A 115,343-nucleotide genomic window follows, 5' to 3' on the forward strand; every position below is an offset into this window, starting at 1 on the left:
AGTCCGAGGTGCTCGTCGAGGCGCCGGTGGAGCGCGTCTGGGCGCTGGTGACGGACATCGAGTTGCCCGCCCGGCTCAGTCCGGAGCTCCAGCGGGTCGCCTGGCTGGACGGCGCGCACGGCGGTGTGGACGGCACGGGCGGCGCGGACGGCCCCGTGCTCGGGGCGCGCTTCGAAGGGTTCAACAGCCGGCCGGACCTGCGCGACTGGCGGACGGTCTCCGAGGTGGTGGAACTGGCCGAGCACCGCGTCTTCGCCTGGGCCGTCATGGACGCGGACGGCCGGTTCGGCGACCCGGTGTCGGAGGTGGGCGGAGCACTGGCCCGTTGGCGCTTCGACCTGATCCCCGAGGGCGGCGGCACCCGGCTGCGCCACTCGGTGGCCATCGGCCCGGGCCGCAGCGGCGTGACACTGGCCATCGAGGCCCGGCCGGAGGCCGAGGAGAAGATCGTCGCCTTCCGGCTGGGGGAGCTGCGGACCGGGATGACCGCCACCCTCGATGGCGTCAAGTCGCTCGCCGAGCAATCGAGTTAGGCGTCATGGAGTTCGACGGGCTGTTCCGGCAGGTACGGGCGTCAGCGGCGCTCCTCGGCGCGGACGCGGAAACGCTGACCGACCGGCAGGCCCGCGAGCCGTCCCTGCTCCCCGGCTGGAGCCGAGGGCACGTGCTGACCCACCTCGCCCGCAGCGCCGACGCCTACCGGTGGATGCTCGCCCTGGCCCGGACCGGCACCGCCCCCGGGCCGCGGGCGGACGCCGCCGAGCTGGAACGGCAGTTGGTCGAGGGTGCGGGGCGTGACGCTCGCGTGCTGGCCGCGGACCTGCGGGACAGCCTGGACGGGCTGCTGCGGGACGCGGCGGAGCTGCCCGTCGGGCGCAGGACGGTGCTGGTCCCCGCGCTGGCGGGCTGGCGGCACCCGGCCTGGTACCTGCTGTGGCGGGCCTGGCGGGAGCTGGAGGTGCACCACGTCGACCTGGACACCGGCCGCACTTCGGCGAGTTGGCCGGAGGAATTCGTACGGACGGCCCTGGCGGAGACGGTCGCGGCGCTGGCTGCGCGCGGGGTTCCGCTGGCCCGGGTCGCGGCGGAGGACCTCGGCCGGGACTGGGCGGTCGGCGGAGCGGGCCCGGTGGTGAGCGGCCCGGGGCACGAACTGCTCGCCTGGTTCGCCGGACGCGGCCCGGCGGCGGGGCTGCGCGCGGACGGGCCGCTGCCGCTGCTGCCGGGCTGGCCGTTGCCGCCGGTGCCGGGCTGGTCGTAGAAGTCGTTACGGCCCCCTTCCTGTTCCCCTTCCTGTTCCCCTTGCCTCTCCCCTTCCCGTTCCCGTTTCGTTCCCGTCCCGTTCCCGCTGCCGGGCCGGGCCGGGGCGGGCCGATCGGGAGGGCTGCCCGTCAGACGCCGTCCGTTTCTCACCAGGAGAGTGGGTAGCGGACCGGGTGGGCGCCGATCCGGCCCGGCAGCAGGCCGATGGCGACCAGCAGCACGGTGGCCAGCACCAGCATCGGCAGGAAGGGCACCGGGTGCGGCGCCTGCAGGACCACGATGACGGCGGTGGCCGCGGCTGGGGAGTGCGAGAGATGGGTGAGCATCATCGCGCCGAGCGCCAGCCCGGCGGCGATGGCCGCGCCCCAGGCGGTGCTGCCGGTGACGGCCAGGGTGGCGAAGCCGACCAGCGCCGCCAGCAGTTGCCCACCCACCAGGTTGCGCGGCTGAGAGATCGGCAGCCCCGGGGCGCCGTGCACCAGCGCCGCACTGGCCCGCCAGCGGCGGGATCAGCAGCGGCTGGTGGAGCAGCACGCCGACCCCGACCAGCAGGAGCAGCGCGCCGATGGCGAAGGCGGCGGTCCGCAGCACGTGCAGCGGATGCGGCCGGGGAGTGGTGGTCCGTGGCGGCGGCGGAGGCGCGGGCACGGGCGGGCTCGGGTGCACTGGCGGAGGGGACAGCGGGGCGGGCATGCGCGGGCGGCTCCGGATGGGGTGGCGAGGACCCGCAGATGATAAACAGACTGTTGAAGTGAAAGCTGGGACGTTTTGCCAGTTGGACAGCCCCCTGGACAGGGCCCCCGGACGAACCCGTGGAAGAAGCCCTGGGCGGACCCCCGTCCCGGCGCCCGAGGGGCACCACGTGAACTCATCCGGCTGAGCCACCTCACCGACCGCCACGACGGCCTCCGCCCTGTCCCGTCCCGGTGCCTTGCCGCCCCTGCCCGCGCCGGTCGGACGGCGTCGGGGGCGGGGCGGTGGACGGCGGGTGTTCAGTGGTGCCAGGCCGCGCCTCCGGTGTTGTGGACGAACCGCTGCAGGACCTTCAGCGTGGTCAGGTACTCCTCGTCCGAGATCCCCGCGTGACGCTCGGCCCACAGCTCGCCCTGGACGGCCGCCACCTTGTCGAAGAACGCCCGGCCCTCCGCGGTCAGTTCGAGCCGGCCTCCGGCGGACTCGGTGACCCAGCCGCGCTCGACGGTCGCGTCGATCTCGGTCTCCATGGTGTCCTGCCCGGTGTCGAGGTAGCCGCGCAGGACGGCGCAGACGTCGTCGCGGGTCCTCGGCTCCTCGGCGCGGGCGAGCTGGGCGAGCACCCACCACTGCGGCTGGGTGGTGCCGAGCTCGGCCAGCGCGCCCCGGGTCCGGCCGACGACGGCCTTGTACGCGGCCCAACTCCAGTACCCGATCGGCTGCTTGACCAGTTCGTCGTCACTGTGCGAGTACTCCACGGCCGATCCCCCCTTCTCGTCGATCACTTCGGTGCGACCGACCCTAGAAGGTGAAGTCGACTTGAGGTCAAGGGGGCGAGAGCGGCGTGGGGGGCGGGGTGCGGCTCACCCGGTGGGTGTGCCGATCCGGTCGCGTTCGAGGGCGGCGCGCAGGGTCGCGAAGGCCCGGGCGGTCGCCGAGAGCGCGGCGGCGTCGAGGGATCCCGTGAGGAGTTCGGCCAGGGTGTCGGTGAAGGTCCGCTGCGCCTCCTCGACGAGCCGGGTGCCGTCGGCCGTCAGCGCCAGCAGTGAGGACCGGCGGTCCGCGGGGTTCGGCCGGCGGGTGGCCCATCCCAGCTTCTCCAGGCGGTCGACGCCCTTGCTGGTCGCCCCGACGCCGATGGCGAACTCGGCGGCGATGTCCGCGACCCGGCAGCCGGGGTGGCGGCGCAGGTAGTCGAGGAACTCGTACTGCGAGGTGACGATCCCGTGCCGTTCGCGCAGGCGGTCGTTGAGGGCGTTGTACAGCCGGGTCTCGCACCTGACCAGGTCGGCGAAGAGGTCGGGGAGCCCGGCTGCGGAGCGGCCCCCGTTCAATGTATCTTCCATGGCATATAGTGTACGGGAAGCTACTTGTGGCAGGAGTGTGCCCATGAGCAGGGAACAGCGCATCCGGATCGACGGAATGCTGCGCCGGGCGGAACCGGAAGGACCGAGGACGGTCGAGGAGATCCGGGCGGGATTCCGGGAGCTGATGGCCCGGATGATCGTGCCCCACGGGCGTATCCGGACCGTCGACACGACCCTCGGCGGCCGCCCCGCCCTGCGCGTCGAGCCGAGGCCCGGCCCGGACGCGGGGGCGCAGGACGGCCCGGACGTGGGGGTACAGGACGGCCCAGGCGTGGGGACGATCCTGTACTTCCACGGCGGCGGCTGGGTCTTCGGCTCGCCGCGGACCGCCCTCTCGCTGACCGGGAACCTGGTGGCCAGGACCGGCCTCGGGGCCTACTCGGTGGACTACCGGCTCGCCCCCGAACACCCCTTCCCGGCCGCGGTCGAGGACACCCTGAGCGCCTACCGCGACCTGCTCGACCGCGGTGAGGACCCCTCCGCCGTCGTCTTCGCGGGGGACTCGGCCGGCGGCGGCCTCGCCGTCACCACGTGCCTCGCCGCCCGGGACGCGGGCCTGCCGCTGCCAGCCGCCGTCCTGGCCTTCTCGCCGGGCCTCGATGCGACCAGGACCGGCGAGAGCATGACGACCAAGGAGGACGCCGACCCGATCTTCACCCGCGCGGCCCTCGAACACACCGGGGCCATGTACCTCGGCGGAGCCGACCCCCGCCAGCCGCTGCTCAGCCCCGCCCTCCACGCCGACCTCACGGGCTTCCCGCCCGTGCTGCTCCAGGTCGGCGCCAACGAGATGCTGCTGGACGACTCCGTTCGCCTGGCGGCGCGGGCGAGGGCCGCGGGCGTGGACGTCATCCTGGACGTCACCGCCGATGTGCCGCACGTGTTCCAGGCGTTCGCGGGCGTCCTCGACGAGGCGGACGAGGCGCTGGACCGGGCCGCCCTCTTCCTGCGCCAGCGGATCCGCGCCGGGGGCGCCGCGCGGGCGTCGGCCGCCCGGCCGGTTGGGGGAGGGTGACCGGGGGCCCGCACGCCGCGGGTTCAGGACTCGGTGCTCGCCTGGCGCAGCAGATAGGCGCCGGAGGCGGCGGCGAGCAGGGCCATGCAGGCGGCGAAGACCAGGCCGGCGTGGGCCAGGCCGAGCGGACCGGTGAGCAGGCCGACGCCGATGACGGGGACCGAGATGCCGAAGTAGGCGACCACGAAGAGCGCCGAGAGGGCGCCGCCGCGATGCTCGGCCGGGCTCGCGTCGGCGACCTCGCCGACCGCGCCGCGCAGCCCCATGCCCTGCCCGGCGCCGCCCACCAGTGCGGCGAGCACCAGGAGCGCCAGGACGGCCCAGGCGAGTGAGCCCGCCAGCAGCGCCAGTCCGGCGATCAGCACCAGGCAGCCCAGCGGGATCGCCCGGGCGCTGCCCAGCCGGGGGACGAGCAGCTGGCCGATGGTGGAGGCGAAGAAGGCCGCGAACACGACGAGGCCGACGACCGCGAGGTTGTGGACGTCCAGGCCCTCGGCGAGGAAGGCCGGGCTGACCGAGGTGAACAGGCCCAGCAGGGAGAACCCGGCGAAGGCGGCGATCCCGGCCGGCAGGAACACCTGGCGCACCTCCGGCGGCAGTTCGGGCAGGTTGGGGCGGGCGGTGTGCAGCGGGCGGGCGTCGGTGACCGTCTCCGGCAGCAGCAGGAGCAGCCCGAAGGACACGGCGAGCAGCGCCAGGTGCGCGGCGAAGGGCAGCACCAGGGGGTGCGGCGCGTACTCGGCGAGCACGCCGGACAGCAGCGGCCCGCAGCCGAGGCCGCCCATGTTGGCGGCGGTCGCGACGAAGTTCGCCCGCCCGCGGCGCGCGGGCGGGGCCAGCTCCAGGACGTACGCGGTCGCGGTGCCGGTGAACAGGCCCGCCGACAGTCCCGACAGCAGCCGGCCGAGGCAGAGCAGCAGCACGCTGTCCGCGGCCAGGAAGACCACGGCGCTGCAGGCCGCGCAGACCAGCCCGCAGAGCAGGACGGGACGGCGCCCGACCGTGTCGGAGATGTTGCCGAACAGCAGCAGGACGCCGATGACGGCGAAGGCGTAGACGGCGAACACGACCGTCACGGTCAGTTCGGAGAAGCCGATCCGCTCCCGGTACAGCCCGTACAGCGGGGTGGGCAGGGTGGTGCCGGCCATGCAGACGGCGAAGGCGAAGGCGGCGAGCAGGTAGCCCGTTCGGGCGAGTGCGGGCCGGGCGGTCCGATGATCGGTCACCTGCCCACGATAGGTGCGTCATCCGGCAGGGCCGTAGCACACGGGCGGGCGCTGCCCCGACCGGCCGTACGCCGGAGGGCGCGACCGGCGTGATCGGCGTGATCGGCTGTCCCTGATGGTTCGTGGAAGTTCCGCGCCGGAGCAGAAGGCCACCGGCGGCGGGGGCGGCGGCCGCAACCCGAGCATCCAGTGCTGCTTCCGGGCCGTACCGCGGCGTCCGTCGGATCCGAACTCTCGCTGTGCCGATGAGCGTTGGGCCGTAGATTGACGCCATGATCGAGGAGATTTCGTCCGGCACGTCGGAGCGATCGCCCGTGCGGCGCAGGAGGCACGCGGCCCCCACGCGGGCCGCCGGCGGCGGCGTGCTGCGGTCGTCCGCGCTGATGGCCGCCGGGACGGTGGTCTCGCGGGCCACCGGACTGATCCGCCAGGTGCTGCAGGGCGTGGCACTGGGCACCGGGCTGCTGGCCACCACCTACAACCAGGCCAACACCGTGCCCACCAGCCTGTACTTCCTGCTGATCGGCGGCGCGCTGAACTCCGTCCTGGTCCCCCAGCTGGTCCGGGCCCGGGCGGAGGATCCGGACGGCGGGGTCCGGTTCGAACAGCGCCTGGTCACGCTGGTGCTGTGCGTCCTGGGCATCGGCAGCGCGGTGGCGACCTGGGCCGCCCCCGCGATCATCGGCATCTACCAGAGCGACACACCCGCCACCCACGAGGCGTTCGAGCTGACCGTGGTCTTCGCCCGCTTCCTGCTCCCGCAGATCTTCTTCTACGGCGTGTTCAGCATCTTCGGACAGATACTCAACGCCCGTAACCGCTTCGGGGCGATGATGTGGATCCCGGTCCTGAACAACCTGGTGCTGATCACGATGTTCGGCCTCTACCTCGGCCTGGTCACCGTCCCGGAGACGGTCGCGGACATCACCGACGCCCAGGTCAGGCTGCTCGGCATCGGAACCACCGTCGCCCTGGCCCTGCAGGCGCTCGCCCTGGTCCCGTACGCCCACGCCGCCGGCTTCCGCCTGCGACCTCGCTTCGACTGGCGGGGCGCCGGCCTGCGAAGGAGCGTGGGCGCGGCGCGCTGGACCCTGCTGTTCGTCCTGGCCAACCTGGTCGCCAACACCGTGGTCACCCGCCTCGCCTCCGCCGCGGACGCCGCCCTGCCCAAGGACGGCGTCGGCTACACCGCCTACAGCTACGCCCAGCAGATCTGGATGCTCCCCCAGTCGATCGTCACGGTCTCCCTGGTCACCGCGCTCCTGCCGCGGATGAGCCGGGCCGTGGCCGAGCACCGCCCCGACGCGCTGCGCGCCGACCTCTCCCGGGCGCTGCGGGTCAGCGGCGTCGTCATCGTCCCGGCGGCCTTCTTCTTCGCCGCCTTCGGCCCGCAGATCGCCCAACTGCTGTTCGCCCACGGGGCCGTCCACGCCCCCGCCACCGCTCCGCTCGGTCACATGCTGCAGGCCTTCGGCCTCGGGCTGGTCCCGTTCTCCGCCCAGTACCTCCTGCTGCGCGGCTTCTACGCCTTCGAGGACACCCGCACGCCGTTCCGCATGGCGCTGTGGATCAGTGCCGTCGACATCGCCCTGGCCGTGGCCTGCCACCTGCTGCTGTCCCCCCGCTGGGCGGTCACCGGCATGGCCGCCGCCTACGCCCTCTCCTACGCCGTCGGCCTGCTGCTCACCGCCCTGCGGCTCAGGCGCCGCACCGGGGGCCTGCTCGACGGGCGACGCATCTGCCGCTGCTACGCCAAGCTGACCGCGGCCGCCACCGCGGCCGCCGCCACCGGCTGGGTCGTGGCCCGCGGCTGCGCCCACCTGCCGGCCCCGGGCACCTGGGCTCCGGCCGTCTGGACGCCGGCCGTCTCCCTCGCCGCCGGCGGCCTCGCGATGGCCCTGCTGTTCCTCGGCTCCGCCCGGCTGCTGCGCATCGGTGAACTCCGCAGCCTGCCGGGCCTGGGCGGCTGAACCGCTCCCCGACGGTGCGTTCGGGCTCAGGGACCGCCGGTGGTGAGGCGGTCGAGCCATTCGCCGAGGAGGTGCTGCTCGGCGGCGCTGAGCGAGGTCCGCTGGTGGGAGCGCGGCGCGCAGGGTGCGGGCGCCGCCGGGCGTAGCCTCCTCCCCGCCGCAGTGGAAGTGGCGGAAGGCGCCAAGATCGGCCCTTGATCGTTGTTCCTGGCGGGGGCCACGGGCCGGGGCCGTCCTGGCACAGACTTTCAGGCGTCGCGGCCCGGTCGGTGGCCGCGGCCTCGGCCCGGATCCAAGGACTGCCATCGTGAGCGAGCGCGTTCTCACCCCCCGTCACCGCGGTTTCCTCTTCCTCGACTCCCACCCGGCGGGCTGCGAGCGGCTGGTCGCGGACATGTGGCAGGCGTGCCCCGGACCCGCCGAACTCCCGGAGGGGAACGGGCCGGTGGCGCTGATCATCGGCTCCTCGGCCGGGTACGGGCTGGCGGCCACCGTGGCCGGCCTCAAGCGGGCCGGCATCCGCGGCATCGCGGTCTGCTACGAGAAGGCGCCTTCCGGGCGGCGCACCGCCACGGCCGGCTGGTACCGCAGCGCTGCCACCGCCGAGCTCGCCCGCACCGCCGGTCGTGACCTGGTCCTCCTCAACGGCGACGCGTTCTCGGACGCGATGAAGGAGCAGGTCGCCGAGCTCATCGAGCAGCGGTTCGGCGGCCGACTGGACCACCTGGTCTACTCGGTGGCCGCGCCCCGGCGCACCGACCCGGACACCGGCACCACGTACGCCTCCGTCCTCAAGCCGATCGGCCGGGCGAACCGCACCAGGACGCTGGTCTTCGACGACCAGGGCGTTCCCGAGGTGCGGGAGGTGGAGACCGGGCCGGCCGAGGGCGACGACGTCGAGCAGACCGTGGCCGTGATGGGTGGCACGGACTGGGAGCGCTGGATCGACCACCTGGCGGGTCGGGGTCTGCTCGGCGAGGGCTTCGCCACGGCCGCGCTGTCGTACATCGGATCGCCGCTGACCGCGGCGATCTACCGGCAGGGCACCATCGGCGCGGCCAAGGTCCACCTGGAGGCCACCGCCCGGACGCTGGACGAGCGGCTCGGCAGGGCGGTGGGCGGGCGGGCCGTGACCTCCGTCAACGGCGCGGCCGTCACCCAGTCCTCCACCGCCGTCCCCGGGATCGCCCTGTACACCGGCCTGCTGCGCGGCGTCCTGGGCGAGGACATGGTCCCGCCGGTGCGTCAGCTCGCCTCCCTGTGGGACCAGCTCACCGGTGCCGCCCCGTTGGTGCTGGACGACGAGGGCCGGATCCGGCTGGACACCTGGGAACTCGCCGACCACGTCCAGGCGGCCGTCGCCGAGTGCTGGGAGGCGGCCACGACCGACACCGTGGCCGGTCTCGCCGACCTCGACTGGTTCCGCGCCGAGGTCCGGCGGCTGTACGGGTTCTCGGTGCCGGGGGTCGACTACACCGCCGCGGTGGAGACCGACGTGCCCTGGCCCGGTGCTCGTTGACCGCGGTCGGTGGGAGGGGTGGCTGGGCTTCGCTTCGAACTGCGGTGCGCCGGGGGGCACCTGGGCTCGGCGTGCGGCGGCGCCGCGGTGCGGCGGTGCGGTGCGGCGGTGCGGCGGTGCGGCGGTGCGGTGCGGCGGTGCGGTGCGGCGGTGCGGCGGAGGTCGGGCGGCGGGCGAGGCGCCGGATGGGCGCCGGCCCGCGGTGGCGCGCTCGGGGCTGAAGGCGGGGGTGAGGGGAGCCGGGCGTGAAGGGGGACGGGTGGTTCTCGGCGGTGGACCGGGAGGGTGCCCGTCAGAGCTTCTCGGCCGCGCGGACCCGGTGGAGGTGGATGAGCACGTCGTAGGCGGTGCCCAGGGCGAGGGTGGGCAGCGGGTCGCGGCTGAAGGTGGTCCCGGCGTCGTACGTCGGGTGGGCGGTGTCCAGCCAGCTGCGGGCCGCGGGCGGGGCCTGGCGCAGGTCGAGGTAGTAGTCCCGGGGGCGGACCCGGTCCAGGAGGTACTCGTTCATGCCGAGGGTGGCCGGGGGCACGGTGGTGCTCCGCCAGTTGTCGGCGAACGGGTCGGTCTCGGTGAGGAAGGAGCCGCCGCCGAAGGTGAAGCCGATCGAGACGTAGCCGGCGGCGCCGAGCGCGTCGCGCAGGTGGGCGCCCTGCGTGGTGGGGTACGGCGCCGGGTCGCCGGACCGGTAGCCGACGTGGCCGTTGTGCGCCGAGACCAGGACCTTGCCGCCGAGACGGCGCTGCCACCACAGGGTGTTCTCGGCCATCGCCCGGTCGCGGAGCAGCTGCGCGGCGGTGACGGAGGGGGCGTCGTCGGTCCGCAGGGTGGCGAAGGCGAAGGTCCGGGCGATGTTCCGCGCGTGCTGGACGGCCCACTCGTACTCCGCGTCGCCGTCGTTCCCGGCGGCGGCCACCAGGTCCAGCGCCTGCTGGGCCAGGTCCGCGTTGCGCTGCCGCTCGGCCACCGGGACCCGGGCCAGGTAGCCGATGGCGTCGTCGAACGGCCGCAGTCCGGCGTACAGTTGCTCGACGCTCGACAGCGAGGCGGGCGCGGCCTCCCGCACGTAGTCGGTGACCTCGGCGAAGGGCTGCTCACCGATCCCGGGGACGCCGAGGCCGGTTCCCACGAAGTGGACCGGGCGCTGCGGGTGGCTGCGGTTGTGGGCGCGCATCCAGTCGATGAGGTCGGCGAACTCCCTTCGATGCCACGGCGATCCGGCCAGGGTGCGGCGGACCAGCCGACGGGCGTCGCCGTCGCCCACGCCCTGGACGTATGCGTCGATCAGCAGGCCGGCCGACCAACTGGCCTCCAGGGCGAAGGTGGTGAAGCCCTTCTCCTCGACCAGGTAGCGGAACACCCGGTGCTTCATGGCGAAGAACTCGTGCGACCCGTGGGTGGCCTCGCCGAGGCCGACCACCCGGGCGTCGCCGATCATGGCGCCGAGTGCCCGCAGGCCGCCGGTCGGGGCGTCGGGCTCGGTGGACCGCAGGGGGAGGGCGATCCGGTCCAGTTCCTCGGTCACGGTGAAGGTTGGTGGGACCGTCCGGGGGCTGCTTGTGGCCTGCGGGCCGGTGGCGGCGCTTCCGGTGGCGGTGGTTGCGGTGGTGGTGGCGGCCGTTGCCGTGGTGCCCGGGGGCAGTAGGGCGGCGGTCGCGGCGGTCGCGTTGCCGGCGGTGGCGAGCAGCAGGGTCCGTCGCCGGGTGGATTCCTGGGTCACGGTCATGATGGGCGCTCCTCGGCTCGTCGGTTCAACTCGTCCGGCTGAGTGGGCCGGTGAGAGAATCCTCTGCCGAGGAGGGGGTCGGGCGCGCTGGGGCGGGCCGCCAGGTTTCCCGGGGGGCTACCCCACTCGCCCCGGGCCCCTGGGGGCACCGGGACGGTTCCCCTGGGGACACCTGGACGGCTGGGCGGAATGCTGGTAGCGGGCGCGTTGTCCGGGTGTTCCGGGTGCTACGGGGCTACGGGGGTTGGGGCCAGGGGTTGGGGGCTACGGAGTCACGGGGCTACGGGGGTTGGGGGCTTCGGGCGGCTCGGGTCAGGAGAGCCGGTCGGCGCGGTGGGTGGGGCGGCCGTCCAGGACGGTGAGCAGGACCGGGACCCCGGCGAGTTCGGTGGCGGGGGTGGACAGCGGGTCGGTCGCGAGGACGGTCAGGTCGGCCCGGTGGCCGACGGCGATCCGGCCCGTGACGTGCTCCTCGCCCGCCGCGAAGGCCGCGTTGACGGTCATCGCGCGCAGTGCCTCCAGGGCGGTGAGTGCCTGGCCGGGGTTGTGCGGGGGCTGGGCGAGGTCGCGGGTGGGGCGGCGGTGGCGGGCACCCGCCATGACGCCCAGCGGCGGGTAGGGGGCGATCGGCCAGTCGGAACCGAGGACGACGGTGGCGCCGGCGTCCCAGAGGTCGCGGCAGCGCCAGGCGCGGTCGGCGCGCTCCTCGCCCAGGCGGCGGGACCAGTTGTCGGTGTGGTCGGCGCGGGTGAAGTCGCAGCAGTGGGTGGGTTGCATGGAGGCGATCACGCCGAGCTCGGCGAAGCGGCGCACCACGTCGTCCGGGACGGTCTCGATGTGCTCGATCCGGTGGCGGACGGGGGGTGTCGTCCCGTTGACGGTGGTCCCGTCCGCGGTGGTCCCGTTCGCTGTGGTTCCGTCCGCGGTGGCCCTGGCGACGGAGTCCAGGGCGTGGCGGACGGCCGCGTCGCCGATCGCGTGGGTGGCGGTGGGAACTCCGGCCCGGTGCAGGTCCCCGATCACCTGGGTGTAGTGCGCCGGGTCGGGCCAGAAGGCGTGGGTGGACTCGCCGTGGCAGTCCGGGCGTTCCAGCCAGGCGGTGCCGTTGTCGATCGTGCCGTCCATGAACAGCTTGACGCCGTCCACCCGCCACAACTCCCCACGCCAGCGCTGGAGTTCGACCAGCTCGCGCAGCCCGTCCCGGTCCACGCCGGGCTGGCACCAGGGGGCGACGCGCAGCCGCAGCGGCAGTTCGCCGGCCTGGTCGAGCGCGGCGTAGAGGTCGAGGCTGTCGCCGCCCGCGTCCATCGCGTGGCCGCCGGTGAGGCCGCTCGCGGCCATCGCGCGCAGGGCGGCGGCCAGGCGTTCGCGGCGCTCCGTGCGGGTGGGCTGCGGGGCGACGCGTTCCACCAGTTCGCAGGCGGCGTCCTCCAGCAGCAGGCCGGTCGGGCGGCCCCCGGCGTCGCAGACCACCTCGGCGGCCTGGGTGAAGGTGCGCGGTCCGTCGACGCCGGCCAGTTCCAGGGCGCGCGGGCTGGCGAGCATGGAGTGGGCGTCGAACATCTGGAGCAGCGCCGGGACGCCGTCCAGCACGGGGGCGAGGGCGGCGGCCTCGACCGGGCGGTCGCCGAAGACGTTCGGGTCCAGGCCCCAGGCGTGCAGCCAGGCGCCCGGGGCGAGGGCCGTGACCTCGGCGGCGAGGGCGGCGCGGACGGAGGGCAGGTCGGTGCAGCCGGAGAGGTCCAGACCGTGGGTGAGTTCGGCGCCGGTGACCGGGTGCAGATGGCCGTCGACCAGGCCCGGGGTGACCACGGCGCCCTTGAGGTCGATCACCGTCGTCGCGGCGTCGGCGAGTTCGTGGATCGTCCGGTCGTCGCCGAGGGCGGCGATCCGGCCGTCGACCACGGCGAGCGCGGTCTGCGGGAGGAAGCCGCCGGAGGCGGGGTCGAGCAGACGGGCGGAGAGGAGGACGAGGGGGGTGCGCACTTCGGCTCCAGCGGTGGTGCGGGGGTGGGGGAGGTGGTGGGGGCGGGGGGACGGGCGAGCGGGTGGGGGAGAGGCCGGGAAGGGGCCGGGGACGGGCCGGCGAAGGGGCCGGGGAGGCGGGTCAGGAGATCGGGGCGAGGGTGCCGTCCGGCAGGCCGAGTTCGCGTTCGGCGGTGGCGGCGGCGAGCCGGGTGACGGACGCCGGGTGGTTGCCCAGGCCGGTGTTGGCGTGGGAGGCGAGGCCGTCGATCACCACCAGGATGCGGACGGCCGTCAGCTGGGCGTCCTCGGTGCGGAACTCGCCCTGCTCGACGCCCGCCCCGACGACGGCGGTGAGGCGGCCCCGCCACAGCGACTCCTGGCCGAGGACGCGCTCGCGCAGGACGGGGCGGTAGCGGCTGAGGTGGCGGGCGTTGAGCCAGAGCCGGCTCATGTCGTCGTAGGCCGGGCCGGTGGCGCGGGCGAAGAAGCGGGCGAGGTGGTTCAGCGGGGACCCGTCCGGCGGGTCGGCGGGCAGCAGGGTCTCCAGTTCGGCGGTGGCGGCGCTGCCGAAGGCCTCGGCGACCAGGTCCTCCACGGCCGGGAAGTAGTGGCTGATCAGGCCCGGTCTGACGTCCAGCTGCTCGGCGATCCGGCGCAGGGTGATGCACTCCAGGCCCTCGGTGAGGGCGACGGTGGCCGCGGCCTCGACGATCTCCGCCCGGCGGTCGTCGGGGGACTTCCGGATCCGTTTGCGCTGAACGCTTGACGTCATGTGCCGGATGCTATTGAGTGTGCGACCAATAAGCAAGCAGGTGGGCACGACACCCCCACGGAGGGCCCCCAATGGCGTCCACACTCCCGGACCATCCCCAGTCCGACTCCCCCGCCGGATCACCGGCCCAGCAGGCCCCGTTGTCCGCGCTTTCCATGCCCTCCCCGCCTTCCGCGTCACAGCCGGAGCGGAGCGGGCGGGTCGAGGTCCACGGCATCGACCACATCCCCGAGACCGAACGCCGCGGCCGCGCCCGGGAACTCTTCTCGGTCTGGGCGGCGGCCAACGTCAACTACCTCAACCTGGTGGTCGGCGGCGCCCTCGTCCTGACCGGCCTCAGCCTCTGGCAGGCGTTCGCGGTGGTCGTGGTCGGCAACCTGTTCTGGCTGAGCACCGGGCTGCTCGCCGTGTCCGGACCGGCGGCCGGAGCCCCCAGCGAGGTGATCACCCGCACGATGTACGGCATCCGGGGCAACCGGGCGAACAACGCCGTCACCGGGTGGATGATCTCCGTCTGCTACTTCGCGCTGAACCTCGCGGCGGCGGCCGTGGCGGCCTTCTCCCTCGTCGAACAGGTCGGGGTCACCCCGAACACTCCGATCAAGATCGCCATCGTGATCGCGATCGTGGTGGTCACCCTCACCATCAGCGTCTACGGGCACGCCGTGATCGTGCGGCTCTACCTGCCGATCACCCTGGCCCTCGCCGCCGCCTTCGCCGTCGTCGGCTACGAGATCCTCCGGCACGCCGACTACGGCTGGAGCCAGCCCCAACCGCTCACCGGCGGCGGACTGTGGGCGGCCGTCCTGGCCGGCGTCACCCTGATCGCCTCCGGCCCGCTCTCGTACACCACCAGCGCCGACTTCTCCCGCTACCTGCCGGTCACCACCTCCCCGCGCGCCGTCCTCGGCTGGACCGCCCTCGGCGGGTTCCTGCCCAGCGTCGTGGTCGGCGGGCTCGGAGTGCTCGGGGCCAGTGCCGTCGACATGACCGATCCGCAGGCCGCGCTCCAGAAGATCCTGCCCGGCTGGTTCAACCCGGTCTTCCTGCTCTCCCTGGTCGTCGGCACCATCGCCGTCAACGCCCTCACCGCCTACAGCGCCGGCCTCGCCCTCCAGGCCGTCGGCATCCGCATCCGCCGTACGCTCAGCGTGCTCGTGGACGGGGCGGTCGCGGTCGCGCTGACGCTCTACGCCCTGCTGGTCTCCAACTTCCTCGACACCGTCAGCAACGTGCTCCAGCTGACCGTCGTCCTCCTCGGCCCCAGCACCGCCATCTACGCCACCGACATCCTGCTGCGCCGCAACCACTACGACGGCCGGGCCCTCACCGACGAAACCCCGGACAGCCCCTTCTGGTACCGCGCCGGCATCAACCCGGCCGGCACCCTCGCCCTGGCCGCAGGCGTGGCCACCTCCGCGCTCTGCGTCGACACCCTCTACACCGGCCCCGTAGCCGCTCTGACGGGCGTCGACCTGGCCCTGCCAGTGGGCACCGTGGTCTCCGCCGCTGTCTACGCCCCACTGATGCGGCGCGCGACGGCGGCGGCCCGCGACAGCGCCTGACAGTGAGGATTAGCCATGGCACCGCCCGAGGGTCTGACTCTTCGCCTGACTGGCGCTTCGGCTGCGAGCGTGGGCTTGTAGCGGGGTGCGCGGCGGTCGCCGGTGGGCTCCTTCATGCGGGAGTACCGCTTGACGGTGTTCAGTGCGACATCGAGGCGGCGGGCGCATTCGAGCAGGCCGACGCCCTGGTCGAGCAGGTCGTGCACTCGCTTCCAGCGCTCGCGGGTGGTCTGCTCGCGCACGCCCCCGGGCCGGACGGGGTTCACGGCGGCGGCCCAGCAGGCGGCGTGGGAGCGGACCTCGGCCAGGACCCTGTCGCACAGGTTGGACCAGAGGTGCCACCTGTCGCTGACCTGCACCGCTTCGGGCAGGGCCTGGCGGATGGCCTCGCCGTAGCAGCCGGAGCCGTCCCGACAGACGTACTCGACCCGGGGTGCTCGCGCAGCCACGCCGCCAAGACCGGGGTGGTGCGGCCGGGAAGGACGTCGATCCGCTCGCCGGTCTCGACGTCGATGATCACGGTCGCGTAGCGGTGCCGGCGCTTGAGGGCGAAGTCGTCGATGCCGACCACGCGCGGCACCCGCAGCGGCGGCAGTACCTGGCGCATGAGCAGGCGCAGGGCTCGAACGGGAGATCGCGCAGGTCAGGGCGCGGGAGAGGCGGGCGCCCGCCCGGCCCGCTAACTCCTTGACCACCGCACCGAGCTGGTCGGCCAGGCGTCGGGTGCGGCGCTGATAGCGCTCCACCACGCCGGGAACCTGCTCGCGGAACGTCTGCCTCGGGCAGCCGAGCACCTGGCATACCAGACGTCGGACCCGCACCGAGACGACGACCCGTCTCCCGTCCACGGGGACATCCGCGACCACCCGGCCATGGAAGCCGTGCACTCGCCCCGTCGTCCGCCCGCACACCGGGCACGGCACCGGATCGTCCCGCGTCCGCGCCGACACCCGGATCACCTCGCCCTCGTCCGTCACCTCCTCGATGACAAGCGCCGACAGTCCAGAAAACACCACGCTCACAAGCTCGTTGACATCACGCACACCATGCCAACGACCGCCGTTACACTTCGTCACCACCGATTACGGGACAGAGCCGATTACGGGACAGAGCCGTTGGCCTGGACACACCCGCCGCTGGTAGTCCGGCGCCAGCGAGGCGAGAGGGAGCCCTTCCCTCCAAGCGGGAACCACCAATCCGGGCACTGCCCCTGTGACCCGGTGAGCCGTTCACTGGCCGCCCCGGCCAGCGGGCGCCTCCTTCGTTGCACTGGCCGTTCACATCGCAGAGTCGCACGGTGGCTGACCCATGCTCAGGGAGCCCGGAGCCCTCACGGGTGTGCGCCCCGGGAGCGAGCCCGCGCACACCTCACCCGTGATCGCCTACACCACACAGCGGGACACCATCCGGGCGAGCACGAACCGCTTCCTCACGGCTTCCGCCTCCTGCAGCTGGGCCTGCAGGTCCTCCACCCGCTGCCGGGCAGCACGCTCACGCTCCTCCAAAAGCCCCATCATCGACGGCTTCCGACACCTCCACCGAAGATGCGACACGACACCCCGCCTGTGCCAGCGAGGCGCCGGCACTATGCCGATCAGCGGAAGCACACCCATCACTATCGGAGGGACAACGGCTTCTGAAAAATTCAGTAACCGCAGGCTCTTGCTGGTCGTTCGCCAGATATGACTTTGCTCCGCAGTGCTCTGGTCCTTGGTGCAGCTATTTCCAGCTCTGGCCTTCTGACGGCGGCTCCGGCGCAGGCCGGCGGTATCGGTGTCATCGCCAGTCCCGCGTTCGACAACACCTGCGTCACCGCTTCCCACCTGGTAAACGCCGTCGGATCCACAGCCGACACCGCCGGCCTGGCAACCAACCTCACCCAGATCCCCCTCGACGTCCCCTATCAACATTGCGGCGGGGCTGACGACCCGCTGAAGATCATCGAGGTCGAGGGCACCATCCTCCACCCCGTCCCGTAGGCGTGTAGTCGCGCGTATGGCTGCCGGCGGCTCCTGAACAGCAGCCATCCAGACGAGAATCCGAACGCCGCAGAAGCTGCTCACCAGAGGTAAAACGACAAGCTCACACCTGGACCATCGCCCACGCAACCACATAACCAAGGAGGGACTCTCCTCAACCGGGACAGCCCCTCCACCAGCAAGATCTTCAACAGACTTCTAGCCGGCGATGGTCAGTGTCGCAGAGCCCTGAATGGAGGTGACTACTGAAATTGAATGGGTGGTGTCGGGTCTGATCGTGGTCAGCCGTCCATGATCAGACCGGCCTGAGCGAGGCAGCCGTCGATCAGGTGCGGGCGGTACTGGATCTTCTTGAGACGTCGCTTGACGGTCTTGGCCAGGTGGTCGATGTTGGCGACGGCGAGGTTGCCGATGCCTCGCTTGACCAGCGACCATATGCCTTCCTGCGGATTGAGATCCGGTGCGTACGACGGAAGTTGGAAGACGGTAAGCCAGTCCTCATTGGCGGCGATGAACTCCTTCATCGGCGGCATCAAGTGGGCGGAGAGGTTGTCCCAGACCATGCGGGTAGCTGGCGTGAAGGGGCTTGGTTCTGGGGGGCGTTGTCCTGTGCGTAGGACGTCGGCGGGCTCGACTTCCTACGTGCGGTGCGTCCGGCCGGTGGGTGTGACGGGGTTGCCGGTCGGGTGGGCCCGTGGTGTTGTCCGGTGGGGTGTGGTGTCGGGGTGCTCGGTGGGGTCGGGGGTGGCTGGTGTGAAGGGGCTTAATGGTCGGCTCCGGAAGTCCTTCGGGGGTTGCCTTCGGATCCGGTGTTGTGTTGCTCGGTCAGTTGTTGGACCTGGTGAGGTGGAGTCCGCAAGCGCATCCGAGGGCGTCTTCGGGGTGCCGGTGAGTGAGCCGGTGGGCAGGACGGCGCTCTCGTAGGTGTCGCTGCTGGCGGACCAGCCGTCAGGCCTGGTCGAGCCACCGCCAGCCGGCGGCTACGACGGGCTCCGTCGCGTCGGCCAGCATGGTCTGCAGGGACGCTGCCGCAGCTCGGGCCGCGCCGACCACGTCCACGGGCATCAGGCACTCGACCACGGCCTGCTCGAACTCGTCCTCGTCGACCAGCAAGACCGTGCCGTCCGCCAGTCGTGCCAGGTCCAGTTCGAGGTCGACATAGCTCCAGCCCGATTCGCCGAGGACGGGCGGCGTGCAGACGTCCACGCTGATCCATTGCTCTTTGCGCCACCACCATGCGGCCCACCAGCCGGAGTTGGGAAGCAGTTGCACGCCATCGCTGGGAACCGTCAGTGACTCGCCATTGGCCTTGTGGTGGACCTCACCCTCTGCGCAGAACAGCCAGGTTCCGAACTCGTCGGCGCCCAGGACCCGTGCGTCCCACTCCGCCACCGGCCGGGGCTCGGCCGAACCCCGCAGCGGCCACTTGCCCTTGCGCACCCGTATCCGTGCGTCCGTTTCGGTGTCCGTGCTCGTCAACGCAGAAAGCCCGTCTCGTCTGTACAGCCGTCGGTGACATCCGCCAGGCTACAGGCGCTGTCGAGGGTGCTTCTGGGGTGCCCGTGGCAGCAGGGAGTCCTCGTATCGGCCGCTGCCGGCGCTCACCCGCTACATGGGCGAAGGTGCTGTGATGGCGGACGTACGGCCGGGTTAGCTGTGGCCAGGCGGTGCGGGTGTGCTCGCCGAGGCGCCCCTCCGGCGAGAGCCGGGTGTGTTCCGAAGGCGCGGGCATGGCGCCCGTCCCGCCCGACAGGACAGGTTCGGGATGGCAGGCTACGTCCCGTCGTGATCCACTTCTTCCGATCGGTGTGCCCGCCTTGCCCGTTGCCACCGCCCGCCCGGTGGTCCTGCGCGCCGCCGAGCGTGAGCGATTGAAGCAGATGGCCTACGGCCACAAGACCGGGTACCGGCTGCGAATGCGCGCGCAGGTGGTGCTGCATGCCGTACGGGGTCGCTCCAATGCGCACATCGGCCGGGAGACCGGCCCGCATGTGGACACGGTCCGGTGCCGGCGCGGCCGGTTCGCGGACCGGGTCCTGGTCGGCCTGAGTGACCGTGAGCGCTCCGGTCGGCCGCCGGCGCTCACCCCGCACCAGGTCGAGATCAAGGCGCTGGACTCGGTGGGGCGGGGGTGGCTGGTGTGAAGGGGCGTGGTTGTGGGGGTGGTTGTGCTGTGCGTGGAAGTCGGCGGGCTCGACTTCCTGTGCGCGGTGCGTCCCGTGGTGGGTGTCATCGGCTTGCCGATCGGTTGGCGGAAGCGGCGCTGGTGGGGCCTGTCGTGGCGGTTGCGGATGCCGTGCTGATGTGGCGAGCGGTGTCGGGGCTATGGGGTGGCGGGGTGGGGGTGAGGGAGCGGATGCGGGGGATGGGGGAGGGGAGGAGCCAGAGAAGGGAGAGGGTTCCTCCCAGGGCGGCTGTGAGCAGGGTGGGTCTGAGGCCCAGGAGGGTGGCGAGCAGGCCGCCGGTGAGGGCGCCGAGGGGGCGGATGCCGTAGTTCACCGTGCTGTAGGCGCCGGCAACGCGGCTTCGCATGCCGTCCGGTATGACGGCGGCTTGCAGGGAGTTGAGGTTGATGTCGAACAGCATCACGCCGATTCCGGAGAGGAACTCGGTGAGCCCCACGGCACCCGCGCGGGCCCAGGTGGGGCCGCTCGCGGCCGCGGCGATGGCGATGGGAGCCGGGAACAGGACGGCGCCCGCCGCGATGCTGCGTCCCACGCCGATGCGTCGGGAGATCCCCGGGGCGATCACCGCGCCTGCGAGGGCTCCGATGGATCCCAGGCCGAAGGCCAGCCCGATGGTGCCGGCCGACAGGCCGAGCTCCCGCTCGGCGAACAGGACGGTCAGGCCGGAGCCGGACATGAAGGTGAAGAAGTTGAGGGTCGTCGCGCAGCCGAGGCTCGCCCGCAGCACCGGATGACGGATGACGAAGACCAGCCCCTCCCTGGCTCGCCGGAGTAGGGAGGGCTCCGTCGTCCCATCGGCGGGGACAGCTGGTTCGTCGACCCGGCTCGGCCCGAGCAGGGCGGCGGAGGCCAGGAAGGACAGGGCATCGGCGATCACGGCGACCGGTGCGGTCAGAGCCTGGACGAGGGCGCCGCCCAGGGCGGGGCCGGCGACGAAGGAGACGGAACGGCTGGCGCTGAGCTTGCTGTTGGCGTCGACGTAGGAGGAGCGCGGTACGAGGTGGGCGAAGAAAGGTGGGTAGGCAGTGTTGAAGAGCACCGCCGCGGCGCCGGTCAGCAGCGCGACCGCGTAAAGGTGGAGGAGCGTCACCGTGCCCCACAGACAGGCCGCGGGCAGGGTGAGCAGGACGCACGCGCGGACCAGATCGGCCGTGACCATCAGTCGGCGCTTGTGGGGCCGGTGCTCCACCCAGGCCCCGAGCACGATGGCGAGGAGGCTCGGCATCCCCGCGAGCGCGGTCAGCCACGCGACCTGGCCGGCCGAGGCGTCCAACGCCACCACGGCGATCAGGGGTAGCGCCAGTTCCGAGATCCGGTCGCCGACCTGGGAGACCGACTGCCCGGCCCAGAAGCGGACGAAGGGGCCGTTCCGCCAGAGCGACACCGGAGCGGCTGTGTCCCGTAAGGAGTTCACGCCGCTCCACCCGCCCGCTCCTCGCCGGCCTCCGGGAGGACGTAACGCAGCAGCCGGACGCCACGGCTTCCGCTCGGCCGCTGCGCCGGGTCGCGCGTCACGTAGGGCGCGAGGATGCCTTCGATCGCGTCCTCGATGGCCGCGAGTTCCTCCGGGGACACCACCACGCGGGTGTTCGCCAGCCCGGCGGGCCGGCGCCACACCGGATCGAGTTCGGGCTCGGTCTCGGTCACCCATCGGTGCGGCAGGTCGGCGGAGCGGGCGAACATCTCCCGGGACAGCATCCGGGCGGCGGACTGGCCCGCTTCGTCCTCCGGCGTCCCGAAGCGGAAGCCCCGTGCCACGGCTTCCCACCGTCGCTCCCGGCGGTCCGTCGCGGCCTCTGCATCGCGGACCAGCCCGAAGCCCGCCAGGTGTCGCAAGTGCCAGCTGGTCACGGACGGGGTGGCTCCGACATCCGGTGACAGCTGGGTAGCCGTCGCCGGCCCGTGCCGTTGCAGCCGTTCGAGGATGGCCAGCCGCACCGGGTGCGCCAGCGCTCGCATGGCCTTCGGGTCGGTGATCTCGATATCGCCCAGGCGATTCCCGTGCTCCATGCTATGAGAGTGTTCTCTCATAATGTGTGAGAGTCAACTCTCAGACTTTGTGCCGACGTTGGCGGGGAGAGGGAGGAGCGGCGCGCGAGGTGGTGGCGGGGGAGGGCGACCGGTCGGCTTCCGCGATGTGTGTCGGCGATCTCGGTTAGGGTGCGGACCGGCTGCGCCTGGCCATCGCAGGGCCGGCGCGAGGGGAGGGGCGTCATGATCGGCGTCATCGGTGACAGTTCGCGCGAGGCCGAGGATCAGGACGGTGAGGGCATCCAGTGGCTGGCGGACGCGGGTGGGGAAGTGGGCGGCGTGGTGTTCGCGCGCGGGATCCCGCCCGAGGAACTCGCCCGCCGGATGGGCGCCGACCCTGATGCCGCCACCGGCCCGATCAGCGGAACGGAGATCTGGGGCCTGGACATCGAGGTCTACCGCCCGGGTGACGACGGCGACGGTGTGATCCGGGTCGGCGTGGCGGACGCGTGGTCCTTCGCGATCGAGTACGGGGACTCGACCGGCGGCGAACTGCTCACCGAGATAGCGCGCGGCGGTGTGGAGGTCGTCCACTTCCGGCCGATGCCGGAGCAGCCTCCGGCCCTCCTTGACTACGCCCGGGACGGCGCCGTGCTGTGCGGCTTCGGTCTGGGGGAGGAGCGCTGGCGTTGGGGGCAGGAGCCCGACCTGCTCGTGCCGGAACTGGTCGCCGCGAACGTCCTGGAGGCCGACGGCGTCACCCGCTGCGCCGCCGGGGACGTGCTGCCCCCGGGCGTCCGTCGGCGGACCCTCGGTGCGGTCGGGCAGCGCTTCGGGCTGCGGCTGCCCCGGGCGGTGCTGGGCGAGCTGCGGTTGCCGGCCTACGTGGTGCGCGGCCGGCCCGGGCTGGAACTGCGCTGAGGGCAGCAGGGACGAGATCGAAGGCGAGGGCAGGGTCAGGAGCTGGAGCTGGAGCTGGAGCGGGTTCGAGGGCGAGCCGAGGACGGCAGTCATGGCGGGGCTCCTTCCCGGGGCCCACCGGCAGGGCCCCGATGACCGCCATCCTCGTATGCTGCCCACCGCCCTCACATGTGCCGATCGGGAGGTTCCGGCCCCCGAATTCCCCCGACAGAGGGTGCCGATCGGCCGGGGCGCTGCGGCGGGTCCGGCGCGAGGGAAGAGCCGGGGCCGGCGGCTACTCCTCCCGGTCCAGTCGCGACGGCCGCCAGCGCGCCAGGTGTTCGGCGAGGACCGCGCCCGGGTCGGCCGTGGTCTCGCGCAGCGCGACCATGGCGGCGGTGATCACGTCACACAGCTCGCCCTGTAGGTCCGCCATGGTGTGGCTGACGCCCTTGCGGGGATTGGCGCCGAGCACGCCGAGCAGGGCCTCGGCGACCTCCCCGGCCTCCTCCTGGATCTTCACCACCTGGAGGTGCAGCAGCGACAGCCCGAGCCCCGCCCGATGGGCCGAGAGGTGGCGGTGGATGTCGTCGACCACGGCCCAGTCCGGGGTCCGGCCGGCGGTCAGCCGGGCCTCCAGCTGGCGCAGGTAGCCCTTGAGTTCGGGCGGCATCTTCATCCGCTGCGCCTCGGCGAACGGGACGAGCCGCAGTTCCTGGCCCTCGCCGAGGACCAGCTCGGCCGGGTCGACGTCGACCTGGGCGTGGAAGGCACGCTGCCGGGGGCCGAGCCGGTCGGTCCCGGCCGGCACCGGGTGGAAGGGGCGCAGGTCGGGTACGTGGAGCCCGGTCTCCTCGCGCAGCTCGCGGACGGCGGTCTGGTACGGCGTCTCGCCCGGCTCGCGGTGTCCGCCGGGGACGACCCAGTGGGCGGGCCACCGGATGTCCGGCCGGTCGTCGCGCAGTTGCAGCAGCACCTCCTGTCGGCCGGTGGTGATGAAGACGTCCACGCTGACGAAGTCGGCGTCGGTGTCGTTAGTGCTGTCGGTAGTGCTGTCGGTGTCCGTGCCGGTGTCCGGTCCGGTGTCGGTGCTCAACGTGCCGCCCTCCGTGTACTCCGTACTCCGTGTTCACATCCGCTTCGGAGCCGCCCCCGCGCGCGCCCGCGCCCGGCGGCCGGCGGTAAGGCTGCCACCCGGTGAGCCGGTTGAACCCTCACCCGGTCGGCCGGTGGCAGTCCGATCGGCGCGATCCGCCCGTCCGGGGATTCCGACGGGCATCGCCGCCCCGTGGCCCCTAGGGTCTGTGGTGCGCCGACGGTGCCGAGCGCCGGGGCGCACGCCGTCCCGACGCACTGGGGCGCACGCCGTCCTGCCGCGCGCCGGTGGGCGCGGGAACCCAGTCCGGAAGCGCGTCCGGAAGACACGAGAGGTGGACCGCTCCATGCACACCGTCGTCCGCGGCGCCGGCGCTCTCGGCCTGACCGCGCTGCTGCTCGCCCCCGTGTCCGGCTGCCAGGGCGAGGGCCGCTCCGTGGCCGACCCAGCGCCGACCTCCGCGGCTCCCGGCGCGAGCCTCTCCGGCCTGGCCGGCCAGCCGCTGGACTGGCGTCCGTGCCCGGCCCCGAGCACCGCGCAGGGCGGGGGCACCGCGCCCGCGGGCGACTGGCAGTGCGCCACCCTCAAGGCCCCGCTGGACTACGCCAAGCCGGACGGCAAGACCATCGACCTCGCGCTGATCCGCAGCAAGGCCACGGACGAACAGCACCGGATCGGCTCGCTGTTCTTCAACTTCGGCGGCCCCGGCGCCTCCGGCGTGGCCACCCTGCCCGCCCTGGCCCCGGCCTACGCCTCCCTCAACACCCGCTACGACCTGGTGAGTTTCGACCCGCGCGGGGTCGGCAACAGCGCCGGGGTGAAGTGCCTGGACGACCCGGCGATGGACGCCAACGCGGCCGTCGACAGCACCCCGGAAACCCCGGCCGGGGTCAAGGCCCTGGACGACAGCAACGCCCAGTTCGCCTCCGCCTGCGAGCACAACTCCGGCCCGGTGCTGCCCTACGTGGACACCGAGAGCGCCGCGCGGGACCTCGACCTGATGCGGCAGGTGGTCGGCGACCGGAAGCTCTCCTACTTCGGCATCAGCTACGGCACCGAGCTCGGCGGCGTGTACGCGCACCTGTTCCCGCAGGAGGTCGGCCGGATGGTCCTGGACTCGGTGGTCGACCCGACCAAGGACCCGGAGCAGAGCGCACTTGGCCAGGCCCAGGGCTTCCAACTGGCCCTCGAAGACTTCATGAAGGCCTGCGCCGCTCAGGACCCCACCTGCCCAACCGGCTCCGGCGGCGCCGCGGGCACGGCGAAGATCACCGACCTGCTGCAGAAGCTCTCGCAGTCGCCGCTGCCCACCAGCAGCGGCCGCAAGCTCACCGAGAGCCTGGCCATCACCGGCATCGCCAGCGGCCTGTACAGCCAGCAGACCTGGCCCGCGCTGGCCTCCGGTCTCACCCAGGCGATGCAGCAGGGCACCGGTGACACCCTGCTCCAGCTGGCCGACTCGCTGCTCGGCCGTGACCCGCAGGGGCACTACAACAACCTGAACGCGGCCAACCGGGCGATCAGTTGCGTGGACGCCCGGCAACGGTACTCCGACCAGGACGTCGAGCAGCAGCTGCCGCAGTTCCGCAACGCCTCCCCGGTGTTCGGCGCCTTCACCGCCTGGGGTCTGACCGGCTGCACCGGCTGGCCCGTCCCGGGCAGGACCGACCACCCGGACGTCTCCGCCGCGGGCGCTGCCCCGATCCTGGTGGTCGGCACCACGGGGGACCCGGCGACCCCGGTCGAGGGCGCCCACGAGATGGCGCAGCAGCTGGGAGCGGGCGTGGGCATCACCGTCACCCTGAACGGCGAGGGCCACGGCGGATACAACACCGGCAACCCGTGCCTGAAGAAGACCGTGGACGCCTACCTGCTGGACGGTACGGTGCCTGCCGACGGGACCACCTGCAGCTGACCCGGGCCACCTGCAGCTGGGACGTGACCACTTGCAGCCGAGGCGGAACCACCTGCAGCCGAGACGGGACCACGTGCAGCCGAGGCCGCCCGAATCCAGAAGTGGCCCAGGGTCGATGGCAATAATTGGCCCTGGAGAGCGGTCCAATCGCGCCCTATGATCATCGACGTGAACACGCGAGCGAACGAGAACACCACCAAGGTCGACTTCTACTTCGACCCCGTCTGCCCCTTCGCCTGGATCACCTCCCGGTGGATCCTGGAGGTCGAGAAGCAGCGCGAGCTGGACCTGAACTTCCGGGTGATGAGCCTGTCCGTCCTCAACGAGGGCCGCACCGATCTGCCGGAGCGCTACCAGCGCCTGATGACCACCGGCTGGGGCCCTGTCCGGGTCTGCATCGCCGCCGCCGAGCAGCACGGCGAGCACGTGCTGCGCGACCTGTACACCGAGCTCGGCACCCGCCTGCACGACCAGGACCGGGAGGCCGACGACGCCGTCATCCGCGAGGCACTGGTGGCGGCCGGACTGCCCGAGGAACTGGCCGAGGCGGCCAGCAGCACGGCGTACGACATCGCGCTGCGCAAGAGCCACCACGAGGGCATGGACCCGGTCGGCGAGGAGGTCGGCACCCCGACCATCCACGTGGACGGCGTCGCCTTCTTCGGCCCGGTGCTGAGCGCGATCCCGCGCGGCGAGGACGCGCTGCGGGTCTTCGAGGGCGTGCGGCTGCTGGCCGGTTACCCGAAGTTCTTCGAGCTCAAGCGGACCCGGACGGGGTCGCTCGACTTCTCGTGACGCCCGTCCGGCACGCCGGGGCTGCCGACGCCCGTCCGGCGCGCTGGGCCCCGGCTGACGCCCGCCCCCCGGTGTCCTTGGCCCGTCCGGTCAGCGGCGGCGCTGCTTGATCTTGATCAGCCCCGACCGGGGATGGCCGACGACGGTCACGGTCGGGGCCCCGGGCTCGGCGGCCGCGGAAGCCTTGTTGACGATGTGGCCGGTGTTGGTGCTCGACCCGTCCACCCGCACGCCCCACCCGGCCGGCACCAGCAGGCGGATGTGACCCGCACCGCACGCCGCCTCGACGGTGACCTCGCGGTGCGGGCAGACCGCCTCGGTGAAGTCGATCTCGATGTGCATCATGCGGCACTCGGCGACGATCCGGGACGGCACCGTCCACCGTCCGCTCTGCCGGATGTTGCCAAGCTTGGGCTTGAGGACAAGGACGTCGCCGGACTCCGCCCCGGCGTCCGGGCGGCCGCCCAGATCCGCCACCAGGACGTCGAGTTCGCCGTAGGTCCTGGCTGCGTAGGCACGGTCGAGCCGTTCCTCCAGCTCCCCGAGATCGATCCGGCCCTCGCCCGCCGCGATCCGCAGCCGCTCCGCCACCGCCTCCCGGTCGGCGTCCCCGGCGCGGGGTTCCACTCGGGGCTGGGGGGTCGTCGGTATCGGCAGTCGGTCCGCATCGCTCATGGGAGGACTGTAGTAGACGGCTCGGGCAGGGCCGTAGGCGGTCGACGGAGGCTCAGCTTCCGGTCCGGCGCAGGTTATTGAGGGCCACGACGAGCGGCCAGGCGAGCGGGACCGGCAGGATCCCGGCGGCCACCGCGACGGCCGGGTGGCCGGCCAGGTGGTCGGCAGGGCGGCTCCGACGAGGGCGACGGCCGCGGTGAGGGCACGCCGAGGCCCAGCCTGAGGCGGATCGGGTGCGGCGTGCCCAGCGCGCGTCGGCGGCCGGGCTCGCCCCCTGCGACAGGTCTGCGACGCGGGGTCGACGGTCCGCCGCCACCGCCCGCCACTCACGTCGGGGGCAGGCGGTCGGGGCGGGCTGGCCGGGGGGCCGGCTCCTGCTGGTCGAACTGAGCGACTTCGTCGGCGGGCTCTTCGCCTTCTGCCTGCTCTGCGACGCTCCGCTGTGGACCGCCGCCCCCGCGCGGGCCGTACCGGTGAGCGGCGGTCCGCGGGCGGCGCTGTGGTCGCCGCCCGGACTGCCGGGCCAGGGGGACGCGCCGGACACGCCGCTGGTGCCGATGGCGGGGGGCGCACTGCTCACGGGCGCGGACGGGCGCGATGACGTGGGGCGCGAGCGGCCGGGTGAACGGGTCAACCGGTGGTCCGCACCCGTGCGGAGCCCTTCGGCCGTACCGCCTTCCGGGTGGTCTCCCGCCGGTCGGGTAGCCCCAGGATGCGGCGGAAGCCGAGCGCGAGGACCGGGCCCCCGCGCCCAGCTGGTGTCCGCTCGCCCTGCCGTCCTGGCCCCGGGGGGTCGACCATGGAGAGGAAGGTCCGGAGCAGGGCCCGAGCGGCGCGCCCGAGAGGCGGTGAGCACGGATGACCGTACGAACGCGGCTGCACGCCCTCCGCCACCCCGCGACGCCGCCGGGTTCCGGCCCCGGCCGTGACCCCTGGGGCGAGCCGCGCCCCGGCCCTGGCCGGGGGCCCGACCCCGGCCGGGGTCCCGGCCCTGGTGGCACTCCGCCCAAGCCGCCCCCGTCCCCGCTGCGCCGCTGGCTGCTGCCCGTCGCGGTGCTGGTGACCCTGCTCCTCCTGGTCCTGTTCTCCAAATCACCCCCGACCGGCCCGCGCTACAGCTACACCGACTTCCTGAACCGGATCGACACCGGCCAGGTGCAGACCGTGGACGTCACCGACACCGGCGGCGTCTCCGGCACGCTCAAGGACGGCACCCACTTCACCAGCCAGATCCCGACCGCCCTGGACACCTCCCAGCTCAGCCGTGCGCTGTCCGACCAGCACGTGAACGTCACCGGCAGCCGCCGCGCCGGCGGCAGCTCGATCTGGTCCACGCTGCTGCTGTTCCTGCCGCTGCTGATCTTCGGCGGGCTGTTCCTCTGGTCGGGCCGGATGGCCGCCCGCTCGCTCGGCGGCGGGCTGAGCGCGATCGGCCGTTCCCGGGCGAAGATCATCGAGGCCGAGCGGCCCGCCACCGGGTTCGCCGACGTGGCCGGGTACGAGGGAGTGAAACAGGAGGTCAGCGAGGTGGTCGACTTCCTGCGCAGCCCCGAGCGCTACGCCGCCGCCGGGGCCAAGGGGCCGCGCGGGGTGATCATGGTCGGCCCGCCGGGCACCGGCAAGACGCTGCTCGCCCGGGCCGTCGCCGGGGAGGCCTCGGTGCCGTTCCTCTCCGTGACGGGCTCCGGCTTCGTCGAGATGTTCGTCGGCGTCGGTGCCTCGCGGGTCCGCGACCTGTTCGAGGAGGCCCGCAAGCGCGCGCCGTCGATCATCTTCATCGACGAGATCGACGCCGTCGGCGGCCGTCGCGCCGGCGGCACCCGGATCGGCGGCAACGACGAGCGCGAGCAGACCCTCAACCAGCTGCTCTCCGAGATGGACGGCTTCGACCAGAGCACCGGCATCGTCGTCATCGCCGCCACCAACCGGCCGGACGCCCTCGACCCGGCACTGCTGCGGCCCGGCCGCTTCGACCGGCAGGTCACCGTGCCGCTGCCCAACCAGGCCGAACGGGCGGCCATCCTCTCCGTGCACGCGCGCGGCAAGACCCTCGCCCCCGACACCGACCTGGACCGGATCGCCCGCGGCACCCCCGGCTTCTCCGGGGCCGACCTCGCCAACCTGGTCAACGAGGCCGCCATCAACGCCGTGCGCGCCGAACGGGCCACCATCACCGCCGCCGACCTCGACGAGGCCCGGGACCGGGTGCTGCTCGGACGCCGGGAGTCCTCCAATGCGCTGCTGCCCGAGGAGCGGCACGCCGTCGCCGTGCACGAGTCCGGGCACGCCCTGATGGCCGCGCTGTGCGAGCACGCCGACCCGGTCGCCAAGGTGACCATCCTCCCGGCCGGGGTCGCCCTCGGCGCCACCGAGCAACTCCCCGAGGCCGAACGGCACCTGTACAGCGAGAGCTATCTGACCGACCTGCTCACCGTCCAGCTCGGCGGACGCGCCGCCGAACTGGTCGTCTTCGGAGAGGGATCCACCGGCGCCGCCAACGACCTCGCCAACGCCACCTCGGTCGCCACCCGGATGGTCCGCGAGTTCGGCCTCTCCCCGGACCTCGGACCGGTCGGCTACTCCAGCGGCTCCCCGCAGTACCTCGGCGACCACCCGGACGACCTGCTGCGCCGCCCCTACTCCGAGCAGACCCAGCGCGCGGTGGACGAGGCGGTGGCCGCCCTGCTGCGCGGGGCCGAGCGCCGGGCCGTGCGGCTGCTGCACGAACACCGGTACCACCTGGACGAGTTGGCGGCTCTGCTGGTCGCCCAGGAGACCGTGGACGGCCGTGTGGTGCTCGACATCCTCGGGCACCCGGCGCCGGAGGCGGGCCGGGTCCTGGGCACGGAGCCCGACGGAGGTCGGGCCGCGGGGCCGGACACCGGTCGGGCCGCGGAGCCGGACGCGGGTCGGGCCGCGGGTCCGGGCGCGGAGCCGGACCCGGGGGCGGCGGGCTGAGGCCCGGGGGCGGCGGACCGGGACCCGGCGGACCCGGGGCCCGGCGGACCCGGGGCCGCCGACGGCCCGGCCGCGGCCCGGGTGGATGATGTCGTGGTACCGACTTGAAGGAGCCGACCATGACCGAGACCCTGCCCGCGGACGTCCAGCGCGAGATCGCCCTGGCCCTCGGGGTGGTGCCCGTCGCCGACCCCGCGAAGGAGGCCGAGCGCCGGGTGGCCTTCCTCGCCGACCAGTTGCGGGCCTCCGGCGCGCGCGCCCTGGTGCTGGGCATCAGCGGCGGGGTGGACTCGACCACCACCGGGCGGCTCTGCCAGCTCGCCGTCGAGCGGCTGCGCTCCGAGGGGTACCAGGCGTCCTTCACGGCGATGCGGCTGCCGTACGGCGTCCAGGCGGACGAGGCGGACGCCCAGCGCGCGCTCGACTTCATCCGGGCCGACGAGGTGCTCACCGTCGACATCAAGCCCGCCACCGACGCGGCCTTCGACGCCCTGCTGACGGCCGGCGTCACCTTCCGTGACCACGCCCACGAGGACTTCGTGCGCGGCAACGTCAAGGCCCGCCAGCGGATGGTCGTCCAGTACGCGGCCGCGGGCGCCGTCGGCGGCCTGGTCGTCGGTACCGACCACGCGGCCGAGGCGGCCGTCGGCTTCTTCACCAAGTTCGGCGACGGCGCGGCCGACGTGATGCCGCTCTCCGGCCTGACGAAGCGTCAGGTCCGTTCGGTGGCCGCCCACTTGGGGGCTCCCGCCGAGCTGGTCGGCAAGGTTCCCACGGCCGACCTGGAGAACCTGGCCCCCGGCAAGCCCGACGAGGACGCGCTCGGCGTCGAGTACGAGGCCCTGGACGACTTCCTGGAGGGCCGCGAGGTCAGCGAGCAGGTCTTCGACACCGTCGTCGGCCACTACCGCCGCACCGAGCACAAGCGAGGCCTGCCCATCACCCCGGGCCAGGGGTGACCGACCCGACCGAACGGGACGGCCGCGCGGCCGGTGCCGTACTCGGAGCAGCCGTGGGCGACGCCCTCGGCGCCCCCTGCGAGTTCGGCCCGGCCGGCGGCCTCTCCGCCCGCTTCCCCGCGGGGAGCGCCGAGTTGGTCGCCGGTGGGGGCTGGGAGCCCGGTGAGGCCACCGATGACACCCAGAGGCCGTCCTGGTAGCCGAATCCCTCATCGAGCGCGGCGAGTTGGACCTCCCGGACATCTTCGACCGGTTCCGCCGCTGGGCCGCCGCCGAGCCCAAGGACATCGGGATCCAGACCGAGTCCGTCCTCACCAGCGGCGACCCCTGGGATCTCGCCGCCGCCATCCACTTCAGCGGCACCCTGCGCGCCGCGGGCAACGGCTCGCTGATGCGCGCCGCCACCTCGGCCGTCGCCTTCGCGCGCGCCGGACGGCAGGCGACCATGGACGCCGCCCGTCGGATCGCCGCGCTCACCCACGGGGACCGGGCCGCCTGGGAGGGACCGCGATCTTCCACGAGCTGGTCCGGCTGGCCCTCGTCGGCACCGACCCGCTCGCCGAACTCCCCGCCGTGCCGGCCGCCGTCCACCCGGACCACCGCGAGCGCTACGCCACCGTGCTCGCCCCCGACTGGCACCCCGACCGCGCCACCGAGGCCAACGGCGCCGTCCGGCCCTGCCTGGGCTCGGCGGTCTGGGCCCTGTGCACCACCGACGGATTCGAGCAGGCGCTGTGCGCCGCCGTCGACCTCGGTGGGGACACCGACACCGTGGCCGCCGTCACCGGCGGCCTGGCCGGTGCCCGCTACGGCCTGGCGGCCATCCCGCCGCGCTGGACCGGGCCGCTGCACGTACCGCTGCCGGGGTTCGGCGGCCGGGTCCTGCGGTGGCCGAACTGCGCCGGATCGCCCGGGAGTTGGCGTCCTGAAGCAGGCCGTGGCGCGCTCGGCGGCCCGCCGCCCTGAGGAACAGCCCCAGCGGCAGAGGAACAGTCCCAGCGGCAGCAGCGGGCGCGAGGTCGGCGCACCGGGGGTCGCGCACCGTCGGCGCCGGTACGGCGTGGACTCGACCGTGGTGTCCGTCACCCGGCCCGCCCCCCCTTGATCGCCCGCGCGTTCGGGTCGCTACCGTACCGAGCGAACGGTTCGAGTTCGAAGGGGGAAGCTCCATGGGCGAAGTGACGGTGCGTCCGGTGGCCCGGGTGGTCGGGGGACGCGAGGAGGTGCGTGACGACGGCTGGGGGAGCGTCGCGGCGGTGATCCGGTTGGACGGCGGGCAGTTCACCGAGGAGGCGCTGTACGGGCTGGCCGGCTTCTCGCACCTGGAGGTGGTGTACCACTTCGACCGCGTCCCGGAGGAGAAGGTCGAGAGCGGCGCCCGGCACCCGCGCGGCAACACCGACTGGCCGCTGGTGGGCATCTTCGCCCAGCGCGGCAAGAACCGCCCCAACCGGATCGGGGTCTCGCGCTGCGAACTGGTACGGGTGGACGGGCTGGACCTGCACGTCACCGGGCTGGACGCGGTGGCGGGCACGCCGGTGCTGGACATCAAGCCGTACCTGGCCGAGTTCGGGCCGCGCGGCGAGGTCCGCCAGCCCGCGTGGTCGACCGAGCTGATGCGCTCCTACTACGAGGACGGGGCCGAGCGGTGACGCGCGAGCGGCTCGCGGTGGTGTCCGGCGGGGGCACCGGGATCGGGCGGGCGATCGCGGCGCGGCTGGCCGGGGACGGTTACCGGGTGGCGGTCCTCGGGCGCCGCGCCGTGGTGCTGGAGGAGGCCCGGGCGGAGATCGAGCGGGACGCCGGGCCGGGGGCGGTCGTGCCGGTGGCGGGGGACCTGACCGACCCGGCGGCGGTCGAGCAGGTGGCGGCCCGGGTCGGTGAACTCGGGCCGGTGGACGTGCTGGTGAACAACGCGGGTGCCATCGTCACCCCGCCCGAGGACGGCAGTCTGGCCGCCCTGGCTGCCTCCTGGCGGCGGGACCTGGACACCAACCTGCTCACCGCCGTACTGCTGACCACCGCGCTCCAGGGCGCGCTGCGCCGTCCGGGCGGCCGACTGGTAATGATCAGTTCGGCGGCCGCCCAGCGTGGTGGCGCGGGGCCGCACTCGGCGGGTTCGTACGCGGCGGCGAAGGCGGCCCTGCACGGCTGGGCGTTCGGCCTGGCCCGGCAGTTGGGGCCGGACGGGATCACGGTGAACGTGCTGGCGCCCGGCTACGTGGTGGACACCGAGATCTTCGGGGCGGACCGGAACGAGGAGTTCCACGCCCGGAAGGTCGCCGACACCCTGGTCGGCCGGGCCGGCACCCCCGCCGATGTGGCCGAGGCGGTGGCCTACATCGCCTCCCCGGCGGCCGGCTACCTCACCGGGCAGGTGATCGGTCTGAACGGCGGTGCGGTCTTGGGCAGATGAGCCGTTCATCGGTTGTCCCCCGCCCACGCCCAGGGTGAGTGCCGGCAAGAAGCAGAACGCACCGGGCCCGAACACAGGAGTCTCCGCTGTCCAGGATCATCACCACCGCCCTGCCCGCGCACGGGCACGTCAGCCCGCTGCTGGCGATCTCCGCCGACCTCGCCGCGCGCGGCCACGAGGTGGTCTTCCTCGGCGGTGCGCGCTTCGCGCCGGCCGCCGAACGGGCGGGAGTGCGCTTCGCCGCGCTGCCCGCCGAGGCCGACTGGGACGACCGCGACCTCGACGCGTCCTTCCCGGGGCGGGCGGACCTGCCGCCCGGGCCGGCCCGGATCGCCTTCGACGTGCAGCACGTCTTCCTCGACCCGATCCCGTACCAGTACCGGGCGCTGCTCGCGCTGTTGGAGGACTTCCCGGCCGACGCGGTGATCGCCGACGCCTTCGTCCAGGGCGCGCTGCCGCTGGCGCTGAGCCGCCCGCGGGCGGAGCGCCCGGCGCTGATCGGGGTCGGGATCAGCCCGTCGATGCTGCCGAGTGTGGACACCGCGCCGTTCGGGCCCGGAGTGCCGCCGCTGCCGGGCGAGGAGGGCCGGGCCCGGATGCGGGAGCTGCGGGAGGAAGCGGACCGGCGCGGTGAGCCGCTGCAGCGGTACGCGGAGAAGGTGTTCGCGGGGGTGGGCGTCCGGCTGCCGGAGGGGCCGCGGGGGCGGGCCCAGGTGGCGGTTCCGGACGTGTTCCTGCAGCTGACCGTGCCGGGTTTCGAGTACCCGCGCAGCGACGCGCCCGCCTCGTACCGGCTGATCGGCGCGCTGCCCGGCAACGTCGACGAGGACCGGCCGCTGCCCGAGTGGTGGGACGAGGTCACCGACGGCGGGCGTCCGGTCGTGGCGGTGACCCAGGGGACGCTGGCCAATGACGACCTGGGCGAGCTGGTGGCGCCGACGGTCGGCGCCCTGGCCGAGCGGGACGTGTTGGTGGTGGCCGCGACCGCCCGTCCGGACGGCCCGCGGGCGCTGGCCGAACTGCTCGGCGGCAGCCTGCCGGACAACGTCCGCGCCGCCGGGTACGTCCCGTTCGACCGCCTGCTGCCGCACACCGACGTGCTGGTGAGCAACGGCGGGTACGGCGGGGTGCAGGCCGCGCTGCGGTACGGGGTGCCGCTGGTGGTGGCCGGGGCGAGCGAGGACAAGCCGGAGGTGGCGGCCCGGGTGCAGTGGGCCGGCGTGGGGCTGGACCTGTGCACCGGCCGCCCGGCCCCCGAGGCGGTCGGCCGGGCGGTCGAGCGGGTGCTGGGCGACGGCCGGTTCCGCGAGCGGGCCCGTGCGCTGGGCGCGGAGTTCGCGGAGTACCGGCCGTTCGACACCATCGCCGAGCTGGTCGAATCGCTGGGACGAGGGGACGGCTGACCGGACGCGGCGGCGCCTGACCGGACGCAGCAGTACCCGACGGGCGCGGCACGAGCTGGGACGATTCGCCGCGGTCGGTCGGGGGGCGTCAGTCCCCGTCGGCGTCCGCCTCCGCGGTGGGCGCGGCGGTGGCGCCCTTGCTGATGCCGAGCTTCACCTCAGCCGTCGTCCAGTCGGTGGCGATCGCCTGCTGGGCGGCGGCCAGGGTGACCTGCCCCTTGCAGATCGCGGTGTGCAGGTGGGTCTCCACCGAGTCCTTGGGGTTGTTCGGGCCCTTGCCCGGGACGTGGCCGGGGGAGGGCGGCTGGATCCACAGGTTGCGCGGATCGTTGGGATCGCCGCCGAGCTGCAGGCTGATCAGGTGGTCGTACTCGGCGTCGCCCATCGGGCCGGTGTAGCCGTAGGACTTGGCGTTCTCGGCCTTCTCCTTGCCGGTGACGTTCGCCGGCGGGCGGATGGTCGAGGTGTAGCCGCCCGGCTTGCAGATGGTGTCGTTGACGTTGCCCTGGTTGACGGCCGGGCTGATCGCGCCCGGGGTGCAGTTGGGGTCGGGCAGTGGCTGCTTGTCCGCCGTGTAGCGGTAGTGGCAGCTGCCCGCCGCGGGCTGCGGCTGGGCGTCGTAGGAGCTCTTCGGGCCGGGCCCGGTCACGATCTTGGCCGGGGCGGGCTGGGCGGCGTCGCCCGCGGCCGCCGGGGCGGTGCCGTGGGCACCGTCCTTGGCGTGCGAGCCGTCCTTGGCGGTGTGGCCGCCGGACGAGCAGCCTGCGGCGGCTGCGGCGAGCAGGACGGCCGCGGCTATGGCGAGCGCGCCTCGGGCGGGAGCCGGCACGGAGTTCCTCCAGGTCGTTGCGGTGGTACGGGCGGCCGGCGGGGTGCCGGAGGCCGCGTCAGCGGACACTACCGTGTCGACGGGTCCGAACGGGTGACGCCCCGTCCGGCGCTGGAGGACCGTCACGGGCGCGCGGAATCGTTTCCGCACCCTGACGCCCCGACAGGTTCGCCGCCACCCCGGCGCGGCCGGCTCCCGATCTGTCCGAGCCGTGAAGGAATCGTGTTCGGGTCGGGTTCGAACGATCCATCTCCGGCGTTCGCGAACGGGCCGCGGTGTGACCTCGTCGCGGCGAAGTCGGGGCACGAACCACCGGGAGGGGAACCATGAAGGGCTCGACAGGCAAGATCCGTTGACTGGGTGCGCCGGCGGCGGCGGGGGCGCTGCCGGCGGCCGGGCCCGCGGCCGCGTCCGCCGGCCCCGGCCGCACCGGAGTCGACGGTTCGGCAAAGCGCCGCCCCGGACGCCTCGCACTCACCGACGGGAAGACTCCGCAGGCGGCGCTGCGCGCCTACGACACAGCCGCGAACACGGCCGTCCCCGGGGAGGCGGCCACCGACTTCGGCCTGCCGTCCGTCACCGACGCCTTCCTCGGTCAGGACGGGCACACCCGGTACCTGACCTCGGGCACGGGTGTCGACCCGGTGCTGAAGACCGTCCGGTTCCGAGCGCGTCGGGGGGGGGGGGGGGCCCCCCCCCCCCCCCCCCCACCCCCCCCCCCGGCCCCCGCCGGCGGGGGGCCCGCCCAGGTACCTTACCGGGGGCAGGGTTGTCGACCGGGTGCTGAAGCCGGCCGGGTGCCGCGCGCGGCGGGGCGGGGGGGGGCCCGCCCCACCGGCACCGACACCGGCGCCACGGCCGCTACCGGGCGGCCGCCATCCATTCCGTGACCACGTCGTCCAGCACCGCCAGCGGCAGGCTGCCGTGCCCGATCAGCTCGTGGTGGAACTCCCGGACGTCGAAGCGGGCGCCGAGCGCGTCCTGCGCCCGCTCGCGGTGCCGGACGAGTTCGCGTCGGCCGATCATGTACGCGGTGGCCTGGCCCGGCCAGGCGATGTAGCGGTCGATCTCGTTGCGGACGTTGGACTCCTGGGTCGCGGTGTTCTCCCGCAGGTAGGCCATCGCCCGCTCCCGGGACCAGCCGTAGTGGTGCATCCCGGTGTCCACCACCAGCCGTACCGCCCGCAGCGCGTCCATCGAGAGCATGCCGAAGCGGGACAGCTCCGAGCTGTACAGGCCCATCTCGTCCGCCAGCCGCTCGGTGTACAGGCCCCAGCCCTCGACGTGGGCGGTCAGCGCGGCCGTGGCCCGCTGCCGGAACCGCGGCAGGTGGTGCAGGGTCTGGGCGACCGCGATCTGGAAGTGGTGGCCGGGGATGCTCTCGTGGAAGGCGATCGCCTCGTACTCGTAGGTGAACCGCGTCTCCGGGTGCAGCGTGTTGATCCAGTGGGTGCCCGGCCGGCCGCCCGGGCCCGGCGGCTGGTAGTACGCCAGTGGCGCCGTCTCCGCCTCGATCGGGTCGATCTCCCGGGTCACGCAGTCGGCGATCGGGTACGTGCGGAACCAGTCGGCCGAGGCCCGGCGGGCCCGCTCCAGCGCGTCGTCGACCAGGGTGATCAGCTCGGCCGCGCTGCCGAAGCGCAGCGCGGGGTCCTCGCGCAGCGCGGTCAGCACGGCGTCCGGGGAGGCGATGCCCAGCACCTTGGCGCCCAGTTCGGCGAACTCCTCGCGCAGTGCCGCCACCGTCTCCAGGCCGATCCGGTGCACCTCCTCCGGGTCCAGCCCGGGCCTGGTGAAGCGGGCCACGGCATCGGCGTAGCCCTCGGTGCCGCCCGGCACGTGGCAGACCCCGGCCTCGGAGTCCGGACGGGCGGTCGGCGCCAGCCGCTGGGCCAGCCCCGCCCGGTAGCGGGCCATCGCCGGCCGGACGCCCTCGCGCACGATCGCCCGGGCCCGCTCGTACTCCGGGCGGCCCTGGAGCGGGCGCAGCAGCTGGTCGGCGGTCGGGTCGGCGGCCAGGTAGCCGTCCAACTGGGTCACGGCGGCGTCCACCCCGCTGCGCAGCGGCAGCCGGCCCTCGGCGGCGGCGTCCAGGCTGCGCTGCAGGACGGCGTCGAAGTAGCCGGGCAGTCCGGCCAGCCGCTCCAGGTAGGCGTCGGCGCCTTCCCGGTCGACGGCGGTCATGGCGAAGGCGGCGAAGGCCGTGTTGTGCGGGGCGACGATGGTCGCGGAGACGCTGAAGTCGTCCAGCCCGTGGGCGATCCGGCCGCTGTTGTTCTCGATCAGCCGGGCGAGCACCCGGTGGGTGAGGCGGTCCTCGCCGGCCAGTCCGTCCAGCGGGATCGCGGCCAGGCGTACGCCGAAGCCCCGGAGCACCTCGCGGTGGCGGAGCGCGGCCGCGCGTGACGGGTCGGGCACCTCGTGGGCGTGGCCCTCGGTGCCGCTGAGGGTGGCCTCGAAGGGGTCGTGGGCGTTCTCGGCCGCGAAGAACTCCTCGGCGAGGGCGGCGAGTTCGTCCTGGGCGGAGGGCACGGTCGGGCGGTCGCCCGGCTGGTCGGTCATTGGGCGATTATTCGGAGTCGGCGGCGGCGCGGTCAATACACGGCGGACGGAAACGAGTTCCGCCCGCTCGCCGTGAACGCGCCGCCGCCGAAACGGAATTCGACGTTCAGGATTCCGGACTCCGGACTCCCGGGGAGGGCTCAGCGCCCCTGGGACTCCTTGGCGGCCTTCTCGGCGGCCTCCTTCTCGTGCTTCGCCTTGATCCGGGCCTCCTCCTTGCGGACGTCGACCTGGTTGGCGCGCTCGTGCTGGAGCCACAGCGGGTTCTCGGCCTTGATCGCGTCGATCTCGGCGGTGGTGAGCGCCTCGGTCACGCCGCCGCGGGCCAGGCCCGAGATGGAGATGCCGAGCTTCGCGGCGACCACCGGGCGCGGGTGCGGGCCGTTCTTGCGCAGTTCCTGGAGCCACTGCGGCGGCGAGGCCTGCAGCGCGTTGAGCTCCTCGCGGGAGACCACGCCCTCCTGGAAGTCGGTCGGCGCCGCGGCGAGGTAGATCCCCAGCTTCTTGGCCGCCGTGGCCGGCTTCATGGTCTGGCTGGTCTTCTGCTTGAGCGATGTCATGGTGACAAGGGTAAGGGAGTGCGCGGGCGCTTCCGGTCACGGTCGGTAGCCTTGCCCTGTGACAGACATGCAGGTGAACCCGTCCTTCCGGCTCGCGTACGTCCCGGGCGTGACCCCCGGCAAATGGGCCCGGGTCTGGGTCGAGCGGCTCCCGGACGTCCCGCTCGACCTGGTCGCGGTGCCCTCCACCGAGGGCGAGCGGACGGTTCGCGAGGGCGGGGTGGACGCCGGACTGGTCCGGCTGCCGGTCGACAAGGACGTGCTCAGCGCGATCCCGCTGTACACCGAGACCACCGTCGTGGTCTTCCCCAAGGACCACTGGCTCGCCGCCGCCGAGGAGGTCGCCCTCGACGACCTCGCCGAGGAGGTGGTCTTCCACCCGCTGGACGACACCCTCGGCTTCACCGCCGACACCCTGCCCGGGCGCCCGGCGATCGCCCGCCCGGACACCACGGCGGACGCGGTCGAGCTGGTGGCGGCCAACGTCGGCGTGCTGCTCGTCCCGCAGTCGCTGGCCCGGCTGCACCACCGGCGGGACCTCACCTACCGGCCGGTGGCGGAGGGGCCGCAGTCGCAGGTGGCGCTGTCCTGGCCGCAGGAGCGGACCACGGACCTGGTGGAGGAGTTCATCGGGATCGTCCGTGGGCGCACGGTCAACAGCTCGCGCGGCCGCGGGGCCGGGCAGGCGGCCGAGGCGCAGCCGAAGGGCCGGCCGAAGAAGGCGGCGGCGCCGCGCAAGCCCCAGCAGCAGAAGGCGGGCGGCCAGAAGGCGGCCGGGCAGAAGGCGGCCCCGCAGAAGGGGCGGGGTGGTGGCCCGGCCGCGGCCCGGCGGGGCAAGCCGAAGCGGCGCTCGTAGGCGGACCCGGCAGGTAGCGTCGGCCCCGTTCCGGAAGTCGTGGTGGGAGGAGCGGGGCCGTGTGGCATGACCTGGTGGTCGTCCAGATTCCGATCGTGGAGAAGGTCCTCCGGACGGTCGCCGTCTACGTGCTGATCCTGGTGCTGTTCCGGCTGGCCGGGAAGCGCGGGCTGGCGGGGCTGAACACCTTCGACATGGTGGTGGTGTTCCTGCTCTCCAACGTGGTGCAGAACGCGATCATCGGCAACGACAACAGCCTGGTCGGAGGCGTGGTCGGCGCGGTCACCCTGGTGGTGGTGAACTCCCTCGTCACCCGCTGGCTGGCCCGTGACCCGCGTGCCGCCCGTCTCCTGGAGGGCGAGCCCACCACGGTGGTCCGCGACGGCAAGCTGGTGCCCGGAGCACTGCGCGAGCTGGCGCTGCGCCCGTCCGAGCTGGAGCACGCCGTGCGGCTGCAGAACGGCGACAACCTCAGCGACGTCTCCCGGGCGCGCCTGGAGCCGGACGGCCAGCTCCTGGTCACCCTCAAGGCGGCCGAACAGAGCGCCACCAAGGGCGATGTCGACGAGTTGCGGGAGCGCCTGGCGGCGATCGAGCACCTGCTGACCACCCTCGCCGCCGACCGCCGCCCCCCGCACTGACCCTCCGGGCGGCCCCGGCGGGGGACTCACCCGCCGGTGCCGGCGGGGGCGAGGGCGGTGGTGCGGCGGTGGGCGGTGGCGGCGGCGAGGGTGAAGCCGAGGGCGGCGGCGAGGAGGTGGCCGACGGTGGTGAACTCGGGGATGGGGCCGGGCCAGGCGTGGTCGCCGGCGAGGGGCCAGGCGAGGACGAAGGCGGCCCAGGGCAGGCGGGCCCAGCGGGGCAGGGCGAGCACGGCGAAGGCCAGGGCGGCCTGGGCACCGTAGCTGATGCCGTAGTCGGAGGCCTCCCGCACGTCGGCCGGGTACCAGCCCTGGTCGAGGGCGAGCAGGATCACGGGGGCGGTGATCAGGGTGGCGCCGACGTGCCCGGCCAGGAAGACCGCGGCGGCGCGGGGCGTGCCGTAGCGGCGTTCGGCCCAGGCGAGGCCGACGACGATGCCGAGGCCGAGGGTGATCAGGGTGCCGCCGAAGCCGGTGGAGGCGATGTCGGTGAGGGTGCCGTCGTACAGCAGGGCGCTGCCGACCAGGGCGCGGACCGGGTGGTCGTGCAGGTTGTCCAGGTTGGTGCTGATGTAGCCGCGCAGGTCGTCGGCCTGCGGACCGGACAGCCCGTACTCGACCCAGGCGTGTCCGAGCAGCAGCAGGAGGACGTAGACGAGCGTCAGCGGCGAGCGCCGCGGGTACGTGCGGAGGGCGTTCGGCAGCCCGGTGAGGAGCCCCAACGGGCTTCGAGGGTTCATGTGCTGATGGTGTCCCGGTCGAGCGGAGGGTCGGGTCGGCCCGGATGCGACCGCCCGTCCCGGGACAGTACCGAACGCCGGCGGCCGCCGGGTCGGTGCGTCCGTCAGCGGATGCGGCGGTTGAGCGTCGCGGTGAAGGAGCGGGGGGACAGCGAGGAGCTGCGGCGGGGGCGGATGGGGCGGCCGCGGGTGGGGGTGACGGTCCAGCGGGCGGCGATGGTGGCGAGGGCGAGGGCGGCCTCGGTGGTGCCGAAGGCGTCGCCGATGCAGCGGCGGGCGCCCAGGCCGAAGGGGGTGTAGATACCGGGGGCGGGGCGGGCGGTGGTGAGCCAGCGGTCGGGGTCGAAGCGGTCGGGGCAGGGGAAGAGATCGGCGCGGCGGTGCAGCAGGTAGGGGCTGTAGAGGACGGTGGCGCCGGCCGGGAGGCGGTGGCCGCCGAGTTCGGTGTCGGCGGTGACGGTGCGGCTGAGGATCCAGGCGGGCGGGTAGAGCCGGAGGGTCTCGCTGACGATCCTGGCGGTGAGCGGCAGCGAGGCCAGGTCCTCGTGGCGGGCGGGGCGGCCGTCGAGGACGGTGTCGAGTTCGGTGTGCAGGCGCTCGCGGACGGCGGGGTTGGCGGCGAGCAGGGTCCAGGCCCAGGAGAGGGTGGCGGCGCTGGTCTCCATGCCGGCCAGCAGGAAGGTGACCACCTGGTCGTGGATCTCGCCGTCGGACAGGCCCCGGCCGTCCTCGTCGCGGGCGCTGAGCAGCACGGAGAGCAGGTCCTGGTGGTCGGTGCCGGCCGCGCGGTAGTCGGCGATCAGGAGCCGGGTGATCTCGCGGAGGTCCCGCCGGGCGCGTTTGAAGCGGCGGTTGCCGGGGGTGGGGATCCGGTCGGCGCCGGGCAGCGGCAGCATCATCCGGCGGGCGACGCCGCGGGTGACCACGTCCATGGAGTCGTGGACGGGCAGGGTGCCGGCCCGCTCGTGCGCGGCGAACAGGCAGCGGGCGGTGACGGCCGTGCTGAGGCGGTACATCGCGGCGGGCACGTCGACCACGTCGCCGTCGCGCCAGCGGGCGGTGGTGCCGGCGATCTCCTCGGCCATCATGGTGGCGTAGCCGGGCAGCCGGTCGCGGTGGAACGCGGGCTGCAGCATGCGGCGTTGGCGCCGGTGGGCGGCGGCCGGGCAGGTGGCGAGGCCGTTGCCGAAGGCCTCGCGGGCCTTCTCGATGATGATGCCGCCCTTGTCGTAGGTGCGGTCCTCGGTGAGCAGCCGGCGCACCAGGTCGGGGTGGCAGGCGACGTACGCGTCGAGCGGGCCGAGCCGCAGCCGGACCAGGTCGCCGTGGGCGGCGAGACCGGCCACGAAGTCCAGCGGGCTGCGGATGAAGGCGGGGGCGTGACCGAGCAGGGGGAGCGCGCCGGGCGCGGTGACCGAGGTGTACTGGGCGGTCGGGTGGTACTGGGTGGTCACGGGCGTCACCTCTGGGATGGGCCGGTTGATCGGGCGATCGGGATCTTTCCCGGCGCCCGGCGGCGAAACGGTGTGTGACCGGCGGGTGGGATGAACGCGGGGGCGCGTGCCGAACGCCCGTGCGCCCCACGGCGGCTGACGGCTCGCCCGGTGCCGCCCGGCGCAGGGGTTTCCCGGGGCGGTGCCGCGCGCCTACACTGCGAAGCCCCGTACGATTACCGGCCGGTATACCCGCCGGTACGGCGACGTGCTACGACCGGTTGGGAGTTGGGATGGCCGACGAGCGGGTCCACGCGTTCACCGACGACGCCCTCGGCGCGCACGACGCGGTGGCACTGGCCGCCCGGGTCCGGGCCGGCGAGGTCAACCCCCGGGAGCTGGTCGCGGCCGCCGTCGCCCGTGCCGCTCGCACGGACGGCGCGCTGCTGCCCGTCGCCCACGCCTGCTACGACCGGCCCCGGGTCAGCCGGGAGGGCGTCGGCGGACCGCTCTGGGGAGTGCCGACCTACCTCAAGGACAACGTCGACCTGCGCGGCCTGCCCACCGGCATGGGCAGCGAGGCCTTCCGCGCCCGTCCGGCCCGCCGCAACGCGCGCTTCACCGACCAGCTGCTGTCCACCGGCCTGGCGGTGATCGGCAAGACCAGGCTGCCCGAGTTCGGCCTGAACGCCTCCACCGAGTTCGCCACCGCCCAGCCGGTGCGCAACCCGTGGAAGACCTCGCACTCGCCCGGCGCCTCCTCGGGCGGCGCGGCCGCCCTGGTGGCCGCCGGCGTGGTGCCGATCGCGCACGCCAACGACGGCGGCGGGTCGATCCGCATCCCGGCGGCCTGCTGCGGACTGGTCGGCCTCAAGCCCACCCGCGGCCGGCTGGTGACCAACGCCCAGGGCGGAAAGCTGCCGATCGACCTGGTCACCGACGGGGTGGTGACCCGCTCGGTGCGCGACACCGCCGCCTTCTTCGCCGCCGCCGAACGCCACCACCGCAACCCGGAGCTGCCCCCGCTCGGCCTGGTCGAGGGCCCCGGGGAACGCCGGCTGCGGATCGGACTGGTCGTCGACTCGCCGACCGCCAAGACCGACGAGGCGACCCGCCGGGCCGTCGAGGAGACCGCCGCCCGGCTGGAGGCGATGGGCCACCGGGTCGTGCCCACCACCCTGCCGTTCGGCGAGGAGTTCTCCCGCGACTTCCTCTCGTACTGGGGCTACATCGCCTGGGTGATCGCGGTCACCGGACGGCTGGTGCTCGACCCGAGCTTCCGGGCCGGGAAGCTGGACGGGCTGACCACCGGGCTGCGCCGCAGCTTCCGGGCCGAGTTCCCGCGGACGCCGGGCGTGCTGCGGCGGCTGCGCCGGGCCGAGGCGGTGTACGCGGGGATCTTCCGGGAGCACGACGCGATCCTCTCCCCGGTGCTCGCCCACACCGCCCCGCCGATCGGGCACCTCAGCCCGAACGTCGCCTTCGACGAGCTGGTCGAGCGGCTGCTGCGCTACGTCGCCTTCACCCCGGTCAACAACGTGACCGGCGGCCCGGGCATCTCGCTGCCCGCCGGGGCGGCGCCGAGCGGACTGCCGATCGGGGTGCACCTGTCGGCCGCGCACGGGCAGGAGCGGGTGCTGCTGGAGCTGGCCTTCGCCCTGGAGGCGGACCGGCCCTGGCGCCGGATCCAGGACTGACCCCGGGCACCGCCGTCACGGGTAGGCCACCGACCGGGCCGCGTGCACCTCGTGGTGCAGCCGGGCCAGCGCGGAGTCCGGCGGCAGCGCGTCCGGGTCGCCCCCGGGCGCCGGGGCGCCGGCCCGCAGCGCCTCGGCCAGCCCGGTCAGCTCCCGGGTGACGGCGCGGACCTCGGCCTCGGTCGGCGCCGGGGCGCCGTGCTCGATCCGCACCCGGGTCGCCGTGGTGGTGTCCACGATCCGCTCCACCGCGATCACCAGCGGCCACCAGGCCTCGGCCCGGGCGCCGACCGGCGGCGGCTCGGTGAGCGCCCGCTGGAACTCGCTGCGCACCGCCGAGAGGTCCCGGTACAGCCGCCGCCGGTAGCGGGCGCGGGCCGGTTCGTCCCACCCCGGCCCGGTGGTGAAGGCCAGCGACACGTAGGAGGCGGTGTCCTGGACGGCGTCGGCCAGCCGGTCGCCGATCCGGGTGTGCCACGACTCCGGCCACAGCAGGTAGCCGGCCAGCAGCGCGATGGCGCAGCCGATCAGCGAGTCGTAGAGCCGGGGCAGCACCAGGTGGAAGCCCTGGTGGTTGAGCAGGTCGGAGAGCATCAGGATGACCGGGGTGATGGCCGCGGTCTGGAAGGCGTACCCCTTGACGGAGGCCGCCGGGATGAGGGTGGCGAGCACCGCCATCACGGGCACGTCCCACCAGCCGTGAGGCACCTCGGCCAGCACCGGCATGGCGATCAGCAGCCCGGCGGCGGTGCCGAGCGCGCGCAGCACCGCCCGGGAGAACACCGAGCCGAAGTCCGGTTTCAGGACGAAGGTGACGGTCAGCGCCACCCAGTAGGAGCGCGGGACGGCGATCGCCGACACCAGCACCTGGGCCAGCCCGATGCACAGCGCCAGCCGCAGGCCGTACCGCCAGGAGGCGCCGGACAGCAGCAGCGCCCGGGCCGCCCGGCGGGTCCGGACCTCCAGGCCGGCGGGCCGGCCGAGCCGGTCGTCGGCGGCGTACGGGTCGGGCGCGGACTCGTGGACGACGGCGGAGGCGTGCCCGATCGCCTCGGCCAGCGCCCGGGTGGAGGGTCCGCGCGGCTCGGGCAGCTCGGGCGGCGGGGCGGGGCCGGTGCGGCCCTGCTCGACGGCCTCGGCCAGTTCGCGGACGGCGGCCGGGTAGGCCGGCGACAGCGGACCGTACCCGGGCGGGCGCAGCTGGGCCGCGGACGCCCCCTCGACCACCGGGATCAGCGCGTTGAGCTGGGCGAGCAGGCGCACCAGGGTGGCGGAGCGGCCGTGCCGGCGGGCACGGCGGGCGAGCAGCAGGTCGTAGGAGTGGTTGAGCGACTGGGTGAGCGCGCGGCGCCGGGCCTCGTAGCCCGGGGAGCCCGTGGCCTCCAGCAGCCCGGCGACCGAGCGGTAGGTGTCGGCGACCACGGCGCGCTCGGGGACGCCGCCGCGCAGCGGCCAGGCGAGCAGGGTCAGGGCGAGCACCAGGAGACCGCCGAGCAGCAGCAGGGCGGGTGGCAGCCACCAGGGAGAGGGCAGCGGCAGGCCGGCCCCGACCACGGCGTTGAGCAGCAGGAGCAGGCCGGAGACGGAGGCGACCGCGCCGATCGAGGAGATCATCCCGGAGACCAGTGCGGTGAGTGTCAGCACGAGGACGGCCGTCCAGCCGGAGCCGTACACCTGGGTGCCGACCAGTACCCCGAGGGCGCCGAACAGCTGCGGTACGGCGATGTTGAACACGCGCATCCGGTAGGCGTCGGCGGAGTCCCCGATCACGCCGGACAGCGCGCCCATCGACACCAGCGCGCCGTAGCCGGTGCGGCCGGTGGCGGTGCCGACGGCCAGCGGGGCGGCGAGCGCGACCGAGGCGCGGGCCGCCGCGGCCCAGGGGATCGGCGCCTTCCGGGGCCGCAGGCTCTCGGTCAGCCAGCCGGGCGGGGTCAGTCGGGGGCTTGCCAGCCGGGTGCGTGCCACAGTCCCAACGTACGGCGGCCGGGCGGCGGTGGCCCGGTGTGACGGTGCCGGCCGTCGGCGCCGGACCGGTGTAACGGACCGGGAGGCCGTGGGGGTTCATCGTTCCCGCACTTATGTCGATTACCGAAACGTACCCGGCCTTATGTCCGTCTCCGAAACATAAAGCGAACCGCCGGAGGCGCTGTGAACTGCGCGGATTTCCCAATCGGCAACCGGCAGGAAAGGGTTGACACCATTAGTTGGTCTAGTCCAACGTATGGGGAGCGCGGTCCGGCAATGACTGATGCGGGGTGAGTGCCCTTGCCGGCCGGGCGAGTTGGCCCCCTGATGTGGCGCACTGCGCTGATCGGGGGCCGAGGCGAGAAGGAGCGCATGCGGACGGCCGTCCGGTCGCGCGCCGAATTCCCCTTCCGGCCGCTGCCCGGCCGTCGGCTCGCCGCGCCCGCGACGGGCGCCCGAGGACGCGCTGCATCGACCACGAACCACGGAGTGACCGCCCATGCCCAGCCCTGACGAACACCCAGAGGAATATCTGTACCGGGCCGCCTCCGAGCGCCCCTACTTCAGCGCCGACACGGAGAGCTACCTCGCCCCGACCGCCCTGCGGGAACTGCGCAAGAAGCTCCCGCTGCGGGTGCTCTCCGAGGAGGACTTCGCCCACTGGCAGACCTACGGTTACGTCGTGGTGGAGCAGGCCATCCCGGCCGAGGCCGCGCGGCGACTGCTCGACTTCACCTGGGAGTTCCAGGGCCTGTCGCCCGACCGCCCACAGGACTGGTACCGCGAGCGCGAGTACCGCGACGAACTCGACCGGCACCTGCACATCTACGGCTTCGTCGAGGCCTACCACCACCAGCTCATCTGGGACAGCCGCCAGGCGCAGCGCGTCTACGACGCCTTCGTCGACGTGTGGGACTGCGAGGAGCTGTGGGTCACCCTCGACCGGCTCAACCTCAACCCGCCGAACGTGCGCAACCGCGACCGCGCCCTCATCGAACCCACCGACAAGGGCTTCGACATCGAACTGCACTGGGACGTCGACACCACCCGGGGCATGCTGCCGCAGCGCGTCCAGGGCATCATCGCCCTCAACGACACCGCCCCCGACCACGGCGGCTTCCAGTGCGACCCGGAGCTGTTCCGCCGCTTCAACGAGTGGCAGGCCGCCCAGCCCGCCGACCGCGACCCGATCCGCCCGGCCGTCGACCGCGCCGAGTTCCCGGTGATCCGGCCCGAGCTGAAGGCCGGCGACCTGCTGATCTGGAACGGGCTGCTCGCCCACGGCGTCGCCCCCAACACATCCGAGGGCGGCGTGCGCTCGGTGCAGTACCTGTCCATGATGCCCGCCCTGGAGGAGGCCGAGCCGCTGCGCCGCTCCCGGGTCGAGTCCTGGCGCACCCTCGCCACCCCGGACTGGAACCGCACCCTGGTCGGGGACGCCGAGCGGCCCGAGGCGCTGCGCTACGGGCGGGCCGAACTGACCGAACTCGGCGAGAAGCTGCTCGGCCTGCGGTCCTGGACCGGGCGCGACTTCGAACAGCCCGCGGGGGAGCGGTAGTGCGCGCCGTCTGCCTGGCCCTGCCCACCAACCGCGAGTGCGCGGACACCGTCACCGCGGTCGGCGCCGAAGCCGCCCACGCCGCCCGGCGGTTCGGCGTCCGGGTGCACCTGCTGGTGCTCGACTCCGCCGAACCGGCGGCGCGCGCCCGGCACGCCGCTGCCGCCGCCGCGCTGCCGCCCGTCGAGAGCGTGGTCGTCCACCACCTGGACGAGGACGCCCAACGCGCCTTCCTGCGCGCGGCGATCGAGCGCTCCGGCCTCCCCGCCCAGGAGAAGCTGCTCGACCTGATGCTGCCCGACGCCGTCTCCTACGGCGCCTGCACCAACCGGGCCTTCCTGCTGGCCGCCGCGCTCGGCTGCACCTCGGTGCACCGCCGCGACTCCGACAGCCGCTACCAGTGGCACGACGGCGAGCCGGTGTTCCCGATCGAGTACGAACTCGCCACCATCGGGCTCAAGGCGGCCGACGCGGCCGCGGCCGTCACCGAGCACACCCTCGACCCGGCGCACGCCGACAAGCCGGTCGCCCTGGTCGGTGCCTCCTTCATCGGCGAACTCTCCGTCGACCTCGGCGAGATCCGCGAACTCGACCCGGCGGTCTACCACGACGTGGTCGCCCTCTGGGCACCCACCGGAGCCACCGAGGAGGAGCGCCGGGAACTCGTCGCCGAGTCCTTCGTCGGCGCGGGCACCGAGCCCTTCACGGCCGACCGCGCCGTGCTCGGCCGCCCCGACATCTGGCGCATCGACATGTGCAACATCGCCCTCGACCACGAGGTGTACGAGCGCGTCCCGCTGCCGCCCGCCACCGACACCATCGGCAGCGACTACTTCCTGCACCACCTGGTGCACGACGCCACACTGCCCGGCGTCACCCACAACCGCCACATCGTCAACTACTACACCCCGGAACGGCGCACCGGCGCCGGATTCACCGCCTACCAGGAGCGCTACGCCAAGTTCCTGCTCTCCATGCTCTACCTCCACCCGGTCTACGCCGAGATGGAGCGGGCCGGCGACGCCCTGCTCGACGAGCACCACCACGTCCGCCCCGAGGTGATCGCCGACCACGCCCGCCGCAGCGCTGCGACGGACCGCGCCGAGAACCACCGGCGGCTTGCCGAACTCGACCGCTGCTACCGGAAACTCGGAGGCAGGTACGCCGAGTTCGCCGACCACCTGGCGGCCGCGAGGGTGCGTCTGCTCGACGAGGCGCAGGCCGACATCGAGGACTTCGCCCTGCTGATCGACGCATGGGGCCCGCTGGTGCGGGCGAGCAAGGCCGTCCCCGCCGACCGGCTGCCGTGGTAGCCGCACCGGGAGTTCACACGTGATGAGCCAGACCACCGAACCGCGTCGCTCCACCGAGCCGCGCCCCACCGAGCCGCGCCCCACCGAACCGCGCCCGGCCGAGCCGCGCCGCGCCGCCGAGCCCCGCTGCTCCGCCGAGGAGCGGCGACGGGCCGAGGAACGCCGCCGGGCCGAGGAACGCCGACGGGCCGACGAACGCAGACGGGCCGAGCGCGGGAGGGCCGTCCACCGCGCCCCGACCGCCCAGGCCGCCGTGCACGCCGACGCCGGGCCCCGCCCCCAGTCGCCCGACCACACCGCCCTGCGCGCCGCGCTCGCCGCCGCCACCGAGGACACCGTCATCTACGACCTGGACGGCATCGGCCGCCAGTACGCCGCCCTGCGCGCCGAACTGCCCGGCGTGGCCGTCCGGTTCGCGATGAAGGCCTGCCCGGTCGACGAGGTGCTCGACCACCTCGCCGGGCTCGGCTCGGGCTTCGACGCGGCCGGCCCGCAGGAGATCGCCCAGGCGCTGCGCACCGGCGTCGCCCCCGAGCTGATCCACTACGGCAACACCATCAAGTCCGACCGCAACATCGCCGAGGCCTACCGGCTGGGCGTGCGCGACTTCGCCACCGACAGCCTGGAGGACGTCGCCGCGATCGCCGAACACGCCCCCGGCTCCCGGGTGTTCTGCCGCATCGCGACCACCGGCGAGGGCGCCCTGTGGGGCCTGAGCCACAAGTTCGGCTGCTCGCCCGAGGACGCCCTGCGGGTGCTCGGCGCCGCCCGCACCGCCGGGCTGGTGCCGTCCGGCCTGTCCGTCCACGTCGGCTCCCAGCAGATGACCGCCGAGGCCTGGGCCGCGGCCGTCGACGCGCTGGCCGCCGTGCTGGAGGCGCTCAACCGGCGGGGCATCGTGCCGGACCGGATCAACCTCGGCGGCGGCCTGCCCGCCCTCGGCGTCCTCGACCGGGCCGGCCGCCCGCTCGAACCACCACTGGACAAGATGTTCGCGGTGCTGCGCGAGGGCATGGAGCGGCTGCGCGCCGTCAACGCCGCCCCGCTGGAGTTCCTGGTCGAACCCGGCCGCCACCTGGTCGCCGACCACGGCGCGATCCGCGCCCACGTCGCCCGGCTCACCTCCCGCCACCGCCTCGACGGCACCCGGGAGGACTGGCTCTACCTGAGCTGCGGCAAGTTCAACGGCCTGTACGAGATGGACCAGTTGCAGTTCCGGCTGGAGTTCCCCACCCACCCCGGCGGCCAGTCCGTCAACGCCGTGGTGGCCGGCCCGACCTGCGACAGCGACGACGCCTACGCCCAGGAGGACGGCCCGGTACGGGTCCCGCTGGCGGTCGCCTCCGGCGACCCGGTGTGGATCCACTCCTGCGGCGCGTACGCCACCGCCTACGCCACCCGGGGGTTCAACGGCTTCGCGCCGCTGCCGCACACCTGCATCGGCGGACGCGCCGACGAGCGGGGTGGCGCATGAGCGGCACCCGGATCCGGCTGCTCCGCGAGGGCGACTGGCCGGACGTCATCGCGGCCGAGGAGCGTGCCTACGCCCCCAGCGGTCTCTCCGAGGGCGGGGAGGCCCTGCGCTCCCGGCACCGTGCCTCGCCGTCGACCTGCTTCGTGCTGGAGGACGCCGAGGGCTTCTGCGGCTACCTGCTCGCCCTGCCGTACCCGCTGTTCCGCTGCCCGGACCTCAGCCGGGCCGAGTCCGACGGCGCCGCGGGCGGGAGTGACGGGAGCAACCTGCACGCCCACGACCTGGTGATCGCCGAGCGGGCCCGCGGCCGCGGCCTCGCCGACCGGTTGCTGCTCCACCTGGAGGAGACCGGGCGGGAGGCCGGCTACCGGACCCTCTCACTGGTCGCCGTGCGCGGCTCCCACGTGCTGTGGGCGCGACTCGGCTACCGGGCCCGGCCCGATGTCGGGCTGCCGGAGAGCTACGGCACCGAGGCGGTCTACATGGCCAAGGCCCTGGAGTCCCCCTCGGCCGACACCGTTCCGTCCCCCTCCAGAGCCGAAGTGGGCTGATGCACATGTCTCCCGTACGCGACGAGTTCCGCCGCTCCCAACTGGCCACCGGCGCCCTGTTCTTCGTCCTCGGGTTCCAGTACGCGACCTGGGTGTCCCGGGTGCCCGCGCTCAAGGCCCGGCTCGACCTGGGCGAGGCCCGGATCGGGCTGCTGCTGATGACCTGCGGGATCGGCGCGGCGGTGTCCTTCCCCCTGGTCGCGGTGCTGATGCGGCGGCTCGGCTCGCGCCTGCTCTCGGTGGTGTCCGCGCTCGCCCTGGGCGTGGTCCTGCTCGCGCTGTCGGTGGTGCCCAACTACCCTGTGACTCTCCTGGTGCTGTTCTGCGACGGCGTCGCGGTGGGCTGCCTGAACGTCGCGATGAACGCCCAGGGCGCCGCGCTGGAGGCCCGCTTCGAGCGCGCCACGATGTCCAGGCTGCACGCCACCTTCAGCGCGGGCTCGCTGCTGGCCGCCCTGCTGGCCTCCGGCGTCAACGCCTTCACCGGCAGTCTCGCCGTCCACTTCGGGCTGGCCGCACTGGTGCTGACCGGGCTGGTGGCGGCCGCCCGGCCCGGCCTGCTGGCCGACGCGCCGCCGGAGGCCGCCTCCCCGGAGGAGCGGAAGAAGGAGCGCCGCGGCTTCGCCCTGCCCGCCGCGGCCACCCTCTGGATGGGCCTGGCGATGGTCTTCGGCACCGTCACCGAGGGCGCGATGAACGACTGGTCGGCGCTCTACCTCAGGGACGTGGTGCACGCCGGTGCCGGACTCGCCCCGATGGGCATCGCGGTGGTCTCGGTGACGATGGTCTGCGCCCGGATCTTCGCCGATGGCTGGCGCACCCGCTTCGGCGACGGCCGGATCGTCCGCACCGGCAGCCTGCTGGCCGGGCTCGGCCTCGCCCTGGCCCTGCTGGCGGGCGGCGTGGTGCCGACCCTGCTGGGCTTCGCCTGCGTCGGCCTCGGCGTCGCCGCCGTCACCCCGTGCGTCTACGTCGCCGCCGCCCGCGAGGGCTCCGACGCCCTCTCCCTGGTCGCCGCCATGGGCACCACCGGCCTGTTGGCCGGCCCCGCCGTGATCGGCTTCGTCGCGGGCGGCACCAGCCTGGTCTGGGGCATGGCGGCCGTGGCCGCGTCCGCGGCCGTGGTCTCGCTCTGCGCCACCCGCATCAGCTGGCCCCGCCCCCAGGCCGCACCGGCGGCCCAGCTCGCCACCGAGGCCGGCTGACGCTCCCTCAGCGGCTGCCCTCAGTCCTCGCCCGGCCCGTCCGCGTCCCCCGTCGCGGCGAGCCGGGCGAGCTCGTTCCGCAGGGCGGTCAGCCGGGCGATCTCGGCGTCGAGGGCGGCGAGCCGGGCGGACACCACGGGGGCGAAGGTCTCCGGTCCGGAGTCCGCGGCACAGCAGCGGCGCGGCGGGTCCTCGGCCAGGAGGTCGAACCGGTGCGCCCGGCTGACCAGGTCGTCCACCGTCAGTCCCGAGGACAGCAGTTGGCGGATCGCCCGGACCCTGGCGACCGCCCCCGCCACCGATCAGGGTGCGCAGGCCGGGGAAGGCCAGGAAGGCCCGGTTGCGGACCAGCACCTCGCCCGGCCCGGGCGGGGGCAGCGGCTCCTCGGCGACGGTGAAGCCCTCGGGCGTGGGCAGCCCGTCCGGCCGGGTGGCCAGCCGGACGACGCGGGCGGTGGTGGGCAGGGCCATGAGGGTGCTCCTCGGGGAGGGGAGGGGTGCGCCGGCCGGGCCGTCGCGGGACGCCCGGACGCTAACCCCTGACGCGCGCGTCAGGGGCAAGCCCCCGGCTGTCGACGGTGTCTGACGGTGCGTGGCGGATCGCGGTCTTCTAGAGTCGCCTGCGGTACGACCGTGCGTCCGCGCGTGAGAGGGAAGAGAGCAGCATGACCGAGCAGGCCCCCGAGCCCTTCGAGCCCGTCGACGAGGACTGGCAGACCGCGGTGGCGATCGTCGCCCACCCCGACGACATGGAGTACGGCGGCGCGGCGGCCGTCGCCCGCTGGACCGCCCAGGGCAAGACGGTGATCTACGTGATGGTCACCAGCGGCGAGGCCGGCATCGACTCGATGGCCCCCGAGGAGTGCGGGCCGCTGCGCGAGGCCGAGCAGATCGCCTCGGCCCGCGTCGTCGGGGTGGAGACCGTCGAGTTCCTCGGCTACCGGGACGGCGTCGTGGAGTACGGGCTGCCGCTGCGCCGCGACATCGCCCGGGTGGTGCGCCGGCACCGCCCGGACATCGTGATCACCAGCAACTTCCGGGAGACCTACGGCGGGGTGTTCCTCAACCAGGCCGACCACATCGCCGTCGGCCGGGCCGCCCTGGACGGTGTGCGCGACGCCGGGAACCGCTGGGTGTTCCGCGAGCTGCTGGACGAGGGCCACGAGCCCTGGAACGGCGTCCGGCAGATCTGGGCGGCGTCCTCACCGGAGTCCCGGCACGCCGTGGACACCACCGAGACCTTCGACCTGGGCGTCGCCTCGCTGGAGGAGCACAAGGCGTACCTGGCCGGGCTGGGCGGGGCGATGGCGGACGCCCGGGAGTTCCTGGAGGGCTTCGGCCGGGGTGCGGGCACCCGGCTGGGTACGCGCTTCGCGGTGCCGTTCGAGGTGTTCCCGCTGCGCTAGCCACCGTCGGGGGAGCCCTCGGGCCCGTCGCCGGAGTCGGTGCCCGCGTGGCGCCGGCGCCGGTAGCGCAGCGCCTGCCGCAGCAGCAGCGCGGCGACCAGCACCCCGAGCCCGACCGCGAACCACAGCTGGTAACGGATCGCCGTCCGGTACACCGTCCCGATGTTGGCCCCGGCGACGTACCCGAAGGTGCCCCAGACGGCCGTCCACAGCACGGCGCCGAGCAGGTTGAACACCGCGAAACGGCGCCAGGGCATCCCGGTCGTCCCGGCGATGATGCCGTTGTACTGGCGCAGCCCGTCCACGAAGCGGGCGACGAGGACCACCTTGCCGCCGTGCCGGGCGAAGAAGCCGTCCGCGCGCTCCATCCGGGCCGGGGTGAGCAGCACGTAGCGGCCCCAGCGGTGGACGAAGGCGCGCCCTCCGCTGTGCCCGATCAGGTAGCCGAGGGCGTTGCCGGCGGTCGCTGCGGCGGTCGCGATCAGCAGGACGGCGGCGAAGTTCAGGTGCCCGCTGCCGGCGTACACCGAGGCGAGCACCAGGACGGTCTGGCCGGGCACCGGGATGCCGCAGTTGTCCAGCAGCACGAGCAGCGCCAGCGCGAGGTACCCGTAGTGGTCCAGCAGTGGCGCCAGCCCGGCGAGCGGCCCGGGCAGCGGGGGTGCGGGTGCGGTCACCGCTCCTCACCACCTCGCCCCGGTCGTCGGGTGCGGGGTGGCGGGGGAGTCGGTCAGTGTTCCGCCCTGCGGGTCTCGATGTTGCAGTCGGGGCCGGGGTAGATCAGGCCCTCGTGGCCGTCCTCGAACCGGACGACGTACGGCGGCTCGCCGTTGACGCCGCGCACCTCGACGATCTCGCCCTTCTGGTCCACCATGCCCACCGACCTGCTGTGGATGTGGAGCTGGTCACCTACCATCGCGTGCATGATCGTGCTCCTCGGATCGCGGTGGCCGCGTCTACGACCGTTCCGCTATCCACTGTGCTGCCGGGGCGCCGGGCACGCAACGGCTCGGGCGGGCGGGGCGCACCGGGCGCCCGGTGCCGAGGCTCAGCCGGCGGGCGGTTGTTGCGCCAGGTAGCCGCGCACAAGCCGCTTGCACTCGGTGATCAGCGCCGGATCGCCCTGCGGGTCGCCCCGGAAGGCCAGCTTGAGCACCGCGTCGGCCGCCTCCAGGGCGACCCGCAGGGCCAGCGTGGTGGCTGCCGGGTCGCCCGTCTCGAACAGCTCGCCGCCGAGAGCCTGCAGCCGCAGGGCGACGGCGGTGTTGTTGTCCACGCCCGCGTCCAGCAGGTGCGTCTCGTCCCGCACCCCGGAGGGCACGGCCGTACCGGCGAGCCCGAAGTCCACCTGGCCGAAGCCGGGGACCGCGCGCTTCATCGCGACGAACTCCTCCACCGCGAGGTCGGTGAAGCCGGCCGGGCCGAGCGGGGCGGACCCGGCCAGCCGGGCGTCCAGGCGCTGGAGGTAGTGGTCGAGGTTGCGGGTGGCGAGCGCGGCCAGCAGGTCCTCCTTGCCGGCGAAGAACTGGTACAGGGTGCCGATCGGCACCTGGGCCCGCTGGGCGACCTCCTTGGTGGTGAGCGCGGTCGCCCCGACCTCGTCCAGCAGCTCGGCGCAGGCGTCCAGGATGCGGCCGTACCGCTCCTGGCTGCGCTGTTGGACCGGCCGCCGCCGGGCCGGTCCGGGGCTGTGCTGGTGACTCCGGGCGTCGACGCTCATGCCGCAACTCTGCCGCATCGGCTGTTCCGACGGCGAATCACCGGGGCGGGGGAGCGCCGGAGTTTCCGGTGGGCCGGGAATCGACCGATGGCCGGAGCTGAACCGCACGGTGGCGGGAAGGCGTCCACGGGTTGGCTTTGCTCTTGTCGTGGACGCGAAAGCCGGTTCATACTCCTGGGGTAGATCACTTTGCGTGGTTGACGCGTGTCTCTTCGTGGCGATCGCGGACCCGAGTGCGAACCCGAACTCAGCTTGTCCGTGGCGACGACGGGCTCCACCGCCGCCATTTCCGAAGACCGGACGGAACCGTGTGCCCCCGTTCCCGGACCGCGTCCCCTGGTGCGTCCCGTCGAACGGGAGGAGGGAGTGACGGCCTGCGCGCGGTCGCCGCCGGTGCGCCGGGCCTCGGCGGCGACCGGGGCCGCGGGCTGATGGCGGCCGGGATCTGCGGGACCCACCTCAACGGGGTCCGGATGGTCCCCGCGCCGGTCGTCACGGGCGCGCAGATCGACGAGGCGTTGGCGCTCCGGTCCAAGGCCGTCGTGGCCGGGGCCCGGTCGGAGGAGGGGTTGTGAACGAGCACACGGTGATCGAGACCGGCTGGAACGGCCTGGAGTTGGAGGCCAGGCGGCAGCTGTGGTCGCTGCCGCTGGGCGACGAGGAGCGGCGGCTGCTCCGGGCCGACGCCCTCGCCGGACGCTGGGGCGCGGGCGAGCCGGTGCGCGAGCGGCTGCGGTCCTTCATGCGGGAGAGCATCGACTCGGTCGGGCTCACCCACGTCGCCAACCTGGTCGACCCGGCTCGGCCGGAGCGGGAGACCACCGAGCTGCTCTCCTTCCTGCTCCGGGACCACGGCCGGATCGTGCCGCAGAACGGGCGCGGCGACCTCACCTCGGTGCTGTGGGACCAGGACGGCGACGGCAACACCGAACTCGGCTTCCACTGCGACACCTGCGACCTGCTCGTCCTGCTCTGCCTCCGGCCCGCCCACCGCGGCGGCGGACTGACCAAGCTGGCGAGCGCCCGGCACGTCCACGACCTGATCGAGAGGGAGCGGCCGGACGCGCTGGCCACCCTCTGCGAGGACTGGACCTTCGACCGGACCGGCCGGGCCGGCCCGCAGCGGGTCGTCACCCCGATCCTGTACCCGAGGAGGGACGGGACGATCGGCTGCTACTACCAGAACCGGACCGTCCGTTCCTCGCCGGACCGGGGCGGACCGGAGCTGACCGACCGGCAGTGGGAGGCACTGGGCGTGCTGGACGAGGTGCTGTACCGCCCCGAGACGGCCTTCGGACTGCCGATGGCCGCCGGGGACCTGCTGGTCATCCGCAACAGCCGGGTGCTGCACGGGCGCTCGGCCTACGTGGACGGACCGGGCCCGAACACCCGGCGGATGCTGCGGATCTGGCTCAACGAGGGGGAGACGTGGACGCCGTGACCCGATCCCCCGTGACCCGCCGGAGGCGGAACGACCGGGCCCCGAGGGGCCGGGCAGCTGGTTCGCCCCGCCGCCTGCGGGCCGAACTGGGCGGCTGAGCAAGGAGGTTCGAGGGAGGGCGGGGCCCCGGGGCCTCGCCCTCCCGGGTGGCACGCCGGTGTGAGGACCGGGGGAACCGGCGGGCGCGGCCGGGCTCGCCCAGGGGGCGGGCACCGTGACCGTCGGGGTCGCCGGCTGATCTCGCTAACTCCCTTCCAGGAAACGGAACTTCCCCCGTTCACCTGACGTGCGCGCGCCCGGGCGACCCCGGCCCGCCCGTCCCCGCAGGTCACCCCGCGCGTCCAAGGCTCCAGGACACCCCCGGTGGTGATCATTCGGTGGCCTGGGCTTCAAACTTCGTGCACGTGTTTCACAGATCCCCCTCTTCGGCGCCGCCGATGCTCTAGATTGATTTTCACTTCGCCCGCTAGGGCGCGAGGCGCGACAGGTCAAGAACTACGGGTCCGGTGCTGCGGACGGGTGAGTGGTCGCGTCCCCGGCGGCAGGTGTTCGGTGATCGGTTCCCGGTGCCCGGAGTGGGGCCCCGGGCGGGTCCGGAGTTCTTTCAAGTAGCTCGGCAGTGACCGGATTTGCCATGCGCGGGAGGTGGGGCCTCCCGGAGCCAGGAACGGCGCGGCACGGGAGGCGGAGCCTTCCGGGGGGAGGAAGCGAACAGGTGCGGGAGGCGCGGGCCTCCCGGGGGGAGGAACCGTGTGGAGCGAGCACGTCGAACCCACTGGCGACCTGGACGGGGCTGTTGAGCAGGGGGAGGGAGAATTAGTCGGCCCGTTTCCACCGGCGCCGGGGCGCCCGAGGAACGGGAAACTCCGCCGGCCCGAGATCGACTGGGAGCAGCAGTACCGCCGTACTGTGATCATCAGCGACACCGTGGCCACCGCCTTCGTGGTGGCGGCGATCGGTGGCTTCTTCGGGGTCCGGGACGCGGCCAACTGGCACGAGAAGTGGGGAATCCTCGCCTTCGGCACCGAACTGCTGGTGCTGGGCGCGTTGGCGACGACGCGCGCGTGGGCCCCGGCCGTACTCGGCGAGGGTGCTGAGGAGTTCCGCCGGCTCGGGCGCTCGCTGTTCACGGCGGCCGTCGTGCTGGCGCTCGGCGGGATCGCCCTCACCTCGCACAACATCAAGCTCTGGATCTTCGCCGCGATCCCGGCGATCACGCTCGTCACCATGACCGAGCGGTACCTGCTGCGGCTGTGGCTGCACAAGCAGCGCAACCGCGGACGGTGCCTGCGCCCGGTTCTCGCCGCCGGGAGCCCGGCCACCGTGCGCGACCTGATCACCCGGACGCGCAAGTTCCCGCACCTGGGCTGGCGGGTGGAGGCGGTGTGCATGCCGTACGCCCTCGGCCCGGGCGGTGACCGGCTGGACGGGGTGCCGGTCGTCGGCCGGCTGGCGGACGTCGCCAACCACGTCCGCCGCGACGGCTACCGGGTCGTCGCGATCACCCCGGACCCGTACTGGTCGCCGGACCGGCTGCAGCGGCTGGCCTGGAACCTGGAGGGCGGCGACGCCGAAATGGTCGTGGCCCCCGTGCTGATGGAGGTGGCCGGCCCGCGGCTGCACGTCGACGCGGTGCTCGGCATCCCGATGCTGAGGGTCAGCATGCCCGCCTTCACCGGGGGCCCGCGGGCGGTCAAGGCGGTCGTCGACCGGCTCGGCGCCGCGGTGCTGCTGGTGCTGCTCGCGCCGCTGATGGTGGCCGTCGGGCTGCTCGTGCTGGTGGACAGCCGGGGCGGGGTGTTCTACCGGCAGCACCGGGTCGGCAAGGACGGCCGCCAGTTCACCCTGGTCAAGTTCCGCACCATGGTCGCCGGGGCGGACCGGGCCCGGGCCGAACTGGCCGACCGCAACGAGGGCGCCGGCCTGCTGTTCAAGCTCCGCCGGGACCCGCGGGTGACCCGGGTCGGGGGAGTGCTGCGCCGGTACTCGCTCGACGAACTGCCGCAACTGCTCAACGTGCTCACCGGCTCGATGTCGCTCGTCGGGCCGCGGCCCCCGCTGCCGGAGGAGTCCGCCGCGTACGGCCCGGACATCCGGCGCCGGCTGCTCGTCAAGCCCGGCCTCACCGGCCTGTGGCAGATCAGCGGACGCAGTGACCTGCCCTGGGAGGAGGCGGTCCGGCTGGACCTGCGGTACGTGGAGGACTGGTCGCTCGCCCTGGACGCGGTGATCTTGTGGAAGACGCTGCGTGCGGTGCTCCAGGGACAGGGGGCCTACTGATGGCCGGGGGGCGTCGCCGTCCGGCCGGCGCGCGGATGGCCGGCCCGAAGGGCCTGCCCGAGGGGAGGAACGGGTCATGAGGATCAGCGTCCTGGGGCTCGGCTACGTGGGCTGCGTGTCGGCCGCGTGCCTGGCCAGCCTGGGCCACGAGGTCATCGGGGTGGACGTCAACCAGGTGAAGGTCGACCTGGTCAACGACGGCAGGGCGCCGGTGGTCGAGGAGCGGATCGGCGAGCTGATCGCCGAGGTCGTGCGGACCGGAGCGCTCCGCGCCACCGGCGACGTGCGGGAGGCGGTGACGGGCAGCGAGGTGTCGCTGGTCTGCGTGGGCACGCCGTCGGAGCCCAACGGCAGTCTGTGCACCACCTACCTGGAGCGGGTCGCCGAGCAGCTAGGCGTCGCGGTGGCCGAGCGTGGTGGACGGGGCGGGCGGCACACCGTGGTGTTCCGCAGCACCATGCTCCCGGGCACCTGCCTGAACCTGCTGGTGCCGATCCTGGAGAAGCACGCCGGCGGCGCCGCCGGCGCGGACTTCGGGGTCGCGGTCAACCCGGAGTTCCTGCGCGAGGGCACCAGCGTGCGGGACTTCTTCGACCCGCCCAAGACCGTGATCGGCGAACTCGACCCGGCCAGCGGCGACGTGGTCGCGGCCCTGTACGAGGGACTGCCCGGCGAGGTGTTCCGGGTGCCGGTCCCGACGGCTGAGGCGATCAAGTACGCGGACAACGCGTTCCACGGCCTCAAGATCGGCTTCGCGAACGAGCTGGGCGCGGTCTGCCGGGCGCTCGGGGTCGACTCGCACCAGGTGATGGACGTCTTCCTGGCCGACCGCAAGCTGAACATCAGCCCGGCCTACCTGCGGCCCGGCTTCGCCTTCGGCGGCTCCTGCCTGCCCAAGGACCTGCGCAGCCTGGTCCACGCGGCGCAGCGCGCCGACGTCTCGGTGCCCATCCTGTCCCACGTGCTGCCCTCCAACTCCGACCACCTCCAGCGCGCGGTGGAGCTGGTCGAGCGCACCGGCAGGCGCCGGGTGGGCCTGTTCGGCCTGTCGTTCAAGCCCGGCACCGACGACCTCCGGGAGAGCCCGCTCGTCGAACTGGCCGAGCGGCTCTTCGGCAAGGGCTACGATCTGCGGATCTACGACCCGAACGTCAACCTCTCCCGGCTGCTCGGCGCCAACCGCGAGTACATCGAGACCCGGCTGCCGCACCTCGCGCAGCTGCTCGCGCAGTCCGTCGGCGAGGTGCTCGACCACGCCGAGGTGTGTGTGGTCGGCACCAGGGACCCGGCCGTGCTGTCGGCCCTGCCGCACGGCGACGGCCCGGTGATCGTCGATCTCGTCCACCTCCCCGACGCCGACGCGCGCCGGGCCGAACCGGGGTACTCGGGCCTTGCTTGGTGACGCATCCTTCAGTGGCGGGACGTCCGATGGCGCGGCGTCCGATGGCGCGACGTCCGGTGACGCGACGTCCGGTGGCGCGGTCGGCCGCGACGGGCGGACCCGTCGCGCGCTGATCCTGGTGGAGAACCTGTCCGTGCCCTTCGACCGGCGGGTGTGGCAGGAGTGCACGACGCTGCGCGACGCCGGCTGGACGGTCGACGTCATCTGTCCGCGCGGGAGCAAGCGGGACACCGAGCCGGAGGCGGTGATCGACGGCGTGCGGATCCACCGATACCCGCTGCGCGCGGCCACCGGCGGCCCGGCCGGCTACCTCCAGGAGTACGGATCGGCGCTGTGGCACACCGCCCGGCTGGCCCGCAGGGTCGGGCCGGTCGACGTGGTCCACGCCTGCAACCCGCCCGACCTGCTGTTCCTGCCCGCGCTGTGGCTGAAGCGGCGCGGCGCGCGGTTCGTGTTCGACCAGCACGACCTGGTGCCCGAGCTGTACCTCTCCCGCTTCGACCGCGGCGAGGACCTGCTCTTCCGCGCCGTGTGCGCGCTGGAACGCTGGACCTACCGGGCCGCGGACGTCGTGCTCGCCACCAATGAGAGCTACCGCGACGTCGCGCTCAGCCGTGGCGGCCGGCGGCCCGAGGACGTCTTCGTGGTGCGCAGCGCGCCCGACACCGAGCGGTTCCGGCCGGTGCCGCCCGAGCCGGAGCTGAAGCGCGGAAAGCCCCATCTGCTGTGCTACCTCGGCGTCATGGGGCCGCAGGACGGCGTGGACTACGCCCTGCGGGCCCTGGCGAAGCTGCGCGACGAGCACGGGCGCGGTGACTGGCACGCGGTGTTCGTCGGCGGCGGCGACACCTTCGACGCGATGGTGGAGCTGTCCCGCCGGCTCGGGCTCTCCGAGCAGGTGCAGTTCACCGGCCGCGTTCCGGACGCCGACCTGGTGCGCTACCTGTCCACCGCGGACGTGTGCCTGTCCCCGGATCCGCGCAACCCGCTCAACGACGTGTCGACCATGAACAAGGTCCTGGAGTACATGGTGATGGGCCGGCCCATCGTCTCCTTCGACCTCCGGGAGGCACGGGTCTCCGCCGGGGACGCCGCCGTCTACGCTCCCGCCAACGACGAGGGCGAGTTCGCCCGGCTCATCGCGGAGCTGATGGACGATCCGGAGCGGCGAGCCTGGATGGGCAAGCTCGGCCAGGAGCGGATCAACGGGCCGCTCGCCTGGCGCAACTCCCAGCGCTCGCTGCTCGCCGCCTACGCCGCCGCCTGCCGCCCTGGGCCGCGCCGTTGAGCGAGGACACGATACGCCTGGTCACGATCGGCCGGATCCTGCGCCGGCGCTGGCGGCTGCTGGCCGTCCTCGCCGTGCTGGGTGCGCTCGTCGGCTACGGCAGTTCGCTGCTGTTCCCGCCGAGCTACACGGCGTCGGCGTCGGTCCTGCTGCCCGGGGTGTGGCAGGACCGGGAACTGCTGACCCAGGCGGAGATCGCGACCAGTTCGGTGGTGGTCGACCGCGCGGCCGCCACGCTGGGCTGGGCCGGGGTCAGCGGCAGCGCGCTGCGGGACGAGGTGAGCGCCACGGCCGCGGACGGGAACATCATCAAGATCTCGGGCACGGCCGACACCCCGGAGCGCGCCCAGCAGCTCTCCGACCAGGTGGCCCAGCAGTTCGTCACGTTCACCGGGCGGATCGCGGGCGACAGCACCGCCCCCGAGTCGGCGCAGCCCGAGGCGCTGCGGCAGCTGGTGGTCCAGGCCAGCCGGCGCATCACCGACCTGGCCGCCGCGGCCGACCCGGGGAAGACCCTGGAGAGCGTGCAGACCCGTACCGAACTGGAGAAGCTGCGCACCTCGCTCCAGGACGCCATCAAGAAGCTGGACCAGGTCGACCCCGCCGCCAACAAGGCCAACATGGTCGTCATGGGGCCGGCGCCCCGGCCGTCCGGCGAGGCGCCGCCGACCAGGACCCAACTCGTCGCCGGTGGGGCACTGTTGTTCTTCCTGGTGGCGGTCGTCGGCCATCTCGCCGCGGCCCGGATGAGCCGCCGGCTGCGCACCGGACCGGAGATCGCCGCGGCGCTGGGCTCGACCCTGCTCGGCACCGTCGACGTCCCCGCCGAACGTGGCGCGCACCGGCCGACGGGCCGTGGCCCGCGGGCCCTGGTCCGCCGACTGCTGGGCCTCGACGTCCGGTGGGACCTGCCGGCCCCGCAGGCCTCCGGCGACGAGGCGAGCCGGCAGCTCCGCCACCGGCGGGTGTGCGCCCGGCTGCGGGACCGACTGCCGGATTCCCGCACGGTGTTGGTGCTCGTCCCGGACGGCGATGAGACGGCCCGCCGGGCGGCCGGGCAGCTCGCCACCGAGGCGGGGAGCGATCCGCGGCTGCGGGTGGTGGACGTACCGGTGGACCGGCCGTTGGTGCCGGGGTGCGAGGACGGGTCCGGCGCCCTGGTCGTGCTCAGTGCGGGCAACTGGACCGCGGAGCAGCTCGCCGGGATCGCCGAGGCGTGTGCGGACGCCGAGCAGGAGCTCGTCGGCGTCGTCGTCGCCGGACCGGTCCGGGACCGTGCCGGGCGCTCCGGCGACCGTCACCCGGACGGCGCCGCGCCGGCCCTCACGCTCGCCGAGCCGGCGCTCGCCGTCGGCGACGACGCGGGGAGAGGTTCGGGGTGACGACGAGTACGACGCCGGAGCCGCCGGCCGCCGCTCCACTGCTGGACCTCCAGGCCCTGGTGGTCGCCGTGCGCCGGCGCCGCCGCCTCTGGTGCGCCCTGGCGCTGGTCGGGCTGCTGCTCGGCGCGGCCGTGGCCGTCCTGCGGCCGCCGCCGCCGGCCGCGGTGACCAAGGTGCTGGTCGCGCACCAGGCGGACCAGCCGAACGACCCGGGAACGCTGATCCGCACCGATGTCGCCCTGCTGCAGACCACGGAGATCGCCGACGAGGCGCTGAAGGCCCTCCGGTCCCCGGACAAGCCGGAGGACTTCATGAAGGACTACGGGGGGACGGGCTTGACCAACAACCTGCTGCAGATCACCGTCACGGGCCGCAGCGACGCGGAAGCCGTGGCCCGGGCGAAGGCGCTGGCCGACGCCTTCGTGGCGGACCACGTGAAGCGGATCCGGGAGGCCGCGGACGCGGAAGCCAAGGCCCTGCTCGACCAGCGAGACCGGATGCGGGACGAACTCGCCCAGGTCAACCGGTCGATCGGCGACGCCGTCAAGCAGACCGGGCCGAGCGCGTCGGCGAACCTGGACTCGCTCTACGCCAACCGGACCGAACTCACCTCCCGCATCAACGACTTCAGCCAGCGCGCGGCGGAGGCGCAGGTCGGCACGCCGCGGCTCGTCGCCGGCACGCAGATCGTGGACGCCCCGCGCCCGGTGCGCCGGTCCCTGCCCATGGCCGCCGCCACCGACGGCGGGATCGGGCTCGTCCTCGGGCTCGTCCTGGGCATCGCGGTGGCCGCCGTCGGCGCGGTGGTGGCGGACCGGCCCGTACTGCGCCGGGAGATCGCGGCGAACCTCGGAGCCTCCGTCATCGCGGAGCTGCGCCGGGTGCCCCGCCGGTCGGCCGGCCTCCGCCCGCTGCGCCGGACCCGGAAGGCACGGGCGAGGGTCACCACCACCCTGGCCCGCACTGTGGGCGGCTGCGCGGACTCGGTGTCGCTGCTCGAACTGGGCTGCGCGCACAGCGCCGGCGCGATCGCCCTGGACCTCGCCGCCGCCCTGGCGGAGGAGGGGCCGGTGGCCGTGGTCGACGGCCTGCCCGGCCCGCAGCTCGCCAGGCGCCGAGCGAGACCGGGGGACCCGGCCGTGGTCGACGGCGAGGCGGCCGCGGCCCTGCCGCCCGGACAACGCCGGCTCGGCGTCGGCTCGGTGGCGCCCGGCACGGCCTGGAGCGACCTGAGCCACCTCGGCACCCGGACGGTGCTGGTGGTGCGCGCCGGGCACGGCAGCGCCGCCTGGCTGCACACCGTGGCGCGCCGGCTCGCGGACCAGGGCATCCCGCTGCTCGGCGTGGTGCTGATCGACCCCGATCCGCGGGACCGGACCGACGGCACCCTGTGGGACGGCCCGCACACCGCGCTGCGCGGCCGGGACGGGCCGCCGGCCCGGCTGAGCCGGACCGGCCGGCGGCGCACGGAACGACCACCGATGTGGACCGCACGGGTCCCCGACGGCGACCAGGAGGCGAGGTAGCACATGTGCGGCATCGCGGGCACGTACCGATGGCCGGACGGGAAGGCCGTGACCGACCTGCTCACCGAGACCCTCGCGCACCGGGGTCCGGACGGCTCGGGCCGGTACAGCCACCCCCTCGGCGACGGCGAGGTGCACCTCGGGCACCGCCGGCTGGCCATCATCGACCTGACCGGGACCGGCGCCCAGCCGATGGCCGCGGACGGCCTGGTCCTCACCTACAACGGCGAGCTGTACAACGCGCCCGAGCTGCGCGCCGAACTGACGGCCGCGGGGGTGCGCTTCCGCGGCACCTCCGACACCGAGGTGCTGCTGGAGGCCTGGCGGCGCTGGGGCACGGACTGTCTGCCCCGGCTGCGCGGGATGTTCGCGTTCGGGATCTTCGACGAGCGCACCGGTGAGCTGGTGCTCGCCCGGGACCAGCTCGGCATCAAGCCGCTCTTCCTGGTCCGGCGCGGAGAGGGACTGGTGTTCGCCTCCGAGCTCAAGGCACTGGCCGCCGCCACCGGAGGTTCCCTGGAGGTCGACCACACGGCGCTGGTGGCCTCCCTGCTCTACTACTGGGTGCCGGACTCGCGCTGCGCGTTCCGCGAGGCGGAGAAGCTGCCGCCGGGGAGCTGGCTGCGCTGCCGGCCCGACGGCCGGGTGGAGCGCGGCCGGTACTGGCACCTGCGGGAGGTGGCCGCCGAGGGCCGGGAGCGGGCCCGGGCCGGCGAACTGCCGGACCTCGCCGCGATCGTCGAGGAGTCGACGCGGCGCCACCTGCTCTCCGACGTCCCGGTGGCGACCTTCCTCTCCGGCGGACTGGACTCCAGCTACCTGACCGCGCTGGCCGCCCGTGACCACCCCGGGATCTCCGCGTACACCATCGGCTTCCGCGCCGAGGACGCCAGGTTCGAGGCGATGCCGGACGACCTGCGCCACGCCCGGCGGGTGGCCGAGCGGTTCGGCGTCGACCTGCACGAGATCGAGATAGCCCCGGACGTGCTCGACCTGCTGCCGCGGATGACGTACCACCTGGACGAGCCGATCGGCGACCCGGCCGCGATCAACACCTTCCTGATCTGCTCGGCCGCCCGGGAGGCCGGGGTCAAGGTGCTGCTCTCGGGAATGGGCGCCGACGAGCTGTTCGCCGGCTACCGCAAGCACCTGGCCAACCGGCTCGCGCTGCACTACCAGCGCGTCCCCCGGCCGCTGCGCCGCGGCCTGTCCGCGGCCGTGGACAGGCTGCCGGTCGCCACCGCCAACCGGGGCCTGCGCTCGGTGCGGTTCGCCAAGCGGTTCCTCTCCTTCGCCGACCTGCCGGAGGAGACCGCGTTCCGGCGCAGCTACACCATGTACGACCGCGAGGAACTGCTCGCCCTGGTGAATCCGGACCTGGCCGGCGCGGTCGAGGACGTGCTGACCGAGCACGCGGACGTCTACCGGGACAACGACCTGGACGACTTCGTCAACCGCATGTGCCTGGGCGACGCCCGGATGTTCCTGCCGGGACTGAACCTCGCGTACACCGACCGCTCCAGCATGGCCGCCTCCACCGAGGTACGGGTGCCGTACGTGGACGTCGAGGTGGTCAGGGCGGCGTTCGCCGTCCCCGGCGACCGCAAGATCGTCGGACGGCAGGGCAAGGCCGTGCTCAAGGAGGCGGCCGCCTCGGTCCTGCCCCGGGAGATCGTGTACCGGCCCAAGGGCCTGTTCAGCGCCCCGCTGCGGGCCTGGATGAGCCGGGACCTGGCACCGCTGGTGCGCGAGGTGATCGACGACGGCGAGCTGGTGCGGTCCGGGTTCCTGCGCCGCGACGCGCTGGCGCGGCTGGCCGCCGAGGACGCCGCCGGGCAGCGGGACTTCTCCAAGCACTTGTGGCACGTGCTGACGCTGGAGCACTGGTACCGCGGCGCGACCTCCGGCTCCGGCCACAGCACGACCTAGCAGGGCTCAGTCGACGGCTCAGAAACAAGGGGACTTCCGGTGAAACAGGTTGTGCAGAACTACAGGAGCGGCGAACTGTCGGTGCTCGACGTGCCGGTGCCGGGGTGCAAGCCGGGCGGGGTGCTGGTGCGCAGCGCCTTCTCGCTGATCTCCACCGGGACCGAGCTGATGAAGGTGTCCGAGGCAGGCATGTCGATGCTGGGCAAGGCCCGCTCCCGGCCGGACCAGGTGGCCAAGGTCATGCAGAGCGTCGCCGTCAACGGACTGCCCGCCACCTACCGCAAGGTGATGGGCAAGCTGGACTCCTACACGCCGCTCGGCTACTCGCTGTGCGGGGTGGTCGAGCAGGTCGGCGCGGGGATCGACGACGTCAAGGTCGGCGACCTGGTGGCCTGCGCGGGCAACGAGCACGCGCTGCACGCCGAGGTGAACTGGGTGCCGCGGAACCTCTACACCCCGGTCCCGGACGGCCTCGCGCCGCGGCACGCGGCCTTCGGCACCGTCGGGTCGATAGCCCTCCAGGGCGTGCGCCAGGGCGAGCCGCAGCTGGGCGAGGTGGCCCTGGTCATCGGCCTGGGCCTGATCGGGCAGCTGGTGGCGCAGCTCCTGACCGCGGCCGGGGTGCGGGTCGTCGGCGCCGACCCCGATCCGGTGCGCTGCGAACTGGCCGAGCGGCTGGGCGCGGTGGCCTGCGGCGATCCCGGCTCCGCGGCCGTGGAGAACGCCGTCGCCGAGCTGACCGGCGGTCACGGCGTCGACCAGGTGTACCTGGCCGCCGGCGGCGGCAGCAACCAGCCCGTCGAGCTGGCCGCCCACCTGGCCCGGGACCGCGGCCGGGTCGTCGACATCGGCAAGTGCCGCCTGGACCTGCCGTGGAACGCGTACTACGAGAAGGAGCTCGACGTCCGCTTCTCCCGCTCCTACGGCCCCGGCCGCTACGACCCGGAGTACGAGCTCGACGGGCGGGACTACCCCATCGGCTACGTGCGCTGGACCGAACGCCGCAACCTGGCCTGCTTCCTCGACCTCGCCGCCCGCGGCCGGGTCGACGTGGAACCGCTGATCTCCCGCATCGCCGACTTCGAGGACGCCGTCGAGACGTACCGGCGGCTGGAGGACGGCGAGTTGAAGGCCGTCGCGGTGCTGTTCCGCTACCCGGGGGAGGCGGGGGACGAGCCGGCGCGGGCCCCGGCGGTGGCGGTGCCCGCGGTGCGCCGCGCCGCCCCGGCGTCCGCCCCGGCCCGGCCCTCCGGGTCGCCCGTGCGGCTGGCCTTCGTCGGCGCGGGCAACTACGCGACCTCGATGCTGCTGCCGCACCTGGCCCGGCGCGAGGGCGTCGCCCTGTCCGCCGTCGTCACCACGACGGCGCTGTCCGCGGCCAACGCCCAGCGGAAGTTCGGCTTCGCCCACGCGACCACCGACCTCGACGCCGTGCTCGGCGACGGGACGATCGACGCGGTGTTCGTGGTCACCCGGCACAGCTCGCACGCCGAACTGACCCGCCGGGCGCTGCTGGCCGGCAAGACGGTGTTCGTGGAGAAGCCGCTGGCCCTCACCGAGGACGAACTGGCCGGGGTGCTCGCGGCGGTGGAGGAGTCCGGCAACGACCGCCTGCAGGTGGGCTTCAACCGGCGGTTCGCGCCGCTGCTGCGGGAGGCCAGGGCCCGCTTCGGTGCCCGCACCGGCCCGGCGAGCCTGCGCTACCTGGTCAACGCGGGCCGGCTGCAGCACGGCAGCTGGTACCTCCAACAGGGCACCGAGGGCTCGCGGTTCGCCGGCGAGGGCGGGCACTTCATCGACACCGCGAGCTGGCTGCTGGGGGCCGACCCGGTCTCGGTGTACGCGGTCGCCCCGTCCGGCAACGAGGACCTCCAGATCGTGCTGCGCTACCCCGACGGCTCCACCGCCACCCTCAGCTACGTCACCGCCGGCGCGCCCGGCTTCCCCAAGGAGACGCTGGACCTGGTCGCCGACGGCAAGGTGCTGAAGCTCGACGACTTCGTCCGCGCCTCGGTGTATTTCGAGAGCACGGCCGGCGGCAAGCGGTGGGTCAGCTCGCGGCTTCCCAAGGCCCGGGACAAGGGCCAGTCCGCCGAACTGGCCTCGTTCGTCAAGGCCGTGCGCACCGGCGGCCCGATGCCGGTGCCGCTGGAGTCGCTGGTCGCCACCACGGCGGCCACCCTCGCCGTGCAGGCCGCCCTGACCGGCGGCGCGCCGGTGGCCCTGGCGAGGTCGCTGTGACCATGGGCGCGGGCTGGTACCTGCGGCGGCTGTCCCGGATGGGGCCGCGGGAGATCGGCGGCCGGGTCGGCGACGCGGTGCGCCGGCGGCGGTGGCGGTCGTCCGTTCCGCCGCACGGCCCGGGCGCCCCCGGCGCCCGGTTCACCGCCGTCCTGCCCGCCGGGGCGCTCGCCGCGGTGCCGCCGGAGGCCGCCAAGCGGCTGCTCGCCGAGGCGGACCGGCTGATGGACGGACACGCCGAGTTCTTCGGGGTGGAGCGCGACGACCTGGTCGCCCCGGACTGGTGGCGCGACCCGCGGACCGGGCGCCGGGCCCCCGCCGGGTACGCGTTCGACGTGCCGTACCGGGACGAGGACGCGGTCGGCGACATCAAGCAGATCTGGGAGCCCTCCCGGCACCAGTACCTGACCGTGCTCGCCGCCGCCTACGCGCTCACCGGCGACGAACGCTACGCCGAGCGCGTCGCCGGGCACCTGCGCTCCTGGTGGGCGGCCAATCCGCCGCTGCGCGGGGTGCACTGGGTCAGCGGCATCGAGCTGGGCATCCGTCTGCTGTCCTGGGTGTGGATCCGCCGGCTGCTCGACGGCTGGCCGGACGCGGCCGCCCTGTTCGAGGGCAACCCGGTGGCGCTGGACCAGATCTGGCACCACCAGCGCTGGCTGGCCGCCTTCCCCAGCCGCGGGTCCTCGGCGAACAACCACGTCATCGCCGAGGCCGCCGGGCAGTTCGCCGCGGCCTGCGCCTTCGGGTGGTTCCCCTCCTCGGCGCGCTGGCGCTCCGGCGCACTGCGCTCGCTGGAGCGGCACCTGCGCGCCAACACCTTCCGCTCCGGGCTCAACCGCGAGCTGGCCCCCGAGTACCACGGACTCGTCCTGGAACTCGGCCTGGCCGCGCTGGCCGAGGCGGACGCCGCCGCCGTGCCCGTACCCCCGACGATCCGCCCGGTGCTGCTGCGGATGACCGACGCCCTCGCGGCCGTCGTCGACGACCGGCTGCGACCGCCCCGACAGGGGGACGCGGACGACGGGCACGGGCTGGTCCTGGACGGCACGGGCACCGACCGCTGGGCCTCGCTGCTCGCCACCGGGGACGCCGTGTTCGGCCGGCTCGCCTGGTGGCCGGAGACGGCCGGCGCCGATGCACGCACCCCGCTGCTGACCGCGCTGATCCGGCCGTACGGGCGGAGCACGGCCGTGGCCCGCCCGGCGAGCCGTCCGGTCCACTTCCCCGACGCGGGGATGACCATCCTGCGCGGCCCGGGCGGGATCTGGTGCCGCTGCGACGGCGGCCCGCACGGCTTCCTGTCCATCGCCGCGCACGCCCACGCGGACGCGCTGTCCCTGGAGGTCCGGCACGACGGGGTCGACGTGCTCGCCGACCCGGGGACGTACTGCTACCACGGGCAGCCCGAGTGGCGGCGGTACTTCCGCTCGACCCTCGGCCACAACACCCTGGAGGCGGACGGCACCGACCAGTCCCTCTCCGGCGGCCCCTTCCTGTGGACCCGGCACGCCAGCACCCGCGTCCTGGTCGCGGACACCTCCGACCCCGGGGTGGCCCGCTGGTGCGCCGAGCACGACGGCTACCGGCCGTCGGCGCACCGCCGCCGGGTCGAGCTGCACGCGGCGAGCCGGGAGCTGCGGGTGGTCGACGAGCTGCGCGGCCCGCGCCGGGCCGTGCGCCTGGCGTTCCACCTCGGACCGGCCGTCACCGCGGACCTGACGGGTGACCGGGCCCGGCTGACCTGGACCCGGGACGGCGAGGAGCGCTCCGCCGTGCTCGACCTGCCCGGGCAGCTGTCCTGGCGGGCGCACCGCGGCGAGACGGACCCGCCGCTGGGCTGGTACTCCGCCGGCTTCGGACGCCGGGAACCCGCCACCACGCTGGTCGGCACCGGCTTCGCCGACGGCAGCCGGCGGTTCACCACCCTCCTCGGGTTCCGGGGCTAGGGGGAGGGGAGGGTGGGGATCACGAGGCGGCACCCGGGGGCGTGCGCGGCGCTGCTGGCACTCGCCCTGCTGACGGCGGCCGGCTGCACGAGCGGCTCCGACGCCCCGCCGGAGCCGACCGCCGGGCCGACCGGGGCGGCGGCCGTGGCCCGGGTGTGCGCCGACCCCGGGGCCGGTCCGGCGCAGGCGCCGCCCGGCGCGGTGACGGTCGACCCCGCGGTGGTCGGCGACCTCGCGGCGAAGACCAGGAACAGCCCCCCGCACACCACCTTCTGGCTCCGGCCGGGGACCCACACGCTCGATCCGGACCGGTACGCCCAGGTCGTCCCCAAGGAGGGCGACAGCTACCTCGGCGCACCGGGCGCGGTGCTCGACGGCCGGAAGACCAACGAGTACGCGTTCAGCGGCGCCGCCACCGACGTCACCATCCGCCACCTCACCGTGCAGGGCTTCGTCGCCCCGCAGAACGAGGGCGTGGTCAACCACGACTCCGCCGACGGCTGGGTGATCGAGCACAACACGGTCCAGGACAACTCCGGCGCCGGGCTGATGGCCGGCGCCCACCAGCGGGTCCGCGCCAACTGCCTGCGCGGCAACGGCCAGTACGGCATCAACGCCTACAAGTCCGGTGCCCCGGTCAGCGACCTGCTGGTCGAGGGCAACGAGATCACCGGGAACGACACCGACCAGTGGGAGCGGCGGCAGCCGGGCTGCGGCTGCACCGGCGGCGCGAAGTTCTGGGCCGTCAACGGCGCCGACGTGCGCGGCAACTGGGTGCACGACAACCGCGGACCGGGGCTGTGGGCGGACACCAACAACAACGACTTCCGCATCGAGGACAACCTGCTGGAGGCCAACGACGGCGCCGCGCTGATCTACGAGACCAGCTACAACGCGGTCATCCGCGACAACACGATCCGGCGCAACGACTGGGTCGAGGGCCGCAGCGCCGCCGACCGCGGCGACGACTTCCCGTACGCGACGGTCTACCTGTCCGAGTCCGGCGGCGAACCGCGGATCCCGGCCCGCACCGACAGGATCGAGATCTACCGCAACGCGCTGGAGGACAACTGGTCCGGGATCACCCTGTGGGAGAACGCCGACCGGTTCTGCAACAGCCCGGCCAACACCTCCTCCGGTGACTGCACCCTGCTGGTCGGGAAGACCGACAGCTGCTCCCAGCCGACGATCGCCACCCCGCCGCTGTACGGCGACTGCCGGTGGAAGACCCAGCGGGTCGACATCCACGACAACCGCTTCGAGCTGGACCCGTCCGTCGTCGGCTGCGCGGTCAAGTGCGGCCGGATGGCCGTGCTGGCCAACTACGGCACCTATCCGGACTGGTCGCCGTACAAGGGCGAGCCGGTGGCCGAGGCGATCACCGGCGGGCAGCAGAACCGCTGGCACGACAACAGCTACCTGGGACCGTGGAGCTTCGTCGCCCACGACCCGAGCCGCGCCCTCGACTTCGGGCAGTGGCAGGGCCGGCCCTACCAGCAGGACGCGGGCAGCACCTTCCGGCCCCGGGCGGGTGGTTGAGATGGACCGGGACCTGACCCGCCGGGGGCCGGCCGGGGCGGCCGGGGCGGCCGGGCGGCAGCCGGGGCCCGGGGCCGCGCCGCGCCCGGCGGGCCCGCCCCGGACCGTCGAGCTGATCTGGGGGCTGCTGATCCTCAACACCCTCGGCTCCGCCGGGGCGGTGACCGTCGTCCCGCTGCCCCGCTCCCTCATCCAGATGACCACCATGGGCGCGCTGGTCACCGCGTTCACCCTGGCGCTCCTCCTCAACCTGCGGCTGCGCGTCCGGGCCAGCGCCTTCCTGTGCCTGCTCACCCTGCTGCTGGTGCTGAGCGTGGTCTCCAGCGCCCATCTGGAGTCCGGGTTCGGAGCACTGTTCCGCTGCTTCCGGCTGGCGCTGTTCGTCGGCACGCTGTGGCTGCTCAGCCGCTGGTGGGACGGCGGGCCGACGTTCGTCCGGTACCACATCCGGATGTACTTCGCGGTGCTCCTGTCGGTGGCCGCCGGCCTGGTCATCTCCCCGGGCGCGGCGATGCCCGAGCTCTACGGCGGACGGCTGGTCGGCGCGCTGTGGCCGCTCACCCCGCCGCAGATCGGCCAGTACGCCGCGGTGATCGTCGGACTCACCGTGCTGCTCCTGCTGGGCCGCCGGACCACCGGCTTCAGCGCGGCGGCGATCATCCTGCCGTCCCTCGTCCTGCTCGCGCTGACCCACACCCGCACGGCCACCCTCGGCCTGATCGCCGGACTGGCGCTGGCGATCGGCTCGCTCGTCCTGACCAGCGCCGCCGCCCGCCGGTTCTTCGGTTGGGCGGTGCTGTGCGCCACCGCGGCCGCCGTCGGGCTGAGTTCCCTGCTGGAGGCGTGGTTCCTGCGCGGGCAGAGCCAGGAGAACTTCTCCAACCTCACCGGCCGGGCCAAGGTCTGGGACGCCCTGCTCGCGGCGCCGCGCACGACCCTTGAGCAGCTGTTCGGCACGGGCCTGGGCGACAAGTCCTTCGGCGGGCTGCCGATCGACAACAGCTGGCTGGCCGTCTACAACGAGCAGGGCCTGACCGGCACCGCCATCGTGGCGGCGGTCTTCCTCGCGCTGGGCGGCGTCGCCCTGCTGCGGCCGCCGTCGCTCTCCAGGGCCTGCGCGATCTTCCTGATCAGCTACTGCGCGATCGCCTCGTACACCGAGGCCGGGCTCGGCGACGCCTCGCCGTACCTGCTGCACCTGACCGTGGCCGCCTCGCTGCTGGCGGCCCCCGCCGGTCCCGTCCCCACACCCGAAGGGGTGACCTGACCATGCACGTCCTCGTGGTGCACAACCGCTACGGCTCGGCGCAGCCGAGCGGGGAGAACAAGGTCGTCGACCAGGAGGCGGCGCTGCTGCGCGGGGCCGGCCACCGGGTCGAGCTGTTCGAGCGGAGCAGCGACTCCATCGCCGCCCGGTCCCTGCCGGGCAAGGCCGCGGTACCGCTGCTGGTGCCGTGGAACCCGGCGGTGCGCGCGCGACTCGCCGCCCGGCTGCGGGCCGAGCGGCCGGACGTGGTGCACGTCCACAACGTCTTCCCGCTGCTGTCGCCCGCGGTACTCGCCGCCTGCGCCGACGCCGGGGTGCCCGCCGTCGCCACCCTGCACAACTACACCCAGGTCTGCCCGCCGGGCACCCTCCAGCGGGACGGCCGGCCGTGCACCGAGTGCGTCGGGGGCTCACCGCTGCCCGCCGTCCGGCACGGCTGCTACCGCGGCTCCCGGCTGGCGACGGTGCCGCTCGCGGTGAGCCTGGCGGTCAACCGGCGGCGCTGGTGGTCCGGGGTGGAGCGGTTCTTCTGCATCTCGGCGGCGCAGCGCGACGTCCTGGTACGGGCCGGGCTGCCCCCCGAACGGCTGGCGGTGAAGCACAACTTCGTGCCGGAGCCGGGCGTCGGCCGCACCGGCGCCGGGGAGCACCTGCTCTACCTCGGGCGGCTCGCGGAGGCCAAGGGCGTGCGGCTGCTGATGGCCGCGTGGGACCGGCTCGCCGCGGACGGCGGGGTGGGCGTGCCGCTGGTGGTCGCCGGCGCCGGGCCGCTGGAGCGGGAGGTGGCCGCCTGGGCGGCGGGCCGGGACGACGTCCAGTACGCGGGGCTGTACGACCAGGCCCGGTGCCGGGAGGCCGTCGCCCGGTCGGTCGCCGTGCTGGCGCCCTCGACCTGGCTGGAGGCGTTCGGGCTGGTCGTCGTGGAGGCGATGGCGGCCGGGGTGCCGGTCGTCGCCGCGGGTCACGGCGCTTTCGTGGAACTCGTCGAGGACGGTGTGACCGGGCTGCTGCACCGGCCGGGCGAGGCGGCCTCGCTGGCGTCCGCCATCCGCCGGATCACGGCCGAGCCGGTGTGCAACCGGGAGATGGGACTGGCGGCCCGGCGCCGTTACGAACAGGGGTTCGGCCCGGCCGTCGGGCTGGAGCGCCTGGTGGAGGGGTACCGCTCCGCGATCGCGGGTCGGTCCGGCGGCGCGGACGGCGCGCCGCCGGTAGGGAACACGAACGCTGGCCCGCGGCGGGGATCCCGCGCGGGCGGGATTGGGGGCACCACATGACACGATGCCGACTCTGCGGCTCGGCGGCGCTGGCGAGCGTCGTCGACCTGGGGGCGACCCCGCCGTGCGAGAGCTTCCTCGCCGCCGACGAACTCGACCGGCCGGAACCGGCGTACCCGCTGCACCTGCGGGTCTGCACCGAGTGCTGGCTCGCGCAGCTGCCCCCGCTGATCACGCCGGAGGAGACCTTCACCCACTACGCGTACTTCTCCTCCTACTCGACCTCCTGGGTGGAGCACGCCCGCAGCTTCGTGGACGGCGCCGTCCAGCGGCTGGGCCTCGGCCCGGACGCCTTCGTGGTCGAGGTCGCCAGCAACGACGGGTACCTGCTCCGGCACGTGGTGGACCGGGGGCTCCGCTGCCTCGGCATCGAGCCGTCGGTGAACGTCGGCGCCGCGGCGCGGGAGGCGGGCGTGCCCACGCTCACCGAGTTCCTCTCCCCGGACACCGGCACGGCCGTCCGCGCCGAACACGGCCCGGCGGACCTGGTGGTGGCCAACAACGTGTACGCCCACATCCCCGACGTGGTCGGGTTCACCCGGGGGCTGCGGGCCCTGGTGGCCGACGACGGCTGGGTCTCCGTCGAGGTGCAGCACCTGCTGTCCCTGATCGAGGAGAACCAGTACGACACCATCTACCACGAGCACTTCCAGTACTACACGGTCGCCTCCGCGGCCCGGGCCCTGGCGAGCGGCGGACTCACCCTGGTGGACGTCGAGCTGCTCCCCACCCACGGCGGCTCCGTCCGGCTGTGGGCCCGCCCGGCCGAGGCGGCCGGCGAACCGGGCCGCCGGGTGGCCGAGGTGCTGGACCGGGAGAAGGCCGCCGGGCTCCAGGAACTGTCCGGGTACACCGAGTTCTCCGCCCGGGTGGCCAAGGTGCGCCGGGACCTCCTGCGGTTCCTCATCGACGCGGCCGAGCGCGGCGAGACGGTCGTCGGCTACGGCGCCCCGGGCAAGGGCAACACCCTGCTCAACCACTGCGGCATCCGGCCCGACCTGCTCCCGTACACCGTCGACCGCAACCCCTACAAGCACGGCCGGTTCACCCCCGGCACCCGCATCCCGATCCTGCCGCCCGAGCAGATCGCCGTCGACAGGCCGGACTACGTCCTGGTCCTCCCGTGGAACCTGCGGGCCGAACTGGTCGAGCAGTTGTCCTTCGTGCACGAGTGGGGCGGCCGGCTGGTCTTCCCCGTCCCGGAACTCAGCATCGTCGAGGTGAAGCCGTGAAGGTCGTCCTGTTCTGCGGGGGTTACGGGCTGCGGATGCGCAGCGGGGCGTCGGACGACGTGCCCAAGCCGATGGCGATGGTCGGGCCCCGGCCGCTGATCTGGCACGTGATGCGCTACTACGCCTACTACGGCCACACCGAGTTCATCCTCTGCCTCGGCTACGGCGCCCACCACATCAAGGACTTCTTCCTCAACTACGAGGAGACCACGTCCAACGACTTCGTGCTGCGGGGCGGCCGGACCGAGCTGCTGTCCACCGACATCGCCTCCTGGACCATCACCTTCGCGCAGACCGGCATCGAGTCGCCGATCGGCGAGCGGCTGCGCCGGGTGCGCCACCACCTGGACGGCGACGAGATGTTCCTCGCCAACTACGCCGACGTGCTCACCGACGCCCCGCTGCCGGAGATGATCGAGCGGTTCGCCCAGCGCGACGCCGGTGCGTCGATGATGGTGGTTCCGCCGCAGTCCTCGTTCCACTGCGTGGAGTTGGGCGAGGACAACCTGGTGGGCGGCATCACCGCGGTGAGCGACATGCCGCTGTGGGAGAACGGCGGCTACTTCGTGCTCCGCCAGGAGGTCTTCGACCACATCCCGGAGAACGGTGACCTGGTGGCCGACGGCTGCACCCAACTCGCCAAGCGGGGACGGCTGGTGGCCCACCAGCACCGCGGCTTCTGGAAGCCGACCGACACCGTGAAGGAGCGGGCCGCCCTGGACGCCGCCTACGCGCACGGCGACCGCCCGTGGGCGGTCTGGGAGCGGGAGGGCGCGGCGTGATCCGGCTCCGGCCCGGGCGCCTGAACGGCGTCGTCGCCGTGGGCGCGCACTGCGACGACATCGCCATCGGCGCCGGCGGCACCCTGCTGACCATGTGCCTGGCGCGTCCCGGGCTGCGGGTGGACGCGCTGGTGCTCTCCGGCGGCGGCAGCGAGCGGGAGCAGGAGGAGCGGGCCGCGCTCGCCGCCTTCTGCCCGGGCGCCGACCTGCGCCTGACCGTCCGCAAGCTGCCGGACGGCCGGCTGCCGGCGCACTGGGACGAGGCCAAGGCCGCGGTGGAGGAGCTGCGCGCGCAGTCCGACCCGGACCTGGTGCTCGCCCCGCGCACCGAGGACGCGCACCAGGACCACCGCGGCCTGGCGAAGCTGGTGACCACCGCGTTCCGCGACCACCTCGTGCTCGGCTACGAGATCGTCAAGTGGGACGGCGACCTCGGCCGCCCGACGGCGTACCAGCCGCTGACCCCGGAGACCGCCGAACAGAAGGCGCGGCTGCTGCAGGAGCACTACCCCTCGCAACGGCACCGCCCCTGGTACGACCGGGAGGCCTTCCTCGGGCTGGCCCGGATCCGCGGCATCGAATGCCACGCGCGCTACGCCGAGGCCTTCGCCGCCACCAAAGCCACTCTCGATCTGGGCACTCTCAACCTGGGGGGTTGAACCATGCGCGTACTGCTCACCGGACACCAGGGCTACCTGGGCACCGTGATGGCCCCGGTCCTCGCCGAGGCCGGGCACGAGGTCGTCGGCCTGGACGCCGGGCTGTTCGCGGACTGCGTCCTCGGCCCGAAGCCCGCCGACCCGCCCGGGCGCCGGGTGGACCTGCGCGACGTCACCGCCGAGGACGTGGCCGGGGTGGACGCCGTGATCCACCTGGCCGCCCTGTCCAACGACCCGCTGGGCTCGCTGGCCCCGGACCTCACCTACGACATCAACCACCACGCCTCGGTGCGGCTCGCCGAACTCGCCCGCGACGCCGGGGTGAAGCGCTTCCTGTACGCCTCCACCTGCTCGGTCTACGGCGCGGCCGGCGGCGACGAGCTGGTGGGCGAGGACGCGCCGCTGCGCCCGGTGACGCCGTACGCGGAGTCCAAGGTGCGCGTCGAGGACGACCTGCACGAGCTGGCCGACGGCGACTTCACCCCGGTGTACCTGCGCAACGCCACCGCCTTCGGCTACTCGCCCCGGCTGCGCGCCGACATCGTGCTGAACAACCTGGTGGGCCACGCCCTGCTCTCCGGCGAGGTGCTGGTGCTCTCCGACGGCACCCCCTGGCGCCCGCTGGTGCACGCCGCCGACATCGCCCGGGCCTTCACGGCGGCGCTGGCCGCGCCCCGCGAGGCGGTGCACGACCGGGCGTTCAACATCGGCAGCGAGGTCAACAACGTCACGGTCGCCGAGATCGCCGAACAGGTCGCCGAGGCGGTCGAGGGCTCCAAGGTGCGGATCACCGGGGAGGCCGGCGCCGACCCCCGCTCGTACCGGGTGGACTTCTCCCGCTTCCGGGCCGCGGTCCCCGGCTTCGACTGCGAGTGGACGGTGGAGCGCGGCGCCGCCGAACTCGCCGACGCCTACCGCAGGTTCGGCCTGACCAAGGAGGACTTCGACGGCCGCTTCACCCGGCTGGCCGTGCTGCGCCGGGCCACCGGGGCCGGCACCGTCGACGACACCCTGCGGTGGCGCCGGTGACCACCGTCGGCGAGGAGATGCACGCGCTGGTGGAGCGGCTCTACCCGCTCTGCCGGAGCATCACCGGCGACGGGGTGCGCGCCACCCTGGGGATCGTCGGCGAGTACCTTCCGCTGCAGGTGCACGAGGTGCCGACCGGGACGCAGGTGCTCGACTGGACGGTGCCGCAGGAGTGGAACATCCGGGACGCCTACATCGCCGACGCCGCCGGGAACCGGGTCGTCGACTTCGCCGCGTCCAGCCTGCACGTGCTCGGCTACAGCGTGCCGGTGGCGGCCACCATGCCGCTGGCCGAACTGCGCGGACACCTCCACACCCTGCCCGACCACCCGAGCTGGGTGCCGTACCGGACCAGCTACTACGCGCCCGACTGGGGGTTCTGCCTCTCGCAGGAGGCCCTGGACGCGCTGCCGGACGGCGACTACGAGGTGCGCATCGACTCCACGCTCGCGGACGGCCACCTCACCTACGCCGAGCACGTCGTCCCCGGGCAGGTCGCCGACGAGGTGATCGTCTCCTGCCACGTCTGCCACCCCTCGCTGGCCAACGACAACCTGGCGGGCATCGCGGTCGCGACCTTCCTGGCACGGGAGTTGGCGCAGCGCCGCCCGTGGTACACGTACCGGTTCGTCTTCGCCCCCGGCACCATCGGGGCGATCACCTGGCTGGCCCGCAACGCGGATCGGGTGGAGCGGGTCAAGCACGGCCTGGTGCTGGCCTGCGCCGGGGACCGGGGGCAGCTGACGTACAAACGGAGCAGGCGCGGCGACGCGGAGATCGACCGGGTGCTGCGGCACGTCCTCACCACCTCCGAACGCCCGCACCGCATCACCGAGTTCACCCCGTACGGCTACGACGAGCGGCAGTACTGCTCGCCCGGCTTCGACCTCGGCGTCGGCTCGCTCAGCCGCACCCCGTACGCCGGGTACCCCGAGTACCACACCTCGGCGGACAACCCGGACTTCGTCGCGCCGGAGGCCATGGCGGACACCCTCGCTGTCTGCCGCGAGGCCTTCTCCCTGCTCGACCGCAACCGCAGCTACCTCAACCTCAGCCCGTACGGCGAACCGCAGTTGGGCCGGCGCGGGCTCTACGAGTCGCTCGGCGGGCGCAGCGACGCCAAGGCGGCGCAGATGGCCATGCTCTGGGTGCTCAGCCTCTCCGACGGCCGGCACAGCCTGCTGGACGTCGCCGAGCGGTCCGGGCTGCCCTTCGACACGGTCGCCGTCGCGGCCGACGCCCTCCGGGGCGCCGGGCTGGTCAAGGCCTGACGCCGATGACCACCGAGGGAGTGCGGACGACGGCGCCTGCGGCCCCGGCCGGGGGGACCGGGCGCTCCACCAAGCGGGGCGTGCTCGGGCGGGTGTCCTGGGGGCTGGCCGACCAGGCGGTCACCAGCATGATCAACTTCGCGGTGGGCATCTACGTCGCCCGCGAGCTGGGGGTGCACGCCTTCGGCGTGTTCAGCCTGGCCTGGCTGACCTACGGCGTCGTGCTCAACGTCTCCCGCGGGCTGGCCACCGACCCGCTCATGGTGCGCTTCAGCGGCGTGCCGGAGGCGGCCTGGCGCGCGGCGGCGGCCCGGTCCTCCGGTACCGCGCTCGCCGTCGGAGCCACCCTCGGCGCGGTGTGCCTGCTGGTCGGGCTCGGCCTCGGAGGCGGGGTGGGGTCCGCGTTCGCCTGCCTCGGCGTCGCCCTGCCGGCGCTGCTGCTCCAGGACTCCCGGCGGTTCGCGTTCTTCGCCGCCGGCACCGGGCGCAAGGCGTTCACCAACGACCTCGTCCAGGGCGCCGCGCTCGTCCCGGCCATGGTGGTGGCGGCCCGGGTGGGCACCGTGTCCGCCTTCCTGCTGGCCTGGGGCGCCGCCGCCGCGGCCGCCGCCGGATACGGCTTCCTCCAGTCCGGCGTCCGGCCCCGGGTGACCCGGGCCCGTGGGTGGCTGCGCGAGCAACGCGACCTCGGCAGTCGGTACCTGGTCGAGAACGTCAGCCTCAGCGGCGCCGGCCAGCTGCGGGCGTACGGGCTCGGCGCGATCGCCGGGGTCGGCGCGGTGGGCGCCGTCCGGGGCGCCGAACTCCTCCAGGGCCCGTTCCTGGCCCTGCTGATGGGGCTGTCCCTGGTCACCGTGGCGGAGGCGGCCCGGGTGCTGCGGCGGACACCGCAGCGGCTCGGCCGGTTCTGCCTCCTGCTCGGCGGCGGACAGGCCGGCGCCGCCCTGCTGTGGGGCGCCGCCCTGCTGCTGATGCCGGACCGGGTCGGCCACCTCGTCCTCGGCGACGTCTGGCACTCCGCCTCGCAGCTCATCGTGCCCGCCACCCTCGGCGTCGCGGGCGCCGGCCTCGGCAGCGGCGCGGCGGCCGGGCTGCGCGCGCTCGCCGCCGCCCGGCGCAGCCTGCGCTGCCAGCTGTTCGCCTCCGCCTGTTACCTCGGCGGCGGGCTCGGCGGGGCGGCCCTGGCCGGCACGGTCGGCTCGGCCTGGGGCGTCGCCACCGCGACGGCCTGCGGCTCGGCCGTGTGGTGGCGGCAACTGCGCGCCGCCCTGCGCGAGCACCACGACAACCCGATCCCCGAAGTGAGGACGCCTTGACCACCGTTCCCCGGCTGAGCATCGGCCTGCCCGTCCACAACGGCGAGGAGTACCTCGCCGAGTCGCTCGACGCCCTGCTCGGCCAGACCTACGAGGACTTCGAGCTGGTCATCTCCGACAACGCCTCGACCGACCGCACCCAGGACATCTGCCGCACCTACGCCGAGCAGGACCCGCGCATCCGCTACCTCCGGCTGCCCGTCAACGTCGGCGCCGCGCCCAACCACAACTACGTGTTCACCCAGTGCCGCGGCGAGCTGTTCAAGTGGGCCTCGCACGACGACCTGTACGCCCGGGACCTGCTGCTGCGCTGCGTCGAGGCGCTGGACGAGCGGCCGGAGCTGATCCTCGCCCACTCCGGCCAGGCGGTCATCGACGGCGACGGCCGGGTGAAGGTCCCCTACGAGTACGGGCTCGCCACCGACTCGCCGTCCGCGCCGGAGCGCTTCCGCAGCCTGCTGTTCGAGCCCGGCGGCGACGACTTCTACGGGGTGATGCGGGCCGACGTGCTGCGCCGGGTGAAGCCGCACGACAGCTACCACCACGCGGACCGCACCTTCGTCGCCGAGATCACCCTGCACGGGCCCTTCCACCAGGTGCCGGAGCTCCTGTACTTCCGCCGCGACCACCCCACCCGCGCCGAGCGGGCCAATCCCTCCAAGCGCTCCCGGTGCGTCAACCTGGACCCGCGCCGGGCGGGCCTGCTCCACCCGACGCCCCGACTGCTCGCCGAGTACGTCTGGGGCTTCGCCTCGGCGATCCGGCGGGCGCCGCTGTCCCCGGACGACCGGCGCGCGTGCTACCGCCACCTGGCCTCCTGGATGACCAGCCGGGTGCGGCCGGGCGTCGGCGAGCGGGTCGAGGACCGCGCCCCGGTCGTGCCCACCGGCCTGGCCTGCTCCGTCGACGAGCTCGTGGCCGGGCGCGGGGGGAGGCGGCCGTGAAGCAACCCCCGTTGCGGGTCGGGCTGTTCGGCCTGCTCGGCTCCGGCAACCTCGGCAACGACGGGTCGCTGGAGGCCGTCCTCGGGTACCTGCGCGCCGAGCACCCGGAGGCGGCCGTGGACGCGCTGTGCGGCGGGCCGGAGGTCGTCACGGCCCGGTACCGGATTCCCGCCACCCGGTTGCACTGGTACCGGGGCGAGTACCGCACCGCCTCCCGGGCGGGCGCGATTCTCGGCAAGGGCCTGGGCAAGCTCGTCGACGTGGTGCGCACCGCCGCCTGGGTGCGCCGGCACGACGTGGTGATCGTGCCCGGCATGGGCGTCCTGGAGGCCACGCTGCCGCTGCGGCCCTGGGGCTTCCCGTACGCGCTGTTCCTGCTCTGCGCCTCCGGCCGGCTGTTCGGCACCCCGGTGGCGCTGGTCGGCGTCGGCGCCGCCCCGATCCGCGACCGGGCCACCCGGGCGCTGGTGCGCTGGTCGGCGCGGTCGGCTGCCTACCGCTCCTACCGGGACGCGCTGTCCCGCGACGCGATGCGGGCGACGGGCGTGGACGTCTCGCGGGACGAGGTCCACCCGGACCTCGCCTTCGCCCTGCCGGCACCGCCCGCTTCCGGCCCCCCGGACGGGCGGGTCTGCGTCGGCGTCATGGACTTCCACGGCGGCAACGACGACCGCCCCCGGGCCGAGGAGATCCACCGGCGCTACCTGGACGGCACGACCCGCTTCGTCCGCGCACTGGTCGAGGACGGCCGGCAGGTGCGGCTGCTCACCGGCGACGCATGCGACGCCGCGGTGGTCGACGCGATCACCGCGGCGGTCGGCTCCCCGCTGGTCACCGCGGCCGAGGTGGCGTCACTGGCCGACCTGATGGCCGAGACGGCGGCCGCCGACGCCGTGGTGGCGACCCGCTACCACAACCTGATCTGCGCGCTGAAGGTCGGCACCCCGACCCTCGCCCTGAGCTACGCGGCGAAGAGCGACGCGCTCATGGACCGGATGGGCCTGGGCGCGTACTGCCACCCGGCGCGCGAGGTCGACCCCGACCGGCTGATCGAGCAGTTCCGGGAGCTGGAGAAGCGGTCGGCGGAGCTGCGGCAGACCCTCGCCGAACGCAACCTCGCCGTCACCCGCCGGCTCGACCACCAGTTCACCGCCCTGACCGCGGCCCTCTTCCCGAACTCGCCCAAGGACTGCTCTTGAAGGTCACCGAAGTCCCGGCGATCGCCGGCGCCTACCTGTTCACCCCGACTCCGTACACCGACGAGCGCGGCTTCTTCTGCCGCACCTTCGACGCCGAGGTGCTCCGCTCGGTGGGCCTCGACCCCGACGCCTTCGTCCAGCACAGCGTCTCCCGTTCGCTGCGGGGCGTCCTGCGCGGCATGCACCTGCGCTCCGGCGCCGGGGAGGCCAAGATCGTGCGCTGCTCGCACGGGGAGGTGTTCGACGTGGTCGTGGACCTGCGTCCGGACTCGCCGACCCACCGCAACGTGGCCACCTTCGAACTGTCCGGCGAGACGCAGGCCAGCGTGTACATCCCGGCCGGGTGCGCGCACGGCTTCCAGGCGCTGACCGACGCCGACGTCTCGTACCGGATCGACCGCCCGCACGACCCGGGCGAGGACGTGACCATCGCCTTCGACGACCCGGAGCTCGCCATCGCCTGGCCGCTGCCGCCCGTGTCGATGTCCGAGCGGGACCGGGAGGCGCCGAGCCTCGCCGAGGCCCTGCGTTCCGAGGAGAACTGAGTCCCATGACCGTTGACGACTTCCGGCTCCCCAAGTCGCGGGCGGCCAACGAGCGGCTGCACGCGCTGGTCCCCGGCGGCGCCCACACCTACGCCAAGGGCGACGACCAGTACCCCGAGCACCTGGCCCCGGTCATCAGCCACGGCCGCGGCGCCCACGTCTGGGACATCGACGGCAACCGGTACGTCGAGTACGGCTCCGGCCTGCGGTCGGTCAGCCTGGGCCACGCCCACCCGCGTGTGCTGGAGGCGGTGCGGCGGGAACTCGACCGCGGCAGCAACTTCGTCCGGCCGTCCGTCGTGGAGGTCGAGGCCGCCGAACACTTCCTGGCCACGGTGCCGACCGCCGAGATGGTGAAGTTCGCGAAGAACGGCTCCGACGTCACCACCGCCGCCGTGCGCCTGGCCCGCGCCGCCACCGGCCGCTCCCGGGTGGCCGTCTGCTCGGACCACCCGTTCTTCTCCGTCGACGACTGGTTCATCGGCACCACCCCCATGGACGCCGGCATCCCCTCGGCGATCACCGATCTCACCGTCCCGTTCCCGTACGGGGACCTGGCCACCACCGAGGAACTGCTCACCCGCCACCGGGGCGAGATCGCCTGCCTGATCCTCGAACCCGCCGGCCACACCGAGCCGCCGCCCGGGTACCTCGCCGGGCTGCGCGAACTGGCCGACCGGCACGGCTGCGTGCTGATCTTCGACGAGATGATCACCGGCTTCCGCTGGTCCGAGACCGGCGCCCAGGGCCTGTACGGCGTCGTCCCCGACCTCTCCGCCTTCGGCAAGGCGCTGGGCAACGGCTTCGCGGTCTCCGCACTGGCAGGGCGCCGCGACCTGATGGAGCGGGGCGGCCTGCGCGGCGAGGACGACCGGGTGTTCCTGATGTCCACCACCCACGGCGCGGAGACCCACGCGCTGGCCGCCGCGATGGCCGTGCAGGCCACCTACGTCGAGGAGGGCGTCACCGCCCGGCTGCACGCCCTCGGGGAGCGGCTGGCCGCAGGCGTCCGGGAGGCAGCCGCCGGCATGGGCGTGGGCGACCACGTCGTCGTCCGGGGCCGGGCCAGCAACCTGGTCTTCGCCACCCTCGACGAGCAACGACGGCCCTCGCAGGCGTACCGCACCCTGTTCCTGCGGGAGCTCCTGGCGGGCGGGGTGCTGGCCCCCTCGTTCGTGGTGAGCAGCGCACTCGACGAGGCCGACATCGCCCACACCGTCGACGCGGTGGCCGCGGCCTGTGCGGTGTACCGCAAGGCCCTGGACGCCGGTGATCCCACGTCGTGGCTGGGCGGGCGGCCGGTGAAGCCGGTGTTCCGCCGCCGGGCCTGACCGGGCCCGCCGGATGACGTGAGGTGACGTGAGGTGACGTGCCGACGTCAGCGGCGCTCCGGCCGCCCGGCGTCGGCCGTCCGGTCGACCAGCCACGCCGTCGCCGGCACCACCGCCAGCGCGGTGCACCAGCCGGCCAGGGCGTCGGTCGGGTAGTGCGCGCCGAGCGCGACCTGCGCCCAGCCCATGGCGGCTCCGGCCGCCGCCGCGGCGGCGAGTGCGAGCCCGGACCGGAATCCGGGGCCGGGGCCGGGGCCGTGGTGGCCGCGGCGGCCGGTCGCGAGCAGGGCCGGCACGAGGGCGAGGGCGGTGGCGAAGGCGGTGTGCCCGCTCGGGTAGGACAGGTTGTCGCCGTGGATGGTGCGCCCCACCAGGTGCTTGAGCAGCGTCGCCGCTCCGACGGTCAGGCCGATCGCGGCCACGCCGAACACCGCCGCGCGAGGGCGCCGCAGCACCAGGCAGCCCGTCACGAGGACGGCGACCAGCGCCGTGGCCCCCACCGGTTCCCCCAGCGAGTCCAGGAACAGCGCCACGGACCGCCACGGCGGGCGAACCCCGTCCACCGCCGCGCCGATCCGCGCGTCCAGCGTTCCGGGCTCGCCCTCGCCCGCGTACCGGAACGCGAGCAGCGCGACCACCGACGCGGCGAGGCCCGCGACCGGCCCGAACCACCCGCGCAGCGCCGGGGGCAGTACCGCGGGCGCCTGCTCCGCCGGCGGGGTAGTCTGCGTCATGCCTCAACCTACCGTGGTTCCAGCGCAGTTGGGCGGGAAACGCGGTACCGGGTGGCAGTGGCCGGGCCCTCGTCGCGTCCGTTCCCGTCGACCACCCCCGCGGCGCACCGGCCGGCCGCCCGGCGGCAGTTCCAAGATCTCCGATAAAGAGGATCATGCCGCCGCAACAATGATCACGCCGCCGCAAGTCGAAGTGATATGCGGAGATTCCGTGATCGGATTTCACTTCACGCCGGGGCCTTGCTGATTCGCCGATAGCCGTGTAAGGATCGGACTCGTCAAGCAGCGGGGGCGCATGACACCGACCTCTGCTGTCGTGTCGCGCGCTTGATCTGGAGCGCCGTCCGGACGCCGTGCAACGGCTTCCATGGAAGGAAGACATGCGCTCCCCTTCAGGTGAACGGCGATCTTCGGGAACTCCGATCGCAATCGTCGGAATCGGTTCCCTCTTCCCGAACTCCAGCAGCACGGGTGATTTCTGGCAAAGGGTCGTGGAGGCCGAGGACTGCATACGGGAAGTCCCGGATTCGCACTGGTCGACAGAACGCTATTTCGACCCGGATCCGACGGCCCGGGACAGGACCTATTCACGGCGCGGGGGATTCCTGCCCGACGTCCCGTTCGACGCGATGGGCCTCGGCATCCCGCCGACGCTCCTGCCGTCGACCGACATCGTCCAGTTGCTCAGCCTGGTCGTCGCCCGGGACCTGCTGCGGGACGCCGGGGCCGAGGGATCCTCCTGGTTCGAGCCGTCGCGGACCGGAGTCGTCCTCGGCATCAGCGGCTCCCTCTCGGCCACCATCCCGCTCAGTTCCCGGATGCAGGCCCCGCTCGTGGCCGACGCGGCGCGGAGCATCGGCCTCGCCGAGCGCGATGCCGAGGAGATCGCGGAGCGGTTCACGAGGGCCTTCGTCGAATGGGACGAGGCCTCCTTTCCCGGGCTGCTGGGCAATGTCGTGGCGGGGCGCATCGCCAACAGACTGAATCTCGGCGGGATGAACTGCACGGTCGACGCCGCCTGCGCGAGTTCCCTCGCGGCAATAGAAGTCGGGGTGCGGGAACTGGCCGCCGGCCGGCAGGACATGATGGTCACCGGTGGCTGCACCGTCGACAACACCGTGTTCGCCTACATGGCCTTCTCCAAGACTCCGGCGCTTTCCCTCTCCGGGAACGTCCGGCCTTTCGACGAATCCGCGGACGGGACCCTCCTCGGCGACGGAATAGGCATGGTCGCGCTGCGTCGGCTCGATGACGCCGAGCGCGACGGCAACAAGATTTACGCCGTGATCCGCGGACTCGGAACCGCCAATGACGGCCGGTCCGGCAGTATTTACGCCCCGCAGAAAAACGGGCAGATGCTCGCACTGCGACGGGCGTACGAGGACGCGGGCGTACCGGTCTCCTCGATCGGCCTTTTCGAGGCACACGGCACCGGCACCAAGGCCGGTGACAGCGTGGAGCTCTCGTCGTTGACGGAGGTCATCCGGGAGGCCACCTCCGAAGGCAAGTTCGCCGCGATCGGAAGCGTGAAGTCGCAGATCGGCCACACCAAGGCCGCGGCGGGTGCGGCGGGCCTCATCAAGACCGCCCTGGCCCTGCACCAGAAGGTCCTGCCCCCGACGATCAACGTCACCCAGCCGCTCGAAGCGGCCGCCGCGCCCGACAGCGGGATCTACGTCAACACCCTGGCGCGACCGTGGATCCACGACCCGGAGCGTCCGACCAGACGGGCGGCGGTCTCCGCCTTCGGGTTCGGCGGGACCAACTACCACTGCGTGCTGGAGGAGTACCCGGCCCCCGGTCAGCCGAGGACGGTCCTCGCGCCGACCGTGCGGACGGCGCTGTGGCACGCCCCGGACGCCCCGACCCTGGCGGAACGGCTCGTCCAGGACCCGCCGGCCGAGGACGACGCCGCCGTTCCGGCCGGGGACCCGAGGATCGGCTTCGTCTACCGCACCCGGGACGAGTTCGAGGAGCTGAGGTCGGCCGCCGCCCGCCTGGTGCGCGAGCACCCCGGGGCCGAGGAGTGGAACGACCCGGCCGGGATCTCCGGCAGACGCGGAGCACTGCCCGGACCCGGCAGGGTCGCGGCCGTGTTCGCCGGTCAGGGAAGCCAGTACGTCAACATGGGGCGGACCGCCGCGCTCGCCGTGCCGCCGGTGCGGGAAGCCTTCGACAGCATGGCCAGGTACGCGGCCGGAGGGTCGACGGTGTCCCGCGCGGTCTTCCCGCCGCCCACCTTCGGCGAGGACGACCAGCGGCAGGACGAGTTGCTGCGGCAGACCCAGAACGCCCAACCCGCGATCGGGGCGCTCTCCGTCGGCCAGTACAACTGGCTGCGGGAGCTCGGCTTCGCCCCGGACGGCTTCATCGGACACAGCTTCGGTGAACTCACGGCGCTCTGGGCCGCCGGCAGCCTGACCGAGGAACAGTTCTTCCGCCTGGCCGGTGCGCGGGGCCGGGCGATGGCCGCTCCCGCCACCGGGCCCGGCGCCCTCGACACCGGGGCGATGGCCGCGATCAGCGCGCCCAGGAGCGTGGTGGACGACCTGGTCCGGGCGCACGCGGACATCCGGGTCTGCAACATCAACGCGCCCGAGCAGTTCGTCGTCGGCGGAGCCACCTGGCAGATCGAGAAACTCGTCGCCGAGGCGAAGGCCAAGGGGATCACCGCGTCACGGCTCCCCGTGTCGGCGGCGTTCCACACGCCGTTCGTGGAGCACGCGGTGGAGGCCTTCCGCGCGGCCGTCGAGGCGGTCGAGTTCCGGGCCCCGGACCGGCCGGTCCACGCGAACACGGCGGGTGCCTCCTACGGGGCCGATCCGGCGAGGAACAAGCGGGTCCTGGTGGAACAGCTGCGCAAGCCGGTCGACTTCGCGGGACGGATCACCGAGATGTACGACGCGGGCTTCCGGGTCTTCGTCGAGTTCGGGCCCAGGTCCACGCTCTCCGGGCTGATCGAGCGCACGCTGCCGAACGGCTCGGTGGTGTGCCTCTCCGCCGACAAGGGGCCGCGCGCCTGCGCCGACCGTTCCCTCAAGCTCCTCGCGCTCCGGCTCCGCGTCCTGGGCCTGCCCGTCCACCGGATCGGCCGCTACGACCGGACCGAGGCCCCGGCGCCCGTCGCCAAGGGCTCGATCCTCCTCACCGCGAAGAACTTCGTCCCGGAGAACAGGAAGGCGGAGTACGAGCAACTCCTCGCCACACCGTACGAGATGACCTCCCGAACGCCCGAAGTGCCGCCGGCGCCCGCCGCCGCGGCCGTTCCGCACGGCCACCGGGACGAAGAACCGGCGAGGCCCTCCCCGGCAGCGGACAGCGGACCTGCCACTGACGATGATGGAGTCGATGTGCCGATCAGTACGAACCGACTGCTGGCCAGACAGGTGACGCTGCACAAGGGGTACCTCAACGGGCAGTTGCACGCCGCCCAGGAGATGGTCGCCGACATCTCCGAACACGTCGGCGCCGCACCCGCCGAGGAGGTCGGGAAGTCGCTGCGCGTGCTGCAGCGCTACCTCGCGCTGATCCTCGAAGGGCAGGAGCAGGGACACGACCTGATCACCGCTCTGCTCGACGGGGCGGAGCTGCCGGCGCCTGCGGCCGTCGGGCCCTTACCGGTACCACGGCAGGCGGTCGTGCCGCGGGTGGCGGCGGAAGCGGTCGGGGCGCCGGGAGTTGAGGCGCCGGAACCGGTGGAGGCCCCGGTCCAGGCCTCGGCCCCGGTCCAGGCCTCGGCCCCGGTTGCGGTGGTGGAGTCGGCGGCCGTGGTGCGGGCGCGGGAGGCGTTGCTCGCGGTGGTGTCGGAGAAGACCGGTTATCCGGTGGACATGCTGGACGTGTCGATGGACATCGAGGCGGATCTCGGTGTGGATTCCATCAAGCGGGTGGAGATCGTCAGCGGTCTGCAGGGTGCGTATCCCGCGATCCGTGAGATGGACACCCAGCGGCTCGGTGAACTGAGGACGCTCGCCGACGTGGTGGCCGTCCTCGTCGCGGCCGACCCCGACGCGGCGGACGTCGTCGAGGCGCCGATGGAGGCGCCGGAACCGGTGGAGGCGCCGGTTCCGGTTCCGGTTCCGGTCAAGGCCTCGGCGCCGGCCCCGGTTCCGGTCCAGGCCCCGGTTGCGGTGGTGGAGTCGGCGGCCGTGGTGCGGGCGCGGGAGGCGTTGCTCGCGGTGGTGTCGGAGAAGACCGGTTATCCGGTGGACATGCTGGACGTGTCGATGGACATCGAGGCGGATCTCGGTGTGGATTCCATCAAGCGGGTGGAGATCGTCAGCGGTCTGCAGGGCGCGTATCCCGCGATCCGTGAGATGGACACCCAGCGGCTCGGTGAACTGAGGACGCTCGCCGATGTGGTGGCCGTCCTCGTGGCAGCTGACCCTGACCCGGACCCCGACGCGGCGGACGCGGCGGAGGGCGACGACCACGCGTCCGGAATCGGCCGGCTCACGGTCGCCTACGACACGGTGGGCGAGGTGGTGACGCAGGGAAAAGCATTCGCGCCGCGGTCAGCGGCGCTGCTGGTCGATGACGGTTCCGCGATCACCCGCTGCATCATCGACGAACTCCTGACCCTGGGGCTCCGGCCGCATCTCGTCACGCTGCCCGGAGTCCAGCCGACGGCCGCCGGCCTGCCGGTCACCCGGCTCGGGTCGTGGGACGAGTCGGCGCTCGCCGAAGCCGTCGAGGACGTGGCCCGCCGGGCCGGCCGACTGGACCTGTGCCTCCAGATGGCGGGCAGCGAACCGGCCACCGTCGGGCACGCCGTGGAGCGGCTGACCCACGCGATCCTGCTGGCGAAGCTGACGCAGCCGCATCTGCTGGCGACCGCGCAGGACGGGCGTTCCGCGTTCGTCGTGGTGACGAACCTGGACGGCGCCGCAGGGCTCGGCGGCGGCTCGCTGCCGAGCGGCCCACCGGCCGGCTTGCCGAGCGGCCTACTGGCCGGGCTCACCGGCCTGACCAAGACGCTGGCCGTCGAATCGCCGGACCTGTTCTGCCGGTCGATCGACCTCGCGCCGGGACTCGACGACGCAACGGTCCGGGCCGTCGTGCACGGCGAGTTGAACGACCCGGACACCGGACTCCACGAAGTGGGGCACGACGGCCGGAAGCGCACCGCGCTGGCTTTCGCACCACCGGCGGCCCCCGGCACGGCCGTCGGTCCCGGGGGCGGTGGATCACCCGGGGCGTCGGACCTGTTCGTGGTGACCGGCGGGGCGCGCGGGGTGACCGCCGAGTGCGTCGCCGCGCTGGCCGCCGCGTACCCGTGTGAACTGCTGATCCTCGGCCGGACCGAGCCGGAGGCCGAGCCGGAGTGGGCCGAGGGCCTCGACGGCGCCGGGCTGAAGGGGGGCATCATCGAGCACGCCGGACGCAACGGCGGGAAGGTGGCCCTCCCCGAGGTCGAGCGCCGGTACCGCGCGATCCTGGCCCAGCGCGAGATCGCCGCGAACCTGGCCCGCTTCCGGGCCGGGGGTGCCCGGGTGACGTACCTGGCCGTGGACATCCTGGACGCGGGCGCGGTCAAGGACGCCCTGGAGCCCTACCGGGAGCGGATCAGCGGTGTGGTCCACGGCGCGGGCCTGCTGGCGGACCGGCTGATCGCCAAGAAGCGGGCCGAGGACGTCACCGCCGTGCTGGCGACCAAACTGGTCGGCCTCGACAACGTCCTCTCGCCGCTGACGGACCGGCGCCTCAAGCACATCGTGCTGTTCTCGTCGGTCGCCGGGCTGTTCGGGAACCGCGGCCAGGCCGACTACGCGGTGGCCAACGAAGTGCTGAACCGCATGGTGGCCGCGCTCGGGCGGGAGCGGCGGGCGGACCGCGTCCTCTCGATCAACTGGGGTGCGTGGGACGGTGGAATGGTCACTCCGCAACTGCGCGGGATGTTCGAGGAGCGCGGGGTCGTCCTCATCCCGCGGCACGTCGGCGCCGGGATGTTCGCCGAGCAGTTCGCGCCCGGGCGCAGCGGCGACGCGATCGTCATGATCGGTCCGACGGCCGGGCCCGCGGGCCTCGATCCGCGGCGGGCACCCACCGCCGCCGTGACCGGGGGCCGACGCGGATGACGCACGGGCAGAAGTACGCGGTCGTCGGCATGGGCTGCCTGTTCCCCGAGGCCGCGACGGTCGAGGAGTTCTGGCAGAACCTGTGCCGGGGCCGGGACAGCCGCACCGACGGCACGGAGGAGATCTTCGAACGGGGCGTGCCGGGCGGACCGGCGGCCCGGCCGGGGGACCGGCACCGGATCTACAGCACCCGCGGCGCCTTCGTCCGCGGCTTCAGCTTCGACCCCACCGGCTACCGGCTGCCGGCCGACTACCTCTCCGCGCTCGACCGGATCTTCCAGTGGTCGCTCCACGCGTCCCGCGACGCCCTGGCCGACGCGGGACACGACCTCGGCCGCGACGCCGGGCACGATGCCGGGGACGGCGTCGGGCGGATGGCCGGGGCGCGGGCCGACCGGGCCGGCATCGTGCTGGGCAACGCGGGCTTCCCGTCGCTGCTGTCCACCCGGCACGGCTCGGACCTGTGGCTCGCCGCGGTCGGACGCGGCCTGGCCGAGGCCGGGTTCGACCCGGGGCAGGCGCTGGCCTCCGGCGCGGGCGGCGGCTCCGATCCCCTGGCCGCCGCGCACAACCTGTGGGTCGGCGGCATGCCCGCGCGCGTCGTCGCGGCGGCGCTGGGCATCGGCGGCCCCCAGCTGGCCGTCGACGGGGCGTGTGCCTCGGGGCTCTACGCGCTCAAGCTGGCCTGCGACCACCTGTCCGTCGGCCGGGCCGACGTGATGCTCGCGGGCGCGGTCGGCGGCCAGGAACTGGTGGGTCTGCACCTGGCCTTCTCGGACCTGCGGGCCTACCCCGAGGACGGCCGCTGCCAGCCGTTCGACGCCCGCTCCAGCGGGGCGCTGACCGGCCAGGGCGCGGGCATGCTGGTGGTGAAGCGGCTCGCGGACGCCCGCCGCGACGGTGACCGGATCCACGCCGTCATCGAGGGGGCCGCGCTGACCAACGACGGTACGGGCCGGCACACCCTCGTGCCCCAGCGCGCCGGCCAGGTCGACGCCTACCGGCGCGCGTACGGGAACGCGGGCGTCGACCCGTCCACCGTGCAGTACCTGGAGTGCCACGCCACCGGTACCCGGCTCGGCGACGGCGTCGAACTGTCCGGCATCAACGAGTTCTTCGGCGCCTCGGGCACCGTCCCGTACCTGGGCTCGGTCAAGTCCAACCTGGGGCACCTGCTGACCGGCGCGGGGATGCCCGGGCTGATCAAGACGATCCTCGCGATCCGGTACGGCGTCATCCCGCCCACCCCGGGCGTGGCCGAACCGCTCGCGGACACCCATGGCCGACTCGCCCGGGAGAACACGGACTTCCCGCGGACCGGGCGACCCCGCACGGCGGCGGTGTCCTCCTTCGGGTTCGGCGGGACGAACGCCCACGTGGTCCTCTCCGAGCCGGCCGAGCCCTCCGAAACCGCCGCCGCGCCGGAGGCCCCGCGCGCACTGCCGAGGCTCGACATCCTCGGCCTCGGCTGCCACGTCGGCCCCTTCGCCGACGCCGGCGAGCTGGAACGCGCGGTGTACGAGGGCCGCGACGGATTCGGCCCGCTGCCGGAGCGGCGCTGGCGCGGCCTCGCCCCCGGCCACCCGCTGCCCGACGGCGCGTACATCGACTCCTTCGACTGCGACACGGCCCGCCTGCGCGTCCCGCCGATCGACCTGGAGGGCTTCAACGAGCAGCAGCTGCTCTTCGTCCGGGTCGCCGAGGAGGCACTGCTGGACGCGGGCTACCGGCGGCAGGCCGACGACGGGGGACCGCCGCCCGCCCGCCGGGTGGCCGTGGTCGTGGCCGCCGAGATGAACCCGGTGGGGCACTCCTACGCCGCACGGCACGACCTGGGCGGAGTCCTGCGCCGCCGCTGCGAGGAACTCGCGCTGACCGGCGACGCCGAGGCCGTGGCCGCGCTCGTGGAGGGGGCGCAGCGGGGCATCGGCGCAGGCTGGTCGCCCAACGCGGTGCTGAGCTACCTGGGCATCACCGCCACCAGGGTCTCGTCGCTGTGGAACTTCACCGGTCCGGCGTTCACGGTGGCGGCCGACAGCACGGGGGCCGCCTCCGCCCTGGAGGCGGCCGCGCTGGTGCTCCTGGACGAGTCGGTCGAAGCCGTCCTGGTCGGGGCGGTCGACTTCACCGGCAACGTGGAGAACATGCTGGCGCGGTTCGGGCTCGCCGCCTACGGGGGCGCGCCCGGACTCGGGATCGGCGGCGGCGGACCGGGCTGGCGGGCGGGCGAGGGAGCCGCCGCACTGCTGCTCACCCGGGCCGGCGACCGGCGGGCGCCCGGGCGCCCGGCCTACGCCACGATCGACGCGCTGTCGATCCGGTACGCGCCGTCCCCGGCGGTGGGCCTCGCGGCCGACGCCGAGCAGGTCAGGCTGGCCACGCTCGACGCGCTGGGGACCGCCGGGATCACGCCGGGCGAGGTCGACTACGTCGAGCTGCACTCGACGGGCGTTCCCGAGCAGGACGCGGCCGAGCTGGAAGGCCTCGCCCGGGTCTGGGCCGGGCAGGGCCCGGCGGAGGGCGGCACGGAGAGTGCCGGGAAGCGCACCACGGCGCTCGGTTCGGTCTCCGCCAACGTGGGGGACACCCAGCTGGCGGCGGTGCTGGTCGGCATCGTCAAGGTCGCGCTCTGTCTGCACCGCGCCTACCTCCCCGCCGTCCCGGGCTGGTCGGGCCCGTCGGACGGCTTCTCGGCAACGCTGTCGGAGTCGGCGTTCTTCGTGCCCGACCGGAGCAGGCCCTGGCTGCGCGCCGCGCGCCGGGGGCCGCGCCGGGCGGTGGTGAACGGACTGGGCACCGGGGGCGCGCACGTCAGCGTCGTCCTCTCGGGCGCCTCGGTGCGCGGTGACGTCACGGCCGTCGAAGGCCCGGACGTCCACGGCCAGCTGATCCTGGCCGTGGGCGGGGCGGACTTCGCCGAGCTGATGCACCGGGTCGCCGAGGTGCGCGACGCGACCGGCGACCGCGCCGAACTCCGGCGGGTCGCAACGGAGGTCGCCGCCGTGCCGGAACACGCCCATCGGCTGGTGCTGTGCGCGGCCCGCCCCGACGTCCTGCGGCGCGAGGCCGAACGCGCGCTCGCCCGGGTACCGCGGGCGCACGCGGCCGGGACGGAGTGGACCACTCCGGCCGGGAGCCACTACACACCGACACCCATCGGCGGCCGCGGCAGGGTCGCGCTGGTCTTCCCCGGCATGCTCAGCGCCTACCCGGGCGTCGGAGCCGAGCTGTTCCGCACGCTTCCGGGGCTGCTGCCGATCGCCGAGGCCGCGGTGCCCGACGCCGGTGAACTGATGCGCGAGGACCTGCTGTTCCGCCGCCGGGTGCGTCCGGCGGACGCCGAGGAGGCGGAGGCCGCCGCCACCGCGCTGATGCGGGACTTCTCGTCCATGGTGGACATCGGCAGCTCGTTCGCGTGGCTCCAGACGCAGGCGCTGCGCCGCCTCCTGGGCGTGCCCGTGCACGGCGCCTTCGGGTACAGCCTCGGCGAGTCCAGCATGCTGTACGCCCTGGGAGCCTGTTCCCCCGCCTCGCACGGGAGGGAGCAGCGTGCCCGGCTCACCGAGGTGTTCCAGGGCCGGCTGAGCGGGCCCAAGACCGCCGTTCGCGAGGCGTGGGCGCTCCCGGAGACCACGGCGGACGCCGACGTCTGGTCCGGGTTCGTCCTCTTCGAGGAGGTGGCGAAGGTCCGGGCCGCCGTCAGGCGGTACGACCGGGTCTTCGTGACCCACGTCAACACCCCGGTGGAGGTGGTGATCTCGGGCGACCCGGCCCAGTGCCGGGCCGTGGTGGACGCGCTGGGCTGCCGGAACCTGGCCTCCGGGGTGAGCCACGTGCTGCACTGCCCGCTGCCGGACGCGGGCGAACTGGCCGACTGCCTGCGCCGGGAGACCCGGCCGGTCACCGACGTGGAACTGTACTCCGCGAACGGCTACGCGCCGCTGACGGACTTCGGCGCCAGGGCCGTCGCCGAGAACAACGCGGCGACGCTGAGGCGGACCGTCGACTTCCCGAGGCTGGTCGAGACGCTGTACGCGCGCGGCTACCGCTACTTCGTCGAGGTGGGACCGGGCGGCACCTGCAGCAGGTGGATCAGGGAGACGCTCACCACCCGCAGCCACGTCGCGGCATCGGTGGACCGGCGCCGGACGAGCACGGCGTCCGGGATCGGCCGGGTGCTGGCACAGCTCGCGGCGCACGGCCTGCCGGTCGACCTCTCGCCGTACCTGCCGGAGCCGCCCCGGGGAACCGCCGCCCGTGCTCTGTCGATCCGTCAGACAACTCCAGGAGGACCCCCGGTGGCAGAGTCCGTGGCCGAGAACAGCCGCGCAGCGATCCAGCGGCTGCGGCCCAGCAGCGAGGCGCCGGAGGAGCAGCCGGCCATCACCTTCCCCGGCCGGTTACGGCGGACCGCCGCCGCTGCTCCCGACGGGCGGCGAGGTCCGACCGCGGGGGACGGCCCGCCCGCCGCCGCTCCGCCCGCCGGGCGGAGGAAGCCGCCGGGCGTGGTCCTCGACGAGCAGGACCTGATGGAGTTCGCCAACGGCGAGGTGGGCAAGGCCTTCGGTCCGGAGTACGCCCCGATCGACGCCTTCGCGCGCCGGGTCCGGCTGCCCGCCGAGCCCTACCACTTCGTCAGCCGGGTGACCGCCCTGGAAGCCGAACGCGGCAGGTTCGGGCCGTCTTTCATCCGGACCGAGTACGACGTCCCGGTGGGGGCCTGGTACAGCGTCGACGGGCAGGTCCCCTTCGGGGTGCTCGCCGAGGCGGGCCAGTGCGACCTGGTGCTGATCAGCTACATGGGGATCGACTTCGAGAACCGGGGCGAGCGGGTCTACCGGCTGCTCGACGGCTCGCTGACCCCGTACGGCTCGTCGGTGCGGGAGGGCCAGCGGATCCGGTGCGACATCCACATCAGCAACGTCCTGCAGACCAACGGCCCGACCCTGACCTTCTTCCACTACGACTGCTTCGTCGACGGCGAGCTCGCCTTCACCATGCGCAACGGCTGCGCGGGCTTCTTCACCGACCGCGAGCTCGCCGAGGCCGGGGGCATCATCGGCGCCGAGTCGAAGGCACCGGCGGAAGAGCCGGCCGGGCGTGCGGCGCGGCCCTCCGCCTTCAAGCCGCTCGCGCGGACGGACCGCACCAAGCTCGACGGCGAGGACATCGCCAAGCTCACCCAGGGCCGCTTCGCCGAGGTGTTCGGCCCCGCGTACCGGCAGGAGCCCGGCGCCAACCGCTCGCTCCGGCTGAACCCGACGCGGCTGCTGATGGTGGACGAAGTCCCCTGGATGGGGCTCACCGGCGGTGCGCACGGCCGCGGCTCCTGCACCTCGATCAAGCGGCTCGACCCGGACGAGTGGTACTTCACCAGCCACTTCGTCGGCGACCCGGTGATGCCCGGCACCCTGGTCGCCGAGGGCGCCATGCAGGCGCTCCAGGTGTACGGTCTGCACGCCGGCCTCCACCTGTGTCTGCCGGACGCCACCTACCAGCCCGTCAAGGGGCTGACCACCACGACCAAGGTGCGCGGTCAGATCAGTCCGGCGACCCGCGAGATCCGCTACGAGATCGACATCGTCGACATCGGTCTCGTCCCCCGCCCGTTCGTCGTCGCCGACGTCCTGGTCCACGCCGACGACCTGCCCGTGGCCCGGATCAGCAACGTGGGGTTCCAGCTCGTGGAGAAGCCGGGCACGCCCTTCCGCCCGGACCGCCGTGACCGCGCCCCGCGGTACCTGGGGCGCAGCGGCGCGTCCGGGGAACCGGCCGTGCTCAACGAGATGCACGTCGCCCACGTGGCCAGGGGCGACCACGCGATGCTGGGCGAGCAGTTCGAGGTCTGCCGGGAACTGCCCCGGGTGCCGCGGCTGCCCAGCGGTGAACTCTGCTTCGTGGACCGGGTGCTGCGCGTCGACGCGCCCGAGGGCGCCGTCCGGCCCGGCGTCGTGGTCGAGTCGGAGTACGACGTCCCCGCGGACGCCTGGTACTTCACCGAGAACAACCAGCCGTACATGCCGCACTTCGCCTCCATGGAGGCCGGCGTCCAGCCCGGGGTGCTCGGGCCGTACTACCTCGGCACGACCCTGCGGTTCCCGGAGACCGAGTACTACCTGCGCAACCTCGGCGGGCACGCCACCGCGCTGCGCCAGGTCGACCTGCGCGGCAGGACGGTCCGGCAGCGGGTCACCATCCTGTCCAACGACGCCGTCGGCGGCGCGATCCTGCACCGCGCCGACTGGGAGCTGTCCGTCGACGGCGAGGTCTTCCACACCGGGGAGCAGCTCTCCGGCTACTTCACCGGTGAACTCAGGGCCGGCAGCGTCGGCCTGGACCAGGGCAGGCCGGTGCCGCTGTGGCTGGACTCGGCCGGGCCGGGGGCCGGCGCGGCGGTCGAGGTCGACCTGGACGCGCTGCGGGCGCGGACCGACTCGCTGCGCCTCGGCACCGGACGGCTGGACATGCTCGACGGCTTCTCCTACGTGCCGGGCGGCGGCCTGCACGGCGCCGGCTACCTGCGCGGCCACCGGAACATCGGCCCGGACGACTGGTACTTCCCGCTGCACTTCCACCAGGACCCGGTGATGCCGGGCTCGCTCGGCGCGGAGACCGTGTACGCGGGCCTGCGGGCGTACGCCATGGTCGCCGAGCCGGCCCGGCACCGGCCCGACGCGCGGTTCGACCACGCGCCCGGCATCCGGACGAGCTGGACCTACCGGGGCGAGTTCGCGCCGACCCACCCCCGGCTGGACTTCGAGGCGCACCTCAAGGAGGTGCGGGAGCAGGACGGCCGGCGCCTCCTGATCGCGGACGCCGGCGTGTGGCGCGGCGAACTGCGGGTCTACGAGTTCAAGGACATCGCCATCGCGGTGGTGACGGGGGGCGGTCACAGGTGAGCGGAAAACCCAACTGGCAGGGGGAACGCACCCCGAGGTTCGACATCGCCGGAGTGCGCGGCGAACTGCACCGGCTGCACGAGGCCTGCCACGTCGTCGCCGACGGCGACGCGGTCGGCGCGGTCTCCGGCGGGCGGGCGACCGACGAGGACGGCTTCGAACTCCTGGCCTCCACGCCGGCGTTCCCGCCCGGCCTGCTCGGCTCGGCCGCGTTCCGCGAGGCGCACGGCGTGCGGCTGGCCTACCTGGCGGGCGCGATGGCCAACGGCATCGCCTCCGAGGAACTCGTCATCGCGATGGCCGAGGCGGGCCTGCTGGCATCGTTCGGCGCCGCCGGTCTGGCGCCGGAGCGCATCGCGTCCGCCCTGGACACCTTCGCCGCGAAGATCCCCGGCCTGCCGTTCGCCTGCAACCTCATCCACAGCCCGGCCGAGCCCGGCCTGGAACGGGCCACCGTGGACCTCCTCCTCGACCGGCGCGTACGGCTCGTCGAGGCCTCCGCCTTCATCGCCCCCACCGCGGAGGTGGTGCGCTACCGGGTGGCGGGGCTGGAGCGCGACCGCGACGGCCGGACCGTGGCCCGCAACCGGGTGATCGCGAAGGTGTCCAGGCCCGAGGTCGCCGAGCTGTTCCTGCGCCCCGCGCCCCGGGAGGTCCTGGACGCGCTGGTCGCGGAGGGCCGGATCGACGCCCTCCAGGCGGAATCGGCGGCCCGGGTGCCGCTCGCCGACGACATCACCGTCGAGGCGGACTCCGGCGGGCACACCGACCGGCGGCCCTCGACCGTGGCCGCGGCTGCCGTCCTGCGGCTGCGGGACCGGATCACCCGGGAGCTCGGCTACCGGTCGGTGCCCCGGGTCGGAGCGGCCGGCGGACTCGGCAGCCCCGAGGGCCTGGCGGCCGCCTTCGCGATGGGCGCGGACTACGTGGTCACCGGTTCGGTCAACCAGAGCTGCGTGGAGGCCGGGACGTCCCCGGAGGCCAAGGAACTGCTCACCCGGGCCGGCGCCGCGGACTACGCGATGGCGCCCGCGGCCGACATGTTCGAACTCGGCGCCGAGGTCCAGGTCCTCAGGAGCGGCACCATGTTCCCGATGCGCGCCTCCCGGCTGCGTGAGCTCTACCGGACGTACGAGGGCCTGGACGACATCCCCGCCACCGAGCTGAGCCGCCTGGAGAAGGACGTGTTCCGGATGTCGGTGGACGAGGTGTGGCGGGAGTGCCTCGACTACCTCGGCACCCGGGACCCGGCGCAGATCGCCCGCGCCGCCGGGAACCCCCGGGTCAAGATGGCCCTGGTGTTCCGGTGGTACCTCGGCCTGTCCGCGCGCTGGGCCGTCCGCGGCGAGACCGACCGGATCCGGGACTACCAGGTGTGGTGCGGCCCGGCCATGGGCGCGTTCAACGACTGGGCGAAGGACAGCCACCTCTTCCCGGCGGAGAACCGGACCGTGGTCGAGGTGGCCGAGCAGCTCATGCACGGCGCCGCCTACCTGTTCCGGCTGCGCCAACTCGCCGCCGAGGGAGCGGTGTTGGCGACCCCGCTGAACGACTACCGGCCGGCACCCCGGCCGAGTTGACCCGAACCGAACGAAGGAGACCCCCAGGTGACCCAGCACACGGCTGAAGCGGTCGACGGCGGCGGCACCGAGTACCCGCGCGTGCTCGAAGAGGTCCGCGGCCTGATCGCGGACCACCTCAAGATCCCGCTGTCCGAGGTGACGGCCGAGACCCAGCTCCTCAACCTCCCCGGGGTCGACTCGCTCAAGCTCCTCCAGGGCCTGCTGGCGGTCGAGGACCACTTCGACATCGCCTTCGACGAGGACGAGGCCCCGGCCGTGCGCAGCGTCGCCCAGGTCGCCGCGCTCGTGGCGGAAGCCCTCAGCAGCGACCGGTCATGACGCTCGGCTCCCGGATCGCGGCCGTGGCGGTCCACCTGCCCGAGCGGCGGATGTCCGTCGCCGACGTCGAGGAGGAACTGGCCGCCGGCAACCCCGGCCTCGACCTGCCGCGCGGCCTGATCGAACGGTTCACCGGGGTGCGCCACCGCTACGTCGCCCCGGCCGGCTGGGAGGCGTCCGACCTCGCGGTGGCGGCCGCGTGCCGGCTGTTCGAGCGGACCGGACACGGGGCCGGCGACCTCGACCTGATCGTCTTCGCCGCCGCGAGCGGGGACGTCCTCGAACCGGCCACGGCCCACATCGTCGCCGACCGGCTGGGCGCGACCTGCCCCGTGTTCGACCTGAAGAACGCCTGCAACTCGGTCCTGAACGCCATCGAGGTCGGGGACGCGCTCATCCGGGCGGGCAGCTACCGGCGGATCCTGGTCGCCTGCGGCGAGGCCCCGACCCGGCTGCTCGGCACCGCCGTGGCGAACCTCCAGGACTACGTGGACAGTTGCGCCGCCCTCACGATGTCGGACGTCGGCGCCGCGCTGCTGATCGAGGCGAGCGCGGAACCCGGCGTCATCGCCCACCGGATGGGCGCCAACTCCCGGGCCTGGCGCGCCTCCGTCACCCCGATGACCACCAACGCCGACGGCAGGCTGGAGATCGGCCGGCTCAGGGTCAAGCCGATGAAGGCGCTCCGGGCCCTGGCGGAGACGGACTTCGGTCCGATCCCCGAACTCCTGGCCGACAACGGCCTGAGCGTGGACGACCTCGACCTCGTCTGCATCAGCCAGATATCCGTCCCGTACACCCGCGAGTTCTGCCACACTCTGGGCATCCCGGACGAGAAGGTCCTGATCATGGTCGACGAGTACGGCTGCGCCAACGCGGCCGCCATACCGCAGCAGTTGGCCGCCGCGGCGGCGTCCGGACGGCTGCGCGGCGGCGACCTGGTGTGCCTCGTCGGCCTCGGCAGCGGACTGAGCTTCGGCGCCGTGCTCGTCCGCTGGTGACCCGCCCGATCGCGCCCCCGACCGAATGCACCGACCTGTACCGACGTGTTCCGAGGAAGGGTTGAGAAGGAATGGGAACAGCGGGCACGAACGCGCACTACACCGGCGCCTCTCCCGACGCCATCCAGCACCACTACGACGTGTCCAACGACTTCTACCGGCTCTGGCTGGACGAGAACCGCGTCTACTCCTGCGCACTCTGGCAGGACGGCGACACCCTGGAGAGCGCCCAACTGCGCAAGCTGGACTACTTCGTCGAGCAGACCGGTGCGGCCGGAAGCGCGCGGGTCCTCGACATCGGCTGCGGCTGGGGCGCACTCCTGCGGCGGCTGACCGAGGTGCACGGCGTCGGCGCCGCCGTCGGCCTGACCCTCAGCGAGGAGCAGGCGCAGGCCGCCCGCTCCCTCGGGCTGCCCGGCTGCGACGTCCGCCTGGAGAACTGGAAGGACCACCGGCCCACCGACCAGTACGACGCCGTCATCTCGATCGGCGCGTTCGAACACTTCGCCCGGCGCGGACTGTCGCGCGCCGAACGCGTGGCCGGGTACCGGGCCTTCTTCGAGAGCTGCCGCTCCTGGCTGCGCCCGGGAGGCCGTCTCGGACTCCAGACGGTCGGCAAGGGCAACACCGTCAAGCTCGACCGCCGGTACATCCGCGACATCGCCTTCGTGTCGGACGACATCTTCCCCGAGACGGAACCGCCCCGGCTCTCCGAGATCCTGGAGGCCAGCGAGCTGATCTTCGACCCGATCGCGGTGCGCTTCGACGGCGACCACTACGGGCGCACGATCAGGACCTGGCTGGAGCGCCTGAAGGACAACCGGGACGCCGCCGAGGCCGTCGCCGGCACCGACACGGTCCTGAAGTACGAGCGCTACCTGGAGGTCACCGCCCAGTCCTTCGAGAAGCGCTACGCGAACCTTTTCCGCATCACCTTCCGATGATCCCCGGGTGAACGACCGACCTCCGGGGTGAACGCCCCGGAGAACCGCCCCGGCCACCCACCCACTGCGAGGAGTACCGCCTGTGACCACTGAGACAGACTTCGACAAGGCCACGGCCGTCCGGCCGGCCGAAGGCACGGACGACCGGTACCGGGCGGACTTCAGCACCGACTGGCTGAACCACGGCCACGTCAACGGCGGCTTCCTGCTCGCCGTCGCGGCCCGCGCGCTCGGCGAGCGGCTCGCGCAGGGCCCGGCCCGGGTGGACCCGTTCGCGCTGAGCGCCCACTTCCTCAGCCGCTCGGCCCCCGGGCCCGTCGAGATCCGGACCGACGTGGTGCGTCAGGGGCGGCAACTCTCCACCGGCACGGCGTCCATCGTCCAGACCGACCAGAAGGGGGTGCAGGCCGAGCGGGTCCGCATCACCGGGACGTACCGCGACCTGGACACGCTCAACGACGAGGTGTTCACCTCGGCCACCGCCCCGGACCTGCCCCCGCGCGAGGAGTGCGTCAGCACCGAGACGGCCTCCAACGAGATCCTCTCCCGGTCCCAACTGCACCAGCACCTCGACCTGAGGCTCGACCCCCGCACGACGGGCTGGTCGAACGAGGAGGGGCCGTCCGGCGAGGGCGCCGCGCGCGGCTGGATGCGGTTCCGCGACGGCCGGGAACCCGACCCGCTCGCCCTGCTCCTCGCCTCCGACGTGCTCCCGCCGGTCACCTTCGACCTGGGCGCCGCCGGGCTCCCCCTGACCGTGCACATGTCCGTGCACGTCCGGGCGAAGCCCGCCCCGGGCTGGCTCCGCCTCTCCCAGCGCACCAGCAACTACGCCGGGGGCTTCCTGGAGCAGGACGTGGAGATCTGGGACAGCAAGGACCGCCTCGCCCTCCAGGCCCGCCACCTCATCTACGTCGTGCCGTTCAGCGGCTGACCCCCGAAGGGAGCACGGACCATGACCGCAGAGCCGTCAGCCTTACCAGGGTCGGGACCAGCAGCGGGCACGGGACCCGGCCCGGGACGCGGCGCCGTCACGATCCTCGCGGCCGGGGCGACGTTCCTGGCGATGCTCGACGCGACCGTCGTGAACCTCGCGATCCCCGAACTGCGCTCCGGCTTCCCGTCGGAGTCGCTGACCGACGTCATGTGGGTCATCACGATCTACGCGGTACCCCTGGCGGCGCTGCTCGCGCCGGCCGGGCGGCTCGCCGACGTCGTGGGGCGGTGGCGCCTGTACCTGGCCGGAGTGGGGATCTTCGTGGTGGCCTCCGCGCTCTGCGGGGCCGCCCCCGACCTGCCCGTCCTGCTGGTCAGCCGCTGCCTGCAGGGCATCGGCTCCGCGGTCATGATCCCGGCCTCGCTCGTGCTGCTGCTCCACGGGATCCCGGTGGAGCGGTGGACCAGGTCGATCGGCATCTGGAGCGCCGCCACCGCCCTGGCGGCGGCCGTCGGGCCCAGTGTCGGAGGAGCCCTGGTCAGTTCCCTCGACTGGCGGGCGATCTTCTACATCAACCTCCCGCTGGGAGGGGTGCTCCTGCTCCTGGCGGTCAGGCTCCGGCGGTCCGAGCCGCCCGAGTCCGCCGGCGTGCGCGCCCGGATGCCGGACTGGATCGGCGCCGTCCTGCTGGGCATCGGCCTCGGAGCGGTCGTCCTCGCCCTGAGCAACGCCCAGTACTGGGGATGGGGCGACGCCAAGACGGTCGCCCTGGTCATCGGCGGCGGCGTCACCGTGGCGGCGGCGATCCGGCGCTCGGTGGGCCATCCCGTTCCCGCCCTCGACACCACCCTGTGGCGGAACAGCACCTTCTCCTTCTCCGTCGGGGCCTCCACGCTGTACGGCATCGTCATGTGCATGTGGCTGCTGACCGGCGTGCTGATCCTCAACCAGGCGTGGCAGTACTCCGTGCTGAGGACGGGCTTCGCCATGACGCCCTGCGCCCTGGCCGCCGGACTCACCGCGCTGCTGGTCGGCCGGATCCCCTCGCCGCGGATGCCGAAGGCCGCCATCGCCCTCGGATCGCTGGCCATGGCGGCGGCGAGCGTCTGGACCTGGCTGGTGCTGGCGGCGGAGCCCGACTTCCTGGGCTTCTGGCTGCCGTGCGGGGTGCTCGTCGGCATCGGGATGGGCGCCGTGGTGACCGGGACGGCCTGCAGCGTCCTGCTCTCCAGCACACCCGAGCGGCTGGCGGGCGCGATCGGAACGAACACCGCCGCACGGCAGTTGGGCACCGCGTTCGGCGTCGCCCTGGTCGCGCTGATCCTGCCCGGCGACCGGCTGGTCCGGATCTCCGACTTCGACCACGCGCTCCTGACCGCCGGGGTCATCGCCGTGCTGGTCGCACTGTTGGGGCTGGTCATGCCCGCGGTGCGCTCCGGCGGAGCCAGGGCCGGAGCGCCGGTGGTGGGCGAGCCGGCGGGCGAGACGGCGTGACCCGGCGCGATCGGCGCGCCCCGCGGGAGCGGCGCGTCCTGCGGGATCGGCGCGTCCTGCGCGATCGGCGCGCCATGTTCGGTCCGGTGCGGCAACGACCCGAAGGAGAGACCACGTGACGACCCATGAACACCCGCTGCTGATGGAACTGCTCGACGCCGGCAGCAGACACGACCCCTACCCGCTCTACGCCCAACTGCGGAAGCAGCCGATCCCCATGCAGGCCAGGGACGGCGTGGTGGTGGGCGACTACGAGACCTGCGCGCGGCTGCTGCGGGACCCGCGGCTCGGCACGGACCGCTCACTGGTCGCGGGCGAGACCACCGGGCGCGACCGGCTGCGGCCCCCCACCTTCCTCTCCATGAACCCGCCGGACCACACGCGGCTGCGCGGCCTGGTCTCGAAGGCCTTCACCCCGAAGAGCGTGGCGGCCCTCGCCCCCGCCGTCCAGGCGGTGATCGACGACCTGCTGACCGAGGCGCTCGCCGAACCGGAGTTCGACTTCGCCGCCGACATCGCCTACACCCTCCCGCTCACGATCATCAGCGGCATGCTCGGCGTCCCGCCCGAGGACATGCCGAAGGTGGAACGCTGGTCGAAGGCCTTCACCATGGTCCTGGACCCGGTCATCACCTTCCGCCAGGCCGACGACGGCCAGCTCCGGTCGATCAGGGACGCCAGGGACGAGTTCGCCGTCTACTTCGCGCAGAAGATAGCCGAGCGGCGCGCCGACCCCCGGGACGACCTCCTCACCCGGCTGGTGCAGATCGAGGAACGCGGCGACACCCTCAACGAGTTCGAGGTGATGTCCACCTGCGGTCTGCTGCTGGTGGCCGGACACGAGACCACCGCCTCCCTGACCTCGAACGCGCTGCTGGCACTGCTGCGCCACCCGGACCAGTTCCAGGCGCTCCGGGACGACCCCTCCCTCGTCGAGGGGGCGGTCGAGGAGACGCTCCGCTGGGACCCCCCGGTCCAGATCACGGCCCGCACGGTGAGCGAGCCGTCCCGCATCGCCGGGTACGACCTGCCCGCCAGGGCCGTCGTGCTCATCCTGCTCGCCGCGGCCAACCGGGACCCGGCGCACTTCGAGAACCCCGACGACTTCGACATCACCCGTACCGTCCGGGAGAGGGTGCCCCACCTGGCCTTCTCGGCCGGCATCCACTTCTGCCTCGGCGCACCGCTGGCCCGACTCGAAGCGGCCCTCCTGCTGCGCTCGTTCGCCGAGCGGGTGAAGGACCCCCGCCTGATCGACGTCGCCTACCGCGAGCACGTGAACGTCCGCGGTCCCAACCGGCTGGTGATCCGGCACTCCGGGGCGAACTGAGTCCCGTCCGCCCGACGATCCCCGCCGATCGACGCTCATGTGGAGAGCCCATGGACATGGAACTGGACACGGACCTGGTCGAGATGCGGACCTGGGCCCGTGGATTCGCCCGGAACGTGCTCAGACCCGCGGCAGCGGAATGGGACGAACGGGAGGAGGTCGCCTGGCCCGTCATCCAGGAGGCCGCGAAGATCGGCCTGTACTCGCTGGACTTCTTCTTCACCCAGTCACTGGAGCCGACCGGCCTAGCCCTGCCGGTGGTGTTCGAGGAGCTCTTCTGGGGCGATGCCGGGATCTCCACGGCCTTCGCGGGCACCGGCCTGGCCGCCGTGGCCGTCCTGGCCAACGGCACCCCCGAGCAGCAGGCCGAGTGGATCCCGCCGATGTTCGGCACGGTCGACGACGTGCGGCTCGGCGCGTTCTGCGCCTCGGAACCCGGCGCGGGCAGCGATGTCGGGGCGATCCGCACCACGGCCCGCTACGACGGGGCGAAGGACGAGTGGGTCATCAACGGCGGCAAGACCTGGATCACCAACGGCGGGATCGCCGCGGTGCACGTCGTCGTCGCCTCGGTGGACGCCGCGCTGGGCAGCCGCGGGCAGGCGACCTTCGTGGTGCCTCCGGGCACACCGGGCCTGTCGCAGGGACGCAAGTTCCGCAAGCACGGGATACGGGCGTCGCACACCGCCGAGGTGTTCCTGGACGACGTACGGGTGCCGGGATCCTGCCTGCTGGGCGGCAAGGAACGGCTGGACGCCCGGCTGGCCGCGGCCCGGGAGGGCAGGCCCTCCGGCAGCCAGGTCGCGTTCAAGACCTTCGAGTCCTCGCGCCCCACGGTGGCGTCCATGGCCGTGGGCATCGCGCGGGCGGCGTACGAGTACGCCCGTGACCACGCCTGCGAGCGCGAGCAGTTCGGCCGGAGGATCGGCGCGAACCAGGCCATCGCCTTCCTGCTGGCGGACATGGCGACCCGGATCGACTCGGCACGGCTCCTCACCTGGCGGGCCGCCTGGATGGCCCGGAACGGCAAGGCCTTCGAGAACGCCGAGGGTTCGATGTCGAAGCTGGTCGCGGGGGAGACCGCGGTATGGGTGACGGAGCAGGCCATCCAGATCCTCGGCGGCGCGGGCTACACCCGCGACCACCCGGTGGAACGCTTCCACCGGGACTCGAAGATCTTCACCATCTTCGAGGGCACCTCGGAGATCCAGCGGCTCGTCATCGGGCGCGCCGTGACGGGGCTGGCGATCGGCTAGCTGCCCGTTCCCGCCCGCCGTTCCCTGCTCCTCCCCTCCTCCTTCCGCCCTCCCTCCTCCTTCCGCCCCCGCCGCAGACACGGAGCAGACCATCATGTCGACCATCCGCTGGGAGCAGGACGAGACCGGCCTCGTCACCCTCGTCCTCGACGACCCCGGGCAGACCGCCAACACGATGAACGCGGCGTTCCAGGCCTCGCTGTCCGCCGTCACCGACCGCCTGGTGGCCGAGCGCGAATCGGTCCGCGGCGTGATCCTCACCTCCGCCAAGGAGACCTTCTTCGCCGGTGGCGACCTGCGCGAACTGATCAGGGCCCGGCCCGAGGACGCCCAGCGCCTCTTCGAGGCGACGATGGCGATCAAGACCGATCTGCGCCGCATCGAGACCCTCGGCGTCCCGGTGGTCGCCGCCGTCAACGGAGCGGCGCTGGGCGGCGGTTACGAGATCGCCCTCGCCTGCCACCACCGGATCGCCCTGGATGCGCCCGGGGCCAGGATCGGACTGCCCGAGGTGACCCTCGGTCTGCTGCCCGGCGGCGGTGGGGTGACCCGTGCGGTGCGTCTCCTCGGCATCGCCGACGCGCTCCTGAAGCTGCTGCTCAAGGGCACCCGGTACAGCCCGCGGCGGGCGCTGGAGAACGGCCTGGTCGACGAAGTCGTGTCCACCCGCGAGGAGTTGCTCGCCCGGGCCCGGGCCTTCGTCGACGCGCACCCCGAGTCGCAGCAGCCCTGGGACGCACCGGGCCACCGGATCCCGGGCGGTACGCCCGCCGACCCGGAGTTCGCCGCCGTCCTCCCGGCGTTCCCGGCCAATCTGCGCAAGCAGACGGCGGGCGCCCCGTACCCGGCCCCCCGCAACATCCTGGCCGCCGCGGTCGAGGGCTCCCAGGTGGACTTCGCCACCGCGCAGGTCATCGAGGCCCGCTACTTCACGGAGCTGGCCTGCGGCCCGATCTCCACGAACATGATCCAGGCGTTCTTCTTCGACCTCCAGGCCGTGAACGCGGGGGCGAACCGCCCCCAGGGCATCGAGCCGCGCAGTGTCCGCAAGGTCGCCGTCCTCGGCGCCGGAATGATGGGGGCGGGCATCGCCTACGCCTGCGCGCGGGCCGGCATCGAGGTCGTCCTGAAGGACGTCTCGGTCGAGGTCGCGGTCAGGGGCAAGGCGTACTCCGAGAAGCTCTGCGCCAAGGCCGTCTCCCAGGGGCGCACGACCCGGGAGGAGGCCGACACGCTGCTCGCCCGCATCACGCCGGCCGCCGATCCGCAGGCCGTCGCGGGCTGCGACGCGGTGATCGAGGCCGTCTTCGAGGACTCGGCCCTCAAGCACAAGGTCTTCCAGGAGGTCCACGACCTGCTGTCCCCGGACGCCGTGCTCTGCTCCAACACCTCGACCCTGCCGATCACCGGACTCGCCGAGGGCGTCCCCCGGCCCGGGGACTTCATCGGCCTGCACTTCTTCTCGCCCGTCGACAAGATGCCGCTGGTCGAGATCGTCAGGGGCGAGCGGACCGGGGACGAGGCCGTCGCGCGGGCCTTCGACCTCGTGCGGCAGATCAGGAAGACGCCGATCGTGGTCAACGACTCGCGCGGCTTCTTCACCTCGCGCGTCTTCGCGAACTTCATCCAGGAGGGCGTCGCGATGGTCGGCGAGGGCATCGAGCCCGCCTCCGTCGAGCAGGCCGCCGCCCAGGCGGGCTACCCGGCCAAGGTGCTCTCCCTGGTGGACGAGCTGACCCTCACCCTCCTGCGCCGGATCCGCCACGAGACCGAGCAGGCCGCGGCGGAGGCGGGCGGGCGCTGGCCGGGCCACCCCGCCGACGCGGTGATCGACCGGATGATCGACGAGTTCGGGCGGACGGGCCGCAACGCCGGAGCGGGCTTCTACGAGTACGGCAAGGACGGCCGGCGGGCCCGTCTGTGGCCGGGCCTGCGCGAGCACTTCGGCAGGCCGGGGGAGGACGGCCCGTCCCGCACCACCCCGTTCGCGGACATGCAGGAGCGGATGCTCTTCTCCGAAGCCCTCGAAACCGTGCGCCTGCTGGAGGAGGGGGTGCTCACCTCCGTCGCGGACGCCAACATCGGCTCGATCATGGGGATCGGCTTCCCCGCGTGGACGGGTGGCGTCCTGCAGTACATCAACGGCTACGAGGGCAGCCTGCCGGGCTTCGTGGCGCGGGCGCGCGCGCTCGCCACCGCCTACGGCGAGCGGTTCACGCCACCCGCGCTGCTGGTCGCGAAGGCGGAGAGGGGCGAACGGTTCAGCGATTCCTCATAGAGAGGTGAAGCAGCCTGCGTGACGGGCGGTACGGCTTCATAGCACCGTCCGTCACGCAGGAAAGCCACAGGACCTTGACCCGTCGTCGGGCGAGGGCCATGACAGCCTGGCTGTGCCGTTTGCCCTCGGCTCGCTTGCGGTCGTAGAAGCGGCGGGACTCCTCACAGCAGCGGATGCTGATCAACGCGGAGGTGTAGAAGACGCGTTGGAGGCGTCGGCTGTAGCGGGTGACCGGCCGCTTCGTGCCCCGGGGCGTGCCGGGCTACTCGCCGTCCCAGGGGACGGCCGCCAGCACCGCCCCGCCGGCCCGGCGGGCGTAGCGGCAGGTCGCGCCGACTGCCCAGAAGTCGACGGAGGCGCGGCCGGTGACGGAGCGCAGGTCGGCCACCCTGGCGTCGTCGGGCAGGTCCTGTGCGGCCGCGCGCAGCACGTCGTCCTCGCTCGTGCGGAGCCGGGCCGCGGTGATGTCCTCGACGCTCGTCGTGTGCCGGTCGCCGTCAGGCCACAGCTCCCCGAACCGCCGGCCGAAGACTCCGACCTCGGCCGCGGTGCCGGGCGCTTCGGTGCCCGCGGCGAGGGCCTGCTCCAGGCAGTCGGCCAGGTGGTCGAGCCATGCGGTCAGGGACGGAGCCACGCGGTCGGTGTCGGTGGCGTCCCAGAACCGGAACACCGGGCCCCACACCCCGGTCCGCGGGTCGACGTCCACGTAGGTGTGGCCGTCCCCGTGGTCCGTGTGGACGAACCAGTGGGTGCCCACCCCGCCGGCGTGTTCCTGGTACCAGCTCACATCGGCGCTGCCGTACCGGCCGCGGTTGTAACAGTGGTCGAGGTCGACGTGTTCATGGGACTCGTGGCCGTTCACGGCGGAGCGGCTGACGGTCACGCGCACCCCGCCGATCGAGCGCAGCAGTACCCGAACCTCCTCGGGTACCGGGACGGGCCAGCCGTCCATCCGGGCGTCGTCGATGCCCGGGTCCAGGGCCACCAGGCCGCCGGAGGCCTCGGTCAGTCGGTGCAGTCGCGTAGCGGTGGCAGTCGCGGAAGCGGTCCCGGCGGTCGCCGTGGCGGTCGTGGTGATCTGGTCGGTCATGCGGTCGGTCCCCGGTTCGTTCGGCGTCGGCGTCGAAACTACCCCGGCCGTACGACATCGCGTCCCGTGTTCACAGTGAGCGCTAACAGTCCGGTCTCTTGACGGTGCCTCGGCAGCTGGCCATAGTGATGGCCGGCGCAGCATGGTGACGGTGCCCTTGGTGCTATGTGCGCAGCCTCTGCCGGGCATTAATTGTTAGCGCTAACAAAGTTGGACGCCTTCTTCCTTCCCCCACCCGCGGAGGAGTTCGTTCATGACCACACGATCGTGGCTGAGCCGCGCCCGCCGGGCGCTGGCGGCGGTCGGAACGGCCGCGCTGCTCGCCGCCGGCCTGCTCACCGGCACGGGTACCGCCCAGGCCGCCACCCAGGGGCCGTGCGACGTCTACGCCGCGGGCGGAACGCCGTGCGTCGCGGCGCACAGCACCACCCGCGCCCTGTTCGCCTCCTACAACGGCCCGCTGTACCAGGTGCAGCGGGCCTCGGACAGTGCGTTGCAGGACGTCGGCGTGCTGTCCGCCGGAGGCGTTGCCGACGCCGCGGCGCAGGACTCCTTCTGCGCGGGCACCACCTGCATCGTCACCCGCGTCTACGACCAGACCGGTGGCGGCAACACCCTGGTGTACCAGGGGCCCGGCGGGACCGGCGGCGCCGACAGGGCGGCCGTCGCGAACACGGAAGCGCTGAGCGTCGGGGGCCGCAAGGCGTACGCGCTCTACATCAACCCCGGCAACAGCTACTTCGCCCACAACCCCACGGGGGGCGTGCCGACCGGCAGTTCACCCGAGGGCGAGTACATGGTCACCAGCGGCACCCACGTCAACAACGGATGCTGCTTCGACTACGGCAACACGGAGACCGACCACAAGGCCGACGGCAACGGTGCCATGGACGCGATCAACTTCGGCACGGAGTGCTGGTTCGGCGGCTGCACCGGAACCGGACCGTGGGTACAGGCGGACCTGGAGAACGGCCTGTTCTCCGGCGGCAGCAAGACGTGGAACCCCGGCCAGGTCCCGCAGACCAGCCGCTTCGTCACCGCGATGCTCAAGAACGACGGCACCACCCGGATGGCGCTCAAGGGCGCCGACGCCCAGTCAGGGGGCCTGGCTCAGCTCTACAGCGGCTCACTGCCCAGCGGATGGAGCCCGATGCACAAGCAGGGCGCCGTCATCCTCGGCAGCGGTGGCGACTGCTGCCAGACCAACCGCAACGCGAGCGCGGGCACCTTCTACGAGGGCGCCATGGTCAAGGGCTACCCCTCGGACGCCACCGACGCCGCGGTCCAGGCCAACATCGCCGCGGCCGGGTACCGCACCACCACCCCCTTCACCCCCGGCGCGAAGGTGTCGCTTCAGGCCACCACCCCCTGCTGCACCGGCGACTACCTGCGGCACGACACGAGCGACGACAGGGTGGTGATCGCGCCGGTGACCTCCGGCAGTTCCGCCGCTGACAAGGGCAACGCGACCTGGATCGTCCGGGCCGGCCTGGCGAACAGCAACTGCGTCTCCTTCGAGTCGGCCGACACACCCGGCAACTACCTCAGGCACTACGCCTTCCAGCTCCACCTCCAGCCCGACCCCGGCACCAGCCAGTTCGCCGCCGACGCCACCTTCTGCGCCCAGCCGGGAAACAGCGGCACCGGCTACTCCCTCCAGTCCTCCAACTACCCGGCCGAGTACATCCGCCACTACCGCCTCGCCGGCTACCTCGCGAGCGACGGAGGTGCCAACGCCTGGGACACCCCGTCGTCATGGGCCCAGGACACCAGCTGGCTCGCCGCCGCCCCCTGGAGCTGACCAAGGGCAGCCGGAGCCGGGTCTCCTGCCGGGCCCGGGCCGCAGCGGGCCGAAGCCGCACCGGCCCGGCGATGTCAGTGCAACTCCGCGCCGTCCGCACAGCCGGACACCGGGACGTTCGTCCGCGCTCACCTCACCCCACCCAGTGAAGGAACTCCTGGTGTTCAAACCGTGGTTGCACCGCCTCCGACACGCGTTCCTCGCGGCCGGTACCACCACCGTGCTCGCGGCCGGCCTGCTCACCACCACGGCCGGGACTTCGCAGGCGGCCACCCAGGGGCCGTGCGACATCTACGCCGCCGGTGGCACGCCGTGCGTCGCCGCGCACAGCACCACCCGGGCGCTGTACGGCTCGTACGGCGGCCCGCTGTACCAGGTCAGGCGCGCCTCCGACAACGCGACCAGGGACATCGGCCTGCTGAGCGCGGGCGGCTACGCCGACGCCGCCGCGCCTACATCGCCGCCAACGGCGGCGCCAACGACTGCGGCGACGGCGGCCTTCGCCTGCTCGGCGTCGAGGGTGGTGCCCGGGGGCGCGGCGACGACGACGCGCACGGTGCCGCCCGCGGCCTCGGGCATCTTCCGGTGCAGGAGGTCCTGGGCTTGCTGCGACTCGATGCCGGGGACGGTGAGGTCCTTGCTGACAGGGCCGGCCAGGGAGAGGCCGAGGCGCATCGCAGCACTGCCCGTCGGGTCGTCGGACTGAACCGGACGCCCCGCCACCGTTCCGCCGAGCATCCTGCGTCCACGCTTCGCGGTTGACGACGGTCACGGGGCGGGCCTGCGGCCGTGGCCGACCGGTGCGGGGCTGGACGAGAGGGTCTGGCGTCGGCGGCGCCGCGGTGTCCTACCGGCAGGGCAGCGCGGTCCTCCGCCGGGCAGCGGAACGGTGCGGCAGCGGTGGTGCCGAGTGCACAGGGCGGGGCGAAGGACTGTGCACCGTGGCGTATCCAGGGGCGGTCCGGATCGTGACAGTGGAGCACCACGATCGACCGAGAAGGACACAGGGATGCCGGAGTTGTCGACCGCGCGGCGAAGAGCGCGAAGAGTTGCCGTCCTGGGTGCGGGTGCAGTCGCCACCGCCATGATCCGACGCAGTGCCCGGAAGCGTGGCCGGCCCCGCGACCCTCTCGCACGCGTCGGGCACCAGGGCACACGCCCGCCCGGGGCGCCGGCGGTGGAGCAGGCCGTGAGGAGTCGGTGGGTGGTCTTCCTCGCCTATGGGCTGCTGGCGGTCGCGACCCAGGCGCTGTTCGTGACCTACGCGCCGGTGACGCAGGACGCGGCGCGGCACTTCGGCGTTTCGGTGGGCGAGATCGGCTGGCTGTCCCAGGTCTTCCCGCTGGTGTACGTCCTGCTGGCGATCCCGGCCGGCCTGGCACTCGACCGGTTCCTGCGTCCGGCGCTCGTGCTGGGTGCGGTCCTCACTGCGGTCGGGGCGTTCCTGAGGCTGGTGGCCGACGACTTCACCTGGGCGTTCGTCGGGCAGGTCGTCGCCGCGGTGGGACAGCCGTTCATCCTGAATGCGATACCGGGTCTCGCCGTGGGCTACCTGGCGGAGAGGCACCGGGCCATCGGCGTCGCTGCCGCGTCCTCCGCGACGTTCGCCGGCATGGTCGTGGGCTACCTGCTCGGCGCGTGCCTGCCCGGCGAGAGCAACATCCGTACCCTCACCTTCGTGACGGCCCTGGTCGCCCTGGACGCAGGGCTGTGTCTCGTCGCCGCCCTGCGCCTGCGCCCGTACGCGGGCCACGGGTCGGTCCCGGGGACGGGTGGAGCGGGCGTCAACCCTGCCTTCCGGATGGCGTTCGGCAATCAGCACGTGCGACGGCTGTGTGCGGTGGCCGTCATCCCGATGGGGACGTTCATCGCCCTTGCGACGTTCGTGCAGCCCCTGCTGGCGCCGGCGGGCGTCTCCGAACCCACCGCCGGCCTCATCCTCGCGCTGACGATGATCGCCGGTGTGGTCGGCTGTGCGGTCGTGCCCGTCTGGGCGGACCGGCGCGGCCGCGAGGTCGAGGTCATGGGTGCCGCGATCGCCGTTACCGCGATGGCCTGTCTGCATCTGGCCCTGGTCCCGAGCCCGCTGACAGCGTTCGTCACGCTCCTCGGGACGGGATTCATGCTGCTTCCTGCCCTTCCCATCGGGTTGTCCTTGAGCGAGCGGCACGCGCCGGGGGCCGAGAGCACGGCCGCCGGGCTGATCTGGATGGCGGGCAACCTGGGAGGGGTCGTGCTGGCGACGACAGTCGGACTGCTCGTCACCCGCCCCGCGCTCGCCTTCGCGGCGCTGCTGGGGGCCACCCTGCTCGCCCTTCCGGCCCTTCACTGGTTCCGCAGGCTCGAACGCCCGGTCGATCCCGTGGTGTGAGGTCAGTTCGAGGCGGTCGCGAGGATGCCGGGCGCGATGTCCAGCACGAGGAGCGCTGCCGCAAGATGGGCCGGGTTGTCCTCGACCTTGACCGCCGAGAGCTCGTTCGCGCGCGAGACCCGCCGCTCTACGGTGTTGCGGTGCACGTAGAGAGCGGCGGCGGCCCGTGTGGTGTTGAAGCCGCACTGCAGGTAGGTGAGGAGCGACTGCCGCAGCGGCGGGTCGGCTTCGGCCAGCGGACCGAGGGTGTTGATGACGAACCGTCGGGCGCCGGCCCGGTCCTTGGTGAGCGCGTCGATCAGCTCGACGTCGGCGTAGGCGGTGAACTGCCGGCCGGATGCGAGGCGGTTGACCAGTGCCTGCGCCGCGAGGGCGTCCTGGTGGCTGGACCGGAACCCTTCGAGTCCGTGGCCGGGCCTGCCCACCGCGCCGCGGACGCCGGGTGCCGTCGCCAGGGCCTGCTCCACCTGGTACGGGTCCGGGATGTTCGCACCGGAGAGCCAGATCCAGCGCGAGGCGGTGCTGGCACGTGCCACCAGGGTGCTGCGGTCCGA

88 protein-coding genes and 4 pseudogenes (2 of these 92 cut by a window edge) are annotated in these 115,343 nt (G+C 73.5%); 62 read left to right on the forward strand and 30 right to left on the reverse strand.

Translation table 11 applies throughout. From position 1 onward, the window contains the following. Positions 1–533, forward strand: the 3' portion of a protein-coding gene (locus ACIRVF_RS27495) for an SRPBCC family protein (protein WP_402823182.1). It extends 28 nt beyond the left edge of the window; the window shows 533 of its 561 coding nt (coding positions 29–561); the start codon falls outside the window, past its left edge; it ends in the stop codon at positions 531–533. A 5-nt stretch (positions 534–538) separates the two neighbouring features. Further along, positions 539–1,261 carry a maleylpyruvate isomerase family mycothiol-dependent enzyme gene (locus ACIRVF_RS27500; RefSeq protein ID WP_402823185.1) on the forward strand — a complete coding sequence of 241 codons (723 nt, stop codon included), beginning with the start codon at positions 539–541 and terminating at the stop codon, positions 1,259–1,261. Between the two features lie 148 nt (positions 1,262–1,409). On the opposite strand, the gene ACIRVF_RS27505 is transcribed toward ACIRVF_RS27500, so the two are convergent. The 3 genes from ACIRVF_RS27505 to ACIRVF_RS27515 all read right to left on the reverse strand — a co-directional run bounded on the left by ACIRVF_RS27505 (position 1,410) and on the right by ACIRVF_RS27515 (position 3,302). Beyond that, positions 1,410–1,742: an HPP family protein gene (locus ACIRVF_RS27505; protein ID WP_402823188.1), complete on the reverse strand. Its 333-nt coding sequence runs from the start codon at positions 1,740–1,742 to the stop codon at positions 1,410–1,412. A gap of 513 nt (positions 1,743–2,255) precedes the next feature. Next, complete coding sequence (locus ACIRVF_RS27510) at positions 2,256–2,714, reverse strand: MarR family winged helix-turn-helix transcriptional regulator (protein WP_402823528.1); 459 nt, start codon at positions 2,712–2,714, stop codon at positions 2,256–2,258. A gap of 105 nt (positions 2,715–2,819) precedes the next feature. Next, positions 2,820–3,302, reverse strand: a complete 483-nt coding sequence (locus tag ACIRVF_RS27515) for a MarR family winged helix-turn-helix transcriptional regulator (protein ID WP_402823191.1) — start codon at positions 3,300–3,302, stop codon at positions 2,820–2,822. Positions 3,303–3,345: 43 nt separating this feature from the next. Between ACIRVF_RS27515 and ACIRVF_RS27520 the strand changes: the two genes are divergently transcribed. Next, entirely contained in the window at positions 3,346–4,338 is a 993-nt protein-coding gene (locus ACIRVF_RS27520; RefSeq protein ID WP_402823194.1) for an alpha/beta hydrolase, read from the forward strand. A gap of 23 nt (positions 4,339–4,361) precedes the next feature. Here ACIRVF_RS27520 and ACIRVF_RS27525 read toward each other — a convergent pair whose 3' ends face one another. Next, positions 4,362–5,486 carry an MFS transporter gene (locus ACIRVF_RS27525; protein WP_402823531.1) on the reverse strand — a complete coding sequence of 375 codons (1,125 nt, stop codon included), beginning with the start codon at positions 5,484–5,486 and terminating at the stop codon, positions 4,362–4,364. Between the two features lie 350 nt (positions 5,487–5,836). On the opposite strand from ACIRVF_RS27525, the gene murJ reads away from it, so the two are divergent. Together murJ and fabV are read left to right on the forward strand one after the other, a co-directional pair. Then, positions 5,837–7,534, forward strand: coding sequence for a murein biosynthesis integral membrane protein MurJ (gene murJ, locus ACIRVF_RS27530; protein ID WP_402823197.1), 1,698 nt, complete (start codon positions 5,837–5,839; stop codon positions 7,532–7,534). Between the two features lie 307 nt (positions 7,535–7,841). Then, the gene (gene fabV, locus ACIRVF_RS27535) at positions 7,842–9,053 is read left to right on the forward strand and encodes an enoyl-[acyl-carrier-protein] reductase FabV (protein WP_402823200.1); all 1,212 of its coding nucleotides are present in this window, start codon (positions 7,842–7,844) and stop codon (positions 9,051–9,053) included. Positions 9,054–9,345: 292 nt separating this feature from the next. Here the strand turns inward: fabV and ACIRVF_RS27540 are convergent, their stop codons facing one another. The 3 genes from ACIRVF_RS27540 to ACIRVF_RS27550 form a co-directional block, all read right to left on the reverse strand. After that, a complete protein-coding gene (locus tag ACIRVF_RS27540) occupies positions 9,346–10,776 on the reverse strand; it encodes an erythromycin esterase family protein (RefSeq protein ID WP_402823203.1) in 1,431 nt (476 codons plus the stop codon). Between the two features lie 312 nt (positions 10,777–11,088). Further along, the gene (locus tag ACIRVF_RS27545) at positions 11,089–12,762 is read right to left on the reverse strand and encodes an amidohydrolase (RefSeq protein ID WP_402823206.1); all 1,674 of its coding nucleotides are present in this window, start codon (positions 12,760–12,762) and stop codon (positions 11,089–11,091) included. A gap of 121 nt (positions 12,763–12,883) precedes the next feature. After that, the gene (locus tag ACIRVF_RS27550; protein ID WP_402823209.1) at positions 12,884–13,516 is read right to left on the reverse strand and encodes a TetR/AcrR family transcriptional regulator; all 633 of its coding nucleotides are present in this window, start codon (positions 13,514–13,516) and stop codon (positions 12,884–12,886) included. A 71-nt stretch (positions 13,517–13,587) separates the two neighbouring features. On the opposite strand from ACIRVF_RS27550, the gene ACIRVF_RS27555 reads away from it, so the two are divergent. After that, a complete protein-coding gene (locus ACIRVF_RS27555; protein ID WP_402823212.1) occupies positions 13,588–15,081 on the forward strand; it encodes a purine-cytosine permease family protein in 1,494 nt (497 codons plus the stop codon). A 32-nt stretch (positions 15,082–15,113) separates the two neighbouring features. On the opposite strand, the pseudogene ACIRVF_RS27560 reads toward ACIRVF_RS27555, so the two are convergent. Continuing rightward, positions 15,114–16,094, reverse strand: a pseudogene (locus ACIRVF_RS27560) (ISL3 family transposase); the annotation flags it as partial. A 369-nt stretch (positions 16,095–16,463) separates the two neighbouring features. Further along, entirely contained in the window at positions 16,464–16,586 is a 123-nt protein-coding gene (locus ACIRVF_RS27565; protein WP_402823214.1) for a hypothetical protein, read from the reverse strand. A gap of 177 nt (positions 16,587–16,763) precedes the next feature. Between ACIRVF_RS27565 and ACIRVF_RS27570 the strand changes: the two genes are divergently transcribed. Beyond that, on the forward strand, positions 16,764–17,060 hold the full coding sequence (locus tag ACIRVF_RS27570) for a hypothetical protein (protein ID WP_402823217.1): 297 nt from the start codon (positions 16,764–16,766) through the stop codon (positions 17,058–17,060). A 281-nt stretch (positions 17,061–17,341) separates the two neighbouring features. Here ACIRVF_RS27570 and ACIRVF_RS27575 read toward each other — a convergent pair whose 3' ends face one another. Together ACIRVF_RS27575 and ACIRVF_RS27580 are read right to left on the reverse strand one after the other, a co-directional pair. Further along, on the reverse strand, positions 17,342–17,623 hold the full coding sequence (locus tag ACIRVF_RS27575) for a transposase (RefSeq protein ID WP_402823220.1): 282 nt from the start codon (positions 17,621–17,623) through the stop codon (positions 17,342–17,344). 385 nt (positions 17,624–18,008) lie between these two features. Beyond that, positions 18,009–18,500 (reverse strand): DUF402 domain-containing protein, encoded by a 492-nt coding sequence (locus ACIRVF_RS27580; protein ID WP_402823223.1) that lies wholly within the window; start codon positions 18,498–18,500, stop codon positions 18,009–18,011. 377 nt (positions 18,501–18,877) lie between these two features. Here ACIRVF_RS27580 and ACIRVF_RS27585 point away from each other — a divergent pair, with 377 nt between their 5' ends. Further along, positions 18,878–19,204, forward strand: coding sequence for a hypothetical protein (locus tag ACIRVF_RS27585; protein ID WP_402823226.1), 327 nt, complete (start codon positions 18,878–18,880; stop codon positions 19,202–19,204). Positions 19,205–19,289: 85 nt separating this feature from the next. On the opposite strand, the gene ACIRVF_RS27590 is transcribed toward ACIRVF_RS27585, so the two are convergent. Continuing rightward, a complete protein-coding gene (locus tag ACIRVF_RS27590) occupies positions 19,290–20,630 on the reverse strand; it encodes an MFS transporter (protein WP_402823229.1) in 1,341 nt (446 codons plus the stop codon). A gap of 26 nt (positions 20,631–20,656) precedes the next feature. Continuing rightward, positions 20,657–21,256 (reverse strand): ArsR/SmtB family transcription factor, encoded by a 600-nt coding sequence (locus ACIRVF_RS27595; RefSeq protein WP_402823232.1) that lies wholly within the window; start codon positions 21,254–21,256, stop codon positions 20,657–20,659. Positions 21,257–21,460: 204 nt separating this feature from the next. On the opposite strand from ACIRVF_RS27595, the gene ACIRVF_RS27600 reads away from it, so the two are divergent. Next, a complete protein-coding gene (locus ACIRVF_RS27600) occupies positions 21,461–22,138 on the forward strand; it encodes a DUF6461 domain-containing protein (protein WP_402823235.1) in 678 nt (225 codons plus the stop codon). 274 nt (positions 22,139–22,412) lie between these two features. Here ACIRVF_RS27600 and ACIRVF_RS27605 read toward each other — a convergent pair whose 3' ends face one another. Next, positions 22,413–23,213, reverse strand: coding sequence for an NUDIX domain-containing protein (locus tag ACIRVF_RS27605; RefSeq protein WP_402823237.1), 801 nt, complete (start codon positions 23,211–23,213; stop codon positions 22,413–22,415). 346 nt (positions 23,214–23,559) lie between these two features. On the opposite strand from ACIRVF_RS27605, the gene ACIRVF_RS27610 reads away from it, so the two are divergent. Further along, a complete protein-coding gene (locus ACIRVF_RS27610; RefSeq protein WP_402823240.1) occupies positions 23,560–25,128 on the forward strand; it encodes an alpha/beta hydrolase in 1,569 nt (522 codons plus the stop codon). A gap of 156 nt (positions 25,129–25,284) precedes the next feature. Then, positions 25,285–25,923, forward strand: a complete 639-nt coding sequence (locus tag ACIRVF_RS27615) for a disulfide bond formation protein DsbA (RefSeq protein WP_402823243.1) — start codon at positions 25,285–25,287, stop codon at positions 25,921–25,923. Between the two features lie 90 nt (positions 25,924–26,013). Here the strand turns inward: ACIRVF_RS27615 and ACIRVF_RS27620 are convergent, their stop codons facing one another. Then, positions 26,014–26,598 carry a DUF1707 domain-containing protein gene (locus tag ACIRVF_RS27620; protein WP_402823246.1) on the reverse strand — a complete coding sequence of 195 codons (585 nt, stop codon included), beginning with the start codon at positions 26,596–26,598 and terminating at the stop codon, positions 26,014–26,016. 858 nt (positions 26,599–27,456) lie between these two features. Between ACIRVF_RS27620 and ftsH the strand changes: the two genes are divergently transcribed. The 6 genes and pseudogenes from ftsH to ACIRVF_RS27650 all read left to right on the forward strand — a co-directional run bounded on the left by ftsH (position 27,457) and on the right by ACIRVF_RS27650 (position 34,334). Then, on the forward strand, positions 27,457–29,556 hold the full coding sequence (gene ftsH / locus ACIRVF_RS27625; RefSeq protein WP_402823249.1) for an ATP-dependent zinc metalloprotease FtsH: 2,100 nt from the start codon (positions 27,457–27,459) through the stop codon (positions 29,554–29,556). A gap of 119 nt (positions 29,557–29,675) precedes the next feature. Then, on the forward strand, positions 29,676–30,515 hold the full coding sequence (nadE, locus tag ACIRVF_RS27630) for an ammonia-dependent NAD(+) synthetase (RefSeq protein ID WP_402823252.1): 840 nt from the start codon (positions 29,676–29,678) through the stop codon (positions 30,513–30,515). After that, a pseudogene (locus ACIRVF_RS27635) lies at positions 30,512–31,481 on the forward strand (ADP-ribosylglycohydrolase family protein). Before nadE ends, ACIRVF_RS27635 begins: the two are co-directional and overlap by 4 nt. 203 nt (positions 31,482–31,684) lie before the next feature. Further along, complete coding sequence (locus ACIRVF_RS27640; protein ID WP_402823255.1) at positions 31,685–32,167, forward strand: SAM-dependent methyltransferase; 483 nt, start codon at positions 31,685–31,687, stop codon at positions 32,165–32,167. After that, positions 32,164–32,931 carry an SDR family NAD(P)-dependent oxidoreductase gene (locus ACIRVF_RS27645; protein ID WP_402823258.1) on the forward strand — a complete coding sequence of 256 codons (768 nt, stop codon included), beginning with the start codon at positions 32,164–32,166 and terminating at the stop codon, positions 32,929–32,931. Before ACIRVF_RS27640 ends, ACIRVF_RS27645 begins: the two co-directional genes overlap by 4 nt. Before the next feature lie 38 nt (positions 32,932–32,969). Continuing rightward, positions 32,970–34,334 carry a glycosyltransferase gene (locus ACIRVF_RS27650; protein WP_402823261.1) on the forward strand — a complete coding sequence of 455 codons (1,365 nt, stop codon included), beginning with the start codon at positions 32,970–32,972 and terminating at the stop codon, positions 34,332–34,334. Positions 34,335–34,422: 88 nt separating this feature from the next. On the opposite strand, the gene ACIRVF_RS27655 is transcribed toward ACIRVF_RS27650, so the two are convergent. The 3 genes from ACIRVF_RS27655 to ACIRVF_RS27665 form a co-directional block, all read right to left on the reverse strand. Beyond that, positions 34,423–35,163: a hypothetical protein gene (locus tag ACIRVF_RS27655; protein WP_402823264.1), complete on the reverse strand. Its 741-nt coding sequence runs from the start codon at positions 35,161–35,163 to the stop codon at positions 34,423–34,425. 861 nt (positions 35,164–36,024) lie between these two features. Beyond that, positions 36,025–37,725 carry a DUF885 domain-containing protein gene (locus tag ACIRVF_RS27660; RefSeq protein ID WP_402823266.1) on the reverse strand — a complete coding sequence of 567 codons (1,701 nt, stop codon included), beginning with the start codon at positions 37,723–37,725 and terminating at the stop codon, positions 36,025–36,027. A gap of 140 nt (positions 37,726–37,865) precedes the next feature. Then, positions 37,866–38,285 carry a DUF5997 family protein gene (locus tag ACIRVF_RS27665; RefSeq protein WP_402823269.1) on the reverse strand — a complete coding sequence of 140 codons (420 nt, stop codon included), beginning with the start codon at positions 38,283–38,285 and terminating at the stop codon, positions 37,866–37,868. A gap of 58 nt (positions 38,286–38,343) precedes the next feature. Here ACIRVF_RS27665 and ACIRVF_RS27670 point away from each other — a divergent pair, with 58 nt between their 5' ends. Together ACIRVF_RS27670 and ACIRVF_RS27675 are read left to right on the forward strand one after the other, a co-directional pair. Then, positions 38,344–39,141, forward strand: coding sequence for a LysR family substrate-binding domain-containing protein (locus ACIRVF_RS27670; RefSeq protein WP_402823272.1), 798 nt, complete (start codon positions 38,344–38,346; stop codon positions 39,139–39,141). Positions 39,142–39,200: 59 nt separating this feature from the next. After that, positions 39,201–39,782: a DUF421 domain-containing protein gene (locus ACIRVF_RS27675; protein ID WP_402823275.1), complete on the forward strand. Its 582-nt coding sequence runs from the start codon at positions 39,201–39,203 to the stop codon at positions 39,780–39,782. A gap of 26 nt (positions 39,783–39,808) precedes the next feature. Here the strand turns inward: ACIRVF_RS27675 and ACIRVF_RS27680 are convergent, their stop codons facing one another. Together ACIRVF_RS27680 and ACIRVF_RS27685 are read right to left on the reverse strand one after the other, a co-directional pair. Further along, positions 39,809–40,522, reverse strand: a complete 714-nt coding sequence (locus tag ACIRVF_RS27680) for a rhomboid-like protein (protein ID WP_402823278.1) — start codon at positions 40,520–40,522, stop codon at positions 39,809–39,811. 104 nt (positions 40,523–40,626) lie between these two features. Beyond that, complete coding sequence (locus tag ACIRVF_RS27685) at positions 40,627–41,976, reverse strand: cytochrome P450 (RefSeq protein ID WP_402823281.1); 1,350 nt, start codon at positions 41,974–41,976, stop codon at positions 40,627–40,629. Between the two features lie 272 nt (positions 41,977–42,248). Between ACIRVF_RS27685 and ACIRVF_RS27690 the strand changes: the two genes are divergently transcribed. Then, positions 42,249–43,652: an amidase gene (locus ACIRVF_RS27690; protein ID WP_402823283.1), complete on the forward strand. Its 1,404-nt coding sequence runs from the start codon at positions 42,249–42,251 to the stop codon at positions 43,650–43,652. Positions 43,653–43,667: 15 nt separating this feature from the next. Here the strand turns inward: ACIRVF_RS27690 and ACIRVF_RS27695 are convergent, their stop codons facing one another. Continuing rightward, complete coding sequence (locus tag ACIRVF_RS27695; RefSeq protein ID WP_402823286.1) at positions 43,668–45,620, reverse strand: FUSC family protein; 1,953 nt, start codon at positions 45,618–45,620, stop codon at positions 43,668–43,670. A gap of 499 nt (positions 45,621–46,119) precedes the next feature. Between ACIRVF_RS27695 and ACIRVF_RS27700 the strand changes: the two genes are divergently transcribed. Genes ACIRVF_RS27700 through ACIRVF_RS27720 form a run of 5 tightly spaced genes read left to right on the forward strand, consistent with a single transcriptional unit; the run spans position 46,120 to position 51,721 of the window. Beyond that, a complete protein-coding gene (locus ACIRVF_RS27700; protein WP_402823289.1) occupies positions 46,120–47,178 on the forward strand; it encodes a phytanoyl-CoA dioxygenase family protein in 1,059 nt (352 codons plus the stop codon). Next, complete coding sequence (locus ACIRVF_RS27705) at positions 47,178–48,491, forward strand: DUF6271 family protein (protein ID WP_402823292.1); 1,314 nt, start codon at positions 47,178–47,180, stop codon at positions 48,489–48,491. The genes ACIRVF_RS27700 and ACIRVF_RS27705 overlap by 1 nt, the downstream gene beginning before the upstream one ends. 22 nt (positions 48,492–48,513) lie before the next feature. Then, positions 48,514–49,965: a type III PLP-dependent enzyme gene (locus ACIRVF_RS27710; RefSeq protein ID WP_402823295.1), complete on the forward strand. Its 1,452-nt coding sequence runs from the start codon at positions 48,514–48,516 to the stop codon at positions 49,963–49,965. Continuing rightward, positions 49,962–50,516: a GNAT family N-acetyltransferase gene (locus tag ACIRVF_RS27715; RefSeq protein WP_402823298.1), complete on the forward strand. Its 555-nt coding sequence runs from the start codon at positions 49,962–49,964 to the stop codon at positions 50,514–50,516. The genes ACIRVF_RS27710 and ACIRVF_RS27715 overlap by 4 nt, the downstream gene beginning before the upstream one ends. Positions 50,517–50,521: 5 nt before the next feature. Beyond that, the gene (locus tag ACIRVF_RS27720) at positions 50,522–51,721 is read left to right on the forward strand and encodes an MFS transporter (protein ID WP_402823301.1); all 1,200 of its coding nucleotides are present in this window, start codon (positions 50,522–50,524) and stop codon (positions 51,719–51,721) included. A gap of 20 nt (positions 51,722–51,741) precedes the next feature. Here the strand turns inward: ACIRVF_RS27720 and ACIRVF_RS27725 are convergent, their stop codons facing one another. Then, a complete protein-coding gene (locus ACIRVF_RS27725; RefSeq protein ID WP_402823304.1) occupies positions 51,742–52,020 on the reverse strand; it encodes a hypothetical protein in 279 nt (92 codons plus the stop codon). Positions 52,021–52,386: 366 nt separating this feature from the next. On the opposite strand from ACIRVF_RS27725, the gene ACIRVF_RS27730 reads away from it, so the two are divergent. Further along, positions 52,387–53,127 carry a PIG-L deacetylase family protein gene (locus ACIRVF_RS27730; protein WP_402823307.1) on the forward strand — a complete coding sequence of 247 codons (741 nt, stop codon included), beginning with the start codon at positions 52,387–52,389 and terminating at the stop codon, positions 53,125–53,127. Here the strand turns inward: ACIRVF_RS27730 and ACIRVF_RS27735 are convergent. The 3 genes from ACIRVF_RS27735 to ACIRVF_RS27745 form a co-directional block, all read right to left on the reverse strand. Then, positions 53,124–53,804, reverse strand: a complete 681-nt coding sequence (locus tag ACIRVF_RS27735) for a DedA family protein (RefSeq protein WP_402823310.1) — start codon at positions 53,802–53,804, stop codon at positions 53,124–53,126. The genes ACIRVF_RS27730 and ACIRVF_RS27735 overlap by 4 nt on opposite strands. 53 nt (positions 53,805–53,857) lie before the next feature. Further along, positions 53,858–54,052, reverse strand: a complete 195-nt coding sequence (locus tag ACIRVF_RS27740; RefSeq protein ID WP_402823313.1) for a DUF1918 domain-containing protein — start codon at positions 54,050–54,052, stop codon at positions 53,858–53,860. Positions 54,053–54,175: 123 nt separating this feature from the next. Then, complete coding sequence (locus ACIRVF_RS27745; RefSeq protein WP_402823316.1) at positions 54,176–54,847, reverse strand: TetR/AcrR family transcriptional regulator; 672 nt, start codon at positions 54,845–54,847, stop codon at positions 54,176–54,178. 571 nt (positions 54,848–55,418) lie between these two features. Here ACIRVF_RS27745 and ACIRVF_RS27750 point away from each other — a divergent pair. From ACIRVF_RS27750 to ACIRVF_RS27855, 22 genes are all read left to right on the forward strand, one after another. After that, positions 55,419–56,288 (forward strand): TauD/TfdA family dioxygenase, encoded by an 870-nt coding sequence (locus ACIRVF_RS27750; RefSeq protein ID WP_402823319.1) that lies wholly within the window; start codon positions 55,419–55,421, stop codon positions 56,286–56,288. Between the two features lie 783 nt (positions 56,289–57,071). Then, a complete protein-coding gene (locus ACIRVF_RS27755) occupies positions 57,072–58,568 on the forward strand; it encodes a sugar transferase (protein WP_402823534.1) in 1,497 nt (498 codons plus the stop codon). A gap of 76 nt (positions 58,569–58,644) precedes the next feature. Next, positions 58,645–59,970, forward strand: coding sequence for a nucleotide sugar dehydrogenase (locus ACIRVF_RS27760; RefSeq protein WP_402823321.1), 1,326 nt, complete (start codon positions 58,645–58,647; stop codon positions 59,968–59,970). Positions 59,971–60,079: 109 nt separating this feature from the next. After that, a complete protein-coding gene (locus tag ACIRVF_RS27765; RefSeq protein WP_402823537.1) occupies positions 60,080–61,258 on the forward strand; it encodes a glycosyltransferase family 4 protein in 1,179 nt (392 codons plus the stop codon). Next, positions 61,255–62,640: a Wzz/FepE/Etk N-terminal domain-containing protein gene (locus ACIRVF_RS27770; RefSeq protein WP_402823324.1), complete on the forward strand. Its 1,386-nt coding sequence runs from the start codon at positions 61,255–61,257 to the stop codon at positions 62,638–62,640. Before ACIRVF_RS27765 ends, ACIRVF_RS27770 begins: the two co-directional genes overlap by 4 nt. Further along, a complete protein-coding gene (locus tag ACIRVF_RS27775; RefSeq protein WP_402823326.1) occupies positions 62,637–64,166 on the forward strand; it encodes a Wzz/FepE/Etk N-terminal domain-containing protein in 1,530 nt (509 codons plus the stop codon). The genes ACIRVF_RS27770 and ACIRVF_RS27775 overlap by 4 nt, the downstream gene beginning before the upstream one ends. A gap of 3 nt (positions 64,167–64,169) precedes the next feature. Then, positions 64,170–66,095, forward strand: a complete 1,926-nt coding sequence (gene asnB, locus ACIRVF_RS27780; protein WP_402823329.1) for an asparagine synthase (glutamine-hydrolyzing) — start codon at positions 64,170–64,172, stop codon at positions 66,093–66,095. Positions 66,096–66,134: 39 nt separating this feature from the next. Further along, positions 66,135–68,336: a bi-domain-containing oxidoreductase gene (locus ACIRVF_RS27785; RefSeq protein ID WP_402823331.1), complete on the forward strand. Its 2,202-nt coding sequence runs from the start codon at positions 66,135–66,137 to the stop codon at positions 68,334–68,336. Further along, positions 68,333–70,285, forward strand: a complete 1,953-nt coding sequence (locus tag ACIRVF_RS27790) for an alginate lyase family protein (RefSeq protein ID WP_402823334.1) — start codon at positions 68,333–68,335, stop codon at positions 70,283–70,285. Before ACIRVF_RS27785 ends, ACIRVF_RS27790 begins: the two co-directional genes overlap by 4 nt. Positions 70,286–70,297: 12 nt before the next feature. Continuing rightward, entirely contained in the window at positions 70,298–71,824 is a 1,527-nt protein-coding gene (locus tag ACIRVF_RS27795) for a right-handed parallel beta-helix repeat-containing protein (protein ID WP_402823336.1), read from the forward strand. A gap of 1 nt (position 71,825) precedes the next feature. Further along, a complete protein-coding gene (locus tag ACIRVF_RS27800) occupies positions 71,826–73,091 on the forward strand; it encodes an O-antigen ligase domain-containing protein (protein WP_402823339.1) in 1,266 nt (421 codons plus the stop codon). 2 nt (positions 73,092–73,093) lie between these two features. Then, positions 73,094–74,368 (forward strand): glycosyltransferase, encoded by a 1,275-nt coding sequence (locus ACIRVF_RS27805; protein WP_402823342.1) that lies wholly within the window; start codon positions 73,094–73,096, stop codon positions 74,366–74,368. Further along, complete coding sequence (locus ACIRVF_RS27810) at positions 74,365–75,600, forward strand: methyltransferase domain-containing protein (RefSeq protein WP_402823345.1); 1,236 nt, start codon at positions 74,365–74,367, stop codon at positions 75,598–75,600. The genes ACIRVF_RS27805 and ACIRVF_RS27810 overlap by 4 nt, the downstream gene beginning before the upstream one ends. Then, on the forward strand, positions 75,597–76,382 hold the full coding sequence (locus tag ACIRVF_RS27815) for a glucose-1-phosphate cytidylyltransferase (RefSeq protein WP_402823348.1): 786 nt from the start codon (positions 75,597–75,599) through the stop codon (positions 76,380–76,382). Before ACIRVF_RS27810 ends, ACIRVF_RS27815 begins: the two co-directional genes overlap by 4 nt. Continuing rightward, positions 76,379–77,041, forward strand: a complete 663-nt coding sequence (locus tag ACIRVF_RS27820; protein WP_402823351.1) for a PIG-L deacetylase family protein — start codon at positions 76,379–76,381, stop codon at positions 77,039–77,041. Before ACIRVF_RS27815 ends, ACIRVF_RS27820 begins: the two co-directional genes overlap by 4 nt. 3 nt (positions 77,042–77,044) lie before the next feature. Next, on the forward strand, positions 77,045–78,070 hold the full coding sequence (locus tag ACIRVF_RS27825; protein WP_402823354.1) for an NAD-dependent epimerase/dehydratase family protein: 1,026 nt from the start codon (positions 77,045–77,047) through the stop codon (positions 78,068–78,070). Further along, positions 78,058–79,341 (forward strand): DUF4910 domain-containing protein, encoded by a 1,284-nt coding sequence (locus ACIRVF_RS27830; protein ID WP_402823357.1) that lies wholly within the window; start codon positions 78,058–78,060, stop codon positions 79,339–79,341. The genes ACIRVF_RS27825 and ACIRVF_RS27830 overlap by 13 nt, the downstream gene beginning before the upstream one ends. Positions 79,342–79,346: 5 nt before the next feature. Next, complete coding sequence (locus ACIRVF_RS27835; RefSeq protein ID WP_402823360.1) at positions 79,347–80,657, forward strand: hypothetical protein; 1,311 nt, start codon at positions 79,347–79,349, stop codon at positions 80,655–80,657. Beyond that, positions 80,654–81,601: a glycosyltransferase family 2 protein gene (locus tag ACIRVF_RS27840; RefSeq protein WP_402823363.1), complete on the forward strand. Its 948-nt coding sequence runs from the start codon at positions 80,654–80,656 to the stop codon at positions 81,599–81,601. The genes ACIRVF_RS27835 and ACIRVF_RS27840 overlap by 4 nt, the downstream gene beginning before the upstream one ends. After that, positions 81,598–82,800, forward strand: coding sequence for a polysaccharide pyruvyl transferase family protein (locus ACIRVF_RS27845; protein WP_402823366.1), 1,203 nt, complete (start codon positions 81,598–81,600; stop codon positions 82,798–82,800). Before ACIRVF_RS27840 ends, ACIRVF_RS27845 begins: the two co-directional genes overlap by 4 nt. Beyond that, positions 82,797–83,345: a dTDP-4-dehydrorhamnose 3,5-epimerase family protein gene (locus ACIRVF_RS27850; RefSeq protein ID WP_402823369.1), complete on the forward strand. Its 549-nt coding sequence runs from the start codon at positions 82,797–82,799 to the stop codon at positions 83,343–83,345. The genes ACIRVF_RS27845 and ACIRVF_RS27850 overlap by 4 nt, the downstream gene beginning before the upstream one ends. A gap of 5 nt (positions 83,346–83,350) precedes the next feature. Continuing rightward, positions 83,351–84,676, forward strand: a complete 1,326-nt coding sequence (locus tag ACIRVF_RS27855; RefSeq protein WP_402823372.1) for a glutamate-1-semialdehyde 2,1-aminomutase — start codon at positions 83,351–83,353, stop codon at positions 84,674–84,676. Positions 84,677–84,723: 47 nt separating this feature from the next. Here ACIRVF_RS27855 and ACIRVF_RS27860 read toward each other — a convergent pair whose 3' ends face one another. Then, the gene (locus ACIRVF_RS27860) at positions 84,724–85,410 is read right to left on the reverse strand and encodes a phosphatase PAP2 family protein (RefSeq protein WP_402823374.1); all 687 of its coding nucleotides are present in this window, start codon (positions 85,408–85,410) and stop codon (positions 84,724–84,726) included. 380 nt (positions 85,411–85,790) lie between these two features. Between ACIRVF_RS27860 and ACIRVF_RS27865 the strand changes: the two genes are divergently transcribed. The 11 genes from ACIRVF_RS27865 (at position 85,791) to ACIRVF_RS27915 (ending at position 109,527) form a co-directional block, all read left to right on the forward strand. Further along, positions 85,791–91,487, forward strand: coding sequence for an SDR family NAD(P)-dependent oxidoreductase (locus ACIRVF_RS27865; protein WP_402823377.1), 5,697 nt, complete (start codon positions 85,791–85,793; stop codon positions 91,485–91,487). Next, positions 91,484–98,386, forward strand: a complete 6,903-nt coding sequence (locus ACIRVF_RS27870; RefSeq protein WP_402823380.1) for a beta-ketoacyl synthase N-terminal-like domain-containing protein — start codon at positions 91,484–91,486, stop codon at positions 98,384–98,386. Before ACIRVF_RS27865 ends, ACIRVF_RS27870 begins: the two co-directional genes overlap by 4 nt. Beyond that, positions 98,383–99,966, forward strand: a complete 1,584-nt coding sequence (locus tag ACIRVF_RS27875; protein ID WP_402823383.1) for a PfaD family polyunsaturated fatty acid/polyketide biosynthesis protein — start codon at positions 98,383–98,385, stop codon at positions 99,964–99,966. Before ACIRVF_RS27870 ends, ACIRVF_RS27875 begins: the two co-directional genes overlap by 4 nt. Positions 99,967–99,993: 27 nt before the next feature. Beyond that, positions 99,994–100,287, forward strand: coding sequence for an acyl carrier protein (locus ACIRVF_RS27880; RefSeq protein ID WP_402823386.1), 294 nt, complete (start codon positions 99,994–99,996; stop codon positions 100,285–100,287). Then, on the forward strand, positions 100,284–101,288 hold the full coding sequence (locus ACIRVF_RS27885) for a 3-oxoacyl-ACP synthase III family protein (protein WP_402823389.1): 1,005 nt from the start codon (positions 100,284–100,286) through the stop codon (positions 101,286–101,288). Before ACIRVF_RS27880 ends, ACIRVF_RS27885 begins: the two co-directional genes overlap by 4 nt. Positions 101,289–101,359: 71 nt before the next feature. Then, positions 101,360–102,232: a class I SAM-dependent methyltransferase gene (locus tag ACIRVF_RS27890; protein ID WP_402823391.1), complete on the forward strand. Its 873-nt coding sequence runs from the start codon at positions 101,360–101,362 to the stop codon at positions 102,230–102,232. 82 nt (positions 102,233–102,314) lie between these two features. Continuing rightward, positions 102,315–103,166 (forward strand): thioesterase family protein, encoded by an 852-nt coding sequence (locus ACIRVF_RS27895; protein ID WP_402823394.1) that lies wholly within the window; start codon positions 102,315–102,317, stop codon positions 103,164–103,166. A 21-nt stretch (positions 103,167–103,187) separates the two neighbouring features. Further along, positions 103,188–104,663, forward strand: a complete 1,476-nt coding sequence (locus ACIRVF_RS27900) for an MFS transporter (RefSeq protein WP_402823397.1) — start codon at positions 103,188–103,190, stop codon at positions 104,661–104,663. Positions 104,664–104,778: 115 nt separating this feature from the next. After that, on the forward strand, positions 104,779–105,993 hold the full coding sequence (locus ACIRVF_RS27905) for a cytochrome P450 (protein ID WP_402823400.1): 1,215 nt from the start codon (positions 104,779–104,781) through the stop codon (positions 105,991–105,993). A 50-nt stretch (positions 105,994–106,043) separates the two neighbouring features. Then, positions 106,044–107,249, forward strand: coding sequence for an acyl-CoA dehydrogenase family protein (locus tag ACIRVF_RS27910; protein ID WP_402823403.1), 1,206 nt, complete (start codon positions 106,044–106,046; stop codon positions 107,247–107,249). A 94-nt stretch (positions 107,250–107,343) separates the two neighbouring features. Beyond that, positions 107,344–109,527 (forward strand): 3-hydroxyacyl-CoA dehydrogenase NAD-binding domain-containing protein, encoded by a 2,184-nt coding sequence (locus tag ACIRVF_RS27915; RefSeq protein WP_402823406.1) that lies wholly within the window; start codon positions 107,344–107,346, stop codon positions 109,525–109,527. Positions 109,528–109,562: 35 nt separating this feature from the next. Here the strand turns inward: ACIRVF_RS27915 and ACIRVF_RS27920 are convergent. Next, positions 109,563–109,684 (reverse strand): annotated as a pseudogene (locus tag ACIRVF_RS27920) (IS110 family transposase); the annotation flags it as partial. Between the two features lie 105 nt (positions 109,685–109,789). Continuing rightward, positions 109,790–110,617 carry a hypothetical protein gene (locus ACIRVF_RS27925; protein ID WP_402823409.1) on the reverse strand — a complete coding sequence of 276 codons (828 nt, stop codon included), beginning with the start codon at positions 110,615–110,617 and terminating at the stop codon, positions 109,790–109,792. Positions 110,618–110,870: 253 nt separating this feature from the next. Here ACIRVF_RS27925 and ACIRVF_RS27930 point away from each other — a divergent pair, with 253 nt between their 5' ends. Continuing rightward, positions 110,871–112,418, forward strand: coding sequence for an alpha-L-arabinofuranosidase B (locus tag ACIRVF_RS27930; RefSeq protein WP_402823412.1), 1,548 nt, complete (start codon positions 110,871–110,873; stop codon positions 112,416–112,418). Positions 112,419–112,575: 157 nt separating this feature from the next. Continuing rightward, positions 112,576–112,878 (forward strand): annotated as a pseudogene (locus ACIRVF_RS27935) (arabinofuranosidase catalytic domain-containing protein); the annotation flags it as partial. On the opposite strand, the gene ACIRVF_RS27940 reads toward ACIRVF_RS27935, so the two are convergent. Continuing rightward, positions 112,851–113,156 (reverse strand): hypothetical protein, encoded by a 306-nt coding sequence (locus tag ACIRVF_RS27940; RefSeq protein WP_402823552.1) that lies wholly within the window; start codon positions 113,154–113,156, stop codon positions 112,851–112,853. The pseudogene ACIRVF_RS27935 and the gene ACIRVF_RS27940 overlap by 28 nt on opposite strands. 466 nt (positions 113,157–113,622) lie before the next feature. Between ACIRVF_RS27940 and ACIRVF_RS27945 the strand changes: the two genes are divergently transcribed. After that, entirely contained in the window at positions 113,623–114,789 is a 1,167-nt protein-coding gene (locus ACIRVF_RS27945; protein ID WP_402823415.1) for an MFS transporter, read from the forward strand. A 2-nt stretch (positions 114,790–114,791) separates the two neighbouring features. Here ACIRVF_RS27945 and ACIRVF_RS27950 read toward each other — a convergent pair whose 3' ends face one another. Beyond that, positions 114,792–115,343: the end of a PucR family transcriptional regulator gene (locus ACIRVF_RS27950; protein WP_402823418.1), read on the reverse strand. It continues 684 nt past the right edge of the window; the window shows 552 of its 1,236 coding nt (coding positions 685–1,236); its start codon lies off the right edge, out of view; its stop codon occupies positions 114,792–114,794.

It is taken from the genome of Kitasatospora sp. NPDC101157, from assembly GCF_044768255.1.
In the GTDB taxonomy this organism is placed as follows: Bacteria; Actinomycetota; Actinomycetes; order Streptomycetales; family Streptomycetaceae; genus Kitasatospora.

Bases quoted from the DNA above. Each gene is read 5' to 3' on its own strand.
- ACIRVF_RS27500 (WP_402823185.1), top strand. From the start codon at position 539: ATGGAGTTCGACGGGCTGTTCCGGCAGGTACGGGCGTCAGCGGCGCTC.
- ACIRVF_RS27515 (WP_402823191.1), bottom strand. From the start codon at position 3,302: ATGGAAGATACATTGAACGGGGGCCGCTCCGCAGCCGGGCTCCCCGAC.
- ACIRVF_RS27520 (WP_402823194.1), top strand. From the start codon at position 3,346: ATGAGCAGGGAACAGCGCATCCGGATCGACGGAATGCTGCGCCGGGCG.
- ACIRVF_RS27525 (WP_402823531.1), bottom strand. From the start codon at position 5,486: ATGGCCGGCACCACCCTGCCCACCCCGCTGTACGGGCTGTACCGGGAG.
- murJ (WP_402823197.1), top strand. From the start codon at position 5,837: ATGATCGAGGAGATTTCGTCCGGCACGTCGGAGCGATCGCCCGTGCGG.
- ACIRVF_RS27540 (WP_402823203.1), bottom strand. From the start codon at position 10,776: ATGACCGTGACCCAGGAATCCACCCGGCGACGGACCCTGCTGCTCGCC.
- ACIRVF_RS27550 (WP_402823209.1), bottom strand. From the start codon at position 13,516: ATGACGTCAAGCGTTCAGCGCAAACGGATCCGGAAGTCCCCCGACGAC.
- ACIRVF_RS27555 (WP_402823212.1), top strand. From the start codon at position 13,588: ATGGCGTCCACACTCCCGGACCATCCCCAGTCCGACTCCCCCGCCGGA.
- ACIRVF_RS27570 (WP_402823217.1), top strand. From the start codon at position 16,764: ATGACTTTGCTCCGCAGTGCTCTGGTCCTTGGTGCAGCTATTTCCAGC.
- ACIRVF_RS27575 (WP_402823220.1), bottom strand. From the start codon at position 17,623: ATGGTCTGGGACAACCTCTCCGCCCACTTGATGCCGCCGATGAAGGAG.
- ACIRVF_RS27595 (WP_402823232.1), bottom strand. From the start codon at position 21,256: ATGGAGCACGGGAATCGCCTGGGCGATATCGAGATCACCGACCCGAAG.
- ACIRVF_RS27600 (WP_402823235.1), top strand. From the start codon at position 21,461: ATGATCGGCGTCATCGGTGACAGTTCGCGCGAGGCCGAGGATCAGGAC.
- ACIRVF_RS27610 (WP_402823240.1), top strand. From the start codon at position 23,560: ATGCACACCGTCGTCCGCGGCGCCGGCGCTCTCGGCCTGACCGCGCTG.
- ACIRVF_RS27615 (WP_402823243.1), top strand. From the start codon at position 25,285: ATGATCATCGACGTGAACACGCGAGCGAACGAGAACACCACCAAGGTC.
- ACIRVF_RS27620 (WP_402823246.1), bottom strand. From the start codon at position 26,598: ATGAGCGATGCGGACCGACTGCCGATACCGACGACCCCCCAGCCCCGA.
- ftsH (WP_402823249.1), top strand. From the start codon at position 27,457: ATGACCGTACGAACGCGGCTGCACGCCCTCCGCCACCCCGCGACGCCG.
- nadE (WP_402823252.1), top strand. From the start codon at position 29,676: ATGACCGAGACCCTGCCCGCGGACGTCCAGCGCGAGATCGCCCTGGCC.
- ACIRVF_RS27640 (WP_402823255.1), top strand. From the start codon at position 31,685: ATGGGCGAAGTGACGGTGCGTCCGGTGGCCCGGGTGGTCGGGGGACGC.
- ACIRVF_RS27660 (WP_402823266.1), bottom strand. From the start codon at position 37,725: ATGACCGACCAGCCGGGCGACCGCCCGACCGTGCCCTCCGCCCAGGAC.
- ACIRVF_RS27665 (WP_402823269.1), bottom strand. From the start codon at position 38,285: ATGACATCGCTCAAGCAGAAGACCAGCCAGACCATGAAGCCGGCCACG.
- ACIRVF_RS27680 (WP_402823278.1), bottom strand. From the start codon at position 40,522: ATGAACCCTCGAAGCCCGTTGGGGCTCCTCACCGGGCTGCCGAACGCC.
- ACIRVF_RS27690 (WP_402823283.1), top strand. From the start codon at position 42,249: ATGGCCGACGAGCGGGTCCACGCGTTCACCGACGACGCCCTCGGCGCG.
- ACIRVF_RS27700 (WP_402823289.1), top strand. From the start codon at position 46,120: ATGCCCAGCCCTGACGAACACCCAGAGGAATATCTGTACCGGGCCGCC.
- ACIRVF_RS27710 (WP_402823295.1), top strand. From the start codon at position 48,514: ATGAGCCAGACCACCGAACCGCGTCGCTCCACCGAGCCGCGCCCCACC.
- ACIRVF_RS27715 (WP_402823298.1), top strand. From the start codon at position 49,962: ATGAGCGGCACCCGGATCCGGCTGCTCCGCGAGGGCGACTGGCCGGAC.
- ACIRVF_RS27720 (WP_402823301.1), top strand. From the start codon at position 50,522: ATGTCTCCCGTACGCGACGAGTTCCGCCGCTCCCAACTGGCCACCGGC.
- ACIRVF_RS27730 (WP_402823307.1), top strand. From the start codon at position 52,387: ATGACCGAGCAGGCCCCCGAGCCCTTCGAGCCCGTCGACGAGGACTGG.
- ACIRVF_RS27740 (WP_402823313.1), bottom strand. From the start codon at position 54,052: ATGCACGCGATGGTAGGTGACCAGCTCCACATCCACAGCAGGTCGGTG.
- ACIRVF_RS27745 (WP_402823316.1), bottom strand. From the start codon at position 54,847: ATGAGCGTCGACGCCCGGAGTCACCAGCACAGCCCCGGACCGGCCCGG.
- ACIRVF_RS27760 (WP_402823321.1), top strand. From the start codon at position 58,645: ATGAGGATCAGCGTCCTGGGGCTCGGCTACGTGGGCTGCGTGTCGGCC.
- asnB (WP_402823329.1), top strand. From the start codon at position 64,170: ATGTGCGGCATCGCGGGCACGTACCGATGGCCGGACGGGAAGGCCGTG.
- ACIRVF_RS27800 (WP_402823339.1), top strand. From the start codon at position 71,826: ATGGACCGGGACCTGACCCGCCGGGGGCCGGCCGGGGCGGCCGGGGCG.
- ACIRVF_RS27805 (WP_402823342.1), top strand. From the start codon at position 73,094: ATGCACGTCCTCGTGGTGCACAACCGCTACGGCTCGGCGCAGCCGAGC.
- ACIRVF_RS27810 (WP_402823345.1), top strand. From the start codon at position 74,365: ATGACACGATGCCGACTCTGCGGCTCGGCGGCGCTGGCGAGCGTCGTC.
- ACIRVF_RS27825 (WP_402823354.1), top strand. From the start codon at position 77,045: ATGCGCGTACTGCTCACCGGACACCAGGGCTACCTGGGCACCGTGATG.
- ACIRVF_RS27835 (WP_402823360.1), top strand. From the start codon at position 79,347: ATGACCACCGAGGGAGTGCGGACGACGGCGCCTGCGGCCCCGGCCGGG.
- ACIRVF_RS27855 (WP_402823372.1), top strand. From the start codon at position 83,351: ATGACCGTTGACGACTTCCGGCTCCCCAAGTCGCGGGCGGCCAACGAG.
- ACIRVF_RS27860 (WP_402823374.1), bottom strand. From the start codon at position 85,410: ATGACGCAGACTACCCCGCCGGCGGAGCAGGCGCCCGCGGTACTGCCC.
- ACIRVF_RS27865 (WP_402823377.1), top strand. From the start codon at position 85,791: ATGCGCTCCCCTTCAGGTGAACGGCGATCTTCGGGAACTCCGATCGCA.
- ACIRVF_RS27870 (WP_402823380.1), top strand. From the start codon at position 91,484: ATGACGCACGGGCAGAAGTACGCGGTCGTCGGCATGGGCTGCCTGTTC.
- ACIRVF_RS27885 (WP_402823389.1), top strand. From the start codon at position 100,284: ATGACGCTCGGCTCCCGGATCGCGGCCGTGGCGGTCCACCTGCCCGAG.
- ACIRVF_RS27890 (WP_402823391.1), top strand. From the start codon at position 101,360: ATGGGAACAGCGGGCACGAACGCGCACTACACCGGCGCCTCTCCCGAC.
- ACIRVF_RS27900 (WP_402823397.1), top strand. From the start codon at position 103,188: ATGACCGCAGAGCCGTCAGCCTTACCAGGGTCGGGACCAGCAGCGGGC.
- ACIRVF_RS27910 (WP_402823403.1), top strand. From the start codon at position 106,044: ATGGACATGGAACTGGACACGGACCTGGTCGAGATGCGGACCTGGGCC.
- ACIRVF_RS27915 (WP_402823406.1), top strand. From the start codon at position 107,344: ATGTCGACCATCCGCTGGGAGCAGGACGAGACCGGCCTCGTCACCCTC.
- ACIRVF_RS27925 (WP_402823409.1), bottom strand. From the start codon at position 110,617: ATGACCGACCAGATCACCACGACCGCCACGGCGACCGCCGGGACCGCT.
- ACIRVF_RS27930 (WP_402823412.1), top strand. From the start codon at position 110,871: ATGACCACACGATCGTGGCTGAGCCGCGCCCGCCGGGCGCTGGCGGCG.
- ACIRVF_RS27940 (WP_402823552.1), bottom strand. From the start codon at position 113,156: ATGCTCGGCGGAACGGTGGCGGGGCGTCCGGTTCAGTCCGACGACCCG.